This window comes from Pseudomonas sp. UF-293 (genome assembly GCF_058245595.1).
Genome location: NZ_JBSICA010000009.1, coordinates 57,040 through 172,382, shown reverse-complemented (window position 1 = coordinate 172,382; position 115,343 = coordinate 57,040). Strand labels below are relative to the sequence as shown.

Annotated in this window: 96 protein-coding genes, 1 tRNA gene and 1 pseudogene (2 of these 98 only partly in view); 39 read left to right on the top strand and 59 right to left on the bottom strand. The window is 60.7% G+C overall.

What is annotated here, in order from left to right; translation table 11 throughout:
* Positions 1 to 123, bottom strand: the beginning of a protein-coding gene (locus tag AC4IHP_RS12985) for a GNAT family N-acetyltransferase (protein WP_460121997.1). It extends 330 nt beyond the left edge of the window; 123 of the gene's 453 nt are visible here — the first part of the coding sequence; it begins with the start codon at positions 121 to 123; its stop codon lies off the left edge, out of view.
* Positions 124 to 378: 255 nt separating this feature from the next.
* On the opposite strand from AC4IHP_RS12985, the gene AC4IHP_RS12980 reads away from it, so the two are divergent.
* On the top strand, positions 379 to 1,116 hold the full coding sequence (locus AC4IHP_RS12980) for a substrate-binding periplasmic protein (RefSeq protein ID WP_460121995.1): 738 nt from the start codon (positions 379 to 381) through the stop codon (positions 1,114 to 1,116).
* Between the two features lie 111 nt (positions 1,117 to 1,227).
* On the opposite strand, the gene yccS is transcribed toward AC4IHP_RS12980, so the two are convergent.
* The 9 genes from yccS to betI all read right to left on the bottom strand — a co-directional run bounded on the left by yccS (position 1,228) and on the right by betI (position 15,225).
* Complete coding sequence (gene yccS / locus AC4IHP_RS12975) at positions 1,228 to 3,420, bottom strand: YccS family putative transporter (protein WP_490831851.1); 2,193 nt, start codon at positions 3,418 to 3,420, stop codon at positions 1,228 to 1,230.
* Between the two features lie 229 nt (positions 3,421 to 3,649).
* Positions 3,650 to 4,828 carry a BaiN/RdsA family NAD(P)/FAD-dependent oxidoreductase gene (locus AC4IHP_RS12970; protein WP_490831850.1) on the bottom strand — a complete coding sequence of 393 codons (1,179 nt, stop codon included), beginning with the start codon at positions 4,826 to 4,828 and terminating at the stop codon, positions 3,650 to 3,652.
* Between the two features lie 153 nt (positions 4,829 to 4,981).
* Positions 4,982 to 6,367: an ATP-dependent RNA helicase DbpA gene (dbpA, locus tag AC4IHP_RS12965; protein ID WP_024014613.1), complete on the bottom strand. Its 1,386-nt coding sequence runs from the start codon at positions 6,365 to 6,367 to the stop codon at positions 4,982 to 4,984.
* Between the two features lie 231 nt (positions 6,368 to 6,598).
* Positions 6,599 to 8,026 (bottom strand): multidrug transporter subunit MdtD, encoded by a 1,428-nt coding sequence (gene mdtD, locus AC4IHP_RS12960; RefSeq protein WP_042606617.1) that lies wholly within the window; start codon positions 8,024 to 8,026, stop codon positions 6,599 to 6,601.
* Between the two features lie 144 nt (positions 8,027 to 8,170).
* Positions 8,171 to 9,508 (bottom strand): TldD/PmbA family protein, encoded by a 1,338-nt coding sequence (locus AC4IHP_RS12955; RefSeq protein WP_490831849.1) that lies wholly within the window; start codon positions 9,506 to 9,508, stop codon positions 8,171 to 8,173.
* Entirely contained in the window at positions 9,508 to 10,950 is a 1,443-nt protein-coding gene (locus AC4IHP_RS12950; protein WP_490831848.1) for a TldD/PmbA family protein, read from the bottom strand. The genes AC4IHP_RS12955 and AC4IHP_RS12950 overlap by 1 nt, the downstream gene beginning before the upstream one ends.
* 262 nt (positions 10,951 to 11,212) lie before the next feature.
* Positions 11,213 to 12,916, bottom strand: a complete 1,704-nt coding sequence (gene betA / locus AC4IHP_RS12945; protein ID WP_490831847.1) for a choline dehydrogenase — start codon at positions 12,914 to 12,916, stop codon at positions 11,213 to 11,215.
* A 154-nt stretch (positions 12,917 to 13,070) separates the two neighbouring features.
* Positions 13,071 to 14,543 carry a betaine-aldehyde dehydrogenase gene (gene betB, locus AC4IHP_RS12940; protein ID WP_122706818.1) on the bottom strand — a complete coding sequence of 491 codons (1,473 nt, stop codon included), beginning with the start codon at positions 14,541 to 14,543 and terminating at the stop codon, positions 13,071 to 13,073.
* 88 nt (positions 14,544 to 14,631) lie between these two features.
* Complete coding sequence (gene betI / locus AC4IHP_RS12935; protein WP_008085771.1) at positions 14,632 to 15,225, bottom strand: transcriptional regulator BetI; 594 nt, start codon at positions 15,223 to 15,225, stop codon at positions 14,632 to 14,634.
* 486 nt (positions 15,226 to 15,711) lie between these two features.
* Here betI and AC4IHP_RS12930 point away from each other — a divergent pair, with 486 nt between their 5' ends.
* Positions 15,712 to 17,652: a BCCT family transporter gene (locus tag AC4IHP_RS12930; protein WP_490831867.1), complete on the top strand. Its 1,941-nt coding sequence runs from the start codon at positions 15,712 to 15,714 to the stop codon at positions 17,650 to 17,652.
* Positions 17,653 to 17,830: 178 nt separating this feature from the next.
* Here AC4IHP_RS12930 and choV read toward each other — a convergent pair whose 3' ends face one another.
* The 3 genes from choV to AC4IHP_RS12915 form a co-directional block, all read right to left on the bottom strand.
* The gene (gene choV, locus AC4IHP_RS12925; RefSeq protein ID WP_016772804.1) at positions 17,831 to 19,009 is read right to left on the bottom strand and encodes a choline ABC transporter ATP-binding protein; all 1,179 of its coding nucleotides are present in this window, start codon (positions 19,007 to 19,009) and stop codon (positions 17,831 to 17,833) included.
* Positions 19,006 to 19,851 carry a choline ABC transporter permease subunit gene (gene choW / locus AC4IHP_RS12920; RefSeq protein ID WP_016772805.1) on the bottom strand — a complete coding sequence of 282 codons (846 nt, stop codon included), beginning with the start codon at positions 19,849 to 19,851 and terminating at the stop codon, positions 19,006 to 19,008. Before choW ends, choV begins: the two co-directional genes overlap by 4 nt.
* Before the next feature lie 77 nt (positions 19,852 to 19,928).
* Complete coding sequence (locus tag AC4IHP_RS12915; protein WP_016772806.1) at positions 19,929 to 20,876, bottom strand: choline ABC transporter substrate-binding protein; 948 nt, start codon at positions 20,874 to 20,876, stop codon at positions 19,929 to 19,931.
* Between the two features lie 435 nt (positions 20,877 to 21,311).
* On the opposite strand from AC4IHP_RS12915, the gene AC4IHP_RS12910 reads away from it, so the two are divergent.
* Positions 21,312 to 22,688, top strand: a complete 1,377-nt coding sequence (locus tag AC4IHP_RS12910; protein WP_490831846.1) for an L-serine ammonia-lyase — start codon at positions 21,312 to 21,314, stop codon at positions 22,686 to 22,688.
* A gap of 547 nt (positions 22,689 to 23,235) precedes the next feature.
* Positions 23,236 to 24,339 (top strand): choline metabolism transcriptional regulator GbdR, encoded by a 1,104-nt coding sequence (gbdR, locus tag AC4IHP_RS12905; protein ID WP_129997777.1) that lies wholly within the window; start codon positions 23,236 to 23,238, stop codon positions 24,337 to 24,339.
* Positions 24,340 to 24,428: 89 nt separating this feature from the next.
* Here the strand turns inward: gbdR and AC4IHP_RS12900 are convergent, their stop codons facing one another.
* The 6 genes from AC4IHP_RS12900 to AC4IHP_RS12875 form a co-directional block, all read right to left on the bottom strand.
* Positions 24,429 to 24,692: a hypothetical protein gene (locus AC4IHP_RS12900; protein ID WP_016772808.1), complete on the bottom strand. Its 264-nt coding sequence runs from the start codon at positions 24,690 to 24,692 to the stop codon at positions 24,429 to 24,431.
* Positions 24,693 to 25,063: 371 nt separating this feature from the next.
* Positions 25,064 to 26,227: a gamma-butyrobetaine dioxygenase gene (locus AC4IHP_RS12895; protein ID WP_490831845.1), complete on the bottom strand. Its 1,164-nt coding sequence runs from the start codon at positions 26,225 to 26,227 to the stop codon at positions 25,064 to 25,066.
* A gap of 24 nt (positions 26,228 to 26,251) precedes the next feature.
* Positions 26,252 to 26,728, bottom strand: a complete 477-nt coding sequence (locus AC4IHP_RS12890) for a thioesterase family protein (protein ID WP_490831844.1) — start codon at positions 26,726 to 26,728, stop codon at positions 26,252 to 26,254.
* 124 nt (positions 26,729 to 26,852) lie between these two features.
* Positions 26,853 to 27,818 (bottom strand): L-carnitine dehydrogenase, encoded by a 966-nt coding sequence (locus AC4IHP_RS12885; RefSeq protein ID WP_490831843.1) that lies wholly within the window; start codon positions 27,816 to 27,818, stop codon positions 26,853 to 26,855.
* Positions 27,819 to 27,950: 132 nt separating this feature from the next.
* On the bottom strand, positions 27,951 to 28,838 hold the full coding sequence (cdhC, locus tag AC4IHP_RS12880; protein ID WP_460121971.1) for a 3-dehydrocarnitine:acetyl-CoA trimethylamine transferase CdhC: 888 nt from the start codon (positions 28,836 to 28,838) through the stop codon (positions 27,951 to 27,953).
* Between the two features lie 106 nt (positions 28,839 to 28,944).
* Positions 28,945 to 29,889, bottom strand: a complete 945-nt coding sequence (locus AC4IHP_RS12875) for a choline ABC transporter substrate-binding protein (RefSeq protein ID WP_490831842.1) — start codon at positions 29,887 to 29,889, stop codon at positions 28,945 to 28,947.
* A 191-nt stretch (positions 29,890 to 30,080) separates the two neighbouring features.
* On the opposite strand from AC4IHP_RS12875, the gene AC4IHP_RS12870 reads away from it, so the two are divergent.
* On the top strand, positions 30,081 to 31,025 hold the full coding sequence (locus AC4IHP_RS12870; RefSeq protein WP_460121969.1) for a GlxA family transcriptional regulator: 945 nt from the start codon (positions 30,081 to 30,083) through the stop codon (positions 31,023 to 31,025).
* Positions 31,026 to 31,161: 136 nt separating this feature from the next.
* Here AC4IHP_RS12870 and AC4IHP_RS12865 read toward each other — a convergent pair whose 3' ends face one another.
* The 3 genes and pseudogenes from AC4IHP_RS12865 to AC4IHP_RS12855 form a co-directional block, all read right to left on the bottom strand.
* Positions 31,162 to 31,578 carry a DUF3010 family protein gene (locus AC4IHP_RS12865; RefSeq protein WP_016772815.1) on the bottom strand — a complete coding sequence of 139 codons (417 nt, stop codon included), beginning with the start codon at positions 31,576 to 31,578 and terminating at the stop codon, positions 31,162 to 31,164.
* A gap of 28 nt (positions 31,579 to 31,606) precedes the next feature.
* Positions 31,607 to 31,834 (bottom strand): annotated as a pseudogene (locus AC4IHP_RS12860) (helix-turn-helix domain-containing protein); the annotation flags it as partial.
* 10 nt (positions 31,835 to 31,844) lie between these two features.
* Entirely contained in the window at positions 31,845 to 32,246 is a 402-nt protein-coding gene (locus AC4IHP_RS12855; protein WP_490831841.1) for a lysozyme inhibitor LprI family protein, read from the bottom strand.
* A gap of 231 nt (positions 32,247 to 32,477) precedes the next feature.
* On the opposite strand from AC4IHP_RS12855, the gene AC4IHP_RS12850 reads away from it, so the two are divergent.
* The 6 genes from AC4IHP_RS12850 (at position 32,478) to etfB (ending at position 40,244) form a co-directional block, all read left to right on the top strand.
* Entirely contained in the window at positions 32,478 to 33,455 is a 978-nt protein-coding gene (locus AC4IHP_RS12850; protein WP_007962626.1) for a dipeptidase, read from the top strand.
* Between the two features lie 78 nt (positions 33,456 to 33,533).
* A complete protein-coding gene (locus AC4IHP_RS12845) occupies positions 33,534 to 34,064 on the top strand; it encodes a 4-vinyl reductase (RefSeq protein WP_039757633.1) in 531 nt (176 codons plus the stop codon).
* Between the two features lie 15 nt (positions 34,065 to 34,079).
* Positions 34,080 to 36,140, top strand: a complete 2,061-nt coding sequence (gene dgcA, locus AC4IHP_RS12840; protein ID WP_064365321.1) for a dimethylglycine demethylation protein DgcA — start codon at positions 34,080 to 34,082, stop codon at positions 36,138 to 36,140.
* A 154-nt stretch (positions 36,141 to 36,294) separates the two neighbouring features.
* A complete protein-coding gene (dgcB, locus tag AC4IHP_RS12835) occupies positions 36,295 to 38,244 on the top strand; it encodes a dimethylglycine demethylation protein DgcB (protein ID WP_490831840.1) in 1,950 nt (649 codons plus the stop codon).
* Positions 38,244 to 39,464 (top strand): electron transfer flavoprotein subunit alpha, encoded by a 1,221-nt coding sequence (gene etfA, locus AC4IHP_RS12830; protein ID WP_490831839.1) that lies wholly within the window; start codon positions 38,244 to 38,246, stop codon positions 39,462 to 39,464. The genes dgcB and etfA overlap by 1 nt, the downstream gene beginning before the upstream one ends.
* A 9-nt stretch (positions 39,465 to 39,473) precedes the next feature.
* Positions 39,474 to 40,244, top strand: a complete 771-nt coding sequence (gene etfB, locus AC4IHP_RS12825; protein ID WP_490831838.1) for an electron transfer flavoprotein subunit beta — start codon at positions 39,474 to 39,476, stop codon at positions 40,242 to 40,244.
* A gap of 881 nt (positions 40,245 to 41,125) precedes the next feature.
* On the opposite strand, the gene gbca is transcribed toward etfB, so the two are convergent.
* On the bottom strand, positions 41,126 to 42,421 hold the full coding sequence (gbca, locus tag AC4IHP_RS12820) for a glycine betaine monooxygenase oxygenase subunit (RefSeq protein WP_490831837.1): 1,296 nt from the start codon (positions 42,419 to 42,421) through the stop codon (positions 41,126 to 41,128).
* A 296-nt stretch (positions 42,422 to 42,717) separates the two neighbouring features.
* Here gbca and gbcB point away from each other — a divergent pair, with 296 nt between their 5' ends.
* Positions 42,718 to 43,818, top strand: a complete 1,101-nt coding sequence (gene gbcB, locus AC4IHP_RS12815) for a glycine betaine monooxygenase reductase subunit (protein ID WP_016772824.1) — start codon at positions 42,718 to 42,720, stop codon at positions 43,816 to 43,818.
* Positions 43,819 to 43,876: 58 nt separating this feature from the next.
* On the opposite strand, the gene AC4IHP_RS12810 is transcribed toward gbcB, so the two are convergent.
* From AC4IHP_RS12810 to AC4IHP_RS12795, 4 genes are all read right to left on the bottom strand, one after another.
* A complete protein-coding gene (locus tag AC4IHP_RS12810; protein ID WP_490831836.1) occupies positions 43,877 to 44,641 on the bottom strand; it encodes a hypothetical protein in 765 nt (254 codons plus the stop codon).
* Complete coding sequence (locus tag AC4IHP_RS12805) at positions 44,638 to 46,101, bottom strand: hypothetical protein (RefSeq protein ID WP_490831835.1); 1,464 nt, start codon at positions 46,099 to 46,101, stop codon at positions 44,638 to 44,640. Before AC4IHP_RS12805 ends, AC4IHP_RS12810 begins: the two co-directional genes overlap by 4 nt.
* The gene (locus tag AC4IHP_RS12800) at positions 46,098 to 46,583 is read right to left on the bottom strand and encodes an Hcp family type VI secretion system effector (protein ID WP_490831834.1); all 486 of its coding nucleotides are present in this window, start codon (positions 46,581 to 46,583) and stop codon (positions 46,098 to 46,100) included. Before AC4IHP_RS12800 ends, AC4IHP_RS12805 begins: the two co-directional genes overlap by 4 nt.
* A gap of 160 nt (positions 46,584 to 46,743) precedes the next feature.
* Entirely contained in the window at positions 46,744 to 47,784 is a 1,041-nt protein-coding gene (locus AC4IHP_RS12795; RefSeq protein WP_490831833.1) for a threonine aldolase family protein, read from the bottom strand.
* A gap of 126 nt (positions 47,785 to 47,910) precedes the next feature.
* Here AC4IHP_RS12795 and AC4IHP_RS12790 point away from each other — a divergent pair, with 126 nt between their 5' ends.
* From AC4IHP_RS12790 to fdhA, 8 genes are all read left to right on the top strand, one after another.
* On the top strand, positions 47,911 to 48,621 hold the full coding sequence (locus AC4IHP_RS12790; protein ID WP_490831832.1) for a TraX family protein: 711 nt from the start codon (positions 47,911 to 47,913) through the stop codon (positions 48,619 to 48,621).
* Between the two features lie 283 nt (positions 48,622 to 48,904).
* A complete protein-coding gene (glyA, locus tag AC4IHP_RS12785) occupies positions 48,905 to 50,158 on the top strand; it encodes a serine hydroxymethyltransferase (protein WP_460121951.1) in 1,254 nt (417 codons plus the stop codon).
* Positions 50,159 to 50,179: 21 nt separating this feature from the next.
* Complete coding sequence (locus AC4IHP_RS12780; RefSeq protein WP_016772829.1) at positions 50,180 to 51,430, top strand: sarcosine oxidase subunit beta; 1,251 nt, start codon at positions 50,180 to 50,182, stop codon at positions 51,428 to 51,430.
* A gap of 14 nt (positions 51,431 to 51,444) precedes the next feature.
* Complete coding sequence (locus tag AC4IHP_RS12775) at positions 51,445 to 51,774, top strand: sarcosine oxidase subunit delta (RefSeq protein WP_016772830.1); 330 nt, start codon at positions 51,445 to 51,447, stop codon at positions 51,772 to 51,774.
* Positions 51,771 to 54,788 carry a sarcosine oxidase subunit alpha gene (locus AC4IHP_RS12770; RefSeq protein ID WP_490831831.1) on the top strand — a complete coding sequence of 1,006 codons (3,018 nt, stop codon included), beginning with the start codon at positions 51,771 to 51,773 and terminating at the stop codon, positions 54,786 to 54,788. Before AC4IHP_RS12775 ends, AC4IHP_RS12770 begins: the two co-directional genes overlap by 4 nt.
* A gap of 143 nt (positions 54,789 to 54,931) precedes the next feature.
* Positions 54,932 to 55,564, top strand: a complete 633-nt coding sequence (locus AC4IHP_RS12765) for a sarcosine oxidase subunit gamma (RefSeq protein WP_310403546.1) — start codon at positions 54,932 to 54,934, stop codon at positions 55,562 to 55,564.
* Positions 55,565 to 55,688: 124 nt separating this feature from the next.
* Positions 55,689 to 56,546, top strand: coding sequence for a formyltetrahydrofolate deformylase (purU, locus tag AC4IHP_RS12760; RefSeq protein ID WP_039757644.1), 858 nt, complete (start codon positions 55,689 to 55,691; stop codon positions 56,544 to 56,546).
* 175 nt (positions 56,547 to 56,721) lie between these two features.
* Positions 56,722 to 57,921, top strand: coding sequence for a formaldehyde dehydrogenase, glutathione-independent (fdhA, locus tag AC4IHP_RS12755; protein ID WP_016772834.1), 1,200 nt, complete (start codon positions 56,722 to 56,724; stop codon positions 57,919 to 57,921).
* A 66-nt stretch (positions 57,922 to 57,987) separates the two neighbouring features.
* Here the strand turns inward: fdhA and AC4IHP_RS12750 are convergent, their stop codons facing one another.
* On the bottom strand, positions 57,988 to 58,197 hold the full coding sequence (locus AC4IHP_RS12750; protein WP_460121944.1) for a cold-shock protein: 210 nt from the start codon (positions 58,195 to 58,197) through the stop codon (positions 57,988 to 57,990).
* 213 nt (positions 58,198 to 58,410) lie between these two features.
* Positions 58,411 to 58,752 (bottom strand): hypothetical protein, encoded by a 342-nt coding sequence (locus AC4IHP_RS12745; protein ID WP_490831830.1) that lies wholly within the window; start codon positions 58,750 to 58,752, stop codon positions 58,411 to 58,413.
* Between the two features lie 382 nt (positions 58,753 to 59,134).
* Here AC4IHP_RS12745 and AC4IHP_RS12740 point away from each other — a divergent pair, with 382 nt between their 5' ends.
* Positions 59,135 to 59,698 carry a DUF2780 domain-containing protein gene (locus AC4IHP_RS12740; protein ID WP_490831829.1) on the top strand — a complete coding sequence of 188 codons (564 nt, stop codon included), beginning with the start codon at positions 59,135 to 59,137 and terminating at the stop codon, positions 59,696 to 59,698.
* 1 nt (position 59,699) lies between these two features.
* On the opposite strand, the gene yihG is transcribed toward AC4IHP_RS12740, so the two are convergent.
* Positions 59,700 to 60,587: a 1-acylglycerol-3-phosphate O-acyltransferase, YihG family gene (yihG, locus tag AC4IHP_RS12735; protein ID WP_490831828.1), complete on the bottom strand. Its 888-nt coding sequence runs from the start codon at positions 60,585 to 60,587 to the stop codon at positions 59,700 to 59,702.
* A gap of 280 nt (positions 60,588 to 60,867) precedes the next feature.
* Here yihG and rloA2 point away from each other — a divergent pair, with 280 nt between their 5' ends.
* From rloA2 to creD, 4 genes are all read left to right on the top strand, one after another.
* The gene (rloA2, locus tag AC4IHP_RS12730) at positions 60,868 to 61,374 is read left to right on the top strand and encodes a retropepsin-like aspartic peptidase RloA2 (protein ID WP_016772839.1); all 507 of its coding nucleotides are present in this window, start codon (positions 60,868 to 60,870) and stop codon (positions 61,372 to 61,374) included.
* Positions 61,375 to 61,443: 69 nt separating this feature from the next.
* Positions 61,444 to 62,124 (top strand): two-component system response regulator CreB, encoded by a 681-nt coding sequence (gene creB / locus AC4IHP_RS12725; RefSeq protein WP_490831827.1) that lies wholly within the window; start codon positions 61,444 to 61,446, stop codon positions 62,122 to 62,124.
* On the top strand, positions 62,124 to 63,542 hold the full coding sequence (gene creC / locus AC4IHP_RS12720; RefSeq protein WP_490831826.1) for a two-component system sensor histidine kinase CreC: 1,419 nt from the start codon (positions 62,124 to 62,126) through the stop codon (positions 63,540 to 63,542). Before creB ends, creC begins: the two co-directional genes overlap by 1 nt.
* Positions 63,543 to 63,674: 132 nt before the next feature.
* Positions 63,675 to 65,042 (top strand): cell envelope integrity protein CreD, encoded by a 1,368-nt coding sequence (gene creD / locus AC4IHP_RS12715; protein ID WP_490831825.1) that lies wholly within the window; start codon positions 63,675 to 63,677, stop codon positions 65,040 to 65,042.
* 181 nt (positions 65,043 to 65,223) lie between these two features.
* Here creD and AC4IHP_RS12710 read toward each other — a convergent pair whose 3' ends face one another.
* The 8 genes from AC4IHP_RS12710 to AC4IHP_RS12675 form a co-directional block, all read right to left on the bottom strand.
* Positions 65,224 to 65,853 (bottom strand): glutathione S-transferase, encoded by a 630-nt coding sequence (locus AC4IHP_RS12710; protein WP_076564381.1) that lies wholly within the window; start codon positions 65,851 to 65,853, stop codon positions 65,224 to 65,226.
* Between the two features lie 162 nt (positions 65,854 to 66,015).
* Positions 66,016 to 66,195 (bottom strand): hypothetical protein, encoded by a 180-nt coding sequence (locus tag AC4IHP_RS12705; RefSeq protein ID WP_460121929.1) that lies wholly within the window; start codon positions 66,193 to 66,195, stop codon positions 66,016 to 66,018.
* The gene (locus AC4IHP_RS12700) at positions 66,192 to 67,322 is read right to left on the bottom strand and encodes a PepSY-associated TM helix domain-containing protein (protein WP_490831824.1); all 1,131 of its coding nucleotides are present in this window, start codon (positions 67,320 to 67,322) and stop codon (positions 66,192 to 66,194) included. Before AC4IHP_RS12700 ends, AC4IHP_RS12705 begins: the two co-directional genes overlap by 4 nt.
* Positions 67,323 to 67,396: 74 nt before the next feature.
* Positions 67,397 to 69,823: a TonB-dependent siderophore receptor gene (locus AC4IHP_RS12695; RefSeq protein WP_490831823.1), complete on the bottom strand. Its 2,427-nt coding sequence runs from the start codon at positions 69,821 to 69,823 to the stop codon at positions 67,397 to 67,399.
* A 206-nt stretch (positions 69,824 to 70,029) separates the two neighbouring features.
* Positions 70,030 to 71,004 carry a FecR domain-containing protein gene (locus AC4IHP_RS12690; RefSeq protein ID WP_490831822.1) on the bottom strand — a complete coding sequence of 325 codons (975 nt, stop codon included), beginning with the start codon at positions 71,002 to 71,004 and terminating at the stop codon, positions 70,030 to 70,032.
* Positions 71,001 to 71,477 carry an RNA polymerase sigma factor gene (locus tag AC4IHP_RS12685; RefSeq protein WP_253505040.1) on the bottom strand — a complete coding sequence of 159 codons (477 nt, stop codon included), beginning with the start codon at positions 71,475 to 71,477 and terminating at the stop codon, positions 71,001 to 71,003. The genes AC4IHP_RS12690 and AC4IHP_RS12685 overlap by 4 nt, the downstream gene beginning before the upstream one ends.
* Before the next feature lie 239 nt (positions 71,478 to 71,716).
* A complete protein-coding gene (locus tag AC4IHP_RS12680) occupies positions 71,717 to 72,424 on the bottom strand; it encodes a 3'-5' exonuclease (RefSeq protein ID WP_490831821.1) in 708 nt (235 codons plus the stop codon).
* The gene (locus AC4IHP_RS12675; protein WP_490831820.1) at positions 72,421 to 74,361 is read right to left on the bottom strand and encodes a putative nucleotidyltransferase substrate binding domain-containing protein; all 1,941 of its coding nucleotides are present in this window, start codon (positions 74,359 to 74,361) and stop codon (positions 72,421 to 72,423) included. Before AC4IHP_RS12675 ends, AC4IHP_RS12680 begins: the two co-directional genes overlap by 4 nt.
* A 249-nt stretch (positions 74,362 to 74,610) precedes the next feature.
* Between AC4IHP_RS12675 and AC4IHP_RS12670 the strand changes: the two genes are divergently transcribed.
* Positions 74,611 to 75,057 carry a response regulator gene (locus AC4IHP_RS12670; RefSeq protein ID WP_490831819.1) on the top strand — a complete coding sequence of 149 codons (447 nt, stop codon included), beginning with the start codon at positions 74,611 to 74,613 and terminating at the stop codon, positions 75,055 to 75,057.
* Between the two features lie 154 nt (positions 75,058 to 75,211).
* Here AC4IHP_RS12670 and AC4IHP_RS12665 read toward each other — a convergent pair whose 3' ends face one another.
* Positions 75,212 to 77,389: a malate synthase G gene (locus tag AC4IHP_RS12665; protein ID WP_490831818.1), complete on the bottom strand. Its 2,178-nt coding sequence runs from the start codon at positions 77,387 to 77,389 to the stop codon at positions 75,212 to 75,214.
* 544 nt (positions 77,390 to 77,933) lie between these two features.
* On the opposite strand from AC4IHP_RS12665, the gene AC4IHP_RS12660 reads away from it, so the two are divergent.
* On the top strand, positions 77,934 to 78,452 hold the full coding sequence (locus tag AC4IHP_RS12660) for a glycine cleavage system transcriptional repressor (protein ID WP_490831817.1): 519 nt from the start codon (positions 77,934 to 77,936) through the stop codon (positions 78,450 to 78,452).
* A gap of 223 nt (positions 78,453 to 78,675) precedes the next feature.
* Here the strand turns inward: AC4IHP_RS12660 and rarD are convergent, their stop codons facing one another.
* From rarD to AC4IHP_RS12635, 5 genes are all read right to left on the bottom strand, one after another.
* Complete coding sequence (rarD, locus tag AC4IHP_RS12655; protein WP_041476730.1) at positions 78,676 to 79,563, bottom strand: EamA family transporter RarD; 888 nt, start codon at positions 79,561 to 79,563, stop codon at positions 78,676 to 78,678.
* A gap of 160 nt (positions 79,564 to 79,723) precedes the next feature.
* A complete protein-coding gene (locus AC4IHP_RS12650) occupies positions 79,724 to 80,698 on the bottom strand; it encodes a serine/threonine protein kinase (RefSeq protein ID WP_039757662.1) in 975 nt (324 codons plus the stop codon).
* Between the two features lie 164 nt (positions 80,699 to 80,862).
* Complete coding sequence (locus AC4IHP_RS12645) at positions 80,863 to 82,764, bottom strand: PhoX family protein (RefSeq protein ID WP_490831816.1); 1,902 nt, start codon at positions 82,762 to 82,764, stop codon at positions 80,863 to 80,865.
* Positions 82,765 to 82,834: 70 nt separating this feature from the next.
* Complete coding sequence (locus AC4IHP_RS12640) at positions 82,835 to 83,599, bottom strand: TOBE domain-containing protein (RefSeq protein WP_460121909.1); 765 nt, start codon at positions 83,597 to 83,599, stop codon at positions 82,835 to 82,837.
* Positions 83,600 to 83,772: 173 nt separating this feature from the next.
* Positions 83,773 to 84,507, bottom strand: a complete 735-nt coding sequence (locus AC4IHP_RS12635) for a ComFC family protein (RefSeq protein WP_490831815.1) — start codon at positions 84,505 to 84,507, stop codon at positions 83,773 to 83,775.
* Between the two features lie 90 nt (positions 84,508 to 84,597).
* Here AC4IHP_RS12635 and bioB point away from each other — a divergent pair, with 90 nt between their 5' ends.
* The 10 genes from bioB (at position 84,598) to AC4IHP_RS12585 (ending at position 97,027) form a co-directional block, all read left to right on the top strand.
* A complete protein-coding gene (gene bioB / locus AC4IHP_RS12630; protein WP_016772860.1) occupies positions 84,598 to 85,653 on the top strand; it encodes a biotin synthase BioB in 1,056 nt (351 codons plus the stop codon).
* Positions 85,654 to 85,813: 160 nt separating this feature from the next.
* On the top strand, positions 85,814 to 86,992 hold the full coding sequence (gene bioF / locus AC4IHP_RS12625) for an 8-amino-7-oxononanoate synthase (protein WP_490831814.1): 1,179 nt from the start codon (positions 85,814 to 85,816) through the stop codon (positions 86,990 to 86,992).
* Complete coding sequence (locus tag AC4IHP_RS12620) at positions 86,985 to 87,716, top strand: alpha/beta fold hydrolase (RefSeq protein ID WP_490831813.1); 732 nt, start codon at positions 86,985 to 86,987, stop codon at positions 87,714 to 87,716. The genes bioF and AC4IHP_RS12620 overlap by 8 nt, the downstream gene beginning before the upstream one ends.
* A complete protein-coding gene (gene bioC, locus AC4IHP_RS12615; RefSeq protein WP_460125180.1) occupies positions 87,709 to 88,518 on the top strand; it encodes a malonyl-ACP O-methyltransferase BioC in 810 nt (269 codons plus the stop codon). The genes AC4IHP_RS12620 and bioC overlap by 8 nt, the downstream gene beginning before the upstream one ends.
* Entirely contained in the window at positions 88,515 to 89,195 is a 681-nt protein-coding gene (gene bioD / locus AC4IHP_RS12610) for a dethiobiotin synthase (protein WP_490831812.1), read from the top strand. Before bioC ends, bioD begins: the two co-directional genes overlap by 4 nt.
* A gap of 108 nt (positions 89,196 to 89,303) precedes the next feature.
* On the top strand, positions 89,304 to 89,600 hold the full coding sequence (locus AC4IHP_RS12605) for a pyrroloquinoline quinone biosynthesis protein PqqE (protein ID WP_490831811.1): 297 nt from the start codon (positions 89,304 to 89,306) through the stop codon (positions 89,598 to 89,600).
* Positions 89,601 to 89,875: 275 nt separating this feature from the next.
* Complete coding sequence (locus tag AC4IHP_RS12600) at positions 89,876 to 91,681, top strand: phenylacyl-CoA dehydrogenase (protein WP_039757671.1); 1,806 nt, start codon at positions 89,876 to 89,878, stop codon at positions 91,679 to 91,681.
* Positions 91,682 to 91,872: 191 nt separating this feature from the next.
* Positions 91,873 to 93,162, top strand: a complete 1,290-nt coding sequence (locus tag AC4IHP_RS12595) for a GGDEF domain-containing protein (RefSeq protein ID WP_041476719.1) — start codon at positions 91,873 to 91,875, stop codon at positions 93,160 to 93,162.
* Between the two features lie 90 nt (positions 93,163 to 93,252).
* A complete protein-coding gene (locus AC4IHP_RS12590) occupies positions 93,253 to 95,049 on the top strand; it encodes an acyl-CoA dehydrogenase C-terminal domain-containing protein (RefSeq protein ID WP_490831810.1) in 1,797 nt (598 codons plus the stop codon).
* 199 nt (positions 95,050 to 95,248) lie between these two features.
* Positions 95,249 to 97,027, top strand: coding sequence for an acyl-CoA dehydrogenase C-terminal domain-containing protein (locus tag AC4IHP_RS12585; RefSeq protein WP_490831809.1), 1,779 nt, complete (start codon positions 95,249 to 95,251; stop codon positions 97,025 to 97,027).
* A gap of 228 nt (positions 97,028 to 97,255) precedes the next feature.
* Here the strand turns inward: AC4IHP_RS12585 and AC4IHP_RS12580 are convergent, their stop codons facing one another.
* A complete protein-coding gene (locus AC4IHP_RS12580; RefSeq protein ID WP_460121896.1) occupies positions 97,256 to 98,170 on the bottom strand; it encodes a LysR family transcriptional regulator in 915 nt (304 codons plus the stop codon).
* Positions 98,171 to 98,339: 169 nt separating this feature from the next.
* Here AC4IHP_RS12580 and AC4IHP_RS12575 point away from each other — a divergent pair, with 169 nt between their 5' ends.
* Together AC4IHP_RS12575 and AC4IHP_RS12570 are read left to right on the top strand one after the other, a co-directional pair.
* Positions 98,340 to 99,566, top strand: coding sequence for an aspartate aminotransferase family protein (locus AC4IHP_RS12575; protein WP_490831808.1), 1,227 nt, complete (start codon positions 98,340 to 98,342; stop codon positions 99,564 to 99,566).
* 192 nt (positions 99,567 to 99,758) lie between these two features.
* The gene (locus AC4IHP_RS12570; protein WP_003228885.1) at positions 99,759 to 99,917 is read left to right on the top strand and encodes a YqaE/Pmp3 family membrane protein; all 159 of its coding nucleotides are present in this window, start codon (positions 99,759 to 99,761) and stop codon (positions 99,915 to 99,917) included.
* 116 nt (positions 99,918 to 100,033) lie between these two features.
* Here the strand turns inward: AC4IHP_RS12570 and AC4IHP_RS12565 are convergent, their stop codons facing one another.
* The 14 genes from AC4IHP_RS12565 to AC4IHP_RS12500 form a co-directional block, all read right to left on the bottom strand.
* Positions 100,034 to 101,833 (bottom strand): alpha/beta hydrolase family protein, encoded by a 1,800-nt coding sequence (locus AC4IHP_RS12565; protein ID WP_490831807.1) that lies wholly within the window; start codon positions 101,831 to 101,833, stop codon positions 100,034 to 100,036.
* Positions 101,799 to 102,959 (bottom strand): pyrroloquinoline quinone biosynthesis protein PqqE, encoded by a 1,161-nt coding sequence (gene pqqE / locus AC4IHP_RS12560; RefSeq protein ID WP_490831806.1) that lies wholly within the window; start codon positions 102,957 to 102,959, stop codon positions 101,799 to 101,801. Before pqqE ends, AC4IHP_RS12565 begins: the two co-directional genes overlap by 35 nt.
* On the bottom strand, positions 102,931 to 103,206 hold the full coding sequence (pqqD, locus tag AC4IHP_RS12555) for a pyrroloquinoline quinone biosynthesis peptide chaperone PqqD (protein ID WP_460121888.1): 276 nt from the start codon (positions 103,204 to 103,206) through the stop codon (positions 102,931 to 102,933). Before pqqD ends, pqqE begins: the two co-directional genes overlap by 29 nt.
* Positions 103,203 to 103,955: a pyrroloquinoline-quinone synthase PqqC gene (gene pqqC, locus AC4IHP_RS12550; protein WP_490831805.1), complete on the bottom strand. Its 753-nt coding sequence runs from the start codon at positions 103,953 to 103,955 to the stop codon at positions 103,203 to 103,205. The genes pqqD and pqqC overlap by 4 nt, the downstream gene beginning before the upstream one ends.
* A gap of 139 nt (positions 103,956 to 104,094) precedes the next feature.
* Positions 104,095 to 105,006, bottom strand: coding sequence for a pyrroloquinoline quinone biosynthesis protein PqqB (gene pqqB, locus AC4IHP_RS12545; RefSeq protein ID WP_460121885.1), 912 nt, complete (start codon positions 105,004 to 105,006; stop codon positions 104,095 to 104,097).
* An 81-nt stretch (positions 105,007 to 105,087) separates the two neighbouring features.
* A complete protein-coding gene (gene pqqA, locus AC4IHP_RS12540; protein WP_003444522.1) occupies positions 105,088 to 105,162 on the bottom strand; it encodes a pyrroloquinoline quinone precursor peptide PqqA in 75 nt (24 codons plus the stop codon).
* A gap of 156 nt (positions 105,163 to 105,318) precedes the next feature.
* A complete protein-coding gene (gene pqqF / locus AC4IHP_RS12535) occupies positions 105,319 to 107,730 on the bottom strand; it encodes a pyrroloquinoline quinone biosynthesis protein PqqF (RefSeq protein WP_490831804.1) in 2,412 nt (803 codons plus the stop codon).
* 38 nt (positions 107,731 to 107,768) lie between these two features.
* Entirely contained in the window at positions 107,769 to 108,563 is a 795-nt protein-coding gene (locus tag AC4IHP_RS12530; protein ID WP_490831803.1) for a carbon-nitrogen hydrolase family protein, read from the bottom strand.
* Between the two features lie 12 nt (positions 108,564 to 108,575).
* Positions 108,576 to 110,258 carry a flavin monoamine oxidase family protein gene (locus tag AC4IHP_RS12525; protein ID WP_460121879.1) on the bottom strand — a complete coding sequence of 561 codons (1,683 nt, stop codon included), beginning with the start codon at positions 110,256 to 110,258 and terminating at the stop codon, positions 108,576 to 108,578.
* A 216-nt stretch (positions 110,259 to 110,474) separates the two neighbouring features.
* The gene (locus AC4IHP_RS12520) at positions 110,475 to 110,936 is read right to left on the bottom strand and encodes an Lrp/AsnC family transcriptional regulator (protein ID WP_016772879.1); all 462 of its coding nucleotides are present in this window, start codon (positions 110,934 to 110,936) and stop codon (positions 110,475 to 110,477) included.
* Between the two features lie 306 nt (positions 110,937 to 111,242).
* A complete protein-coding gene (locus tag AC4IHP_RS12515; RefSeq protein WP_490831869.1) occupies positions 111,243 to 111,467 on the bottom strand; it encodes a hypothetical protein in 225 nt (74 codons plus the stop codon).
* Positions 111,424 to 111,684: a hypothetical protein gene (locus tag AC4IHP_RS12510; RefSeq protein ID WP_490831866.1), complete on the bottom strand. Its 261-nt coding sequence runs from the start codon at positions 111,682 to 111,684 to the stop codon at positions 111,424 to 111,426. Before AC4IHP_RS12510 ends, AC4IHP_RS12515 begins: the two co-directional genes overlap by 44 nt.
* Before the next feature lie 279 nt (positions 111,685 to 111,963).
* Positions 111,964 to 112,040: transfer RNA gene (locus AC4IHP_RS12505), tRNA-Ile, on the bottom strand.
* A 15-nt stretch (positions 112,041 to 112,055) separates the two neighbouring features.
* Positions 112,056 to 115,343, bottom strand: partial view of a bifunctional diguanylate cyclase/phosphodiesterase gene (locus tag AC4IHP_RS12500; protein ID WP_460121876.1) — the 3' portion only. The gene runs 459 nt beyond the window's last position; the window shows 3,288 of its 3,747 coding nt (coding positions 460-3,747); the start codon falls outside the window, past its right edge; the stop codon is at positions 112,056 to 112,058.

Below are 115,343 nucleotides of genomic sequence, written 5' to 3'. Positions count from 1 at the left end.
ATCGAGATCCGGATAGGCACATTTCTGTTCGACTACGAATACATCAGAGCGCAGCTTCAACAGGGCGTACAACTGCTCTTTGCCCAGATCACGATGATGTTTGCAGATCCACTCGATTGTCATTTTTCGATTCCTTGAACACGTCGCCCGATACTAAGCGCACCCGCTGCGGATGTCTGCATGGCGTATCAGTCTGTGACAAAGGTCAAAATGCCATCATTCCTTTCTCGCGGCGGCCGAGAGTTTGTGTAATCTGCTGAAGAGCACTGCGCACTGGTTCTCATGAGCTAATGTTCAATGCTTGGGTTTTGCCGGTAAGGGGCCTTGGAATTTGACGTGAAACCACGTCGGGCGGTTGCCCGCTGAGGATGTTCAAGCATGCTGCGATTGCTTCAAGCCGTTGCTTTGATCGGACTGCTGGTGCTGGGCCAGGATGCTGCGGCGCAGAAGCTGCGGCTGGCATTCGATAATTGGCCGCCATTTACCGACGATGCGCTGGTCAACGGTGGCCTGGCCACCGACATTGTCAGCACTGCACTGGCTCGCGCCGGTTATGCCAGCGGTTACGAGCAAGTGCCGTGGGCGCGAGCATTGCTGGGGATTGGCGAGGGGCGTTACGACGTTCTGGTCAACGCCTGGTACAACGACGAGCGCACGCAGATCGGCCAGTTTTCCGGCGAGTACCTGATCAACCGCATCCGCTTCCTCAAGCGTAAAGACGCGCCCATTGAATACAACAGCCTCGAGCAACTGCACACCTATCCGATTGCGGTGGTGCGCGGGTACGCCTATTCCGCACCTTTTGATGCCGACACGGCGATGCAGAAAGTCCCTGTGCACAACTTCGCCATGGGCGTGCGCATGCTCTCGGCGGATCGGGTCAAGTTGACGCTTGAGGATGAGTACGTAGCGAAGTATTACCTCGCCCGGGAATCGGCCAAGGTGCGCAATTCGGTGGAGTTCCTACCCAAGCCGTTGAGTGAGAACAGCCTGCATATTCTGGTCAGCCTGAAGAATCCGCAGCATGAGCAGATTGTCGCCGGGTTCGATCGAGCGATCGAGGCGATGAAGGCTGACGGGACTTATGAGAAGTTATTGCGGCGACACGGAATGTGAAGGGTGATCCGGCATTTTCGTTGTGGCTGATCACCTCTTCGCGAGCAGGCTCGCTCCCACAATTTGAAATGCATACCCTGTGGGAGCGAGCCTGCTCGCGAATGCGTCGTCTCAGGCGCCGCTGATTTCGGCAGTGTCCTTGATCAAATGCGCCGCCAATGTCCGAAGCGGCCCCAATTGCCGGCATATCAGCGCCAATTGCGTCTGCACCAGTCGCTGCCCTTCATCAATCTCCTCCGGCATCTGTTCCAGCTCATTGGCCAGCGCTTCTTCTTCATCACTCTGAATCGCAATCGGCTGCTTGCTCGCCAGGCCTTGAGCGATTTCGTCGATGCTGGTCGCCAGTCTCACCCCGGCGCCTTCGATCAGATGCTCACGCACTTCGGCTGGCAGCTGTGTTTCGCGGTGCGCGCCGAGCCCGGAAAGGTAACTGAGCAAAGTGTGCGACAGCACCAGGAAACGGAAACCGACATCCGCCTCCTTGCGGAAATGCCCCGGCTCCATGAGCATGTTCGCCAGCGTCGTCGACAGCGCCGCGTCGGCGTTGTGCGCGTTGCGTCGGGCCAGGCGATAGGCGAGGTCGTCGCTTTTGCCGGCGGCGTATTGCTGCATGATCTGGCGCAGGTAGATGCTGTTGCAGGTCAGGGTATTGGCCAGCACCTTGTTCAGGCGCCGACCCTGCCAGTCCGGCAGGAACAGGAACACCGCCAGACCTGCGATCAGGCTGCCCAGCAAGGTATCGAACAGCCGTGGCAGGAACAGCCCATAGCCGTCGCCGACCTGATTGAAGCAGAACAGCACCATGATCGTGATAGCCGCCGTCGCCAGGGTGTAGCGGGTGGTGCGGTTGGTGAAGAACACCACGCCGGCAGCGATGGCGAAGCACGATTGCACCACCGGGTTGGGGAACAGATCGAACAGCGCCCAGGCCACAGTCAGGCCAATGGCGGTGCCGATGATCCGCTGGCCAAGCTTGCGCCGGGTGGCGCCGTAGTTCGGCTGGCAGACGAACAGCGTGGTGAGGATGATCCAGTAGCCTTGCGACGGGTGAATCAGGTGCACCATTCCATAGCCGATACTCAGTGCCAGCGGGAGGCGCAGGGCATGGCGGAACAGCAGCGAAGTCGGCGTCAGTTGTGTACGCAGGCGAATCCACACGTCCTTGAGATTGCGCGGTGAGCGGTCGAGCAGGCTGCTGTCGGTAGCATCAGCCAAGGCGTCAGGATTGCTGGCATCGCTGAGCAAGCGATCGAGGGTGCCGAGGTTGGCCGCCAGTGCGCGCAGCGAGCGCAGCAGGCCGCGCCATGCCGGGTTGCTCTGGATGCGTAAATGTTCGAGGGAGGCATGCAGGTCGTTCAGGGCTTCGGCGAAACTGGCGTCGTAGATGAACGGCTGGCGCATCTGGATTGACTCGGCCAACGCGCGGCAGGCCTTGCCTTGCTGGCGCAGCAGGCGCTGGCAGCGGAACAGCACGTCGCTGTGGAAGAACGCCTCGGCCAGCGCGTTGTAAGGGTAGTGCGAAGAGCTGGCGCGTTCGTGAATGTCTTGCGCGAGGAAATACAGCTTCAAATAGCGGCTGACCTTCGAGCCGGGCCGACCGTTGCCAACCCGGTGCAGGATGATTTCCTTGGCCGAGTTCAGGGCGGCGACCACGCGGCCATTCTGCTGCGCCAGTTCGAGGCGGCGGGCTTCGACGTCCATCTGCCGGATCGGCTCGAACAGCGAGGATTTCAGCTTCAGGTAAAGACCCAGTTCACGGAACAGCCGCGCCAGACTCTGCTGCACCGGTTGATTGGAAAACAGCGCCTGCCACAGCACAGAGAGCAGGCCATACCACGCCGCGCCGGCGACCAGCAGCATCGGTTCATGCCAGAAATCGGTAACCGCGCCGCCGCGCTGATCGACGCCGATCATCGTGTATACGGAGAGAATCAACGTCGCCGAGGCGATCGCACCGTAACGCTCGCCCAGTGCGCCGAGCATGGTCAGGCCGAAACTGGCCAGCGCCAGGGCCACGGCGAAAATGATCGGGTAGGGGAAGAGCAATTCCACCGACAGCGCGGCGATGCTGAAACACACCAGCGTTACCGCCAGTGCGTTGAGGCGGCCCTGCCAACTGTCGTCGGTCTCGGCCAGAGCGCTGGCGATGATGCCGAGGAACAACGGGATCAGCAGGCCCATTTCATCCTGATACCAGCACAGCGCCATGCTGCCGGTCAGGGCGATGAATACCCGCACGCTGTAGCTGAATTTATCCAGCGCCCACAGGCGCCGCAAAGACTGACGAAACGAGGTCGAGGACATGAAGTGCGAAGGCCTTCCGAGGCGATGCCGCTAAATTGAGCCAGTAATGACGCCGACGCAATGGCGCCGAGCACATCTGACAGCAAAAAGTGTTCCTTTTACTTACACCACAAACCACTGTGGGAGCGAGCCTGCTCGCGAAAGCGGAGTGTCATTCAACATTGATGTCGACTGGTAACCGCATTCGCGAGCAGGCTAGCTCCCACAGGGTTTTGTATTTGGCCTTGAGTTAAGCGTACTGCGCCGCAGCGTAACCAGAGGCCCAGGCCCACTGGAAGTTGAAGCCGCCCAGATGCCCGGTGACGTCGAGCACTTCCCCAATGAAGTACAACCCGGGGCTTTTCAGCGATTCCATGGTCTTGGACGACACCTCGCGGGTATCGACGCCACCGAGGGTCACCTCAGCCGTGCGATAGCCCTCAGTGCCCGCCGGTACAACCTTCCAGCTGCCGAGCTTCTCGGCAATCTCCGCCAGTTCCGCGTGGGTGTACTGCTTCATCGGTTTGGAGACGAACCAGTTGTCCGCCAGCAGATTGGCCATCTTCTTGGTGAAGATCTCGCCAAGCAAAGTCTTCAGCTCGCTGTTCGGGCGTTCGGCGACTTGCTGTTGCAGCCAGCTCGCCGCGTCGTGATCCGGCAGCAGGTTGATCTCCACCGTGTCGCCGGGCTCCCAGAACGAAGAGATCTGCAAGATTGCCGGGCCGCTGAGGCCGCGATGGGTGAACAGGATGTTTTCGCGAAAGCTCTGCTCGTTGCAGCTGACCAGACAATCCACCGAGGTCCCGGACAGCTCTGTGCACAACTCTTTGAGTTGGTCGGTGATGGTGAACGGCACCAGACCGGCGCGGGTCGGCAGCAGTTCATGGCCGAACTGTTTGGCGACTTGATAACCGAAACCGGTAGCGCCCAGGGTCGGAATCGACAGCCCGCCGGTGGCAATCACCAGCGACTGGCACTGGACCTGGCCGAGGGTGGTGTCGAGCAGATAACCGCTGTCGGTTTTTTCGATGGTCTGGATCGAGGTGTCCAGATGCAGCTCGACGCCGGCCTGATCGCACTCATCAAGCAGCAGGCCGAGGATGTCGCTGGATTTGTTATCGCAGAACAGCTGGCCGAGTTTCTTCTCGTGGTAGGGCACGGCGTGTTTGCCGACCAGAGCGATGAAATCCCACTGGGTGTAACGCGCCAGCGCCGATTTGCAGAAATGCGGATTCTGCGAGAGGAAATTGCTCGGTTCGGTGTACATGTTGGTGAAATTGCAGCGACCACCACCGGACATGAGGATTTTCTTGCCGGCCTTGTTCGCGTGGTCGAGCAGCAATACCTGACGCCCGCGCCCGGCGGCGGTCAGGGCACACATCAAGCCGGCGGCGCCAGCGCCAATGATCACGACTTCGGTAGAGCGCAAAACGGTGTCCTCTTGGTGGGTCGCTACAAAACAAACTGTGGGAGCGAGCCTGCTCGCGAAAGCGTTGTGTCATTCAACAATGATGTCGACTGACAGTTTGCATTCGCGAGCAGGCTCGCTCCCACAGGGGATCTCCTATGGATGGAAGATCGCTTACAGAATACGTACGCGCAACGAGCGGCCCTTGATCTTGCCGTCGTTCAAACGCTGTAACGCCTGCATGGCCACGGTGCGCTCGACAGCGACGTAGGCCTGGAAATCGAAGATGGCGATTTTGCCAACCTGCGCGCCGGGAATGCCCGCTTCGCCGGTCAGTGCGCCAAGGATGTCGCCCGGGCGCACCTTGTCTTTACGGCCAGCACCGATGCACAGGGTGGTCATCGGTGGTTGCAGCGGCGCCAGGCCCTGGGACTTGAGGTTGTCGATCTGATCCCAGTTCAGCGGCGCTTTCTGCAGTTGTTCGATGGCTTGCGCACGATGAGCTTCGGACGGAGCGACGAGGCTGATGGCGATGCCTTTCTCGCCCGCGCGACCAGTGCGGCCAACGCGGTGAATGTGGATTTCCGAATCGCGCGCCAACTCGACGTTGATCACCATGTCCAGCGCATCGATGTCCAGACCACGGGCGGCGACGTCGGTGGCGACCAGCACCGAGGTGCTGCGGTTGGCGAACATCGCCAGCACTTGATCGCGGTCACGCTGTTCCAGATCGCCGTGCAGGCCTACAGCGGAAATGCCTTTGGCGGTCAGGTGATCGACGGTTTCCTGCACTTGCTGCTTGGTGAAGCAGAACGCCACGCAGGACGCCGGACGGAAGTGGTGCAGGACCTTGGTCACCGCACTCATGCGCTCTTCCGGGGAAATCTCGTAGAAGCGTTGCTCGATCTGCGTGTCGTCGTGGAAGGCTTCAGCCTTGACGGTCTGCGGGTCGCGCATGAATTTCGAGGCCAGTTGCTTGATGCCCACCGGGTAGGTCGCGGAGAACAACAGAGTCTGGCGACGCTCCGGGGTCTTGATGATGATGTCTTCGATGGCGTCGTAGAAACCCATGTCGAGCATGCGGTCGGCTTCGTCGAGGATCAGCGTGTTCAGGCCATCGAGCACCAGCGAACCCTTGCGCAGGTGCTGCTGAATGCGCCCCGGAGTGCCGACGATGATGTGCGCGCCGTGCTCCAGCGAAGCGATCTGCGGGCCGAACGACACGCCACCGCACAGGGTCAGGACCTTGATGTTGTCTTCGGCGCGGGCCAGACGGCGGACTTCCTTCGCCACCTGATCGGCCAGTTCGCGGGTCGGGCAGATCACCAGCGCCTGGCACCCGAAGTAGCGCGGATTGATCGGGTTGAGCAGGCCGATGCCGAAGGCGGCGGTCTTGCCGCTGCCGGTCTTGGCCTGGGCGATCAGGTCCATCCCCTTGAGGATCACCGGCAAGCTCTGCGCCTGGATCGGCGTCATCTGGGCATAACCGAGTGATTCGAGGTTAGCCAGCATGGCGGCGGACAGCGGCAGAGTATTAAAAGCGGTGGCGATGGTGGTCACGGGACTGGCCTGCAAAACAAAATGTCGCGCAGTGTAGCAGCCCCGTGCCGGTTTCCTCGACAGTTCTGGACGAACAGCCCCAGAGTTTCTCTGACTGGAGATCAGTCTGTGTGAGGGACCACACTCCCCTGTAGGGGCTGCCGAAGGCTGCGATCTTTTGATTTTGCTTTAAAAAACAAGATCAAAAGATCGCAGCCTTCGGCAGCTCCTACAGGGAGTCCTTCAGCATAATCAGTGTTCGATGTGTTCTTGTGGACGTTTAGCGCGCCGGCCGTCTTCCTTCGACAACTGCGAGAAGATCGTTGCCGCCAGCATCGCCATCACGCCGACCGTGACGAAGGTCAGTTGGAACGCACCGAGTACGGTTTCCACGCCATCGTTGCCGACTTTCGCAGTGAAGCCGCCGAGCAGCGCACCGGCGCAAGCGACGCCGAGGCTCAGCGACAACTGCGCGACCACCGACAGCAAACTGTTGCCGCTGCTGGCGCTGGCATCGTCGAGGTCGATAAGCGTCACCGTATTCATTGCGGTGAATTGCAGCGAGTTGATCGCACCCAGCACGGCTAGCAGGCACAGCAGCAGCCAGTACGGCGTCTGCTCGCTGACCAGGCCCATGCTCGCCAGCATGATCCCCAGCGCCAGCGTGTTGCCGGTGAGGACGATGCGATAGCCGAGGCGTTCGATCAGCGGCCGCGCGACCCACTTGGCGATCATCGCTGCGGCGGCCAGTGGCAACATGCTCATCCCGGCTTGCGACGGCGAGTAACCCAACGCCACTTGCAGCAGTAGCGGTACCAGAAACGGCAGGGCGCCGCTGCCCAGTCGCGCGAAGAGGTTACCGAGGATGCCCACGGCGAAGGTGCGGGTCTTGAACAATGACGGCGCGAACAACGGGTTCTCGATATGCCCGGCGCGCAGCCAGTACGCCGCCAGACAGGCCATGCCGGCGAACAGCAGCAACATCACCCGCAGGTGTGGCAGGTGCAGTTCGCCAAGGCCTTCCATGGCAATGGTGATGAGGATCATCGCCGCGCCGAACAGCAGAAAACCGAGGCTATCGAAACGCGTGCGCTCAGTGCCGCGCAGGTCGGGAATGAATTTCCACACCGCATAACAACCGATCACCCCGACCGGCAGATTGATCAGGAAGATCCAGTGCCACGTCACGTATTCCACCATCCAGCCGCCCATGGTCGGGCCGATCAGCGGGCCGAGCAGGCCGGGAATGGTGATGAAACCCATGATCCGCACCAGTTCCGAGCGCGGGTAGGCGCGCAGCACCACCAGCCGCCCGACCGGCAACATCAGCGCGCCGCCGAGGCCCTGAATCACCCGCGCACCGATAAGCATGCTCAGGCTGCTGGACAAGGCGCAGAGCAGCGAGCCGAAGCTGAACAGCAGAATCGCGCCGAAGAAGATTTTCTTGGTGCCGAAGCGGTCGGCGATCCAGCCGGAGGCCGGGATCAGCAGGGCCACGGTAAGCATGTAGGCGATGATCACGCCCTGCATGCGCAACGGGTCTTCAGCGAGATCGCTGGCCATGGCCGGTAGCGCGGTGTTGAGGATGGTCCCGTCGAGGGACTGCATGAAGAACGCAATGGCGACGACCCACGGCAACCAGCGTGCGGTGATGGCGTCGAGAGGCGGGCGGTTGGGCATGGAACCTCTTGTGTCAGTGCATATTCAGAGTCGAGCGCGGTCAGTGTGGGAGCGAGCCTGCTCGCGAAGAGGCCATTTCATTCAACATTGATGTCGATTGATCTACCGCTTTCGCGAGCAGGCTCGCTCCCACAGGTTTTGCATTTACAGCGTCAGCGTGAGTCGGCTGACCAGTGCCCCCGGCAACAGTGCTGACGAGGTATTGCGCTGGCTGTAGGTACTGGCCGACAGCAGCAATTCGCGTTCGGTGGTCAACGCTTCCAGCTGCGAACCGAGCAGGTTATAGGCGCTGTCGTCGAAACGCATGGTGCTGACCGGCGCCTGAATCTCGCCGTTCTCGACCCAGAAGGTCGCGAAGCGGGTCATGCCGGTCATGCGTGCCGCCGGTTGATCCGAGTAGTTCAGGTACCACAGGTTGCTGATGTACAGGCCGGTGCCCAACTGCTTGAGGATCTCTGCTTGCGACAGATCACCGGCGGCCATGTTCAATGCGCTGGGCATCTCGCCGCCACCCGCACCGTTCGCCGCCAGACCATATTCGGCGGCGCTGCGCGAGCCGACCAGTTGATCGCCGGCCCGGCCTTCGATGATCAGACGCAGATCGCTGCGCGGATAACCCTCGGCGGAAAACGCCGGACTCAGGGATTCGCTGACTTTTTCATCCAGCGACAGCAGCGGGCTGAACGCCTGATCGCCGACATAGAGCTTCTGCAGCGGGCTGCTCTTGCTGGCAATCGACTGCGCGGAAAACCCGCCCCAACTGAGCATGCCCATGATTTCTTCCAGCGCCGCCGGTGCCAGATAGGCGCGGTACTGTCCCGGTGCCAAAGTGCGTAACGGTCGGCCGAGAAACTCCAGCTGTTCGCGGGCCTGGGCGAAACGCCGGGCGAAACCATCGTCGCTCCAGTCGTGCCCGGCATAGCTGGCCTTCACCGCTTCGCCGTTTGCGTGGAACAGGCTGAAGTCGAAATTGAAGCTGTTGGCTTCATGCCAGCCGAACGCGCCGGCAGAACTGGCGAAACCGCGGCTGATCGGGCCGGCAGCATAAAAACCGACCAGATCGAGACCTTCAGCGGCGGCGCAGATTTGCCCGACGACATCTTCCGTGTCCGGCAGCGGATGTGCTTGTACGTGCGTGCTCTGCCAGCTGTTGTGATTGAGCAACAGGTACGGATCCTGCGGCAGCAGCGGCAGGGTTTCGCGCAGTTGTTGCAGGCCCTCGGCGAGCCGTTGCAGATCGGCTTCCTGATCCCCGGACAAGGTGATCTGGAGGTCGGCGTGGCGACCGTCGTCGATCAGTTTCAGGCCGACGTTGGCCTGTTGCACTTGCCCGGCCTGACGCACCTTGGCGTGATTGAAGCGCACGAACGCCGAGGCTTCGGCGGCGTAGCTGAGCGTGAACTGTTCCGGCTCGCGCACGCTGTCGCGCAGCCAGTTGACCATGACCTTGAAGGCGTCGGACTGACGCTTCGAAATGCTCATCAGGCGTCTCCCCCAAACACATCAATGTTGCTGAATACGCAGGCCGGCGAAGCGTGGCCGACGCGAATCACCTGGTTCGGTTCGCCCTTGCCGCAGTTCGGCGTGCCCAGCACCTTGACGGTGTTGGCATCGCCGACGGCGCGCAGGCTCTTCCAGAAGTGCGCGGAAATGGCCCGGTAGTTGGGATTTTTCACCACGCCTTTGAGTTCACCATGCTCGATCAACTGGCCCCATTCGCAGCCGAACTGGAATTTGTTGCGCGCATCGTCGATCGACCACGAACGGTTGGTGCTCATCAGAATGCCGTGCTCGATACCGCCGATCATCTGCTCCAGCGTCTGATCGCCCGGCTCGATGTTGAGGTTGGCCATGCGGTCGATCGGCGGTCGGTTCCAGCCGCAGGCGCGGCTGTTGGCAACACCGTCGAGGCCGGCGCGATATTGCGACAATGCTCCGCCCAGCGGCCGCAGCAAGAGGCCGTCACGAATCAGGAATTGTTTGCTCGCCGCAGTGCCGTCGTCGTCATGGCCGTAGCTGGCGAGTTCTTCCGGGATGCCCGGATCGAAAGTTACGTTGAGCAGGTTCGAGCCGTATTGCAGGCTGCCGAAATCGCCGGTCTTGACGAAACTGGTGCCGGCGTAATTGCGCTCGTCGCCGAGAATGCGGTCGAGCTCCAGCGGGTGACCGATGGATTCGTGGATCTGCAGCATCATCTGATCGGGCATCAGCAGCAGGTCGCGCGGGCCTTGCGGCGTGTTCGGCGCGAGCAGCAGTTGCAGGGCCTGATCGGCGACTTGCGGACCGGCACCGACCAGGCCGCAGCGGCTGATGACATCGGCGCCACCCTGTTGGCCGAAGTTCTCGCGGCCGAGGCTGCGGGTCTGGCTGTCGTTGCCGTCGTAAGCGGTGACGTCGAGGCTTGGATAAACGAAGCGCTGGGCCTGACGCAATTCAGCGCCGGCGCTGCTCAGGTAGATCTGCTCGACATGGGTGATGCCGATGCTCACCTGCCAATTGACCAGACGCTCATCCTTGGGCACCGCGGCGGATTCCGCACCGAGCAGATCGAAGCATTCGCTCAGGGACGGGAAGGGCTGTTCGAGGTTAGGCGAAAAATAATCCGCGCGGTCGCTGGAAAGCGGCTGCTCGCGCAGATCGAGCAAGGCGTGCGGCTTGAGGCGGCGGGCCTGTTGCTCGGCGCGGTCGAGGGCGGCTTGCAGGCCTTGTTGCGAGAGGTCATTGGTCGCCGCGTAGGCTTCGACGCCATTGACGCGTACGGTGAGCATCGCCCCTTCATCGCGGCTCAGGCTCGGCGGTTCGGCGACGTTCTTGCGCACCGACAGGAACTGCCCGGACTCGCGCACATACCGCAGAGAAAAAAATTCAGCGCCCGTGCGCAAGGCAGCAAAGCGCTGCTTGAGCTGGGGGTGGAAATCGAACATTCGGGAACCTCCTTGTAATGGAGTTGCGGCATGGCGACAGCGGGGAGGGATGAAACGGTTGCGCGAGGTCTAGAGTAGGCCTGCGTGGGGGTAGGATCAAGTGAAGAGGGGGTGTAGGGGGTTTTACTGTGGAGCAGGGAATTGTCTATTGACTGTGAGGGCCTCTTCGCGAGCAGGCTCGCTCCCACAGGGGATTTGTGAATGCCACAGATCCCGTGTGGGAGCGAGCCTGCTCGCGAAGGCCGCGCCTCGGTCTTACGACTTACTGAGCAACCGGGGTGATATCCCGCATCGGCTTGCCCTTCACCGGCGCGCCGTTCGCTACGTAGTACGCAGCGTTGCTGCGCGGCAGCGGCTTGCGGCCACGGATCCTGTCGGCGATTTTCTCGGCCATCATGATCGTCGGCGCGTTGAGGTTGCCGGTGGTGATGATCGGCATGATCGAAGCATCGACCACGCGCAGGCTCTGCATGCCGTGCACACGACCTTCGCCATCGACCACGGCCATCTCGTCGGTGCCCATCTTGCACGAGCAGGACGGGTGGAACGCGGTTTCGGCGTGCTCGCGGATGAACTTGTCGAGCTGTTCATCGCTTTGCACGTCGATGCCCGGGCTGATTTCGCGGCCGCGGAACGCGTCGAGGGCCGGCTGCTGCATGATTTCGCGGGTCAGGCGGATGCCGTCGCGGAATTCCTGCCAGTCCTGCTCGGTGGCCATGTAGTTGAACAGGATGCTCGGGTGCTGACGCGGATCCTTGGATTTGACCTGGACGCGGCCACGGCTCGGCGAGCGCATGGAGCCCATGTGCGCCTGGAAACCGTGCTCTTTCACACCGTTGCTGCCGTTGTAGTTAATCGCCACCGGCAGGAAGTGGTACTGGATGTTCGGCCATTCGAATTCCGGACGCGAACGAATGAAACCGCCGGCCTCGAACTGGTTGCTGGCGCCGATGCCGGTGCCGTTGAACAGCCACTCGGCACCGATCGCCGGCTGGTTGTACCAGAGCAGCGACGGATACAGCGAAACCGGTTGGGTGCAGGCGTATTGCAGGTACAGCTCAAGGTGATCCTGCAGGTTTTCACCGACGCCCGGCAGATCGTGGACCACCGGGATGTCGAGGCTTTCCAGCAGTTTCGCCGGGCCGACACCGGAGCGCTGCAGAATCTGCGGCGAAGCGATGGCGCCGGAGCACAGCAGGACTTCCTTGCGCGCCTTGGCTTCAACACGTTCCTCAGCGTCACCGATCAGGTAACGCACGCCGACCGCACGCTTGCCTTCAAAGAGAATCTTGTCGGTCAGGGCGTGTGTGACGATGGTCAGGGTCGAACGCTTCTTGGCGATGTCGAGGTAGCCACGGGCGGTGGAAGCACGGCGGCCATTCGGTGTCACGGTGCGGTCCATAGGACCGAAGCCTTCCTGCTGGTAACCGTTGAGGTCTTCGGTGCGCGGATAACCGGCCTGCACGCCGGCTTCAACCATGGCGTGGAACAGCGGGTTGTTGCCGGCTTTCGGCGTGGTCACGCTGACCGGGCCGTCGCCACCGTGGTAATCGTTCGGGCCGATGTCACGGGTTTCGGCTTTGCGGAAATACGGCAGGCAATCGAGGTACGACCAATCTTCCAGGCCCGGCAGTTTCGCCCAGCCGTCGTAGTCCATGGCGTTGCCACGGATGTAGCACATGCCGTTGATCAGCGACGAACCGCCAAGGCCCTTGCCGCGACCGCACTCCATCCGGCGACCGTCCATGTGTGGCTCTGGATCGGTTTCGTAGGCCCAGTTGTAGCGACGCCCCTGCAGCGGGAACGCCAGCGCAGCGGGCATCTGCGTGCGGAAGTCGAGGCGGTAGTCCGGCCCCCCGGCTTCGAGCAGCAGAACGGTGACGCCTTCGTCTTCAGTCAGACGGGTCGCCAGGGTGTTACCGGCCGAGCCGGCACCGATGATGATGTAATCGAATTCTTGGGACATTGAATGCACCCTCTTTGATAGTGGTCAGGTCGGCTCTAGACGAGTGCTGCGCACTCGATTCGCGAGCAGGCTCGCTCCCACAGGAGAAATATTTTCAAGGTGGGAGCGAGCCTGCTCGCGAAGAGGCCTTCGCGGGCAACGCAAATCTCGGGTCTTAGAACACCGAAACGTAATCGCCCAGCTCGACCTGTACCGATTTGATGCGGGTGAAGTTGTTCAGCGAGCTGATGCCGTTCTCACGGCCCACGCCCGACTGCTTGTAGCCGCCGACCGGCATTTTCGCGTCGGACTCGCCCCAGGCGTTGATCCAGCAGATACCGGCTTCCAGTTGATGAATCACGCGGTGAGCGCGGTTCAGGTCTTTGGTGACGATACCGGCGGCCAGGCCGAAGTCGGTATCGTTGGCGCGGCGGATCACTTCTTCTTCGGTTTCGTAGGAGAGGATCGCCATCACCGGGCCGAAGATTTCTTCGCGCACGATGGTCATGTCGTCGGTGCAGTCGGTGAATACGGTTGGCGCAACGAACGCGCCTTTGGCGAATTCGCCGTCGGTCAGACGACCGCCGCCGCACAGCACGCGTGCGCCTTCTTCTTTACCCTTGGCGATGTAACCCAACACGCTTTCCATGTGCGGGAAGCTGACCAGCGGGCCGAAATTGGTGTTCTCGTCTTCCGGGTTGCCGACGCGGATGCGGGCAACGCGCTCAACGATCTTGGCTTCAAAAGCGGCTTTCAGGTGCGCCGGTACGAACACGCGAGTGCCGTTGGTGCAGACCTGACCGGAGCTGTAGAAGTTGGCCATCATCGCGGTGTCGGCAGCGCGATCGAGATCGGCGTCGTCGCAGATGATCAGCGGCGACTTGCCGCCCAGTTCCATGGTCACGTCTTTGAGCGACGATGCCGAAGCGCTGGCCATCACCTTCTTGCCGGTGTCGGTGCCGCCGGTGAAGGAGATTTTTTCGATGCGCGGGTGCTCGGTCAGCCAGGTGCCGACTTCACGGCCGCTGCCGGTCAGGACGTTGAACACGCCGTTCGGCACACCGGCTTCGGTGTAGATCTCGGCCAGTTTCAGAGTGGTCAGCGAGGTGACTTCGCTTGGCTTGAAGATCATCGCGTTACCGGCCGCCAGGGCTGGAGCGGATTTCCACAGGGCGATCTGGATCGGGTAGTTCCAGGCACCGATACCGGCGACTACGCCCAGCGGTTCGCGACGGGTGTAAACGAAAGAAGTGTCACGCAGCGGGATCTGCTCGCCTTCGATGGCGGGCACCAGGCCTGCGTAGTATTCCAGCACGTCAGCGCCGGTGACGATGTCGACGTACTTGGTTTCGGAGAAGGATTTGCCGGTGTCCAGGGTTTCCAGCGCGGCCAGCTCATCGTTGCGCTCGCGCAGGATGTCAACGGCGCGACGCAGGATGCGCGAACGCTCCATGGCGGTCATCGCGGCCCAGATTTTCTGGCCCTTTTCGGCGCTGACCACGGCGCGCTCGACGTCGTCTTTGGTCGCACGTTGCACCAGTGCGAGGACTTCACCGTTCGCCGGGTTGATGGCTTCGAAGGTGGCGTCGCTGCCGGCGTCGGTGTACGCGCCATCGATGTAGAGTTTTTGCAGTTCGAAACGGGCCATAGTGTCCTCGCAAGTGCATTGGTGGTTGGCGTTGACCACCGCGATCACGCTGCGGTGGAATTCAGGGGCCGAGCATTTTCTCTGTGCTCTAGCTCACCTTCTTGGCCAATTGGAAATCCATGTATTCGTAAGCGATCTGTTGCGCCTGCGCCGTGTCGAAAGCGTCTCCCGACAGCGCGCCGCGCAACCACAAGCCGTCAATCAACGCTGCCAGACCCCGGGCGGCGCTGCGCGCATCTTCGAGCGGCAGCACACGGCGGAACTGGCAGCACAGGTTGGAATACAGACGGTGATCGTTGATCCGCTGCAACCTGTGCAAAGACGGCTGGTGCATGCTGGTGGCCCAGAAGGCCAGCCAGGTTTTCATTGCCGGGCCATTGACCTGGCTGGCGTCGAAGTTGCCTTCGATGATCACCTGCAGATGCGCCCGTGGGCTGTCATCTGCCAGCGCCTGACGGCGCGCGGTGACGCTCTCGCTGAGGGCGGTCATCAGGTACCGCATCGTGGCGGCGATCAGGCCGTTCTTGTCCTGAAAGTAATGACTGATGATGCCATTCGAGACACCGGCCAAACGGGCGATCAGCGCAATGCTGGCGTCCCCCATTCCGACCTGATCGACCGCCTGCAAAGTGGCTTCGATCAGTTGTTGGCGGCGGATGGGTTGCATACCGACCTTGGGCATCTTGCACATCTCCTTAGGCCTTCCGAGGGGCGAATGACGCCGATCGGATTGAGGGCCAGTCTATTTTGTTTTGATTGAACGTTCAATCAACAAAGAATAAGATCTGCGACAATTCGTCGCTGCCTACAGAAAATTCCTACGTGTGATGACGATAAAAACCGACACCTGAAACGGCTCGAAACCTGCGTGGGGCATGGCGCGGTTCGCGATTCGATGGACGTGTTGAAAGGGCAAGACGCTCGGGGCCAGGTTTCGGATGAACGTCCGTCGCCTCTGGCCACGAAAGCGAATACGCAACGCCATTTCGGCAGGTTCGGGCTTTTTTCGGAGTGTCTTTATATCACCCGCCGGTCGGCTGCCAACTAACCGATTGGTCGGGTTCCGTGATGCCTTGTGTTCTTCTCTCGCACTGCCTGGAGCATTTGTGCCATGAGTTCTGCCTCGCTAATAAAGACCCCGCCCGAGAAGGTGACGGTCAACGGTTGGGTGTTCTACACCTCGACCGCGCTGATTCTGTTGTTGACCGCCATTCTGATCATCGCCCCGCAAGAGGCCGGCAGAATGTTGGGGATGGCCCAGGCCTGGTTGTCGCGCAGCTTCGGCTGGTACTACATGGTGGTGATCGCCGCCTATCTGGTGTTTGTGGTCGGTCTGGCGTTTTCCTCGTACGGCAAACTCAAACTGGGCAGCAAGGACGACACCCCGGATTTCAGCTACGGCGCCTGGGCGGGGATGCTGTTCTCATCGGGCATCGGCATTTCGCTGTTGTACTTCGGCGCGTCCGAGCCGCTGGATCACTACTTCAATCCGCCGGAAGGCACCTCGGCCAGCAATCTGGCCGCGCGTCAGGCAGTGCAACTTACCTTCCTGCACTGGGGCCTGCACGGCTGGGCGATCTACGCGTTGGTCGGTCTGGCCGTGGCGTATTTCGCCTATCGGCATAACCAGCCACTGGCGCTGCGTTCGGCGCTGTATCCGCTGGTCGGCGAGCGTTGGGTCAAAGGCGCGGCCGGTCACGCAGTGGACGGCTTCGGCATGTTCGTGACCCTGCTGGGTCTGGTGACCAACCTGGGGATTGGCTCGCTGCAAGTGTCGTCCGGGCTGGAAAACCTGTTCGGCATGGAGCACAGCAACACCAACCTGCTGATCGTCATCATCGTCATGAGCACCGTGGCGACCATCGCCGCTGTGTCCGGTGTGGAAAACGGCATCCGTCGTCTGTCCAACCTGAACATCGTGCTGTTCAGCGGCCTGCTGATTTTCGTCCTGCTGTTCGGCCCGACTTTGCACCTGCTCAACGGCTTCGTGCAGAACATCGGCGACTACCTCAACGGCGTGGTGCTGAAGACCTTCGACCTGTACGTCTATGAAGGCGACAGCGCCAAGTCCGACCGCTGGCTTGGCCTGTGGACGCTGTTCTACTGGGCGTGGTGGATTTCCTGGGCGCCATTCGTGGGCATGTTCATCGCACGGATTTCCCGTGGCCGCAGCGTGCGTGAACTGGTCGCTGGCGTGCTGCTGATTCCGCTGGGCTTCACCTTGGCGTGGCTGTCGATCTTCGGCAACTCGGCGCTGGATCTGGTGATGAATCAGGGCGCGGTGGAGCTGGGCAAGACGGCGCTGGAACAGCCGTCGATGGCGATCTATCAGTTGCTTGAGCATTACCCTGCGTCGAAAGTCGTCATCGGGGTGTCGATCTTTGTCGGCTTTGTGCTGTTCCTGACCCCGGCCGACTCCGGCGCGGTGATGATGGCGAATCTTTCCTGCAAGGGCGGCAACGTCGACGAAGACGCGCCGCACTGGCTGCGGATCTTCTGGTCGGTGGTGATCACGCTGGTGACCATCGGCCTGTTGTTTGCCGGCAACTTCGAAGCCATGCAGACCATGGTGGTGCTGGCCGGCCTGCCGTTCTCGGTGGTGCTGATCTGCTTCATGTTCGGCCTGCACAAGGCGATGCGCCAGGACGTGCAGATCGAGCAGGAGCAAGCGCAGCTGGCCGAGCGTGGGCGCCGTGGTTTCAGTGAGCGCCTGACGCAACTGGATCTGCAGCCGAGCCAATCGGTGGTGCAGCGCTTCATGGACAAACACGTCACCCCGGCGCTGGAAGATGCAGCGGCGCAATTGCGCAATCAGGGCATCGAAGTGCAGACGCTGTTGGGCAAGGCCAAGCGCTGCATGGGCGTGCGGGTCGAGATGGAAGAGGGCAACCCTTTCGTTTACGAGGTGAGCCTGGAGGGTTATCTGGCGACCCCGACTGAATCGGCGCAAGCGGATGAAGCGCGTCAGCGTTACTACCGGGCCGAGGTGTATCTGCACAACGGCAGCCAGGATTACGACTTGATGGGCTTCACCCCGGAGCAGATCACCCGGGATGTGCTGGATCAGTTTGAAAGCCATCGGCAGCTCCTTGGCCGGGTGTATAGCTAAACTGCATGGGCGCGGTGTTTCAGTCTGAAGCACCGCGTTGTTCCTCTAAAAGATCGCAGCCTTCGGCAGCTCCTACATAAATCGCATTCCCCCTGTAGGAGCTGCCGAAGGCTGCGATCTTTTGATCTTCAAAAAAAAACGCCGCGATCCTCTCGCGGCGTTTTTGTGTCTGGGGTTCTTAGCCCAGATTCTTGCCCAGCAACGCGTGATACAACTCGCTGTCGCCCAGAATCCCCACCACATGATTGTTATCGTGCAGCACCAGCTTGTTGCCGGTCTGATAACGGATCTGCAGCGCGTCACGCATGCCGATGTTCGAGTCGACCAGCGTCGGCTTGCGTTCCAGGCCTTCCACCGCTTGCCCCGGTGCCCAGTTCTGCAGGTTGAGTACTGAACCGTTCTGCCGTGCGCCTTTGATGGTGTTGCCTTCGGCCAGGTCCAGCCACGAGTCGCCGCCCGGATCGAGGCACACCGAGCCGTTGATGCGTTTGCACTTGTCCAGCGTGCGCATCAGGCTGCGACCGCAGAGCACGTTGAGCGGGTTGGTGTGGGCGACGAAGGTGCGCACATAGTCGTCCGCCGGGTTGAGGACGATTTCTTCCGGCACGCTGTACTGGATGATCCGACCGTCCTTCATGATCGCGATGCGGCTACCCAATTTGAGCGCTTCATCGAGGTCGTGGCTCACGAACACGATGGTCTTGCTCAGCTTGCGCTGCAGCTCCAGCAGTTCGTCCTGCAGACCCTGGCGGATCAGCGGGTCGAGGGCCGAGAACGGTTCGTCCATCAGCAGGATATCGGCGTCCATGGCCAGCGCACGGGCGAGGCCGACGCGCTGCTGCATGCCGCCAGAGAGTTCGTCCGGCTTCTTGTTGCGCCATTGGGTCAGGCCAACCAGTTCGAGTTTCTCGTCGACCAGTTTCTTGCGTTCCTTCTCCGGTCGACCCTGCATTTCCAGACCGAAACTGATGTTTTCGCGCACCGTCAGCCACGGCATCAGGGCGAATTTCTGAAAGACCATGGCAATGCGCTTGGTGCGCATCATCTTCAGCTCGGCGGGCGTGCAGGACGCGATGTCGATCTGACGGTTTTCATGCTCGACGAACAGCTTGCCACGGCTCACGGTGTTGAGGCCGTTGATGCAGCGCAGCAGGCTCGACTTGCCCGAGCCGGAGAGGCCCATCAGCACGCAGATCTCGCCTTTGTTGATGTCCAGCGTGGCTTTTTCCACGCCGACGATCTGACCGGTCTTCTTCAGGATCTCGTTGCGGGTCATGCCCTGATCAAGCAGCTTGAGTGCCTCGCGCGGGTCTTTGGAGAAGATTACGTCGACGTCTTCGAAGCGAATTATGCTCATGCGTCACCCCCTACTTTAGCGTCGGGTTGTTTGCAGATACGGTCGAGCATGATCGCCAGCAGTACGATTGCCAGGCCTGCTTCGAAGCCCAGCGCAATATCAGCAGTGTTCAGTGCGTTGACCACCGGTTTGCCGAGTCCGTCGGCGCCGACCAGTGCCGCGATCACCACCATCGACAGCGACAGCATGATGCACTGGGTGATGCCGGCCGCGATGCTCGGCATGGCGTGCGGCAGTTCGATCCGTGAGAGTAGCTGGCGACGCGAGCAGCCGAAGGCCTTGCCGGCGTCCATCAGTTCTTGCGGGACATCGCGGATGCCCAGGTAGGTCAGGCGGATCGGCGCCGCGATGGCGAAGACCACCGTGGAGATCAGGCCCGGAACCACACCCAGCCCGAAGAGGGTCAGGGTAGGAATGAGGTAAACGAAGGTCGGTACGGTCTGCATCAGATCGAGCACCGGCCGCATCATGGTGTAGAACATCGGTTTGTGCGCGGCGACGATGCCCAGCGGCACGCCGATCAACACGCAGACCAGGGTGGCGAACAGCACCTGGGCGAGGGTTTCCATGGTTTCCTGCCAGTAACCCAGGTTGAGGATCAGCAGGAACGAGGCGACCACGAACGCGGTCAGGCCCCACTTGCGTTGAATCAGATGGGCAATGATGGCAATCAGGCCAATCAGCACCAGTGGGTTGAACCAGGTCAGCGCAAACGTCACGCCGTGGATCATCGTTTCCAGTGTCACGGCGATTGCGTCGAAGGTGTTGGCGCCGTGTTGCGTCAACCATTCGACGAAGCCCGCGATGTACTGGCCTAAAGGTATTTTCTGATCAATCAGCATGGTAGTGAACGTCCGCATGCAAGGAAATTAACAGCCCGGGCAGGCACGCCTGCCCGGCATAAGCGATGCTCCTCAAATCAAGGCGCGAGCTTGGCTTTCACGGCCTCCAGGCCTGGTTTACCGTCAATGGTGGTCACGCCAGCGAGCCAGGTATCGAGCACCTGTGGATTCTTTTTCAGCCAGGCCTTGGCGGCCGCGTCAGGCTTCATCTTGTCGTCGAGGATGTTGCCCATCAGTTCACTTTCCATGTCGACGGTGAACTCCAGGTTTTTCAACAACTGACCGACATTGCTGCATTCTTCGGCATAACCCTTGCGGGTGTTGGTCGCCACAGTGGCTGCGCCGAAATCGGGGCCGAAGAAATCGTCGCCGCCGGTCAGGTATTGAATCTTGAAGCGCTTGTTCATCGGGTGCGGTGCCCAGCCGAGAAAGACCACGGCAGTGTCGCGCTTCTGCGCCCGGTCGACTTGCGAGAGCATGCCGGCCTCGGAAGATTCGACGATCTTGAAGCCAGCGGTTTTCAGGCCGAAGGCGTCCTTGTCGATCATGCTCTGGATCAGCCGGTTGCCGTCGTTGCCCGGCTCGATGCCGTAGATCTTGCCGTCGAGCTCTTTCTTGAATTTGGCGATGTCGGCGAAGTCGTGCAGGCCTTTGTCGTAGAGGGCTTGCGGCACGGCGAGGGTGTATTTGGCGCCCTTGAGGTTGGTGCGCACGGTGTCGACGGTGCCGGCATCGCGATACGGCTTGATGTCGTTCTCCATGGTCGGCATCCAGTTACCGAGAAACACGTCCATGTTCTTGCCGTCGGCCAGCGACTTGTAGGTCACGGGCACGGAGATCATGGTGGTCTTGGTCTTGTAGCCGAGGGCGTTGAGAACAACGGAAGTGGTAGCGGTGGTGGCGGTGATGTCGGTCCAGCCGACATCGGAGAAGTTAACGAGGCTGCACTGTGCCGGTTCTGCGGCTTGCGCCAGTAACGGCAGACTCAACAGGGCGGCCAACAACAACGACGGGGAACCTTTCATGGATGGACTCCTTGGTGTTTTTTTTGGCAGTGTTCCGACTGTGGACCACCGCACTTATGGGTTGCGGTTGGTGGCGTTCTGAAGACAGCTCTACCGCAGCGCCTTGCAATCGAGTCATCCCGATCATGTACCAGTGAAAATCTGACGCCTACAGGGAGGGTCGTATCCAGTACAGGGATGGTCGCTTCCAGTGTCGGTGACGTCGCTTACAGCTTTTTTCCGCCCTCGATGACCTGCTCAACGGCATAAAAACGGCGTATTTGCGGGGCGAAAACGTAACGACGCTGCTGGACATGACTGCGTCGGTGTCAGACGCCGAGCGCGCCGACAAAAGCCCGATGATGCCGGCATTCGGCGGATCGCAGCTTGAGCGTAGCAGCTCCGCCAGCGGGCGCTTTTGCCGCCCGGACCGGTATTCTCAGGAGCTTCGCAGCAATGGCTATCAGCGTTTTCGACCTGTTCAAAATCGGCATCGGCCCTTCCAGTTCCCACACCGTCGGGCCGATGCGCGCCGCCGCACTGTTCGTCGAGTCGCTGCGCGGTAAGCATCAACTGGAGAAGGTGCAGCGCATCGAGGTGCAGTTGTTCGGATCGCTTTCCGCCACCGGCATCGGTCACGGCAGCGACAACGCGGTGATCATGGGCCTGATGGGCGAGTGGCCGGACGCAATCGACCCGACGCAGATCGGCCCGCGCATTCAGGCGCTGCGCGAAACCCATACGCTTTTATTGGATGGCCGCCTGGCGGTGCCGTTTATCTGGGCGCGGGACATGCGCCTGATCGATGAAAACCTGCTGTTCCATCCCAACGCCATGACGCTGGTAGCCGAAGGCGAGTTCGGTGAGCTGCACCGTGACACCTACTATTCGGTCGGAGGCGGCTTTGTCGTTGATCAGGCGCAAGCGGCCAGCGGTGTGGTCGATCTGGATCGCACTGAATTGCCCTACGATTTCTCCAGCGCGGTCGAGCTGCTGCAGTTATGCAAAACGCACAACCTGCGCGTCGCCGAACTGATGATGGCCAACGAAAAGGTCTGGCGCAGCGAAGAAGAAATCCGCGCCGGCCTGATGAAACTGTGGCGGGCGATGCAGGATTGCGTCGAGCAAGGCCTCAAGCACGAAGGCATTCTCCCCGGCGGCTTGAACGTGCGGCGTCGTGCGGCGAAGTTGCACCGCAGCCTGCAAGAGCTGAACAAACCGAATGTCATCGGCTCGACCCTGAGCGCGATGGAGTGGGTCAATTTGTTCGCTCTGGCCGTCAATGAAGAGAACGCCGCCGGCGGGCGCATGGTTACCGCGCCGACCAATGGCGCGGCGGGGATCATCCCGGCCGTGCTGCACTACTTCATGAAATTCAGCGAGGCAGTCACTGACGCCAACGTCGTCGACTATTTCCTCGGCGCGGCGGCAGTCGGTATTTTGTGCAAGAAGAATGCTTCTATATCGGGTGCGGAGGTCGGTTGCCAGGGCGAGGTCGGTTCGGCCTGCGCGATGGCAGCGGCGGGGCTGGCGGAGATTCTCGGCGCTACCCCTGAGCAGTTGTGCAACGCGGCGGAAATCGGCCTGGAACACAATCTGGGCCTGACCTGCGACCCGGTCGGCGGGCTGGTGCAAGTGCCGTGCATCGAGCGCAATGCGATCGCCGCAGTGAAAGCTATCAACGCGGCGCAAATGGCCCTGCGTGGCGACGGTCAGCACTTTATCTCGCTGGACCGGGTGATCCGCACCATGCGCGATACCGGCGCCGATATGCATGACAAATATAAGGAAACTTCGCGCGGTGGGTTGGCGGTCAGCGCGGTTGAGTGCTGAGCCAGCTACACCGAGGTGGATTCTTCGCGAGCAGGCTCGCTCCCACAATAGATCTCCAGTGAACACACTATTTGTGGACCCCAGATTCCAATGTGGGAGCGAGCCTGCTCGCGAAGGCGCCAGACCAGTCAAAACTGCTCAACAAAAGAACACCCCAATCCAGCCGCGCCACCTTTTGGCGCGTCGCAATCAGACAAGCGCCATTGTCCGTCGTGACTTGTTGGTCGTTACTCGACCGTCCGTCGTCCGTGCTTGCGGTGACACTCTGCGCAAATCCTCTGCAGGCCAGTTCCCACAAGTGCTACCGATCTGCTCACAGGCTGCGCAGCAGGGCTGTCGTGGCGCTTGATGGCACTTCGAAATGGCATGTTCCGAGGTCTCATATAGACGCGTCGCGAGGTCGTTTTCAGGAGTTATTGAATGGCCGTCCAATTTCAGGCACGGCAATTGCTCTGTCATAACAAAGCCTGCTTTCTCTGTGAGACGCGGGCAATAACAAGAGCCTCCGCCTGAGGCCACCACCCGCTTTGTGTGAGGAGATACCGCGATGACGTCGTTCAACTCCGGGGCCCAACCCCAGAACCGTGCGCCTCAATCCATCGGCTTTCTGCTGCTGGACAATTTCACGCTGATTTCCCTGGCGTCCGCCGTTGAGCCGCTGCGCATGGCCAACCAATTGTCCGGTCGCGAGCTGTATCGCTGGAGCACCCTCACCGTCGATGGCGGCCAGGTCTGGGCCAGTGACGGTCTGCAGATCACTCCCGACGCCTCCATGCACAAAGCACCGCAACTGGACACCGTTATTGTCTGCGGCGGGATCGGCATTCAACGCACCGTGACCCGTGAACACGTCTCGTGGCTGCAGAGCCAGGCGCGACAGTCCAAGCGCCTGGGCGCGGTGTGCACCGGCAGTTGGGCGCTGGCCTGCGCCGGTCTGCTCGACGGCTTCGATTGCAGCGTGCACTGGGAATGCCTGGCGGCAATGCAGGAAGCCTTCCCGCGCGTGGCCATGAGCACACGCCTGTTCACCCTCGACCGCAACCGCTTCACCAGCTCCGGCGGCACCGCGCCGCTGGACATGATGCTGCACCTGATCAGCCGCGATCACGGTCGTGAACTGTCGGCAGCGATCTCGGAAATGTTCGTCTACGAGCGCATCCGCAATGAACAGGATCACCAGCGCGTGCCGCTCAAGCACATGCTCGGCACCAATCAGCCGAAGCTGCAGGAAATCGTCGCGCTGATGGAAGCCAATCTGGAAGAGCCGATCGATCTGGATGAACTGGCGGTGTATGTCGCGGTGTCGCGTCGACAGCTGGAGCGGTTGTTCCAGAAATACCTGCACTGCTCGCCGTCGCGCTATTACCTGAAGCTGCGCCTGATCCGCGCCCGGCAACTGCTCAAGCAGACGCCGATGTCGATCATCGAAGTGGCGTCGGTGTGTGGTTTCGTCTCCACGCCGCACTTCTCCAAGTGCTACCGCGAGTACTTCGGCATCCCGCCGCGTGACGAGCGCGTCGGTTCCAACACCACCCAGCAGGTAGCCATGCTGCCGCTGCCGCAGGCCATCGTGATGTCGCCGCTGTCGGGGCCGATGTCGGCGCTGAGCCAGGCGCGCAATGAGTCGACGTTTGCCAGCGTAAGGCTGTAAAGCAAAAGATCGCAGCCTTCGGCAGCTCCTACATTTGGAATACGTTCCCCTGTAGGAGCTGCCGAAGGCTGCGATTTTTTGATCTTTTCTCAGGCGCTGTGGGACTGCTGATAATCCGAGAGGGCGGGCAACAATTGCTTGTCGATCGCCTGACGCACCGCAGGCTGAATGCTGGCGCCGCTGGTGTACATGTCCTTGACCATCTTGCGCAGTTCGAATGCGCGAACATTATCCAGGCCACGTACCGCGCACTCGCAGGCCTGCTCGGCGGTGGTGCCGCTCGGTACCTGAATACCCAAGGCCTTGAGCTGGCCCAACAGATCTTCCTGGTCAATCAAATCGGCGTACATCATTACGCAAATCCTTCTGTGGCAACGGAGGTCTTGGCTCGATTCTGGTGGCCCCGACCGGACGCGGCAAGGGCGTTTTGTCGCAGTGGCCGGGACGACTATGAACAGGTCGTTTTCGGCTAACCGACTGGATTGGCGACTAGGCACACTGGCCCCAGCTCGCTTCACGAAGGTTTGGTCACCCTCGCCTGGCAGCTCCTCAACAGTACCCTCCTCAGCTCCGATCCTGTCACGGCTTGATCGGAGTTTTTTTTGCCTGTGAATCAGTCAGAGATTTGTTGTTCCCGCTGACGCTTTCGCGAGCAGGCTCGCTCCCACTTTGGAATGCGTACCCCTGTGGGAGCGAGCCTGCTCGCGAAGAACGATGACGCGGTTCAACGTTGCAACACCAGAATCCGCGACAACAACTCATCCCGGTCGACATAGCAGCCCTGAAAATGCCGCGCCCCGGTGGCTGGGTCAAAGGCGTTGCGCGCATGCAGCGTGCGGCGGTTGTCAAAGCACCACAACTCGCCCGGCTTGAGCCGCTGCATCAGCCGAAACCGCGGTTCGCGGGTCATCGCAATAAAGCGTCGATAGGCTCGATACAGCAACGGCATCTGCGCCTGCGACGTATCGAACGCCCCGCGCAGGAAGTTGGCCATGCGAATCTCCGCCACCCGGCCCAGCGCATCCACAGCGATGATCGGCGCCAGGCAGCGATAGTCGCTGTGCCGGTCCTTGTTGCGAAATTCCACGGGGATTTCACACAGGGCCTCAAACAGCTGCGGCTCCTCCTGACGCAAGGCGTCGGCGATCGCAAAACCATCGACGAAAATGCTCTCGCCACCCTCGGCATCATTCACCAGGCAATGCAGAAATTGCAGCCCCGGTTGCAGCTCGCGAGTCGGCAAATCCGTGTGCAATGGCAGGTTGAAGGCGGTGTATGCGTTGCTGTCGGCGTCGGCTTTGGATTGCACATTGAACAGCACGCCGAAATTGCTTTCGCGGATGAAGGAAATCCGCTGCGCGATGAGCTTCAGCGAACCCGGCTCGGTGGGCACGCCACGCACTTGGGTCAGGCCGACGTCACGCACGGCGAGCAACCATTGCAGCAGCGCAGCGTTGTCGTTCATCAGCGCTGTGTACTCGAACACCGGCAATTGCAGATCGCTGTGCCACAAACGGGGCTGCGGTTTGCCGGCCAGGCGTTCGGCGCGGGATTGATCGTCATAGGCGTGAGCGCGCAACCAGCCCGGGTCGAAGCGGCTGAGGTGACCGTCCTGCCAGTCGATGCGCAGGCAGCCATCGGTGTCGACGCGCGTGGCCAGCGGTTGCAAATCCTCGGCGGCATCGACGCTCTCGAAAACCTGCTCGCGAGTGACGCTGTAGACACATTGATCACATGGGCAATTGTCGCGCAGCCATACGTGGTGAAACGGGCTGACACGACCGTCAGCCCATTCGATGACAACGCGATCCGCCAGACCCTGCACGCCACGCAGCGCGCTGATCAACGGATAAGTACGAAAATCGGCGACAGCGACGGCGGTGTTCATGGCGGCTCCTTGGCGGTGGCGGATTTACCGGGCGGGTGGCAGCGCAATCACGCGGCCAATGTAAGCGGGGGCGGGCAGGTCGGTTTGATCCGCGACGATGGCTTGCAGGCGATGCAACGTATCGGGGCTGAACGGCGCCGCGCGCGGGCCAACGAGGTCAACGTGCAGAAGCATCTGTTCGTTGCCGGCCAGCGCTTGCTCGTCGCCGACCTTGTGCAGGCTGTGGTAGAGGTGCAGGCGCTTGCTGTCGTGGCCGATGATTTGCGTGCGTACTTCGACCTCGGTGTCGAGCTTCACTTCGTGCAGATAATTGAGGTGAAGCTCGAGGGTGAACAGCGAATGGCCGCTGGCTTCGCGGTTGCTGCTGTCCATGCCGAGGCGGTCCATCAGCGCGTCGGTGGCGTAGCTGAAGATCAGCAGGTAGAAGGCATCGCGCAGGTGGCCGTTGTAGTCGACCCAGTCGGGGATGATGGTGGTCTGGTAGGTGGTGAGGTGGGGCATGGTCTCGGTTCCAACATTGATGACTGGACTGCCGTCTTCGCGAGCAGGCTCGCTCCCACATTAAAATGCGTTTACCTGTGGGAGCGAGCCTGCTCGCGAAGGGGCCGGAAGAGCTCTGCAAGGTCTATTCGCTGAAACTCATTCCATGCTTTTCCTTGGTGGTTTTCACAGCCTCGAGCACCGCCAGCAAGCAATCATCACGATAGCGCTCCAGCGCCGAAATGCTGTGCCGACCGAGCTGATCAGTGGTGCCATCGACCACATCATCAATCAACTTGTCGGTCAGCTCCGGCGCTGGCAGATACGTCCACGGCAACTGCAACGCCGGGCCAAATTGCGACATGAAGTGGCGCATGCCGGCATCGCCGCCGGCGAGGGTGTAGGTCAGGAACGTGCCCATGAACGACCAGCGCAAACCGGCGCCAAAGCGAATCGCATCGTCGATTTCGCCGGTTGTCGCGACACCGTCATTGACCAGGTGCAGCGCCTCGCGCCACAGCGCTTCGAGCAGGCGATCAGCAATGAAACCCGGCACTTCCTTGCGCACATGCAACGGGCGCATGCCGAGCGATTGGTAGACTTGCATCGCCGCTTGCACCGCCTCCGGCGCGGTGTTTTTGCCGCCGACCACTTCCACCAGCGGCAGCAGGTAAACCGGGTTGAACGGGTGTCCGACCACGCAGCGTTCAGGGTGCGTCGAGCTCTCGTAGAATTCGCTCGGCAACAGTCCCGACGTGCTCGAACCGATCAGCGCATTGGGCTTGGCCGCTGCGCTGATTTTGCTGTGCAGATCGAGTTTCAGCTCCAGACGTTCCGGGGCGCTTTCCTGAATGAAGTCGGCATCGCGCACGCACTCCTCGATGGTGGCGACAAAGCGCAGGCGATCCTGCGCAGCGCCCGGCGCCAGACCGTTTTTCTCCAGCGCGCCCCACGCATTGGCCACACGTTGGCGCAACGCCGCTTCAGCGCCGGGCGCCGGGTCCCAGGCCACTACATCGAGGCCATGGGCGAGGGCGCGGGCGACCCAGCCACTGCCGATGACACCGCTGCCCAGAGCGGCGAAGGTTTTGATTTCGGTGATAAAGCGCATGGTGATGTCCTGAAGAGTTCGAAGAGCCCTGTAGGAGCTGCCGAAGGCTGCGATCTTTTGATCTTGCTTTAAAAAATCAAAGTCAAAAGATCGCAGCCTTCGGCAGCTCCTACAGGTGAAATGGGTGATGGATCAGTCGCGCTGGGTCAGGCCCATTTTCTTGCGGCCTTCTGCCGGTGTGAGCACGCGCGCACCGAGGCGGCTGAGGATTTCCGTGGCGCGTTCAACCAATTGGCCGTTGGTCGCCAGCACACCTTTGTCCAGCCACAGGTTGTCCTCCAGCCCGACCCGCACGTTGCCGCCGAGCAGCACCGCTTGCGCCGCCATCGGCATCTGCATGCGGCCAATGCCGAATCCGGCCCACACCGCGTCTCCGGGCAGGTTGTCGACCATGGCTTTCATGGTGGTGGTGTCGGCCGGTGCGCCCCACGGGATGCCCAGGCACAGCTGGAACAGCGGGTTGTCGAGCAAGCCTTCCTTGATCATCTGCTTGGCGAACCACAGATGCCCGGTGTCGAAAATTTCCAGCTCGGCCTTCACCCCCAGCTCGGTGATGCGCTTGGCGCCGGCGCGCAGTTGCGCCGGGGTGGAGACGTAAATGGTGTCGCCGTCGCCGAAGTTCAGCGTGCCGCAATCGAGGGTGCAGATTTCCGGCAGCAGTTCTTCAACATGGGCGAGACGGGTCAGCGGGCCGACCAGATCGGTGTTCGGGCCGAACTCCATCGGCTTCTCGCCAGCGCCGATTTCCAGATCGCCGCCCATCCCGGCGGTGAGGTTGACGATGATGTCGACGTCCGCCTCGCGGATGCGCTCCATCACTTCGCGGTACAGCGCCACGTCACGGCTGAACTTGCCGGTCTGCGGATCACGGACATGGCAGTGCACGACGGTGGCGCCGGCCTTGGCGGCTTCCACCGCTGCAGCGGCAATCTGTTTCGGAGTGACCGGCACGTGTGGGCTCTTGGCGGTCGTGTCGCCAGCACCGGTGAGTGCGCAGGTGATGATGACGTCGTGGTTCATGATCCGTTTCCTTCAGGCGTGATGGGTCTGTCCGCAGCCCGTGGCGGGGCTGCGAAGCGTGGTTCAGTTGCCTCTCCCATCTGGGAGAGGGGGGTTCAATAAAAGGTTATTTGCTGGTCAGCTGGAGGTTTTCAGCAGCCGGTTTGCCATCGAAAGTCGTCACACCTTCAAGCCAGCGCTGTTTGTCTTCAGGGTGGTCCTTGAGCCATTGCTTGGCCGATTCGAAGGCATCTTTATGATCGAGCAGCGGCTGCATCATCCGGCTCTCGGCTTCGGCGGTGAACGTCAGGTTGGCCAGCAGGCGGCCGATGTTCGGGCATTGCTCGGCGTACTTCGGTGACGTGACCGTCCACACCGTGGCCATGCCTTCGTTCGGGCCGAGGGCGTCTTCGCTGCCGGTCAGATAGGTCATCTGAATGTTGACGTTCATCGGGTGCGGCGCCCAACCGAAGAACACTACGGCTTCCTTGCGGCGCACGGCGCGATCGACGGCGGCGAGCATGCCGGCCTCGCTCGATTCGACCAGCTGGAATTTGCCCAGACCAAACTGGTTCTTGGCGATCATCGCCTTGATCTGCGTGTTGGCGCCGGAGCCTGGCTCGATGCCGTAGATCTTGCCGCCCAGTTCCTTCTCGAACTTGGCGATGTCGGCGAAGGTTTTCAGCCCCTTGTCAGCCAGATAGGTCGGCACGGCGAGGGTGGCACGGGCGTCTTTCAGGCTAGGTGCTTCGAGCACTTTCACCTGATTGGCCTCGACGAACGGCGTGATGGTCTGGGTCATCAGCGGGTTCCAGTAGCCGAGGAACAGGTCCAGGCGCTGATCGCGAATCCCGGCGAAGATGATCTGCTGCGAGGCGCTGGTCTGTTTGGTGCTGTAGCCGAGGCCGTCAAGCAGGACCTGGGTCATGGCACTGGTGGCGATCACGTCAGTCCAGTTGACCACGCCCATGCGTACGTTCTTGCAGGAGGCGGGTTCGGCCGCCATTACGCCGGTGCTGAAAAAAGCGGTACCGCTGAGTGCAAGAACGCAGCTGCTGATCAGTCGTTTCATGTCGGGTTCCTCGGCAGTTCGATTATTGTGGTTCCCGGCATCTGCGCGCCGGTGAGGCCAAGTTACGCAGCTATGCGCCCGTGAAAGCGCACTGCGGCGACTGGCATTTGCACTGTAGCGACCTGCATGCTTGAACGCCGCCGATAATCGGCGTATGAACGAGCCACGCGACCCGCCAACCGAGTGCGCCCATGTCCCAGGATTTCTACTTTTTGCTGATGCCGGGGTTCTCCGCCATCGGCTTTATTTCCGCGATCGAACCGTTGCGCGTGGCCAACCGCTTTCGCGGCGAGTTGTACCGCTGGCATGTGCTCAGCGCCGATGGCGGCGCGGTACTGGCGAGCAACGGCATGTCGGTCAACGCCGATGCGGCGCTGGAGCCGCTGAAGAAAGGCGCGACCTTGCTGGTGGTGGCCGGCTTCGAACCGCTGAAGTTCGTCACGCCGACGCTGGAGCACTGGTTGCGCAGGCTGGACAAGGACGGCGTGACCCTCGGCGCCATCGACACCGGCAGCTTCGTCCTCGCTGAAGCGGGCCTGCTCGATGGCCATCGCCTGACCCTGCACTGGGAGGCGATCGATGCGTTCAAGGAGTCTTATCCACAGCTCAGCGTGACCCAGGAGCTGTTCGAGATTGATCGGCGGCGGATCACCTCGGCGGGAGGAACGGCCTCGATTGATCTGATGCTCGACCTGATCGCCCAGGCCCACGGCCCGCAACTGGCGATTCAGGTCAGCGAGCAGTTTGTGCTGGGGCGCATTCGCCCGCGCAAGGATCACCAGCGCATGGAAGTCGCCACGCGTTACGGCATCAGCAATAAGAAACTGGTACAGGTGATCGGCGAGATGGAGCAGCACAGCGAGCCGCCGCTGACCACGCTGCAACTGGCGGAATCGATCAAGGTGACCCGGCGGCAGCTGGAGCGTTTGTTCCGGCTGCACCTGAACGATACGCCGAGCAACTTCTATCTGCGCCTGAGACTGGAAAAGGCCCGGCAGCTGCTGCGCCAGACCGATATGAGCGTGCTTGAAGTGAGCATCGCCTGCGGCTTTGAATCGCCGTCGTACTTCACCCGCAGCTATCGCGCGCGTTTCGCCCGCTGCCCGCGCGAAGACCGCCGTACCGCCAACGCCTGAATGGATGTACCCAAAACCAATGTGGGAGCGAGCCTGCTCGCGAAGACGGCGTGTCAGTCAATACAGGATTGACTGATCCACCGCTTTCGCGAGCAGGCTCGCTCCCACATTGGATCTTCATTGTCTGGAAAAACGCTTACTTCTTCACCAACGCCGAACACGCCGCTTTGTACGCCTCATGCTGATATTTGTTCAACGTCCCCGGCAGTTCAAAGTTGTGCTTCTTGGCCTGCGCGTTGATCGTCTGCGGCGACAGCAGCGTCACCTCACAACCATCAAGCAGTTGAAACACGCCCTCGATCTTGAACGTCGTCGGCCCACCGGCAAACTCGCCCTTTTTGCTGCGCTTCTTGATCGCGATCCGGTCCACCGAGTTTTCCCGCACAAACGACGCCACCTGCGCCGCGAACCGCCGCACGTTCGCCGCCTCGTCATCGTCATCCAGAGCAATCTTCTTCGTAGCGAGAGGGACGTGGCTCAACGTCGAACCGTCGAGCGCCGCCACGGCGATGATCGCTTCGCTGCCTTTGATTTCAATGCCGCAGATGTTCATGGGAATTCCTTGGAATAAAGAGGGCAGCTTACAGCTCAAGCTGACTGGCTGTGATGCCGAACGCGGCGGCGATTTTCTCGCGGGTGGCCTTGCGAGGTTTGGCGACTGTTTCCTGCTGGGCAAACGCCGGTTGCGAGATGCCCATGCGCTTCGCCACTTCTTCCTGAGTCAGGTTGAGATGTTCGCGCCAGGCGCGGATCGGTGTTGCGCCGTCAACCATTTGGCTGACCACTTCATGAGGAATCATTGATTTATCCTTTGTATGTTTATTCTTGCCCGATCGACTCCAAAAACTCCGACCGTTCATCACTCATCCGCGCCACGCAATCGTTCTGCGCAATGGTGAAGGCCTTGCTCCCCGCCGTGGCCGGGAACGCTTCCACCGCGCAATCCGCATCCCGCGTCTTCAGCCACTGCTGCTGGGCGGTTTTCAGTTTGGCGATGATGTCGGCCAGTTGCGTCGGGTTCTTGCCGTAAGCGGTCTGCATGCGTTCGTTGAGGCTGGCGTAGTTGTCTTTGAGCAGGTCTTCGGCGGTGCTACGGCTGTAGGCGGAGCATTCCAGGGTCTGGATGTCGTTTTCCACCGCATCGCACGGGTTGTTCTCGGATTCTTCGGCGGCGTGGGCGCCGGTCGCAATCAGTGCCAGGGCGAGGAAGATCGATTTCATTGGGGTCGCTCTAATCCGTGGGTAGGTGCAGGCTGCGGCAGATTCTGGCGCAAGCACGCGGGCTTGAACAGCCAGCCGAGGAGGGCGGCCGACGACCCTTTGTCGCGGATTGACGCTTTCGGCAATTCCCCTGTCGTTTTTGCACCCGGTCGCCCCGGCACCGAGGCATATGCTGGCCCCAAAGCGCCGGCAGACGATTCGGCGCATGAATCGCCAATAAGGGGACGCCTGATGAGCCCAGCCGAATTACACGCCGACAGCATCGTTATCGACGGTCTGATCATTGCCAAATGGAACCGCGAGCTGTTCGAAGACATGCGCAAGGGCGGTCTGACGGCAGCCAACTGCACTGTGTCGGTGTGGGAAGGCTTTCAGGCGACCGTGAACAACATTGCTGCCAGCCAGAAACTGATCCGCGAAAACAGCGACCTGGTGATGCCGGTGCGCACTACCGCCGACATCCGTCGCGCCAAGGAGCAGGGCAAGACCGGTATTCTCTTCGGCTTCCAGAATGCCCACGCTTTCGAAGACCAGATCGGCTACGTCGAGGTGTTCAAGCAGCTCGGCGTCGGTATCGTGCAGATGTGCTACAACACCCAGAACCTGGTCGGCACCGGTTGCTACGAGCGTGATGGCGGCCTGTCGGGTTTTGGTCGCGAAATCGTCGCCGAGATGAACCGCGTGGGCGTCATGTGCGACCTGTCCCACGTCGGTTCCAAGACCTCCGAAGAAGTCATCCTCGAATCGAAAAAACCGGTCTGCTACTCGCACTGCTTGCCGTCGGGCCTCAAAGAGCACCCGCGCAACAAGTCCGACGCAGAACTGAAGTTCATTGCCGACCACGGCGGTTTTGTCGGCGTGACCATGTTCGCGCCGTTCCTCGCCAAGGGCATCGATTCGACCATCGACGATTACGCCGAAGCCATCGAATACACCATGAACATCGTCGGCGAAGACGCCATCGGTATCGGCACCGATTTCACTCAGGGCCACGGCCAGGACTTCTTCGAATACCTGACCCACGATAAGGGCTACGCCCGCCGCCTGACCAGCTTCGGCAAGATCATCAACCCGCTGGGCATCCGCACCGTCGGCGAATTCCCCAACCTCACCGAAACCCTGCTCAAGCGCGGCCATTCCGAGCGTGTGGTGCGCAAGATCATGGGCGAGAACTGGGTCAACGTCTTGAAAGATGTCTGGGGCGAATAAGCCGCCGCACTTCTGAATCCTTTCCCCCGGCCATCCGCGTCGGGGGCAACACACAAAATTTTCTGGAGTTAAGTTTCCATGGCCAAGATCGCCCCGCAATTGCCAATCGAAGTCGACAGCGAGACCGGTGTCTGGACCTCCGACGCCCTGCCAATGCTCTATGTGCCGCGCCACTTTTTCGTCAACAACCACATGGGCATCGAGGAAGTGCTCGGCGCTGAAGCCTATGCCGAGATCCTCTACAAGGCCGGCTACAAATCCGCCTGGCACTGGTGTGAAAAAGAAGCCGAATGCCACGGCCTGGAAGGCGTCGCGGTGTTCGAACACTACATGAAGCGCCTGTCGCAGCGTGGCTGGGGCCTGTTCAAGATCCAGGACATCGACCTCGACAAGGGCACCGCCAGCGTCAAGCTCGAGCACTCGGCGTTTGTCTACGTCTACGGCAAGGTCGGACGCAAGGTCGATTACATGTTCACCGGCTGGTTCGCCGGGGCCATGGACCAGATTCTCGAAGCCCGTGGCAGCAAGATCCGTACTGTGGCCGAACAAGTCTACGGAGGCTCCGAAGAGGGCCACGATGACGGCTTGTTTATCGTCAAGCCGTTGTAAGCCGAGGACCGTGCCATGGCTTTCGAAGCAATGTTCCAGCCGATCCAGATCGGCAAACTGACCATCCGCAACCGCGTGCTCAGCACCGCGCACGCCGAGGTCTACGCGACTGACGGTGGCATGACCACCGACCGCTACGTCAAATACTACGAGGAGAAAGCCAAGGGCGGTATCGGCCTGGCGATCTGTGGCGGTTCGTCCGTCGTGGCGATCGACAGCCCGCAGGAATGGTGGAGTTCGGTCAATCTGTCCACCGACCGGATCATTCCGCACTTCCAGAATCTGGCTGACGCGATGCACAAGCATGGCGCCAAGATCATGATCCAGATTACCCACATGGGCCGTCGTTCGCGCTGGGACGGTTTCAACTGGCCGACGCTGATGTCGCCGTCGGGCATCCGTGAACCGGTGCACCGCGCCACCTGCAAGACCATCGAGCCGGAAGAGATCTGGCGGGTGATCGGAAACTACGCCCAGGCTGCGCGCCGGGCCAAGGCCGGTGGCCTCGACGGCGTCGAACTGTCGGCCGTGCACCAGCACATGATCGACCAGTTCTGGAGTCCGCGCGTAAACAAGCGCACCGATGAATGGGGCGGCAGCTTCGAAGGGCGGATGAAGTTCGGTCTTGAAGTCCTGAAAGCCGTGCGTGCCGAGGTCGGTGACGATTTCTGCGTGGGCATGCGCCTGTGCGGTGACGAGTTCCACCCGGACGGCTTGTCCCACGAGGACATGAAGCAGATCGCCAAGTATTACGACGACACCGGCATGCTCGATTTCATCGGCGTGGTCGGCTCGGGTTGCGACACCCACAACACCCTGGCCAACGTGATTCCGAACATGAGTTATCCACCGGAGCCGTTCCTGCATCTGGCTGCCGGGATCAAGGAAGTGGTCAAGGTGCCGGTGCTGCACGCGCAGAACATCAAGGACCCGAACCAGGCCACGCGCATCCTTGAAGGCGGTTACGTCGACATGGTCGGCATGACCCGCGCGCACATCGCTGACCCGCACCTGATCGCCAAGATCAAGATGGGCCAGATCGACCAGATCAAGCAGTGCGTAGGTGCCAACTATTGCATCGACCGCCAGTATCAGGGCCTGGACGTGCTGTGCATCCAGAACGCCGCGACCTCCCGTGAATACATGGGCGTGCCGCACATCATCGAGAAATCCACCGGGCCGAAACGCAAAGTGGTGATCGTCGGTGCCGGCCCGGCCGGGATGGAAGCGGCACGCGTGGCTGCCGAGCGTGGCCACGACGTCACGCTTTTCGAGAAGAAGGAATTCATCGGTGGGCAAATCACCACCGCATCGAAAGCACCGCAACGTGACCAGATCGCCGGCATCACCCGCTGGTTCCAGCTGGAACTGGCGCGGTTGAAAGTCGATCTGCGCCTGGGTACGGCGGCGGATGCCGACACCATCATGGACCTGCGTCCGGATGTCGTGGTGCTGGCGGTCGGCGGTCATCCGTACCTTGAGCAGAACGAACACTGGGGCGCGGCCGAAGGGCTGGTGGTCAGCAGTTGGGACGTGCTCGACGGCAAGGTTGCGCCGGGCAAGAACGTGCTGGTCTACGACACCATTTGCGAGTTCACCGGGATGTCGGTCGCCGACTTCCTCGCCGACAAGGGCAGCCAGGTCGAGATCGTCACCGACGACATCAAACCGGGCGTGGCCATCGGCGGTACGTCGTTCCCGACCTACTACCGCAGCATGTACCCGAAAGAAGTGATCATGACCGGCGACATGATGCTGGAGAAGGTCTACCGCGAGGGCGACAAGCTGATTGCGGTGCTGGAGAACGAATACACCGGTGCGAAAGAGGAGCGGGTGGTCGATCAGGTGGTCGTCGAAAACGGCGTGCGCCCGGACGAGGAAATCTACTACGCCCTCAAGGATGGCTCGCGCAACAAGGGCCAGATCGACGTCGAAGCACTGTTCGCGATTCAGCCGCAACCTTCGCTGAGCGAGGCGGGCGACGGCTACTTGCTGTTCCGCATCGGCGACTGCGTGGCGCAGCGTAATACACACGCCGCGATCTACGACGCACTGCGGTTGTGCAAGGATTTCTGACGGCTTGCACCAAACCCTGTGGGAGCGAGCCTGCTCGCGAATGCAATCTGTCAGTTGACGATGATGTCGACTGACTCACCGCTTTCGCGAGCAGGCTCGCTCCCACAGTAAAGCGGATCGTGTTTCTCCAGGTTGTACTGGTGGGAGCTTCACCATGTTGAACACCCTTCTTCCAATCCTGTTGTTCGCAGCCCTGGGCCTTGCTGTCCTCGGCGCGTTGCGGCGGATGAACATGTGGCGCCGGGGGCGGGCGGCGAAGGTCGATCTGCTCGGCGGTCTACTGGCCATGCCCAAGCGCTACATGGTCGACCTGCACCACGTCGTCGCGCGGGACAAATACATTGCCAACACCCACGTCGCCACGGCGGGCGGTGCGGTGGCGTCGATTGTGCTGGCCATTCTGGTGCACGGTTTCGGCCTGCATAACCGCATCCTTGGCTACGCCTTGCTGCTGATGTCGGCGGTGATGTTTGTCGGCGCGATCTTCATGTACCTGCGCCGGGTCAATCCGCCTGCGCGTCTGTCAAAAGGCCCGTGGATGCGCCTGCCGAAAAGCCTGCTGGCGTTCTCGGCGTCGTTTTTCCTGGTGACCCTGCCGGTGGCCGGGATCCTGCCGGAGAACTTCGGCGGCTGGGTGCTCGCCGCCATTCTCGGCGTGGGCGTGGCGTGGGGCGTGTCGGAACTGTTCTTCGGCATGACCTGGGGCGGGCCGATGAAACACGCCTTTGCCGGTGCTTTGCACCTGGCCTGGCACCGTCGCCCGGAACGCTTTGGCGGCGGGCGCTCGACCGGTTTGAAGCCGCTGGACCTGAACAATCCCGATGCGCCGCTGGGCGTGGAAAAACCCAAGGATTTCACCTGGAACCAGTTGCTCGGTTTCGACGCCTGCGTGCAGTGCGGCAAGTGCGAAGCAGCGTGCCCGGCCTTCGCCGCCGGCCAGCCGCTGAACCCGAAAAAACTGATTCAGGACATGGTCGTCGGCCTCGCCGGCGGCACTGACGCGAAGTTCGCCGGCAGCCCGTATCCAGGCAAACCGATCGGCGAGCATGGCGGCAACCCGCACCAACCGATCGTCAACGGTCTGGTCGATGCCGAAACCCTGTGGTCATGCACCACCTGCCGCGCCTGCGTCGAGGAATGCCCGATGATGATCGAGCACGTCGATGCGATCGTCGACATGCGCCGTCACCTGACCCTGGAAAAAGGCGCGACCCCGAACAAAGGCGCCGAAGTCCTCGAAAACCTGATCGCCACCGACAACCCCGGCGGTTTCGCCCCGGGCGGGCGGATGAACTGGGCGGCGGATCTGAACCTCAATTTGCTCAGCGAAAAGAAATCCACCGACGTGCTGTTCTGGGTCGGCGATGGCGCCTTCGACATGCGCAACCAGCGCACCCTGCGTGCGTTCGTCAAAGTGCTGAAAGCGGCGAACATCGACTTCGCCGTGCTCGGCCTCGAAGAGCGCGACAGCGGCGATGTAGCGCGGCGTCTCGGCGACGAAGCGACGTTCCAGTTGCTGGCCAGGCGCAACATTCAGACGTTGGCCAAATACAGCTTCAACCGCATCGTCACCTGCGATCCGCACAGTTTCCATGTGCTGAAAAACGAATACGGCGCCTTCGATGGCAATTATCTGGTGCAGCACCACAGCACCTACATGGCCGAGATCATTCAGGCCGGCGCGCTCAATCTCGGTCAGCACAAAGGCAGCAGCGTCACCTATCACGATCCGTGCTACCTGGGCCGCTACAACGGCGAGTACGAAGCGCCGCGCGAAGTGCTGCGTGCCCTCGGCATCGAAGTCAAGGAAATGCAACGTTCCGGCTTCCGTTCGCGCTGCTGCGGCGGTGGTGGTGGCGCGCCGATCACTGACATTCCGGGCAAGCAGCGCATCCCCGACATGCGCATGGACGACATCCGCGAAACCGGCGCCGAACTGGTGGCGGTGGGTTGTCCACAGTGCACGGCGATGCTCGAAGGCGTGGTCGAACCGCGTCCGCTGATCAAGGACATCGCCGAACTGGTCGCCGACGCGTTGCTCGAAGACGCCGCGCCAAGCAAGCCTGCTACGCCGGCCAAACGTGAACCTGCGGAGGTGCACTGATGAGCGACATTATCCGCCGCGACCCGCGCGCCGAATGGATTGCGCGCAACCGCCTGCATCCGCTGCACGCGGCGATGCAACCGGCGCAACACAGCTGGATGGGGCCCAATGGCGTCATCCGCAAGAATCTGCACGGCATGGGTTTTATCGGCCCCAACGGCATCAAACGGATCGATCGCAGTGGTGCGCAACAGGGCGGGGCGGTCAAACGTTCCGCTGCTGTTGAAGTGCAGTTGCCGCTGCATCAGGTACCGGCTCCGGCGTTCTACATCAGCGTGGTGCCGGATATGGTCGGTGGTCGCCTGAGCAGCCACGACCGCGATCTGCTCGGCCTCGCTCACCAACTGGCCGGCAGCGATGGTGCAGTGCTTGCTGTGGTGTTCGGCGAGCACAAGGAAAGCGCTTTCGAAACAGCAGGCGTCGATCGCTTGCTGGTGCTTGAAGGCGAGGAATTCAGCGGTTATGCACCGGAACAACGGGTGCAGGGTTTGCGCGCTGTGGATAACCAGTTCAATCCGCGTCACTGGTTGCTGCCGGACAGCCGCAGCGGGGGCGGGGAACTCGGCCGACGCTTTGCTGCAGCCTTGGGCGAACGTCCGGCCACGCGGGTCTGGCAGGTCAAGGATCAGGAATGCATCGGTCGCGCCGGCGCCGGATTGCAAGACCTGGCGCGTCCGCTGGCGCGGTTGATTCTCGCCGCTGCCGAATGCGCCGAACCGGTCAGCGAAACCCGTCACGAAGCGTTGCCGGTGGAGTTATCCACAAGCGTGGCACGCAGCTTGTCGCGCATTGAAGATCTCGGCGCAGTGGCGGTAGATCCGGCGGCGATTCCGATGGCCGAAGCCGAGTTCATCTTCTCCGGCGGTAATGGTGTGAAGGACTGGCAGTTGTTCCACGAAACCGCCGCAGCACTTGGCGCCACCGAGGGCGCTTCGCGCGTGGCGGTGGACGATGGCTTCATGGCCCGTGATCGCCAGGTCGGTGCGTCCGGCACCTGGGTCACTGCGCGGGTCTATGTGGCTGTGGGTATCTCTGGCGCGATTCAGCACCTGCAAGGCATTGGCGCTTGCGACAAGGTGGTGGCGATCAACCTCGATCCGGGTTGCGACATGATCAAGCGTGCCGACCTTTCGGTAATCGGCGAAAGCGCAGAGATTCTGCAAGCGTTGATCGAAGCGGTCGCGGCTTACCGCAACGAAGCCAAGCGCGATGCGGCTTAAGGAAACCTTATGAACACGAACGTTATCAGTCTGGTTTCAATCGGCGCTCACCCGACTTCGGGTCGGCCACGGCGCGCCGATCAGGATGCGCGCGCGGTGGAACTGGGCCTGCAACTGGCTGGGGATAATCTGCAAGTGCTGCACGCCGGTGATGTTGCCGAACCGGCCCTGCGCGCCTATATGGGCATGGGCCTGGAACAGCTGCATGTGCTGGAACAACCCGCTGGCGCCGATGCCTTGCCGGCGCTGACCGCGTACCTGCGCGATGCCGGAGCGCAAGTGGTGCTGACCGGCAGCCAGGCGGAAACCGGTGAAGGTTCGGGGATGTTGCCGTTCCTGCTGGCTGAAGGTCTGGGCTGGCCGCTGGTGGTGGGCCTGGCGCAGGTCGAATCGATCAACGACGGTTCGGCGCTGGTTCTGCAAGCGTTACCGCGCGGGCAGCGACGCCGCTTGAAGGTCAAACTGCCTTTTCTGGCGACTGTGGATAACGCCGCGCCGAAGCCTCGGCAGAGCGCGTATGGCCCGGCAAGACGAGGCGAATTGGCCGCCGATGACGTTGACGTGATGGAGGACGAATTGTTGGCCGTCGCCACGCTGCAACCGGCCAAGCCACGGCCCAAGCGCTTGAAGGTGATCAAGGCCAAGAGCGGCGCCGACCGGATGAAGGCCGCGACAGCCAAGGCCAGTGGCGGCGGGGGGCAGGTGCTCAAAGGCGTTACTGCCCAGGCCGGCGCTGAAGCGATTCTGAAGCTGCTGATTGAAGAGGGCGTAGTCCGCTAGTCACCCTCTTCCAGGCACGGAACAACCCCAGTGGGAGCGAGCCTGCTCGCGAAGGAGGACTGTCAGCCGACACCTGCATCGACTGACGCGACACATTCGCGAGCAGGCTCGCTCCCACATTTGGTATTCATTCACAGTCAATCTTTACTGTTTACCCACAATCCCTGTTGGCGAAGCTGTGGATAACGTGTTCGCCCTTGCGCGCACCCCATGCCGTTCAAGCCTTTCAGCCACAAGATCAAAAAACGATCAACGTAACTTACGGATTTATCGGGCTTTTCCCTTGGTAGAAATCCATAAGTTGCCCCCAATCTCTGTTGGCGCTTCTGTGGATAAGATGTTCGCTATCTTCTGTAGGCCATATGCAGCGGGGTTTGCAGGGGTTTGATCAATTATTGATCAAATGCGTCCTCCAGATGCCGAGAGCTGTAAGCGCGAGGGGTTTTCCCCAGTCATAGGTGTTTTTCCACAGGCGATTGAAAGTTGTCCCCGATCTCTGTTGGCGCTTCTGTGGATAACGTGTTCGCTCCCCGCTGGAAGCCTTTAAATCCGTGGCCTGCGCGAGGCTGATCAAAAAACGATCGATCGTTTTCAGAAACCGTGATTCAGAATAAGTCACGATTTTTCTTTGCAAATCAGCAGGATATTTTTCGACTCATCCCCAGTTACCCCCATTTGCTGTGGGCGGGTATGTGGATAACTTGTTTGCGGAAGGCTGGAAGGCTTGGTGGGTATGGGCGGCGGAGGTATTGATCAGAAATTGATCTAAATGGCTTCAGGTCAGTGGTGTTTGTCAGACTTCTTCGCGAGCAAGCCCGCTCCCACAGGGGAATGCATTCCACCTGTAGGAGCTGCCGCAGGCTGCGATTTTTTGCTCTTGATCAGCCCTGAACCGGAACGCCTTTGAGGTAAGGCGCTGGCTCGGCCCCGAGGTTGTTCAACATCCGCTCGCTGTACCAGTCGACGAAGTTGACCACGCCGAATTCATACGTCTTGGAATAAGGCCCCGGCTGGTAAGCGGTGGAGTTGATCCCGCGCTGGTTTTCCTCAGCCAGACGGCGGTCCTGATCGTTCGTCGCGTCCCACACCTGGCGCATGCGCTCGACGTCGTAATCAACACCTTCCACCGCATCTTTGTGCACCAGCCACTTGGTGGTGACCATGGTTTCCTGGGCGCTGATCGGCCACACGGTGAAGACGATGATGTGATCGCCCATGCAGTGGTTCCACGAGTGCGGCAGATGCAGGATGCGCATCGAGCCCAGGTCCGGGTTCTTGATGCGGCCCATCAGTTTCGCGCAGCCCTGTTTGCCGTCGAGGGTCATCGACACGGTGCCCTTGAGCAGCGGCATGCGCACGATGCGGTTGCGCAGGCCGAAACTGGCGTGAGCGTAGGGGATCTTTTCCGCTTCCCAGGCAGCGGCGGAGGCGGCGACGTGATCCTTGAACGCCTGATCGGCGCGCGGGTCGGTGACGTCGTCCCACTCCAGCAGAGTTTTCAACAGTTCCGGGTGCGACGCGTTGCAGTGGTAGCACTCGCGGTTGTTCTCCAGCACCAGTTTCCAGTTGGCCTTCTCCATCAAGGTGGTGGTGATCGCCACCTTGGTGTTCTCCATGTCGTACGGTTCCATGTAATGGTTGAGCGTCGACAGGAAGTCATTGATGGCCGGCGGGTTCTCCGCCAGGCTGATGAAGATGTAGCCGCCAGCGGTTTTCACATTCACCGGTTTCAGGCCGTACTGCTTCATGTCGAAGTCGGCGCCCATCTCGGTGCCGGCGAACAGCAGGCGACCGTCCAGTTCGTAGGTCCACTGGTGGTAATGGCAGACCAGTTTGGCGACTTTGCCTTTTTCACTGGTGCACAGGCGCGAGCCACGGTGGCGGCAGACGTTGTGAAACGCATGCACCACGCCTTCGGCGCCGCGAATGACGATGATCGGGTTCTTGCCGACCTGCAGGGTCAGGTAGTTGCCCTTGGCCGGGATCTCGCAGGTCATGCCGGCGATCAACCACTCTTTCTGGAAGATCTCCTGCATGTCGATATCGAACAACCGCTCATCGCTGTAGAACGGTTGCGGCAGCGAAAACGTCCGCTCGCGCTCCTGCAGCATCTGTGCGGTGGCCTTGCGTGCGGGTTCCAGCGGATCGCCCAGGCTGATTTTTGCGGTGACGTCCATCGATGTAATCCTCATGGCCCTCTGCGTGGCCGGCGAAAGTGGCTGATCAGGTGTGCTGCAAAACGGTTGCTACGCAAGGTGTAAAGAAGTCGTCTTGTGTTGGGGCGAGTGTGGGGCCGGCGCTGCCCCGAACCTTATCCATGGGCGACATGGCGCAATCTGTTCCCGACGCGCAAGGCCCGGTGTTCAAGGGCTGGTCGCGATAAGTATGTCAATGTCGCGGATAGGTAAACGCACGGTCTGCGCTATACGCAGAATCGCCGACAAGAGGCCGACAGTCGGCCGTGGAGAACAGCATGTCCAACAGCTTCCTGAATCCGGTCACCACCCAGACCTGGGCCAATGGCCGACACATTGTCCGTTGCGTCAAAGTCATCCAGGAAACCTGGGATGTGCGCACCTTCTGCTTTATGGCCGACCAGCCGATCCTGTTCTTCTTCAAGCCGGGGCAGTTCGTCACCCTGGAGCTGGAAATCGAAGGCCAGCCGATCATGCGCTCGTACACGATTTCCAGCTCGCCGTCGGTGCCGTACAGCTTTTCGGTGACGATCAAACGCGTGCCGGGCGGCAAGGTCTCGAACTGGTTGCACGACACTTTGCATGAGGGGCAGGAGTTGGCGGTGCACGGCCCGGTCGGGCTGTTCAACGCGATCGACTTTCCTAGCCCGAAGGTCCTGTATTTGAGCGGCGGTGTCGGCATCACCCCGTGCATGTCGATGGCGCGCTGGTTCTACGACACCAACGCCAACGTCGACATGACCTTCGTGCACAGCGCGCGCTCGCCGAAAGACATCATCTATCACCGCGAGCTCGAGCACATGGCGTCGCGGATCGACAACTTCAGCCTGCACCTGATCTGTGAAAAGCACGGCCTCGGTGAGCCATGGGCCGGTTATCGCGGTTATCTGAATCACAAGATGCTCGAACTGATGGTTCCGGACTTCCTCGAACGCGAAGTGTTCTGCTGCGGCCCGACGCCATACATGACTGCGGTCAAGCGCCTGCTGGAAGCGGCCGGCTACGACATGTCGCGCTACCACGAAGAATCCTTCGGCGCCACGCCACCCGAGGCCCGCGCCGACGCGGTGGAACAGGCCGAACAAGCCGCCGATGCGCCGGAAATCGACGCAGCGGATCTGCACCAGGTCGAATTCACCGCCTCCGGCAAAAGCATCCGCGTGGGCCCGGGCGAAACCGTCCACGCAGCCGCCGCCAAGCTTGGCCTGATGATCCCGAAAGCCTGCGGCATGGGTATCTGCGGAACGTGCAAGGTGATGAAACTGGGCGGCGAAGTGGAGATGGAACACAACGGCGGGATTACCGAGGATGACGAGGCGGAAGGATTTATCCTGTCGTGCTGCAGCGTGCCGAAGGGGGATGTGCGGATTGAGTTTTAAATAGGCATGAACTTGGGTCGATCTCCTAAATGAGGAGATCGACCGGGAAAGTGCAATTTCAAATCAGCCCGAACAAAGCGAGCAGGCCGAAGCCCACAAAGGCAAAGCCAAATATTTGCTGGTATTTATTCAGTTTGAGCAGGTCGCGTTTGAGTTTTGGCGGGAAATTCTTAACGTCTCTTGCGCTGACTTTGCCTTGGGAAATGTACCGTGCGGGTTTTTTGAGGATGCCGAAAATCTCACCCAACATATAAATACGTCCCCCCAGGCCCGCTTGCCATAACATGAGCAAAGACGATGTGATTGAACTGCGTTTCAGGCTATTTAGGATCGTATCCAGTCTTCTCTTGGCGGTATAAAGTAAAATTCCATTTACCACTAAAAGACCTGTGAAACTCACCAGTGTCATGATCACAATTGGATCTTTTACGATATTGTTAATTTGATCTACGGATGAGCTTATTCCCAAGCACATCATAATTGCAAAAAAAATGAAAACCAGTTTGTATAAAATAATCAGGTTCTTTTTCAGTTTTTTGGGAAAGTTTTCGAAGTCTTTCGCGCAAAGTTTTCCGGTGTGAATGTAAAATTCAGGGTTTCGCATGATGTCGAACACTTCTCCCATCATGTAGATTTTGCCCCAAGGACCTCCGTGCCAAAGCATTATCAGTCTGCTCGAAATAGAACTGTTTGTTAGATGGTTCAATATGGTTTCGGTCTTTGTTTTCGCGACATACAACATCGCTCCTATCAAAGTAAATATGCCGACGAAGTCTACAATACCAATCAACAAGAATATTTTCTCTGAAGTACGAAGAGTCATTTAACAGCCTCGTATACTTTCTGTGCGATCCGTTCGCCGCCTTTCTCGCCCAAAGTCCCGCCGGCGTAATTTCCGAGTCCTGCCAGTAGCGCACTGCAAAGTACAGTGCCAAGCCCGCCTGTCGGGAGGCCAGCGCCTACGCAAATCGTTGAGGCAGTCAAGCTTACGAGCGCGCCGGCAACCATTCCGCCACCCACACCACCCAAAAAGCTTCCGCTCTCCGTGAACTTCACTTTTTCACATGCCTCCGCGCTTCCGTGCATGCAGACATCCTGCACCTTTAAGGCGGAGGCGCCACCACCCACCGCTGTACCGATCCAGCCGCCATATTTAACGTACTGTGATGCTTGGCTGACTGCCCGAATATGCGTGGCATAACCTGGGTTCTGGCCGATGCCGCCGGCTTTTCGCCAGTGGTGCACAAGATAGGGATGATCAATGCCTAGAGTGGTCTTCAGGCTCGGGTAATCGGGGATGCCAATACTCTGTCGGGTGAACCGATTGAGTTGGACGTCCAGCTTTTTGATTAATTGGTCACGCTTGTTTATGAATTCTTCAGAGACCCGGTGGCCTTTTGCGTCCAGCGTATGAACATGCAACTTCTCAAGATCTGCGAGAACATTTTTTATGCCATCCAGATGATTGGCTGCCATGGCCGTGACGACCCCGATCACTTTTGATTCATAGGCAAGTGCGGTCTGGATCACGCCATAGTGCTGCGCCATGAAATCCGCTTCTTCCACGGTCAGCGGTTCCAGCGTCGCACTGACAAAACGCGCGGTCTGCATCAGCAATGCTTCCTCGTATGTGCATTGCTGATTGTCAGGGTCGCTCAGCACGATCATCGAACCGGCTTTAATCATGTCCGGGGTCGGATTCAAACTTCTGAATCTGGCGATGACATTCGGGTTGGCGGAGGGGAGCAGTTGTGCCTCAAGCTTCTCGGCGACAATGCTTTTCGGCACGATGTAAAAACCCGGCTCCGATGGGGCCGGACGATCTTGCGGCCAGTGCTCGCTGGGGAAGAACTTCAAGTCGTTGACGGGGTGAGGGCTGCGCGCGGTGCTGCTGTTATTGACGCGTGCCACCCTGAGGTTCTGCTGATGAATCGCGCGCAGCAACCTGTCTGGATCGGAGCGCGAGGCAGGCTGCCTGAGCATCGATAACGGGCGTTTTTTTACCCCTTCAGGAACGGCACCTTTGATGCCGCGTACCAGAACTCTGGATTGGTTCAGAAGATGACGCTGTTCCTGTGCAAGGGCGTCAAGGCCCATGTCCGCTGAAAGGCGGCCGCTGGCGACATCATCGACAATGCCCTTGACGAAGCGCGCGATGGCCTGATTGAACTGCACGCGCGCACTGCCGAATGCCAGATGACGTGAGCCGACTGTCTGTGCCTGTGCGAGCAGCTTGCCGGCAGCGTGTCGAACGTCGCTGAGGTCGTGGCGCTGATCGCTCAACCTTCTTCGCCCCATGAGGCATGGCCGCTGGTCCCGGCGAGGTGATGCACCCAGCTGATGCCACGATAACGAATGGCGACCTGCTCCTGAGGTTCCGCGTCGTTGTGCAGAATGACGTGGGGCATATCCAGGTTCAGTTCGGTGAGCACCGCACCGTCGATCGAGACAGAAAAGTATTTTTCCTGCTGACCCTGAGGGGAGGTTCGGTAGAAGTTGATCTTGCAGTCGATCTCTTCACGGTTGGCCAGTGCCTGGGCCAGCAGCGGTGAAGATTTGTCGACGACTTTGGTGACAATGACCGGCGCGTGGGTGGCTCGGTGAGAGTTGTCGAGGTTGGCGAGGTTGTGGCTGTACGACAGCACCATGATTTCATCGGTGTGTGCCGCCTGATATCTGTTGCCGACCGAATCAGACGTTGAGCAGCCTGCCGAAATCAGCCCTTGGGTCTTGCCCGTGATTGTCATGTAGCCGGGAATTGCCATCGCGTGCGCTCCTTGAATCGGGAGCGAGCAGTCTATGGCGGGTTTTTTGTGCTTTCTGTAGGCCTTGGTGTAGTCCGATTCTGAAAATGCAGGTCTGCGACGCGCAGCCTCCCGGGCTGCATTCCCGTGCTGAGCATGGGAATGCAACTAGGGAGGGGAATCAGGCCGACATGACCTCGCGAATATCGCGCGCCAGTTCGCGGACGCGTTCTTCTTCGGTGTCCCAAGAACACATGAAACGCGCGCCGCCCTTGCCGATGAAGGTGTAGAAACGCCAGTTCTTTGCAGTCAACGCAGCGATGGCCGGCTCGGACAGTTGCAGGAACACGCCGTTGGCCTGCACCGGGAACATCAGTTCGACGCCGGGAATGTCGCTGACCAGTTCTGCCAGCAGTTGCGCGCAGTGGTTGGCGTGGCGGGCGTATTTGAGCCAGGCGTCGTTTTCCAGAATGCCGACCCACGGTGCCGACAAAAAGCGCATCTTCGACGCCAGTTGCCCGGCCTGCTTGCAGCGGTAGTCGAAGTCTTCGGCCAGTTTGTGGTTGAAGAACAGGATCGCTTCACCCACCGCCATGCCGTTTTTCGTGCCGCCGAAACACAGCACGTCGACGCCGGCTTTCCAGGTCAGGTCGGCGGGCGAGCAGCCGAGGAATGCGCAGGCGTTGGAGAACCGCGCGCCGTCCATGTGCAGGTGCAGGCCCAGTTCCTTGCAGGTTGCGCTGATGGCGCGGACTTCTTCCGGGGTGTAGACGCTGCCGACTTCAGTGGCTTGAGTCAGGGTCACCACACGCGGTTTCGGGTAGTGGATGTCCTGGCGCTTGAGCGCGACTTCGCGGATCGATTGCGGGGTGATCTTGCCGTTTTCAGTGCCGGCGATCAGCAGCTTCGAGCCGTTGGAGAAAAATTCCGGAGCGCCGCATTCGTCGGTTTCGACGTGGGCGGTTTCCGAGCAGATCACGCTGTGGTAACTCTGGCACAGCGACGACAGGGCCAGCGAGTTGGCGGCGGTGCCGTTGAAGGCGAAGAACACTTCGCAGTCGGTTTCGAACAGTTTGCGGAAATGATCCGCCGCGCGGGCGGTCCATTCATCCTCGCCATAAGCGCGCTGGTGGCCGTGGTTGGCCTGTTCCATGGCAGCCCAGGCTTCCGGGCAAATCCCGGAATAATTGTCGCTGGCGAATTGTTGGCTCTTGTCGGTCATGGCCGGCTTCCGTAATCGAGACTCTTGTGAAGGCTCGTGGTCAATGAGGATGCGCACTTTACCGAAGATCTTCCGGGGAGCACATGCGATGTCGGGTGGGGAAAATTACCAGTTTATGGGCCGATTATGCACCTGAGCCAACGCGACGGTGCCCTGGATCTGCTCAAATGGCTGGCGTTGCTGAGCATGTTGCTCGATCACCTGCGATATGTCGGCTTCTCCGCCGACTGGCTGTATGTGCCGGGTCGTCTTGCGTTTCCGTGGTTTTGCCTGGCAATGGCGGCGAATCTGGCCCGTAACGGTTCACGCGAGATGGAATGGCGCTATCTGGGCTGGCTGTTACTGTTCAGCGCCATCAGCGAAATCCCTTATCGCTTTTATATCCCCGACCCTGACACGTTCAACGTGATGCCGACGCTCGCGCTGGGCCTGCTGGTGGCGCGCGGCTGGCAGGATCGAGCATCGGTGGCGCGGTTGCTCGCATTGGCCGCACTGGTGGTTGCGGCGGTTTTTTCAGAACGACTGATGTTCGGTTTCTTCGGCGTATTGTTGCCGTTGGCGATGCTGCTGGTATTTCACCGGCCTTGGTATTTGAGCCTGTTGCCGGGGCTGGTGTGTCTGGCAGCGAACCAATGGCAGGTGTTGCTCGAATCGGCGCGGTTCGGTAACAGCGTGGCGACTCTGGGCCTGGCGACGTGTCTGTTTGCGCCGATTCTCGGAATGTTCTTGTTGCGACATGGGCGACATCTGCAGCCACCACCGATGCGGCGCTGGGCATATGCGCTGTATCCCGCGCATTTCCTCCTGCTGCTTGCCGTCCGCGCGGCATACACCTAACCCCTGTGGGAGCGGGCTTGCTCGCGAAAGCGTTGTGTCAGGCAGCATTGATATGACTGACACGGCCTCTTCGCGAGCAAGCCCGCTCCCACGGGGATCTCCACAGTTTCGGATGATGTGTCCGACCACCCTTTTCCAGCCATGTCGTAAACGCACCTTTGCGTGGCGCGCGCAGGCATTTGAGCTGTCTGTGCCAGCCATACCATCGCATCAAAGGGCACTGCCATCATTGCCAGTGCCTTACCGAGACGAATGGCGCACAGATGCCGCTGGGAGAGACGCGATGTTCAGCAAGCAAGACCAGATCCAGGGTTACGACGATGCACTGCTGGCGGCGATGAATGCCGAGGAGCAACGTCAGGAAGATCACATCGAGCTGATCGCGTCGGAGAACTACACCAGCAAGCGCGTCATGCAGGCGCAAGGCAGCGGCCTGACCAACAAATACGCCGAAGGCTATCCGGGCAAGCGCTACTACGGTGGCTGCGAGCATGTGGACAAGGTCGAAGCGCTGGCCATCGAACGCGCCAAGCAACTGTTCGGCGCCGATTACGCCAACGTCCAGCCGCACTCCGGTTCTTCGGCCAACAGCGCGGTGTACCTGGCGCTGATCCAGCCGGGTGACACCATCCTCGGCATGAGCCTGGCCCACGGCGGTCACCTGACCCACGGCGCGAAAGTGTCGTCCTCGGGCAAGCTCTACAACGCTGTGCAGTACGGCATCAACACCGGCACCGGGCTGATCGACTACGACGAAGTCGAGCGCTTGGCCGTCGAGTGCAAACCGAAAATGATCGTTGCCGGTTTCTCTGCTTACTCGAAGACACTGGATTTCCCGCGCTTCCGCCAAATCGCCGACAAGGTCGGTGCGCTGCTGTTCGTCGACATGGCTCACGTCGCCGGTCTGGTCGCTGCTGGCCTGTACCCGAATCCGCTGCCGTACGCCGACGTGGTCACCACCACCACGCACAAGACCCTGCGCGGTCCGCGTGGCGGGCTGATCCTGGCCAAGTCCAACGAAGAGATCGAGAAAAAGCTCAACGCCGCCGTTTTCCCCGGCGCACAGGGCGGCCCGCTGATGCACGTCATCGCCGGTAAAGCGGTGTGCTTCAAGGAAGCGCTGGAGCCTGGCTTCAAGGCTTATCAGCAACAAGTGATCGACAACGCCCAGGCGATGGCCAGCGTGTTCATCAAGCGTGGCTACGATGTGGTCTCCGGCGGCACCGACAACCATCTGTTCCTGGTCAGCCTGATCCGTCAGGGCCTGACCGGCAAGGACGCCGACGCCGCGCTGGGCCGTGCGCACATTACGGTGAACAAGAATGCCGTGCCGAACGACCCGCAGTCGCCGTTCGTGACCTCGGGCCTGCGCATCGGCACCCCGGCGGTGACCACGCGCGGCTTCAAGGTCAGCCAGTGCGAAACCCTCGCCGGCTGGATCTGCGACATCCTCGACAACCTCGGCGACGCCGATGTCGAGGCCAATGTCGCCCAGCAGGTTTCGGCCCTGTGCGCAGACTTCCCGGTTTATCGCTGAGTCGGTTTTGGAGTAATGACTATGCAACGCTATTCCGGCTTCGGCCTGTTCAAACACTCGCTCAGCCACCACGAAAACTGGCAGCGCATGTGGCGCACGCCCACCCCGAAAAAAGTCTACGACGTGGTCATCGTCGGCGGCGGCGGGCACGGCCTGGCGACTGCCTACTATCTGGCCAAGGAGCACGGCATCACCAATGTCGCCGTGGTCGAGAAAGGCTGGCTGGGCGGCGGTAATACCGCGCGCAACACCACCATCGTGCGTTCCAACTACCTGTGGGACGAGTCGGCGCACCTCTACGAACACGCGATGAAATTGTGGGAAGGCCTGTCGCAGGATCTCAACTACAACGTGATGTTCTCCCAGCGCGGCGTCTACAACCTGTGCCACACCCTGCAGGACATCCGTGATTCCGAGCGTCGGGTCAGCGCCAACCGCCTCAACGGCGTCGACGGCGAACTGCTCGACGCCAAGCAGGTTGCGGACGAAATTCCGTACCTGGACTGCTCGAAAAACACCCGCTACCCGATCATGGGCGCCACCGTGCAGCGTCGCGGCGGCGTCGCCCGACACGATGCCGTGGCCTGGGGCTTTGCCCGTGCCGCCGATGCCTTGGGCGTGGACCTGATCCAGCAGACCGAAGTGATCGGCTTCCGCAAGGAAAACGGCGTGTGCATCGGCGTCGAAACCAACAAGGGTTTTATTGGTGCCAAGCGCGTCGGCGTGGTCACGGCCGGTAACTCCGGGCACATGGCCAAGCTTGCCGGTTTCCGCCTGCCGATCGAATCCCACCCGCTGCAAGCGCTGGTGTCCGAGCCGATCAAACCGATTATCGACAGCGTGATCATGTCCAACGCCGTGCACGGTTACATCAGCCAGTCCGACAAGGGCGACCTGGTGATCGGCGCCGGTATCGACGGCTACAACGGCTACGGCCAGCGTGGTTCGTACCCGGTGATCGAACACACGATTCAGGCCATCGTCGAAATGTTCCCGGTGCTCTCGCGGGTACGCATGAACCGCCAGTGGGGCGGCATCGTCGACACCACCCCGGACGCCTGCCCGATCATTTCCAAGACTCCGGTACCGAACATGTTCTTCAACTGCGGTTGGGGTACCGGCGGCTTCAAGGCCACACCGGGTTCGGGCAACGTGTTTGCCGCGAGTCTGGCCAAGGGTGAAATGCACCCGCTGGCTGCACCGTTTTCCATCGACCGTTTCCACAACGGCGCGCTCATCGACGAACACGGCGCTGCTGCCGTCGCCCACTAACAGGAGAAATCCCTATGTTGCACATCTTCTGTCCTCACTGCGGCGAACTGCGCTCCGAAGAGGAATTCCATGCATCCGGCCAGGCGCACATCCCGCGGCCGCTGGATCCGAACGCCTGCACCGATGAGGAATGGGGCGACTACATGTTCTTCCGCGATAACCCGCGCGGTCTGCACCACGAACTGTGGGACCACGTTGCCGGTTGCCGCCAGTACTTCAACGTCACTCGCGATACCGTGACCTACGAGATTCTCGAGAGCTACAAGATCGGCGAGAAGCCGCAATTCACCGACAAGGCTGGCACTGCAAAAACAGCCACGACGGCGCTGGGAGAGAAGGTATGAGCCAGACCAATCGCCTGTCCAACGGTGGACGGATCGACCGCAACAAAGTGCTGAGCTTCACCTTCAACGGCCAGACTTACAAAGGCTACGAAGGCGACTCGCTGGCCGCTGCACTGATTGCCAACGGCGTCGATATCATCGGCCGCAGCTTCAAGTATTCGCGCCCTCGCGGCATCTTCGCTGCCGGTTCCGAAGAGCCGAACGCAGTGCTGCAGATCGGTGCCACCGAAGCCACGCAGATTCCCAACGTGCGTGCCACGCAGCAGGCGTTGTATCAGGGCCTGGTCGCCACCAGTACCAACGGCTGGCCGAGCGTCAACAACGACATGATGGGCATTCTCGGCAAGGTCGGCGGCAAGCTGATGCCGCCGGGTTTCTACTACAAAACCTTCATGTACCCGCAATCGTTCTGGATGACCTACGAGAAGTACATCCGCAAGGCTGCCGGCCTTGGCCGTTCGCCGACCGAGAACGATCCGGACACCTACGACTACATGAACCAGCACTGCGACGTGCTGATCGTCGGTGCCGGCCCGGCCGGTCTCGCCGCTGCCCTGGCCGCTGCGCGCAGCGGTGCGCGAGTGATTCTGGCCGATGAGCAGGAAGAGTTCGGTGGCAGCCTGCTCGATTCCCGCGAAAGCCTCGACGGCAAACCGGCAATGGAATGGGTTGCCAGCGTCCTCGCCGAACTGAAGAACACCCCGGACGTGCTGCTGTTGCCGCGCGCCACGGTCAACGGTTACCACGACCACAACTTCCTGACCATTCACGAACGCCTCACCGATCACCTCGGCGATCGCGCGCCGATCGGTCAGGTGCGTCAGCGCATCCACCGTGTCCGCGCCAAGCGCGTGGTGCTGGCGACCGGCGCCCACGAGCGTCCGCTGGTCTACGGCAACAACGACGTGCCGGGCAACATGCTTGCCGGCGCGGTGTCGACTTACGTGCGTCGTTATGGCGTAGCGCCGGGCAAAAAACTGGTGCTGTCGACCAACAATGATCACGCCTATCGCGTCGCTCTGGATTGGCTCGATGCCAGCCTGCAAGTGGTGGCCATCGCCGACGCGCGCAGCAATCCGCGCGGTGCATTGGTTGAAGAAGCGCGTGCCAAAGGCATTCGCATCCTCACCGGCAGTGCGGTGATCGAAGTGCGTGGCAGCAAGCGTGTGACCGCTGCCCGCGTCGCCGCGATCGACGTAAAAGCCCACGCCGTGACCAGTCCGGGCGAGTGGCTCGAGTGCGATCTGGTCGCCAGCTCCGGCGGTTACAGCCCGGTGGTTCACCTGGCTTCGCACCTCGGCGGCAAACCGGTCTGGCGGGAAGACATTCTCGGTTTCGTACCGGGCGAAGCACCGCAGAAACGCGTGTGCGTCGGTGGCATCAATGGCGTCTACGCGCTTGGCGATTCGCTGGCCGACGGTTTTGAAGGTGGCGTGCGCGCTGCCGCCGAGGCCGGTTTCCAGACTGTCGAAGGCGTGTTGCCGAAAGCTCTGAGCCGTCTTGAAGAGCCGACCCTGGCGCTGTTCCAGGTGCCGCACGAGAAAAACTCGGCGCGTGCACCGAAGCAATTCGTCGACTTCCAGAACGACGTCACCGCCGGTGGCATCGAACTGGCGACCCGCGAAGGTTTCGAGTCGGTCGAGCACGTCAAACGCTATACCGCGCTGGGCTTCGGCACCGATCAGGGCAAGCTCGGCAACGTCAACGGTCTGGCCATTGCCGCCCGTTCGCTGAACGTGACCATCCCGCAGATGGGCACCACCATGTTCCGTCCGAACTACACGCCGGTGACCTTCGGCGCCGTGGCCGGGCGGCACTGCGGGCACATCTTCGAACCGGTGCGCTACACCGCGCTGCATGCCTGGCACGTGAAGAACGGCGCCGAGTTTGAAGACGTCGGTCAGTGGAAGCGTCCCTGGTACTTCCCGAAAAACGGTGAAGACCTGCACGCGGCGGTCAAGCGCGAATGCCAAGCCGTGCGCGATAGCGTCGGCCTGCTCGACGCCTCGACCCTCGGCAAGATCGACATTCAAGGCCCGGATGCCCGCGAATTCCTCAACCGCGTGTACACCAACGCCTGGACCAAGCTCGACGTGGGCAAGGCGCGCTACGGTCTGATGTGCAAGGAAGACGGCATGGTCTTCGACGACGGTGTGACCGCGTGTCTGGCCGACAACCATTTCGTCATGACCACCACCACCGGCGGTGCCGCGCGCGTACTGCAGTGGCTGGAGCTGTACCACCAGACCGAATGGCCGGACCTGAAGGTGTACTTCACTTCGGTCACCGACCACTGGGCGACCATGACCCTGTCCGGGCCGAACAGCCGCAAGCTGCTCAGTGCCGTGACTGACATCGATCTGAGCAACGAAGCGTTCCCGTTCATGACCTGGAAAGAAGGTCTGGTCGGCGATGTGCCGGCGCGGGTGTTCCGTATCTCGTTCACCGGTGAGCTGTCTTACGAAGTCAACGTGCAGGCCGATTATGCGATGGGCGTGCTGGAGAAAATCGTCGAGGCCGGCAAGCAGTACAACCTGACCCCTTACGGCACTGAAACCATGCACGTGCTGCGGGCCGAGAAGGGTTTCATCATTGTCGGCCAGGACACCGACGGCTCGATGACCCCGGACGACCTGAACATGGGCTGGTGTGTCGGTCGCACCAAACCGTTCTCGTGGATCGGCCAGCGCGGCATGAACCGCGAAGATTGCGTGAAGGAACAGCGCAAGCAACTGGTGGGCCTCAAACCGATAGATCCGACCAAATGGCTGCCGGAAGGTGCGCAGTTGGTGTTCAACACCAAGCAGGCGATCCCGATGACCATGGTCGGCCACGTGACCTCCAGCTACGCGCACAACTCCCTCGGTTATTCGTTTGCCATGGGTGTGGTCAAGGGCGGCCTCAAGCGCATGGGCGAGCGGGTGTTCGCACCGCTGGCCGATGGCAGCGTGATCGAAGCGGAGATCGTTTCTTCGGTGTTCTTCGATCCGAAGGGTGAGCGGCAGAACATCTGACAACCTCGGGAGCGGTGGGCGGGCGGCTATTCGCGAGCAGGCTCGCTCCCACATTCGACCGCGTTCCCCTGTGGGAGCGAGCCTGCTCGCGAAAGCGGCAGATCAGCCACCGCAGGAACCAACAGAATTCAGTAAGGTGCTTTATGACCACAGCCAATGTTTACCAGCAACGCCCGACCACCGGTGCCCGTGCCGAGTCGTCGCTGCACCATGCCGACCTCGCCAGCCTGGTCGGCAAGGGCCGCAAGAACGCCGGCGTGATCGTGCGGGAAAAGAAACTACTCGGCCACCTGACCCTTCGTGGCGATGGCCACGATGCCGCGTTTGCGGCCGGTGTGCACAAAGCCCTGGGCATTGAATTGCCCGGTGCGCTGAGCGTAATCGTCAAAGGCGAAACCAGCCTGCAATGGATGGGCCCGGACGAGTGGCTGCTGATCGTGCCAAGCGGCGAAGAATTCGCTGCCGAGCAGAAACTGCGTGAAGCGTTGGGCGATCTGCACATTGCCATCGTCAACGTCAGCGGCGGCCAGCAGATTCTCGAATTGAGCGGCCCGAACGTGCGTCAGGTGCTGATGAAGTCGACCAGCTACGACGTGCACCCGAACAACTTCCCGGTCGGCAAAGCGGTGGGCACGGTGTTCGCCAAGTCGCAGCTGATGATTCGTCATACCGCCGAAGACACCTGGGAACTGCTGATCCGTCGCAGCTTCTCGGATTACTGGTGGTTGTGGTTGCAGGATGCTTCGGCCGAGTACGGCCTCAGCGTTCAGGCTTGATGGATGATCGTTCCCACGCTCTGCGTGGGAGTGCATCCCGGGACGCTCCGCGTCCCAAGAGCGGACGCCGAGCGTCCATGGCGGCATTCCCATGCAGAGCGTGGGAACGATCAGAGGAAAAAATATGAGCCGCGCCCCAGACACATGGATTCTGACCGCCGACTGCCCCAGCGTCCTCGGCACGGTGGACGCGGTCACGCGTTTTCTGTTCGAGCAGGGCTGTTATGTGACCGAGCACCACTCGTTCGATGATCGCCTCTCCGGACGCTTCTTCATTCGCGTGGAATTCCGCCAGCCTGATGGTTTTGACGAGCAATCTTTTCGCGCAGGCCTTGCCGAGCGAGGGCAGGCGTTCGGCATGCTTTTCGAACTGACCGCGCCGAACTACCGGCCGAAAGTGGTGATCATGGTGTCGAAGGCCGATCACTGCCTCAATGACTTGCTCTACCGCCAGCGCATCGGCCAGTTGTCGATGGACGTGGCGGCAGTGGTGTCCAACCATCCGGATCTCAAGCCGTTGGCCGACTGGCACCAGATTCCCTACTACCATTTCCCTCTCGACCCCAACGACAAACCGGCGCAGGAGCGTCAGGTCTGGCAGGTGATCGAAGAGGCCGGTGCCGAACTGGTGATCCTCGCCCGCTACATGCAGGTGCTGTCACCGGAGCTGTGCCGCAAGCTCGACGGCAAGGCGATCAACATTCACCACTCGCTGCTGCCGGGCTTCAAGGGCGCCAAACCGTATCACCAGGCCTACAACAAGGGCGTGAAACTGGTGGGCGCGACGGCGCATTACATCAACAACGACCTCGACGAGGGACCGATCATTGCCCAGGGCGTCGAGGCGGTGGATCACAGTCATTACCCCGAGGACCTGATCGCCAAGGGGCGCGACATCGAAGGCCTGACGCTGGCGCGGGCGGTTGGGTATCACATCGAAAGACGGGTGTTCCTGAACGCCAACAGAACCGTCGTTCTCTAGATCGCTTTCGCGAGCAGGCTCGCTCCCACAGGGGTATGCATTCCAACGTGGGAGCGAGCCTGCTCGCGAAGGGGCCAGAACAAACAACGCAAGACCAACAAGCAATACCCGAGCACTCAACGCGCTGCCCCACCGGGGCAACGCAGTTCCATAAAAACAACAGCGAGGTGAAAGCATGTCTGGCAATCGTGGTGTGGTGTATCTCGGCGCTGGCAAGGTCGAAGTACAGAAAATCGACTATCCGAAAATGCAGGACCCGCGCGGTCGCAAGATCGAGCATGGGGTCATTCTCAAGGTGGTCTCCACCAACATCTGTGGCTCCGACCAGCACATGGTGCGCGGCCGGACCACGGCGCAGACCGGTCTGGTGCTGGGTCACGAGATCACCGGCGAGGTAATCGAAAAAGGCTCCGACGTCGAAAACCTGAAGATTGGCGATCTGGTTTCCGTTCCCTTCAACGTAGCTTGCGGGCGCTGCCGTTCCTGCAAAGAGCAACACACCGGCGTCTGCCTGACCGTCAACCCGGCCCGTGCCGGCGGCGCATACGGTTACGTCGACATGGGCGACTGGACCGGTGGCCAGGCTGAATACGTGCTGGTGCCGTACGCCGACTTCAACCTGCTGAAACTGCCGGACCGCGACAAGGCCATGGAGAAAATCCGCGACCTGACCTGCCTCTCCGACATCCTCCCGACCGGTTACCACGGCGCCGTTACTGCCGGCGTTGGCCCGGGCAGTTCCGTATACATCGCCGGCGCCGGCCCGGTCGGCCTCGCCGCTGCCGCTTCCGCACGCTTGCTCGGTGCGGCGGTGGTGATCGTCGGCGACGTCAACACCATCCGCCTGGCCCATGCCAAGGCCCAGGGCTTTGAGGTCGTCGACCTGTCCAAAGACACCCCGCTGCACGAACAGATCGCTGCACTGCTGGGCGAGCCGGAAGTCGATTGCGCGGTGGATTGCGTCGGTTTCGAAGCGCGCGGCCACGGCCACGACGGCGTCAAGGCCGAAGCCCCGGCCACGGTGCTCAACTCACTGATGGGCGTGGTGCGCGTTGCCGGCAAGATCGGTATCCCGGGCCTGTACGTCACCGAAGATCCGGGCGCCGTCGACGCCGCGGCAAAAATGGGCAGCCTGAGCATTCGCTTCGGTCTGGGCTGGGCCAAATCCCACAGTTTCCACACCGGCCAGACTCCAGTGATGAAGTACAACCGCCAGCTGATGCAGGCGATCATGTGGGACCGCATCAACATCGCTGAAGTGGTCGGCGTGCAAGTGATCAGCCTCGATCAGGCGCCGGAAGGTTACGGCGAGTTCGATGCCGGCGTGCCGAAGAAGTTTGTGATTGATCCGCACAAGTTGTTCAGTGCGGCGTAAGGTTTTATTGCAACGCAAAACGGCGCCGTCTGGCGCCGTTTTTTATGTTATGGCGGTTCGTTGTCACTAGAGGACCCTAACTTTGTCAGCCTGCATGCCTTTCTTTCCTCTTGTGGCGATAAACGACACCCTTTGCCATTCTTTTAGCGTTTTGCATTCATTCGATTCAATGGCGCTGTAATGGACGTAGAGATCATCACCACTCTCGGGGGTGATAAAGCCAAAGCCTTTCTCATCGTCAAACCACTTTACGATACCGATCTGTCTGTTTGACATGTCGATGCTTCCCTGTTTGCTTAGTGTATCGATTTCAGGCTCCAGGAATCGCGACCAAGACTTACCTGTTCTTTATAGCGAACCAGTCCAACGGTTCTCGAGTTGAAGGACCTCCGCCAACTGATGTGCATGACCATGTTGGATGAGTTGTATGGTGCGACTTGGGATTTCCAAACAAAGAAGGGCAACCTTCGAGTTGCCCTTTGTTACATGTCAATTTTTTTTCGTTTCTTCAAACGAGCATTTTTTGGTGTCTCCATCGGTGACTGCGCAATCATCCGAAGGCTTACCTTCCTTGTCTTTCCAACCGGTCCCAGTGGCTGTAATCGGAGTACCGTTTCTGTAGCCGGATGAGGCGCCGAGGTCGCCCTTGCCTTCGTAGCGGCAAATGACAACTGAATCAGCGCTGCCTTTGTCTTTAAGGCGCGCAGAGGTGAAAGTGAGATCTTCGTTGTCTTGAGAATGGGTAATCGAAAGTGATGGACAAGTGGCTGCATAGGCGGTGCTCATCATGGCAAGACCTACCAAAACACCCGCTGCGATTTTCAACTTCATCATTCGTACTCCGTTACATGAAAGGAGCAGTAATGTTCTATGTGTTGATGGTTGCTGCCAACTGTCAGAACTGACAGTATTTTAGTCGTGTTAGAAATATGATTTCTAATAAGCGGCAGATAAACGGCATAAAGGATCGCAGCCTCCTGTCGCGCCGACAAAGTTATCGCAGGCGCTGCCGAAGGCCCCCGATTTATTGATTTTCTCCGTTTAACGGACTGCTAAGGTCCCGTTCATCGCGAGGGAACTCGAGTTTCCGGTTTATTTGCCGAGCATGATGACAATGGAGGTGCCGAGCGAGGAACATGCCAACCGATACCCGGTCAAACCGGCAGTTTTGTCGCCGTCGTCCGGCGGCAGCTTTTCCCAAGAGGATGTCTGAATGAAGATTTCACGCGGTTTTGCCCTGGCATCGCTCCTGACCCTGGCCGCCGGGCCGGTGTTTGCCGGTTTCAGTTTGAACGACGTGGCCGGTGCGGTCTCGGGGATGCAGGGTGGCGACAAGGCGGCCGCTGCGGCGCCGACCTCGGAGACCGCTGGTTTGTTGAGTGCTCTGAGTGCGCTGGACGTCACCCCGGAGCAGGCCGTTGGCGGTACCAGCGCGATGCTTGGGCTGGCAAAGAATCAGTTGAGCAGCACCGACTATTCGCAACTGGCCAAGGAAGTGCCGGGTATCGACAAGTTGTCCGGTGGCAGCGGCAATCTGGCGGCGCTCGGGGCTTTGCTCGGTTCGTCCGGCAAGTCCGCAGGTCTTGAAAACGCGCTGGGCAATGTCAAAGACAGCAACGACCTGAACAACGCGTTCAGCGCCTTGGGCATGGACAGCGGCATGATCGGCCAGTTTGCCCCGGTGCTGCTGCAATATCTTGGTCAGCAGGGCGTCGGCGGTTCGCTGTTGAGCAGCCTCGGCAGCATCTGGGGTGTCGGCACCGGCACCGGCAGTTGAGTCAGCGGCGCTCGCCGCGCAGCTCGGCGATGCGCTGATCCTTCTCGGTCCAGAGCTGGTTGACCCAGTTCTGGACACGCTGGCGAAACGCCGGATCTTTCTCGTAATCGCCCTGCCACAGCGCCGGGTCGAGTTCGCGGGTCCTGATGTCGATGATCACTCGCGGCACGTTGCCGCTGATCAGATCCCAGAAGCCCGGGATTTTTTCCTGCGGATACACCACCGTCACATCAAGCATCGCATCGAGCTGTTCGCCCATCGCCGCCAGCACGAACGCCACGCCGCCGGCCTTGGGTTTGAGCAAGTGGCTGAACGGTGATTCCTGCTGGGTGCTTTTCGCCAAGGTGTAGCGCGTGCCTTCCAGATAATTCACCACCGTCACCGGTTGGCGCTTGAACAGCTCGCAGGCGGCTTTGGTGATTTCCAGATCCTTGCCCGCCAGCTCGGGGTTCTTCGCCAGAAATGCTTTGGTGTAGCGCTTCATGAACGGGTAATCCAGCGCCCACCACGCCAGGCCAAGGAACGGCACCCAGATCAGCTCTTTTTTCAGAAAGAATTTGAAGAACGGCGTGCGCCGGTTGAGGGTCTGGATCAGTGCCGGAATGTCGACCCACGATTGATGGTTGCTGACCACCAGATAGGACGTGTCGCGGCGCAGATCGTCGCCGCCGCGAATGTCCCACTGCGTGGGGATGCACAGCTGGAAGATTAGCTTGTCGATCTCGGCCCAGGTCTCGGCAATCCACATCACCGCCCCCGATGCGTAATCCCGCCAGCGCCCGGGTGCAACCAGCTTGAGCAGGGCGAACACCATCAACGGCCCGATCAGGATCAGGGTGTTGAGCAACAACAGCAGGGTGACGAAACAGCCGGTGAGCAGGCGGCGCATAAGCAACTCTATGAAGTGGCAGGGGCGAGCCATGATAAGCAGCTTCGCGCGACAGGCCAAATCAGCGCTGACGAATGTTTCACTTTTTGCCGGGTATGCTTCGCTCAAGATTCGATCTGAATGCACTGGCCTCTTCGCGAGCAGGCTCGCTCCCACAGGGAAATGCATTCCAAATGGGGGAGCGAGCCTGCTCGCGATGAGGACCGAGAAGCGAACGAATAACTCGGGGCGTGTCTAAAACTCCAGTCCGCCGCCCTCAATTTCCAAGGAAGCCCCTTACGTGAAATCCCTCCTTGCTCTGTTTGCCCTCGTCGCGCTGCCGGTCATGGCCGCCGAGCCGACGCTGTACGGTCGCTACGAATACATCGCGCTGCCGGAAATTGGCGGCGAAGTGCTCAAGGCCAAGATGGACACCGGTGCGCTGACCGCCTCGCTGTCGGCCAAGGACATCGAGACCTTCACCCGCGATGGCGAAGACTGGGTGCGTTTCCGCCTCGCCACCAAGGACGCCAGCAACAAGGTCTTCGAGCATAAGGTCGCGCGCATCAGCAAGATCAAAAGCCGTTCCGACGAGGACGATGAAGAGCGCGACAGCAGCGATGTCGCCAAGCGCCCGGTGGTCGATCTGGAACTGTGCCTGGGCAACGTCAAACGCACCGTCGAGGTCAACCTGACCGACCGCAGCCACTTCAACTATCCGCTGCTGATCGGCGCCAAGGCCTTGCGCGAGTTCGGCGCGGCGGTCAATCCGGCGCGGCGTTACACCGCCGACAAGCCTGACTGCTAAGTGGTCTGATTGACGTAACCCCGGGCTTGGGGCACCGTTCGCGCACTAACTGCCACGGGCTCGGACGCCATGCCGCACATCCTGATTGTCGAAGACGAAGCGGCGATTGCCGACACACTGATTTTTGCCTTGCAGGGCGAGGGGTTCAGCACTACGTGGCTGAACCTCGGCGCGGCGGCGCTGGAGCATCAGCGACAAACCCCGGCCGACCTGATCATTCTCGATATCGGCTTGCCGGACATCAGTGGCTTCGAAACCTGCAAGCAGTTGCGGCGCTTCACTGAAGTGCCGGTGCTGTTTCTCAGCGCCCGCGACGCTGAAATCGACCGCGTGGTGGGCCTGGAGATCGGCGCCGACGATTATGTGGTCAAGCCGTTCAGCCCGCGTGAAGTGGCGGCGCGTGTCAAAGCCATCCTCAAACGCATGGCGCCGCGCGCAACCGTGGAAGCAGGCTCAATGCTGTTTCGCATCGATGCCGAACGCGTACAGATCAGCTACCGCGGCCAGCCGCTTAGCCTGACCCGCCATGAATTTCGTCTGCTGCAATGCCTGCTCGATCAACCTGAGCGGGTGTTCAGCCGCGAGCAACTGCTCGATGCGCTGGGCGTAGCGGCCGATGCCGGTTACGAGCGCAGCATCGACAGTCACATCAAAAGCCTGCGCGCCAAGTTGCGCCTGGTGCGCGCCGAGGCCGAGCCGATCCAGACCCATCGCGGCCTCGGTTACAGCTACAGCCCGGGGCACAGCTGATGTCGCTGGGGCTGCGGATCTTTCTGGTGTACGTGCTGTTTGTCGGCCTGACCGGTTATTTCGTCCTCAACACGGTGATGGAGGAAATCCGCCCCGGCGTGCGTCAGTCCACCGAAGAGACGTTGGTCGACACCGCCAACCTGATGGCAGAAATCCTGCGCGACGATTTCAAGGCCGGCACCCTCAGCGAGAACCGCTGGCCGCAACTGCTCCGTGCCTATGGCGAGCGTCAACCGCAAGCGACGATCTGGGGCTTGCCGAAGAACCAGGTCAACCATCGCATCTACGTCACCGACGCCAAGGGCATCGTCGTGCTCGACTCCAGCGGCGTCGCGGTCGGCCAGGATTATTCACGCTGGAACGATGTTTACCTGACCTTGCGCGGCGAGTACGGCGCGCGCTCCAGCCGCAGCGATCCTGACGATCCGAGTTCTTCAGTGATGCACGTCGGCGCGCCGATCCGCGACAACGGCAAGATCATCGGCGTGGTCACCGTGGCCAAGCCCAACAGTTCGTTGCAACCCTACGTCGATCGCACCGAGCGGCGCTTGCTGTTTTACGGTGCCGGACTGATCGGCCTCGGTCTGTTGTTCGGCGCGTTGTTGTCGTGGTGGCTGAGTCGTGCGCTGCACCGCTTGACCGGTTACGCCCAAGCGGTGAGCGAAGGCCGACGCGTGGAAGTGCCGCATTATCGCGGCGGCGAACTGGAGCAACTGGCGACGGCGGTCGAGCAGATGCGCACGCAGCTCGAAGGCAAGGCCTACGTCGAGCGCTATGTGCATACCCTGACCCATGAATTGAAAAGTCCGCTGGCGGCGATCCGGGGCGCAGCGGAGTTGCTGCAAAGTGATATGCCACCGATCCAGCGTTTGCGCTTCGTCAGCAACATCGACAGCGAAAGCGCGCGGATGCAGCAGTTGATCGAGCGCCTGCTCAACCTGGCGCAAGTCGAACAACGCCAAGGGCTGGAAGAACGGGTGGCCGTGCCGCTGGCAGTGTTGATGACGGAACTGCTCAAGGCGCAGGCCGCGCGGATCGAGGGCAGACAACTGCGCGTCGAGCAAGCGATCGGCGAAGATCTGCTGTTGATTGGCGAGCCGTTTCTGCTGCGCCAGGCGTTGGGCAATCTGCTCGAGAACGCGCTTGATTTCACTCCGGCGCAGGGCTTGTTGCGCTTGAGCGCCGAGCGGGTTGGCGAGCAGGTCGAGTTCCGCCTGTTTAACCAGACCACGCCGATCCCCGATTACGCCTTGCCGCGTTTGACCGAACGCTTCTACTCACTGCCGCGCCCGGACAGCGGACGCAAGAGCACCGGGTTGGGGCTGAACTTCGTTGAAGAAGTGGTCAAGTTGCATGGCGGGGTGATGCGCATTGGCAATGTCGAGGGCGGGGTTGAGGTGGTATTGCGCTTGCCTTGAAACCGAGTCGCGGCCTTCGCGAGCAGGCTCGCTCCCACAGGGGAATGCATTCTCCACACAATCTCCATATTCCCCCCACACTGCCACCACAGCGCATCAGCAGACTCCCCCCATCCAAACAGGGAGAGTCCCATGAACAAAAATCTGACCATCAAGCTCGGCGCGATCGCCTTGCTGATCCTGCTGTTGCTGATCCCCTTGCTGATGATCGACGGCATCATCGATGAGCGTCAGCAACTGCGCGACGGTGTGCTCGAAGACATCGCGCGCAGTTCCAGTTACAGCCAGCAACTGACCGGGCCGGTGATGGTAGTGCCGTATCGCAAGGTGGTGCGCACCTGGAAGACCAACGAAAAAACCAACAAGCGCTACGAGGACATCAGCGAAGCGCGTGGGCGGTTGTACTTTCTGCCGGAGCGTTTTGAACTCGACGGCCAAGTCCAGACCGAGCTGCGCAAACGCGGTATTTACGAGGCGCGGCTGTTCCATGCCGATAACCGTATAGACGGGCATTTTTCCCTGCCAGCGCAGTTGGGCATCAAGGAAAACTTTGCCGATTACCAGTTCGACGCGCCGTTCCTCGCCGTCGGTATCAGCGATATTCGTGGCATTGAAAACGCGCTGAAACTCGAGCTCGCCGGCCAGCAACTGGACTTCGTGCCCGGCAGCGAAGTGGCCTGGATCGGCGAGGGCGTTCACGTGACCCTGCCGGCGCTCGACGCCAGCAAAGCCACGCAACTGACCTTCGGTTTCGACCTGCGCCTGCAAGGCACCGGCTCGCTGCGTGTGGTGCCGGTGGGCAAGACCAGCAGCGTCAACCTCGCCGCCAATTGGCCGCACCCCAGCTTCGTCGGCAACTTCCTGCCGGCCAAGCGCGAGATCAACGATCAGGGTTTCAGCGCAGACTGGCAGACCTCTTTTTTCTCCACCAACCTGCAAGAGGCAATGGAGCGCTGCGTCGCTGGCGACTGTGACGCACTCAATGGGCGCAGCTTCGGCGTGAGCTTCATCGATCCGGTGGATCAGTACCTGAAGAGCGACCGGGCGATCAAATACGCGCTGCTGTTCATCGTCCTGACCTTCGCCGGTTTCTTCCTCTTCGAAGTGCTCAAGAGCCTGGCGGTGCATCCGGTGCAATATGCCTTGGTCGGTGTCGCGCTGGCGTTCTTTTACCTGCTGCTGTTGTCGTTGTCGGAACACATCGGTTTTGCGCTGGCGTACCTGCTGTCGGCGAGTGGCTGTGTGTTGTTGATCGGCTTCTATGTAAGCCACGTCCTGCGCAGCGCGCGGCATGGCTTGAGTTTCTCGGCCGGGCTGGCGGCGCTGTATGGCCTGCTCTACGGATTGCTCAGCGCCGAGGATTACGCGCTGCTGATGGGCTCGTTGATGCTGTTCGGTCTGCTCGGGGTGTTCATGGTGCTCACGCGCAAACTGGACTGGTACGGGATTGGTTTGAAGCCGGCCAGGCCGTTGGAGTTTGATGTGGAGGCGATGCAATGAGCGGGTTGCGAGCTGAGCGCAGGGAAGTGGCGGTTTTGCTGACGCTGATTGTTGCAGCGCTGCCGCCAGAACCGAGGTGGTGCATTCCCGAGCAGGCTCGCTGCCACAAGGGATTCGGGTATGGCATCCATCCTGTGGGAGCGAGCCTGCTCGCGAAGAGGCCGGAACAGGCAGCGCAGCTTTAGGGCTTGGGCATCGTCGCCACCATGGACGGTCGCTGACTCACCTCGAAATACCAGTTGGCCAGTTGCGGATTGGCCGCGCGCCAGTCCATGTCCGGGAAACGCAGGTCCAGATAGCCCAGCGCGCAGGCCACGCTGATCGCCGCAACATCGAAATGGCTGGTCAGCTCGGCAATCGCTTCGCTCTCGAGCACGGCGAGGGCGCGGCGGATCTTGTCGCGCTGAGCGTTCAGCCATTCGTCCCAGTGTTTTTCCACCGGGCGCAGCACGGTTTCATAACGCACCATCACCGAGGCATCCATGATCCCGTCAGCCATCGACGCCAGCGTCAGGCGCCGCCAGCGCGCCGCACCTTCACGGGGGATCAGCGGATTGCCGACGTGCTGCTGATCGAGATATTCAAGGATGACGCGGCTGTCATGGATGACATTGCCATCGGCCAGACGCAGGGCAGGGATTTTGCTCAACGGGTTGTCGGCGATCAGCGCCGGGTCCGGGCTGACCGGGCTGAGCACACAGTCCTGCAGCGCGACACGATCCTGCTGACCGGTTTCGTGCAGCAGCACCATGACTTTGCGGACAAAGGGCGACAGGGTGTTGTGGTACAGGGTCATGCTGGGGGCGGACATGGCAAGGTCTCGATCAGGACAATGATCGGGCAGCATAGCCTGCTCGCGGCCGGCGCAGAACCCATGTGGGAGCGAGCCTGCTCGCGAAGGCGTCGTGACAGTCGACTTTGATGTTGAGTGTCCGGGCGCTTTCGCGAGCAGGCTCGCTCCCACAAGGGTTTTTCAGCTTCGCGGCAGAAAACCTCTTATCGCCAGAAATGCCGGCACGCCAAGCCCGACCCAGCTCAAAGCATCCCAGACTCCATCCCCCAGCAACGCCGCAAACAGCCCTGCGGCACTGAGCAGGGCGATCACGATCGGTGTGCTGAAGACTTTCCAGAAACTCGACTGACGCGGCTTCATGCCGAGGCCTCCGCCGTTTCCAGTACAGGCTTGGCCGCCTTGCGCCGCACCACCCACAAATACACACCACTGGCCAGCACGATGATCGTCAGCACATCCATAGTCGCCCAGAGAATCTTCATCGGCATGCCGCCGTAGTCACCAAAATGCAGCGGCTGCGACATGCCCATGGCGTCCATGTACCACGGCCGCTCGGCCACAGCTGTCACTTGCAAGGTCGTGGCATCGATCAGCACCGGCGTCAGCAGGTGCGAGGTCAAATGCGTGCCGCCCTTCATGAACACCGAGTAATGGTGCTCACTGGAAAAGCGTGTGCCGGGGAAGGCGATGAAATCCGGTTTCATCCCCGGCGCCACTTCTTCGGCGATGTCGAGCAAACGCGTAGCCGGGGCCAGTTGGGTCAACGGCGGCGCATCGCGATACGGCGCGATCAGGGTGGTCAGTGCATCGTTGCGCCACGCAGCAATGAGTAGGTCGGCGCAGGCGCTGATCACCCCGGTCACGCCTACCACCAGGCACCAGGTCAAAGTGACGACGCCGATCAGGTTGTGCAGGTCGAGCCAGCGCAGTCTTGTCGACTTGTCCTGACGCACGGTGCCGAATTTCAAGCGGCGCATGAACGGCAGGTACAGCACCGTGCCGGAGACGATCGCCACGACAAACAGCAGCCCCATGAACGCCAGCAGCAGCTTGCCCGGCAGCCCGGCGAACATGTCGACGTGCAGGCGCAGGATGAACAGCATCAAGCCGCCGTTGGCCGAAGGGGTTTCCAGCGCTTCGCCAGTGCGCGCATCGAGCATGAAGGTGTGCGAGGAGTTCGGCTCGGTGTCGGCCGTCCTGGCCATGATCGCGAATGCCGCGTTCGGCTCTTCGTCGTCATAGCCGAAGTACTGCATAACTTCGCCCGGGCGATGCTTCTGCGCGGCATCGACCAGTTGCTGCAGGTTGAGTTGCGGCGTGTCGGCCGGCATCTCGCGCAGTTCCGGGGCGTTACCCAGCAAATGATCGATCTCGTGGCTGAAAATCAGCGGCAGACCGGTCAGTGCCAGCATCAGCAGAAAGACTGTGCAAATCAGGCTGGTCCAGGTGTGGATGAATGACCAGCGGCGGATGGTTTTACTTTTCATTGCATGACCTTCAAAAACACCAAAGCCGTCCGGTACGGACGGCCTGGGAACGGGGCCTGTTTCAGCTCACTGGCTTACCACTTGTAAGTGGCGCTGGCGACGACACTGCGCTGGTCGCCGTAGTAGCAGTAGAAGCTGTCGCAGGTGGAAATGTAGTCCTTGTCGAACAGGTTGGTCGCATTCACCGCCAGCGACGCACCTTTGAGGCTATTGTCCAGACGGCCGAGATCATAATGCACGCTGGCGTCGAACACGGTGTAGGCGTCAGCCTTGCCCAGCCAGGTGTTGGCCTTGTCGCCGTAGGTATTGCCGGTGTAACGCACGCCAGCGCCAACGCCGAAACCGTCGAGCACGCCGCTGTGCCAGGTGTAGTCGGTCCACAGCGAGGCTTGCTGGTTGGGCATCAGTTGCAGGCGGTTGCCCTTGTCGACGCCTTTCTGCACTTCGGACTTGGCCAGGGTGTAGGCGGCGATGACTTTGAGGTTATCGGTCACGTCGGACACGGCTTCCAGTTCCAGGCCTTTGACCTTCACTTCGCCGGTCTGGCTGGTCACTGAAACGTTGTTGACGAAGGTGTTCACCGCGACGTTCTTCTGGGTCAGGTCATACACGGCGGCGGTCAGCAAAGTCTTGCTGCCCGGTGGCTGGTATTTGATGCCCAGTTCCCACTGCTTGCCTTCGGTCGGCTTGAGCGAACCGGTCGAGGTGGCATCGGCGCCGGTGGTCGGCTGGAAGGATTCGGCGTAGGACAGGTACGGCACGAAGCCGTTGTCGAAGACGTAGCTGAGCGCCGCGTTGCCGCTGAACTTCTTGTCACGCTGAGTGTTGGTGGCGTCGCTCTGGTTGATGAATTGGGTGCTGGTGTGCACCCAGTCCTCTCGGCCGCCGAGGGTCAGGCGCCACTGGTCGAGAGCCATCTGATCCTGCACGTAGAGGCCGGTCTGGTAGGTCTTCTGGTTGTAGTCGTAAAACGCGGTGGAGCGCGCCGGACGTACGATCGGCTGGCCGTAGATCGGGTTGATGACATTGGTTTGCAGACCATCGCCAAAGATCGAGGTGTAGTTGGTGTTGCTGCGCTGGTGATCCAGACCCAGCAGCAAGGTGTGGCGAACCTCACCCGTGGCGAAGTCGGCCTGGAAGTTGTTGTCCACGGCAAACTGGCTGATGTCTTCGTCGACGCTGGTGCTGGTTCGGCCGACGTTGCCCTCTGCATCCACGGTGGTGAACGGGTAGGAACCGGGTGTCAGCGACTGGAACGACAGGTCCGACTTGGTGTAGCGCAGGTTCTGTTTGAACTGCCAGACATCGTTCAACCGATGTTCGAAGGCGTAACCCAGCGCGTAGTAGGTGCGGTCGTAGTATTCCCAATCCGGATCGCCAAGATTCTTGTGATGGGAAATATCACCGAGCGGCGATTTGATCTTCGTGCCCTGGATCGGCAGAAACTGGCTGGTGATGCCGGTGTCATCGCAGGTGAACTGGCTCAGCAGAGTGAGTTTGGTGTCGTCGTCGATGTTCCAGGTCAGGCTTGGCGCGATGTTGTAGCGCTTGTTGTCGACGTGGTCGACCTGCGTGCCGCTGTCGCGCACCACGCCGCTGAGGCCATAGAGAAACTGCCCGGCGTCGTCGATCTTGCCGGTGCTGGCGAAGTTGATCTGGCGGTGATTGTCGCTGCCGTATTGCAACTGGATTTCGCTGCTGGCCTCGGCACTCGGGCGGCGGCTGACCATGTCGAGCAAACCGCCCGGCGGGGTCTGGCCATACACCGACGAGGCCGGGCCACGGAGCAGGGCGAGGCGGTCGAGGTTCCAGGTTTCCTGTTTCGGGTTGGCGTACACGCCTTTGGGGAGCGGCAGGCCATCGAGGAACTGGGTCGGTTCGAAACCGCGCACACGCAGCCAGTCGGCACGCGTGTCGCTGCCGTAGCTGCTGGCGGTGATGCCCGGCATGTAGCGCACGGCGTCATCGAGGCTGTGCACGCTGCGGTCGTCCATCTGCTGACGGGTCGCCACCGAAATCGAACGCGGTGCTTCGACCAGTGCGGTGTCGGTCTTGGTGCCGGCGGCGGTGCGGGTCGCGGTGTAGCCTGCGACCGGGCCCCAGGCACTTTCGAAGTTTTCGACGCCGATGACCGAAGTTTCCGGCAGGGCCAGCGTGCCTTCTGGCACGGCCACAAGGGTGTAAGTGCCGGCGCTGCTCTGTTCCAGTTGCAGACCGGTGCCGCGCAACGCCGCGCGCAGGGCGCCGGCGGCATCGTATTGGCCGTTGACCGGTGCCGAGGTCTTGCCGGCGGCCAGCGCCGGATTGAGCGACAGGGCGAGGCCGCCCTGGCTGGCGATCTGGTTCAGGGTGGTCGACAGCGGCGCCGCCGGCAGGTTGTAGGCGCGTACGCTGGACGCTTGCTCAGCGGCGAGCAACGGGCTGCTGATCAGCGGCGTGCTGAAAGCGATGGCAAAAGCCAGCAGACTGGGGCGCAACAAGGTGTCTGGCGAACGGGACATACGGCGGCTCCTGAATGGAAATATTTCTCAATTGCCTGTGTGCCGGATGAGATTGGAAAAGTGATAGGGCGGGGTGGAAATTCTTTTTTTGTTGGAAATGGTTGTGCGGCTGATGGCGCCTTCGCGAGCAGGCTCGCTCCCACAGGTGATCGCATTCCAATGTGGGAGCGAGCCTGCTCGCGAAGGCAGGTTTTCCTGCGGGCGCATTACTCAGGCTTGATATCAGCCTTCGCCACGGTGACCCAATACGGCGTATGCCGCTCGATCTGCACCGGCAGGGTCGGCAGCAATGCACTCAGTGCCTTGTCGGTGTCATGCAACGGAAAGCTGCCGGTAATGCGCAGATCGGCCACTTCCGGCGCCACGCCCAGATGCCCGCGACGATAGCGCCCCAGCTCGTGCACCAGATCGCCCAGCCGTGCGTTGTCCACCACCAGCATGCCCCGGGTCCAGGCATCGGCGCCGGGGGCGAGGGCGGCAATCGAGCCCAGCCCGTCACTGCGCAGCAGCACCTGCTGGCCTTCGCGCAGAATTTGTTCTTGCGGGTTGGCTTGGGCATGCGCCGCCACCGCTGACTGCAACACGCTCAGGCGTGTGCCGTCGTCCTCGCGCTTGACCAGAAACCGCGTGCCCAGCGCGCGCATGCTGCCTTCGCGGGTTTCGACGATAAACGGCCGCGCATCGCCATGCCCGGTCTCAACGAGAATTTCGCCTTCCTGCAGCACGATCAAGCGGCGCTTGTCATCGAAGCGCACGTCGACCGCGCTGTGGGTATTGAGATTGAGCAGGGTGCCGTCGGACAGACGCACGGTGCGCTGTTCGCCAGTGGCGGTGCGTTGATCGGCGAGCCAGTAATCCAGCGGCAGATAGCGCTCGCTGACAAACAGCCCCAGACCGATGATCACCACGACACTGGCCAGCCCGCTGCCGAGTTTGCGCACGCGCCGGCGAATGCCTTCGCGCGATTGCAGCAACGCACTTCGGGCCGGGCCCTTGGCGACGCTGAAGCGCTGATCGAGCATGCCCAACTGACGCCAGGCGCGGGCATGTTCTTCATGGGCGGCATGCCATTTGGCGAATTCTTCGCGCTCCAGCGCGGTGCTCGAATCGAGGGTCAATTGCCAGGCAATCGCCGCGTCCAGCACGTGCGCCGGCACCGGCCGCGAACTGGCCGCGGTCATGTCGGTTCACCGTACAGGGCGATGTAGCACTGACGCAGCCCTTGCGCCAGATACTGCCGCACGCGCGGCACCGAGACGCCGAGTTTGCCGGCAATCTCGGCGTGGCTGAGGCCGTCGAGGCGGTTATACAGGAAAGCCGCTCGGGCCTTGGTCGACAGTTTGCCGAGCAGGCGATCGATGGCTTTGAGGTCGTCGAGGATCATTTGCTGTTCTTCCACCGACGGTTGTTCGCCTTCGGGGATCAGCATCAGTTCGGTGAGGTAGGCCTGTTCCAGCGCAGCGCGGCGGAAGTAGTCGAACAACAGGCCTTTGGCGATCGCCACCAGAAACGCTCGAGGTTCGCGCGGTGTCAACAACTCGTCGCGGTTGAGCAGGCGCACGAAGGTGTCCTGGCTCAGGTCCTCGGCACGCTGCGGACACGCCACATTGCGCCGCAACCACGCCAGCAGCCAACCGCGATGGTCGCGATACATCGCACCGACGAGCTCACTGTGGGGGTTGGGCACTGACGACACCGGACATCACCGATTGGGAAATGTTAACTAACGAGAATAGTTCGCGATTCTGGCAGAGGTGGGAATGGTTAGCAATTGGCCACTGGTCAGGTGATATGGATGCATGCCTCTGTAGGAGCTGCCGCAGGCTGCGATCTTTTGATCTTGCTGTTTACAAAATCAAAAGATCGCAGCCTGCGGCAGCTCCTACAGGAGGACTAGAAAGAATGACTTTGTTGCCTGCGCTTCCACTGACTCAACCGCTGTTGCAGATTCAAAGGACTGAGAATCTGCTGCCCCCGCGCGCGGCTGAACAGAATCAGTGCCAGTTCCGCCGTGGCCAGCGCATCGGCACTCGCGTTATGCCGTTCGAACACTTCGAGCCGGAACCACTCGATCCACTCATCCAGCCCCGCCTCGCGGATCTGCGCCTGCGGACATAACAGCGGCGCAATGTCCGCGACATCGAGAAATACATGCTGCAGCTTATACCCCAAGTGTTCTTTCACTGCGCGCCCGAGCATGTGCTGATCGAACGGCGCATGAAACGCCAGCACCGGACTGTCACCGATAAACTCCAGCAACTCCAGCAACGCCTCGGCCGGTTCGCTGCCAGCGGCAATCGCATTCGGCCCCAAGCCATGAATCAGCACACTGGGGCTGAGCTTCAATTCGCGACATTGCAAGGTGCGTTCGAATTGTTGGCGGAAATCGATTGCGCCGTCCTCGATCACCACCGCGCCGATCGACAGAACCCGATCCTTGTTCATATTCAGGCCGGTGGTTTCCAGGTCCAGCACCACCCAGCGCTGCTCGCGCAGGTCGCATTCGCTCAGCTCGGCAAGCGCCGGCAGCTTCGCCAGCCGCTGCTGCAAATCCGCCGACACCACGGGGCTGGCCGGGCGCAACCAGGAAAACAGGCTCATAGCTGATACCGCAAGGTCAGGCTGCTTTGCAGGCGCTGCGCCTGGCGCAGGGATTCACGCAGGATGCGTCGGTCGAGGTGATTGAGGCTGTCGGGATCGACGCGGTTGGAATACGGCTGATTCTCTCGGGTCTGCAGCTGATGCTGCTGCATGCGGGTCTGCTGAATGAAGTGATAGGCCTCTTCATAGGCCGCGCCGTCGAGTGGCTCGATGACCTCTTTATCGACCAGTTGGCGAAAGCGTTCCAGGGTGTTATTGGCGTCGATGCCGTTGGCCAGCGCCAGCAAACGGGCGCCGTCCACGAACGGCGTCAGGCCCTGAATTTTCAGATCCAGCGTGGCCTTCTCACCGTTCTTGCGTGCCAGCACGAACTCACGGAAGCGCCCGACGGGAGGGCGATTACGCAACGCGTTCTCGGCCAGCATGCGCTGGAACAAACGGTTGTCGGCGACCTGATCAAGAATGCCCTGGCGCAATTGCTCGCAGCCTTGCTCATCGCCCCAGACCACGCGCAGGTCGAAATAAATGCTCGAGCCCAGCAGGTTCTCCGGCGTGGCTTCGCGGATAAACGCCGCGAAGCGCCGCGCCCATTCGGCCCGCGACAGACACAGCTCGGGATTGCCGGCCATGATGTTGCCCTTGCACAGGGTGAAGCCGCACTGCGCCAGGCTGTGGTTGATCTGCTGGGCGATCGGCAGCAGCTTGCCGCGAATCTCCGCCGCGTGTGCTGCATCGCGCGCGTCGAAGAGAATGCCGTTGTCCTGGTCGGTGTGCAGCGTCTGCTCGCGCCGGCCCTCGCTGCCGAAACACAGCCAACTGAACGGCACACCCGGATCGCCTTTTTCCGCCAGGGTGAGTTCGATCACCCGGCACACCGTGTGATCGTTGAGCAGGGTGATGATGTGGGTGATCTGCGTCGATGACGCGCCGTGGGCGAGCATGCGCTCGACCAGTTGGCCGATCTCGCCGCGCAGGGTCACCAGTTGTTCGACCCGCTGCGCGCTGCGGATGGTCCGGGCGAGGTGCACCAGATCGACCCGTTGCAGGGAGAACAGATCACGCTCGGACACCACGCCGCACAGGCGCTGATCCTTGACCAGGCAGACGTGAGCAATGTGCCGCTCAGTCATGGCGATTGCCGCATCGAAGGCGCTGTGATCCGGCGACAGATAAAACGGTGATCGGGTCATGTGCTGTTCGATGGCGTCGCTGAAATCACCGACACCTTCGGCGACCACATGGCGCAAATCGCGCAAGGTGAAGATCCCCAGCGGCGCCTTGTGCTCATCCACCGCGACGATGCTGCCGACCTGTTGCTCGTGCATCAGCTTCACCGCTTCACGCAGCGGCGTATCGGCACTGCAGGTCACCGGATGACGCATCGCAAGTTCACCAAGGCGGGTGTTGAGCGAGTACTGAGTGCCGAGGGTTTCCACGGCTTTTTGCTGGACTTGCTGGTTGACCTGATCGAGCAGGCTGCTCACCCCGCGCAGGGCGAAGTCGCGGAAGGCGCTGGAAAGGGCGAACAGTTTGATGAACGCCAGTTTGTTCAGTTGCAGGCAAAAGGTGTCTTCGCCCGCCAGGTGTTCGGTGCGCGTGGCGCGCTCACCGAGCAGCGCGGCCAGCGGAAAGCATTCGCCAGTGGTGATTTCGAAGGTGGTCTCGGTGCCGGGTTTGGTGATGTGCTGGCGTTCGCCGACCACCCGACCCTGTTTGACGATATGAAAATGTTCCACCGGGCCGTCCGCCGGTTTGATGATGCTCTTGCCCTGGGCAAAAAAACGCAGCTGACATTGCTCCACCAGATAGGCGAGGTGGGCGTGTTCCATCTGATTGAAGGGCGGGAAGCGCTGAAGGAATTGCAGGGTGCCCTGAATGTTCTGCAATACCGCGGTTTTCCCTGCCTGGGTGAAGGCGTCCGCTTTGCTCATAACCATTACCGCAGTCTTTTTCGAATTGTTGTTGTCGGATCGTTGCGGCCATGGTCGACCCCGGCGGGCAGGGTGCCCATTGGACGTAAGTCTAGGTTTTGCCACCATTGGCCGATTTTCGGAAATAACCTACGCAAAAGCTCGGAAAAGCTTGCCCTAAGCACTTGGAAAAAAATCCGACGAAGTGCACATTGAAGCGCTGTCCGGCGATGTCTGACGACTTGCCAGGGATTGTTTGAACACTTAGAGAACGCCATGTCCGACCACGATATTTTGAGCGACGCCGAGCGTGAAGCGCTCAGCGCAGTAATGCTCGAACCTGATCTGCCGCCGCAGCGTGTCCTGATTGTCGACGACGACAAGGATGCCCGCGAGCTGTTGTCGGAGATTCTCGCGCTGGACGGCATTCGCTGCATGACCGCAGCCAGCGGTGAAACCGCGCTGAAAATGCTAGAGGAAAAACCTTTGATCGGTCTGGTCATTACCGATCTGCGCATGGGCAATGTCGATGGCCTCGACCTGATCCGCCAGGTGCGCGAATCGGTGCGGGCAGCGATGCCGATCATCATCGTCTCCGGCGATGCCGACGTGAAAGATGCGATCGAAGCGATGCACTTGAGCGTGGTGGATTTTCTGCTCAAGCCGATTGATACGAGGAAGTTGCTTGATTTGGTGAAACACGAATTGGGGATTGAGCCCTGAATATTTGAGGATCAAAAGATCGCAGCCTTCGGCAGCTCCTACAGGTGATCTCATGTAGGAGCTGCCAAAGGCTGCGATCTTTTGACTTTGCGTTTAGAAAAAAAGGCCCTGATCTCTCGATCAGGGCCTTTTTCATTTCCAGCGTCAGCGCACATTACAGACCATTCGCGGCCTTGAACTCACGACGACGACGGTGCAGCACCGGCTCGGTATAGCCATTGGGCTGCCTGGTGCCTTCGATCACCAGTTCGACCGCCGCCTGGAAGGCGATGTTGCTGTCGAAGTCCGGTGCCAGCGGGCGATACAGCGGGTCGTTGGCGTTCTGACGGTCGACCACTGCCGCCATGCGCTTGAGGCTTTCCATCACTTGCTCTTGGCTGACGATGCCGTGGCGCAGCCAGTTGGCGATGTGCTGGCTGGAGATGCGCAGCGTCGCACGGTCTTCCATCAGGCCGACGTCGTTGATGTCCGGCACTTTCGAGCAGCCGACACCCTGATCGATCCAGCGCACCACATAACCGAGAATGCCCTGGGCGTTGTTGTCCAGTTCGTTCTTGATCTGCTCTGGTGTCCAGCTTGGGTTCACTGCCAATGGAATGGTCAGGATGTCATCCACCGAGGCACGGGCACGTTTGGCCAGTTCGGCCTGACGCGCAAACACGTCAACCTTGTGGTAGTGCAGTGCGTGCAACGCAGCGGCGGTTGGCGACGGTACCCACGCTGTGTTGGCACCAGCAAGCGGGTGAGCGATTTTCTGCTCGAGCATCGCGGCCATCAGATCCGGCATCGCCCACATGCCTTTACCGATTTGCGCGCGACCTTGCAGGCCGGTGCTCAGACCGATATCGACGTTCCAGTTCTCGTAGGCGCCGATCCACTTCTCGGCCTTCATGTCAGCCTTGCGCACGACAGGGCCGGCTTCCATGGAAGTGTGGATTTCGTCGCCGGTGCGGTCGAGGAAACCGGTGTTGATGAACACCACGCGCTCGCTGGCCGCCTTGATGCAGGCCTTGAGGTTGACCGTGGTGCGGCGCTCCTCGTCCATGATCCCGACTTTCAGGGTGTTGCGCGGCAGGCGCAGGACGTCTTCGATGCGCCCGAACAGCTCGTTGGTAAACGCCGCTTCTTCCGGGCCGTGCATTTTCGGTTTGACGATGTACACCGAACCGGTGCGGGTGTTGCGCCGCGAAGTGTTGCCGTTGAGGTTGTGCATTGCTGCCAGGCAAGTCACCAGACCGTCGAGGATGCCTTCCGGCACTTCGTTACCTTGGCTGTCGAGGATCGCATCAATGGTCATCAGATGGCCGACGTTGCGCACGAACAACAGCGAACGACCGTGCAGTGTCACTTCACCGCCATTGGGCGCGGTGTAGGTGCGATCCGGGTTCATGGTGCGGGTGAACGTCTGGCCGCCCTTGGACACGGATTCCGCGAGGTCGCCCTTCATCAGGCCGAGCCAGTTGCGGTAGATCACCACTTTGTCGTCGGCATCGACGGCGGCCACGGAGTCTTCGCAGTCCATGATCGTGGTCAGCGCCGCTTCCATGAGAATGTCTTTGACCCCGGCGGCATCGGTCTGGCCGACCGGAGTGCTGGCATCGATCTGGATTTCGAAGTGCAGGCCGTTGTGCTTGAGCAGCACCGCGATCGGTGCGTTGGCGTCGCCCTGGAAGCCGATCAACTGGGCGTCATCGCGAAGGCCGCTGTTGCTGCCGCCCTTGAGCGTCACGACCAGTTTGCCGTCAGCGATCTTGTAGCCGGTCGAGTCGACGTGGGAGCCCGCGGCCAGTGGCGCGGCTTCGTCGAGGAAAGCACGGGCGAAGGCGATGACTTTGTCGCCACGCACCTTGTTGTAGCCTTTGCCTTTTTCCGCGCCGCCGTCTTCGCTGATCGCGTCGGTGCCGTAGAGGGCGTCGTACAGCGAACCCCAGCGAGCGTTCGAGGCGTTGAGCGCGAAGCGCGCATTCATCACCGGCACGACCAGTTGCGGGCCAGCGGTGCGGGCGATTTCATCGTCGACGTTTTGCGTCGTCGCCTGGAAATCAGCCGCTTCTGGCAGCAGATAACCGATCTCTTGCAGGAAAGCTTTGTAGGCCACGGCATCGTGCGCCTGGCCGGCATGCTGCTGATGCCAGGCATCGATGCGCGCCTGGAAGTCATCGCGTTTGGCGAGTAGGGCTTTGTTCTTCGGCGCCAGGTCGTGAATGACCTTGTCGGCACCTTCCCAGAATTGTTCGGCGGTGAGGCCGGTACCGGGAATGGCTTCGTTGTTCACGAAGTCGAACAGGACTTTGGCGACCTGCAGGCCACCGACTTGAACGTGTTCAGTCATTGCTTGCCTCACTCTGCTCAGCTATTTCGCTTTTCAGCTCGTCAATTTAACAATGAAGCTTCCGGCCATTTAAACCACAAACCTGCCGACCAGTACATGCCATTGCTGGCGGCTGGGCTAGGACCAATCAACGGCTTGGAGGCCTTGCTGACGGGGCTTTCAGGGTTGCGAAGGGCCTTGGGCAGACATCGATCCAGCGTTATGTAGTGCGCGCTGCGGCATACTACATGATGAGTTGCGCTTGTGAAAATCAGACTAATTACGTCGTTCTGCGACCTCATGACGCATTGCGGTCACGTCGCGGAACGGGATGTTCTCAAAAAAGCATTGGATTGTTCCAGTTAAATATCGAAAGTTGTACACGATTTGTCTTTCGTGCAGATCCCCAGTGCTGTCATTTGCGAGCAGGCTCGCTCCCGCAGAGGATTGCGTTCCAAATGTGGAAGCGAGCCTGCTCGCGAAGGGGCCAGTCGATTCAACACGAAACCAGCCCTTGCCTATACTTGCCCTTCGATAACAAAAGTCATGACAAGAGGGCTGCGCCATGGACCATCTCGTACTCACCGTTTTCGCCCCGGACAAGCCCGGGCAGGTCGAGCGCATCGCCCAATGCATCGCCGAGCACGGCGGCAACTGGCTGGAAAGCCGCATGTCACGCATGGCCGGGCAGTTCGCCGGGATTCTGCGCGTGGGGGTGCCGGCGGAGGCTTACGACGAACTGGTCGATGCCCTGCAAGCGCTGTCGACCCATGGCATCCGCGTATTGATTGCCGAAAGCGGGGTGGAGCAGTCCTGCACGTGGAAACCGATCGCCATGGAACTGGTCGGCAATGATCGGCCCGGCATCGTCCGTGACATCACCCGGTTGTTGAGCGAGCAGGGTGTGAACCTTGAACGGCTGGTGACCGAAGTGCGCCCGGCGCCGATGAGCAGCGAGCCGCTGTTTCACGCTGAGGCGATTCTGGCGGTGCCACTGACGTTGTCGCTGGATGTGTTGCAGGCACGCCTGGAAACCCTGGCCGATGATCTGATGGTCGAGCTGGTGTTGCGCACAGAGGTTTAAGTGCAAACAGGGTTATTCAGGTTTAACGTGCACCTGCCTGTGGATAACCTGTAGAGACAGACCGCCACGCCACGTCCGCCGTGGCTTTGCGCAGGTTGATCAAAAAACCGCCAACATTCAGTAACTTGCGCACAAACGGCGGGGATCACGCTGTGGATAAGCTTGGGAAGGAACGATGCAGGCCACGAGAACCGTGGCCTGCGGAGGTTTGTGCGTTTTTTGATCAGGCGCGCCGACGCAAACTTATCCACGCATCAACGCTATAGACCGCCAACCCGGCCCAGATAAACATGAAGGCAACCAGCGTGCTCGAAGACAAATGCTCGCCAAACAGCAGCACCGCTTGCAGCAGTACCAGAGTCGGCGCGATGTATTGCAGGAAGCCGATGGTGGTGTAGGGCAAGTGGCGGGTGGCGGCGTTGAAACACACCAATGGCACCAGCGTCACCGGGCCGGCGGCTACCAGCCACCAGGCTTCGGAAGTGGTCCAGAAGGCCGGCTGCACACTCGTGGCAGTCTGATTGAACAGCAACCACGCGATCGCAATCGGCACCAGCATCCAGGTTTCCACCACCAGCCCCGGCAGCGCCTTGACCGGCGCCTGCTTGCGGATCAGACCGTAGAAACCGAAGGTCAGCGCCAGCGCCAGCGACACCCACGGCAGACTGCCGACCTGCCACACCTGCTGTGCCACGCCGATGGCAGCCAGCCCGACCGCCACCCACTGCATGCGTCGCAGCCGCTCACCGAGAATCACCATGCCCAACAACACGTTGACCAGCGGATTGATGTAATAACCCAGACTCGCCTCAAGCATGCGACCGTTGTTCACTGACCATACGTAAGTCAGCCAGTTGGCCGCGATCAGCGTGCCGCTCAAGGCCAGAATCGCCAGACGCTTGGGGTTGTCGAGCAGCTCGCGCAGCCAGCCCGGGTGTTTCCACACCATCAGCAGCAACGCACCGAACAACGCCGACCACAGCACCCGGTGAATGATGATTTCGACGGCCGGGACTTCGGCGATGGCTTTGAAATAGATCGGGAACAGGCCCCAGATAATGTAGGCGCTCAGGCCCAGAATGTACCCGCGACGCGGGTTGGCGGCTTGCATGCAGAATCCTTGTTCAGGCAGCTGACAAAGAAAGGATTGTAAGGAGGTTGTATAGATGTGTCGTGTCAGAAAGCAAAAAGATCGCAGCCTTCGGCAGCTCCTACAGGGATATGCATTCCAAGGTAGGAGCTGCCGAAGGCTGCGATCTTTTGATCTTTGATCAGAAGAGTTTCAGCGGTTCTTCATTCAGTGCCGCCAACTGCTCACGCAATGCCAGCACCTGATCGCCCCAATACCGTTCCGTGCCAAACCACGGAAAGCTGTGCGGAAATGCCGGGTCGTCCCAGCGCCGCGCCAGCCAGGCGCTGTAGTGCATCAGGCGCAGGGCGCGCAACGGTTCGATCAGCGCCAGTTCGCGCGGGTCGAAATCATGGAATTCGTTGTAGCCGTCCATCAATTCCGACAACTGCCCGAGACATTCCTGGCGATCGCCGGCGAGCATCATCCAGATGTCCTGCACCGCCGGGCCCATGCGGCAATCGTCGAGGTCGACGATGTGGAACATCTCGTCGCGACACATCATGTTGCCGGGGTGGCAGTCACCGTGCATGCGGATGTTCTGGTGCGGCGTGGCGGCGTAGACATCTTCGACGCGTTTGAGCAGGTCGCGGGCAACTGACTCGTAGGCCGGCAGCAGGCTTTTCGGAATGAAATTACCTTCAAGCAGGGTGTTCAGCGAGGCATGGCCGAAGTTCTGCACGGCCAGGGCTTCGCGGTGTTCGAACGGCTTGGTGCCGCCCACCGCATGCATGCGTCCGAGCAACTGGCCGAGGCGATATAGCTGATCAAGATTGCCCGGCTCCGGCGCGCGGCCCCCACGGCGCGGGAACAGGGTGAAGCGGAAACCGGCGTGCTCGTGCAGGGTTTCGCCGTTGTGGATCAGCGGCGCTACCACCGGGATGTCGATGTCGGCCAGTTCGAAGGTGAACTGGTGCTCCTCAAGGATGGCCTCGTTGGTCCAGCGCTGCGGACGATAGAACTTGGCAATCAGCGGCTCGGAGTCTTCGATGCCGACCTGATACACACGGTTTTCGTAGCTGTTGAGCGCCAGAATGCGCGCGTCGCTGAGGAAACCGATGCTTTCAACGGCATCCAGGACGAGATCGGGGGTGAGGGTTTCAAACGGGTGGGCCATGCTGACTCCTGCGCGCAGCAGGCTGCTGCGTCCGGCCCGGCATGGTAGCGCAGATGGCGGCGCGAAGGGTGTTGGTGTCTGCCCGGGCCTCTTCGCGAGCAGGCTCGCTCCCACCTTGGAATGCGATTCCCTGTGGGAGCGAGCCTGCTCGCGAAAGCGGATTATCAGGCGCCGACGATGCCGCCATCATCGCGGGTAATCGCCATCACCGAGGACCTTGGCTTGCCGTTGGGCAGATGCTCGGGGAAGGTCGAACCGCCGTTCTCGCCCGGATGCTGAATCCCGACAAACAGGGTTTTCTGATCCGGCGAGAAGCTGATCCCGGTCACTTCGCAACCCACCGGCCCGACCATGAACCGGCGAATTTCACCGGTCGCAGGATCGGCGCAGAGCATCTGATTGTTGCCCATGCCGGCGAAGTCGCCAGCGTTGCTCGAGTCGCCGTCGGTGAGAATCCACAGACGTCCGGCCTTGTCGAAACCCAGACCGTCGGGGCTGTTGAACATGTTCTGCGGGGTGATGTTGGATGAGCCGCCCTTCGGCGTCCCGCCATGCACGCCCGGGTTGCCCGCGACCACAAACAGATCCCAGGCAAACGTCTTCGAAGCGTGATCGTTGCGGTCGGTGCGCCAGCGCAGAATCTGCCCGTAGACGTTTTTCTCGCGCGGGTTCGGCCCGCCCACCGGTTGCCCGTCTTCGCCACGTTTGGCGTTGTTGGTCAGGGTGCAATAAACCTGGCCGTCCTTGGGGCTGACGACGATCCACTCCGGGCGGTCCATGCGTGTTGCGCCTACGACGCTGGCGGCGAGACGCGCGTGGATCAGCACTTCGGCCTGATCGGCAAACCCGCTGCTGGCGTCGATGCCGTTCTTGCCGTGGGTCAGTTCGATCCACTGGCCTTGGCCTTTCGGGTGATCGGGGTTGCCGTCGCCGGCATCGAACCTGGCTACGTACAGGGTGCCGTGATCGAGGATGTCGCGGTTGGCCTTCTGATTGCGATGGTTGATGCGATCGCGGCTGATGAATTTGTAAATGAACTCACCACGCTCGTCGTCGCCCATGTACACCACAGCGCGACCATCGTCGGTCTCGGCCAGCGCGGCGTTTTCATGCTTGAAGCGGCCCAGCGCGGTGCGTTTGACAGGAGTCGATTGCGGATCGAACGGATCGATCTCGACCACCCAGCCGTGACGGTTGAGCTCGTTGGGGTTCTTGGCCATGTCGAAGCGCGGGTCGTGCGGGTGCCAGTTGATGTCTTTGCTGCTGGCGACAACGCCATAGCGCTTTTGCGCGGCATCAAACTGCTGCTGGGCGTTGCTGCTGCCGAAGCAATCGGTGAAGTTTTCTTCGCACGTCAGGTAGGTGCCCCACGGCGTCTTGCCGTTGGCGCAGTTCTGGAAGGTGCCGAGAACTTTCTTGCCGTGCTTGTCGGCAGCGGTTTTCATCAAGTCGTGGCCGCGGGCCGGACCGCTGATGCGCAGCGGCGAGTTACCGTGAATCCGACGGTTGTAGCGCGAGCCCTGGACGAATTGCCACTGACCGTTCTTGCGCTGCACTTCGATCACCGACACGCCTTCGCAGGCCAATGCCTTGCGCACATCTTCAGCCGACTGCGGCATGCCGCCATGCGGATACAGGTAGCGATAGTTGGTGTATTCGTTGTTGATCGCCATCAGGGCGCGGTTTTTGTCGTCCGGGAAGGCAAACAGGCTCATGCCGTCGTTGTTGTCGCCGAACTGCACTTCCTGTGCGGCAGCGGTGCCGTTACCGCTCGGATCGAAGGCCGGGCCGTTCTTGTGCAACGGCTGGCCCCAACTGATCAGCACCGAAGACTTGTAGCCCTTGGGCAGGCTGATGGCGTCGGTGGTCGCGGCCGGAATGCTTTCGAAACCGAGCAGGCGGCTGTTGCCGGCGCTGACGCTGGCGGCCATGACGCTGCGGCTCAACAGGTTGCCGCCGAGGAACATCGCCGCGCCGCACAAGGCACCGGCGCTGATGAAACCGCGACGGCTGAGGCCGACCATTTTTTCCAGATCAGTGGATTGGTTTTCTTCTAATAGGCTCACATCAGGCTCCCTGCTTGGTTATGGGCAACACCTTAATGCGGGTCGATGACGCTTTTGTTGCAGGGTCGAATCAGAGCGGCGTGCCGATCAGCACGTTGGAGGGCGCACATTGCACCTGCACCGCAGACCCCACGGCGAGTTGCTGGCTGCGCAAGTGCAGCGGTTCGGCCAAGGCGCAAAGTGTATGGCCGTTGGGCAGGGAAATGCGCACTTCGCTGGGGCCGTCCTCGGCATCGAGAATCGCTTCGATGGTGCCGTGCAGGACATTGTGCCCAGGCGTCGTCGCCTGATCGGCACCGCGCAAATCAAGCCAGCCAGCCTTGATCAGCGCCATGACTTCGGTACCGACCTGCAATTCCAGATGCACGGTGCTGTCGTGGGTGATCTGTGCCTCCAGAGCAATGCCTTCGGCCAGTTCGAGGCGGATCAGATCGTTGCGCCCCTGCGCCTGAATGGCCGCGACCGTGCCATGCAGTTGATTGCGCGCGCTGGTCCTGAGCATCAGCCGCCCGAGCAGGTCGAGATCGCTGGCGTCTTCCGCCGCTTCCAGGACCTGCGCCTGCAAAGCCTGCAATTTCTGATACAGGCGCAGCACCCGCTCGCCCTCGCTGGACAGTCTGGCGCCGCCACCACCCTTGCCGCCCACCACGCGCTCGACCAAAGGTTTCTGCGCGAGATTGTTCAACTCATCGATCGCATCCCACGCAGCCTTGTAACTGAGCCCCGCACTCTTCGCCGCACGGGTGATCGAACCCTGCTCGGCGATATGTTGCAGCAGGGCAATGCGCTGCGGACGGCGGACGATGTGTTGGGAGAGCAGGGTGGGCAGGGACATATCAGAATGCTTCTGGCTCGGGCGATGAGAGGGACGTTGGCCACTTGCAACGTACGAGTCAAGCCGAACACGGTCTTCTGTAGGAGCTGCGGCACGCTGCGATCTTTTGATCTTGTTTTTTACAATCAAAAGATCGCAGCGTGCCGCAGCTCCAACAGGGCTATGTCTCGTCTTCAAGAGCCTGGTTTCGGCGTACGAGCCAGGCAATACACATCAACCCGCGCCGCACCAGCATCCATCAACAATCGCGCCAATGCCTGAGCGGTTGCTCCAGTGGTCAGTACGTCGTCCACCAGCGCGAAATGGCGGTCGCTTACCTCTGCACCAAGCGCCAATGCAAAGGCATTGCGCAAATTGCGTTTGCGCGCCTTGGCATCCAGATCCTGTTGGGCGTCGGTGTCCATGACTCGCCGCAGCACCTGTTCTTCACAGGGCAAATCCAGCGAAACACTCAACCAGCGCGCGAGCATCGCCGCTTGATTGAATCCCCGCCGACGCAGGCGTTTATTCGCCAACGGCACCGGTAGCAACACATCGGGGCGCGGCAATTCCTCGGCGAAGCGATGCTGCAGGTATTGGCCGAGAACGTCGGCGAGCAGGTGACCAAACGGCCATTTCGCGTTGTGTTTAAAGCGTGTAATCAGTCTGTCCACCGGGAAGCCATAGACCCATGGCACGGCGACCTGTTCGAAGGCCGGAGGCTCTAGCATGCACTCGCCGCAAGTCAGGCCATCCGCCGCCAATGGCAAAGCGCAGCTTTGACAATGGCTGCCGAGCCAGGGCAGCTCGGTTTCGCAGGCCTCGCACATTGGCATTTGTGCTTCTGTAGGCTCATCGCACAGCAAGCAGGTCTGTACGTTTTTTAAACACATGTAAACCTGTCCTTGGTATTGCGGTTGACAGCGCATCGCTCTTCCTTAAATATGCCGAACATCCGTGTAGCGCCTGTGGGTATTCCGTTTCCCCGGCGCCAGCCAAGCATAACCAAGGAATTGCCCATGAGCGCGAGCACCACCGCCACCCTGCGTCACGATTGGTCTCTGGCCGAAGTCAAAGCACTCTTCGTACAGCCATTCAACGACTTGCTGTTCCAGGCGCAAACGGTGCATCGCGCACATTTCAACGCCAACCGTGTGCAAGTTTCGACGCTGCTGTCGATCAAGACCGGTGCCTGTCCCGAAGACTGCAAGTACTGCCCACAGTCCGGGCACTACAACACCGGCCTGGAAAAAGAAAAGCTGATGGAAGTGCAGAAGGTCCTCGAAGAAGCGGCCCGCGCCAAAGCCATTGGTTCGACGAGATTCTGCATGGGCGCGGCGTGGAAACATCCGTCGGCCAAAGACATGCCGTATGTGTTGAAGATGGTTGAAGGGGTGAAAGCGTTGGGTCTGGAAACCTGCATGACCCTCGGCCGTCTCGATCAGGAGCAGACCGAGGCGCTGGCCAAGGCCGGTCTCGATTACTACAACCACAACCTCGACACCTCGCCGGAGTTCTACGGCAGCATCATCACCACCCGCACTTACAGCGAGCGTCTGCAGACGCTGGCCTACGTGCGTGAATCGGGGATGAAAATCTGCTCCGGCGGCATTCTTGGTATGGGCGAATCGCTGGACGATCGCGCCAATCTGCTGATCCAGTTGGCCAACCTGCCCGAGCACCCGGAATCGGTGCCGATCAACATGCTGGTGAAAGTCGCCGGCACGCCGCTGGAAAACGCCGAGGACATCGACCCGTTCGACTTCATCCGCATGCTCGCCGTGGCACGCATCCTTATGCCGCAATCCCACGTGCGCCTGTCCGCCGGCCGCGAAGCGATGAACGAGCAGATGCAGGCCCTGGCATTTTTCGCCGGCGCCAACTCGATTTTCTACGGCGACAAATTGCTTACGACCGCCAACCCGCAGGCGGACAAGGACATGCAACTGTTCGCGCGCCTCGGTATCCAGCCGGAGGCCCGTGAAGAGCATTCCGATGAGGTTCACCAGGCTGCGATTGAGCAGGCACTGGTGGAGCAGAAGAGTAGCGAGCAGTTCTACAACGCTGCGGTGTAATAAACCGCGCGGATTGCTCTGAAGGAATGCAAAACCCCTGTGGGAGCGAGCCTGCTCGCGAAAGCGGTTGGGCCGCCAACATCCATGCTGGATGTGACGCCCAATCGCGAGCAGGCTCGCTCCCACAGGGGATCTGTGTCATTTGAAAATCGAGGCCTGCATGTCTTTCGATCTCGCCGCACGCCTTGCTGCTCGCCGTGCCGACAACCTCTATCGGCAGCGCCCGCTGCTCGAATCGCCGCAAGGCCCGCAGGTGGTAGTCGACGGCCAACCGCTGCTGGCGTTCTGCAATAACGACTATCTGGGCCTGGCCAATCATCCGCAGGTGATCGAAGCCTGGCGCGCGGGGGCCGAGCGCTGGGGTGTCGGCGGTGGGGCGTCGCATCTGGTGATCGGCCACAGCAGCCCGCATCACGCGCTGGAAGAAGCACTCGCCGATCTGACCGGACGCCCACGTGCGCTGCTGTTCACCACCGGCTACATGGCCAACCTCGGCGCGGTCACGGCGCTGGTCGGGCAGGGCGACACGGTGCTGGAAGACCGGCTCAATCACGCTTCTTTGCTGGACGCGGGCCTGTTGTCCGGCGCGCGTTTCAATCGCTATCTGCACAACGATGCCGAGAGTCTGGCCAAGCGCCTGGAGAAAGCCACTGGCAACACACTGGTGGTGACCGATGGCGTATTCAGCATGGACGGTGACATCGCCGACCTGCCAGCGCTGGCCCGCGCGGCCAAGGCCAAAGGCGCGTGGCTGATGGTTGACGATGCCCACGGCTTCGGCCCGCTGGGCGCCAACGGTGGCGGCATCGTCGAGCATTTCGGCCTGAGCCAGGACGATGTGCCGGTGCTGGTCGGCACCCTCGGCAAAGCCTTCGGCACCGCCGGGGCCTTTGTCGCCGGCAGCGAAGAGTTGATCGAAAGCCTGATCCAGTTCGCCCGCCCGTATATCTACACCACCAGCCAACCACCGGCGCTGGCCTGCGCGACGTTGAAAAGCCTCGAATTGCTGCGCAGCGAACACTGGCGCCGTGAACACTTGCAGACGCTGATTCGCCAGTTCCGCCACGGCGCAGAGCAAATCGGGCTGGAGCTGATGGACAGCTTCACGCCGATTCAGCCGATCATGATCGGCGATGCCGGCCGCGCGGTGCGGCTGTCGCAGATGCTGCGCGAGCGCGGGCTGATGGTCACTGCGATTCGCCCACCGACCGTGCCGGCCGGCAGCGCGCGACTGCGCGTCACGCTGACCGCCGCCCACAGCGAAGCGCAAGTGCAACAGTTGCTGGAAGGATTGGCAGATTGTTTCGCCCTATTGTCGTTGGAGCCAAGCCATGCGTAATCGTCTGATTCTGCTGCCCGGCTGGGGCCTCGGCGTGTCGCCGCTGGAACCGCTGGCGGCAGCCTTGCGTGGTCTCGACGAACATCTGCAGGTCGAAATCGAACCGCTGCCGGAGCTGGCCTCCGCTGACCTTGAAGACTGGCTCGACGAACTCGATGCGCGCATTCCACAGGAAGTCTGGCTCGGTGGCTGGTCGCTGGGTGGCATGCTCGCCTCTGAGTTGGCGGCACGACGCGGCGAGGCGTGCTGCGGGGTGCTGACGCTGGCGAGCAACCCTGCGTTTGTCGCTCATGAGCAATGGCCGACCGCGATGCCCGGCGAGACTTTCGATGCATTTCTTGCCGGTTGCCAGGCCGATCCGCGTACCACGCTCAAGCGCTTCGCCTTGTTATGTGCGCAAGGTTCGTCAGACCCGCGCGGCTTGTCGCGGTTGCTGCTCGGTGGTGCACCGGCAGCCGCACCGACTGCGCTGATGGCGGGACTGGAGCTGCTCGCGCAACTGGATACGCGCCAGGCGTTGCAGGGGTTTCGCGGCCCGCAGTTTCATCTGTTCGGCGGACAGGACGCGCTGGTCCCGGCGGAGGCGGCGGGCGCGTTGTTTGCGCTGCTGCCGGATATCGAAATTGGTCTGATCGAACAGGCCAGCCATGCTTTTCTGCTGGAGGACCCGCACGGAATCGCGGGCGCGATCCAGGCGTTTCTACATGAGTGCGCTGATGAATGATCTGTCCCTTGTGCTGCCTGGGGGCTTGCCCGACAAGCGCCAGGTGGCGGCGTCTTTTTCTCGTGCTGCGGCCAGTTACGACAGCGTCGCCGAGTTTCAGCGTGACGTCGGCACGCAGTTGCTTGAGCGCTTGCCTGCGAGTTTCACGCCGTCGCGTTGGCTTGATCTCGGTTGCGGCACTGGCTATTTCACCCGGGCGCTGGCCTCGCGTTTCACCCAGGGCAGCGGTGTCGCGCTGGACATCGCCGAGGGTATGCTTGATCACGCACGGCCGCTGGGTGGCGCTGAGCATTTCATTGCTGGCGATGCCGAAAGGCTGCCGTTGCAGGATGCTAGCTTCGATCTGATTTTCTCCAGTCTCGCGGTGCAGTGGTGCGGCGACTTCGAGGCGGTGCTCAGCGAAGCCTTGCGCGTGCTGAAACCGGGCGGAATTTTTGCCTTTGCTAGTCTGTGTACAGGAACGTTGTTCGAGTTGCGTGAAAGTTGGCAGCAGGTCGACGGGCTGGTGCACGTCAATCGCTTCCGTGACTTCGCCCGTTATGAGCAGTTATGCGTTGGCAGTGGCATGCGCACAGTGTGTCTGGAAAATCTACCGCACGTGTTGCATTACCGGGATGTGCGCAGCCTGACCCATGAGTTGAAAGCGCTGGGCGCGCACAATCTGAATCCTGGCCGGCCGGGTGGTTTGACCGGACGGGCGCGGATTCTTGGGCTGATCGACGCGTACGAGCGCTTCCGTCAGGCGTCGGGGCTGCCCGCAACGTATCAGGTGGTGTACGCCGTGTTGGAGAAACCTCTATGAGCGCAGCCTATTTCATCACCGGTACCGACACCGATGTCGGCAAGACCGCCGTCGCTGCCGGATTGCTCCATGCGGCGCGGTCGGCAGGCTTGAGCACAGCGGCGGGCAAACCGGTGGCTTCCGGGTGCGACGTCACACCCAAAGGCTTGCGTAACTCCGATGCCTTGGCGCTGTTGGCCGAGTGTTCATTGCCGCTGACTTATCAACAGGTCAATCCGGTGGCGTTCGAGCCAGCGATCGCTCCGCACCTGGCGGCGCGCGAAGCGGGTGTGGCGCTGACGGTGCAATCGCTGCTGGCGCCGATGCGCGGAATTCTGGCGATGAACGCCGATTTCACCCTGATCGAAGGTGCCGGTGGCTGGCGGGTGCCGCTGGCAGATCAGGACAACCTCTCGGACCTGGCGATTGCACTGAAGCTGCCGGTGATTCTGGTGGTGGGCGTACGGTTGGGCTGTATCAGCCACGCGTTGCTGACCGCCGAGGCGATCGCCCGGGATGGTCTGCAGTTGGCGGGTTGGGTGGCAAACATTATCGATCCGAAGACTTCGCGCCTGGAGGAAAATCTTGCGACCCTGGCCGAGCGCATACCCGCGCCGTGCCTGGGCCGGGTGCCGAAACTCAAAGCGTTGAGCGCCGAAGCGGTGGCCGAGCATTTGCAACTGGATTTGCTCGATTAAGTTTCTCACTATGAACAGGCACTGTGCCATTAGTGTTTTTGACGGGTGTTTTGCTGGCGCGTCTGCTTCAATGACGACCATTGATCCTTTGCAGGGACGAGAGTGACTATGGAAATCTCCGGCAACACAGCTTTTTATGCGGGCCTGAGTTCGATTCAGTCCGGGCAGAACCGCGTCGATCAGGCGGCCAGTCAGATCGCCAACAACACCATCGAGCGTTCGGTGACCAGCCAGTCGTCTGAAGTGCAGGTCAATCGCTTGCGCGGCGTGGATCGCGCGCAAGAATCGGATCTGACGAGCAATATCGTCGAGTTGTCGCAGGGCAAGATCCAGGCAGAGCTGGGTGTGAAGGCGGCCAAGGCGTCCGACGAGGTGCTGGGGACAATCATTGACACCTTTGCCTGATTGAATTTGTTGGAAACACTGAAACGCCGCGCATTGTCGCGGCGTTTTGCGTTTAAGTCCTTCTTGCTCAACTAATCTTTTCTCAAACGCCCGTGGCTTGTATGAAGTCGCGGCGATTTGTTGTCTCTGGCATTTGAGAAAGGTGATGACGAACGGCAAAAGAACGACGCTTGACAAGATTTCGGCGTAAACGTATGTTTCAAACAACTGTTTGACCGTCACAACAACTCAACACGGTCGTTCATTCCCGGTTACATCAGCAGAGGTTTATCGCTATGCCTGACTACAAGGCCCCCTTGCGTGATATTCGCTTCGTTCGTGACGAGCTGCTCGGCTACGAAGCGCACTATCAGAGCCTGCCAGCGTGCGCAGATGCCACGCCGGACATGGTTGACGCCATCCTCGAGGAAGGCGCCAAGTTTTGTGAGCAGGTACTGGCGCCGCTGAACCGCGTGGGCGATCTGGAAGGTTGCACCTGGAGCGAATCCGGCGTGAAAACCCCGACTGGCTTCAAAGAGGCGTACAAGCAATTCGTCGAAGGCGGCTGGCCAAGCCTGGCGCACGACGTTGAGCATGGTGGTCAGGGTCTGCCTGAGTCGCTGGGCCTGGCAGTGAGCGAAATGGTCGGCGAAGCCAACTGGTCGTGGGGCATGTACCCAGGCCTGTCGCACGGCGCGATGAACACCATCTCCGAGCACGGCACCCCTGAGCAGCAGGAAGCCTATCTGACCAAACTGGTCTCCGGCGAATGGACCGGCACCATGTGCCTGACCGAACCGCACTGCGGCACCGATCTGGGCATGCTGCGTACCAAGGCCGAGCCTCAGGCCGACGGTTCCTACAAAGTTTCCGGCACCAAGATCTTCATCTCGGCCGGCGAGCACGACATGGCCGACAACATCGTCCACATCGTACTGGCCCGTCTGCCGGATGCACCGGCTGGCACCAAAGGCATCTCGCTGTTCATCGTTCCAAAGTTCCTGCCAAACGCCGATGGCACCATTGGCGCGCGCAATGCCGTGAGCTGCGGTTCGCTGGAACACAAGATGGGCATCCATGGCAACGCCACTTGCGTGATGAACTTCGACGGCGCCACCGGTTACCTGATCGGCCCGGCGAACAAAGGTCTGAACTGCATGTTCACCTTTATGAACACCGCTCGCCTGGGCACCGCGCTGCAAGGTCTGGCTCACGCCGAAATCGGCTTCCAGGGCGGTCTGAAATACGCTCGCGATCGCCTGCAAATGCGCTCGCTGACTGGCCCGAAAGCGCCGGACAAAGCCGCTGACCCGATCATCGTCCACCCTGACGTGCGCCGTATGCTGTTGACCATGAAAGCGTTCGCCGAAGGCAACCGCGCGATGGTCTACTTCACTGCGAAGCAGGTCGACATCGTCAAATACGGCGTCGATGAAGAAGAGAAGAAGAAGGCCGACGCACTGCTGGCGTTCATGACCCCGATCGCCAAAGCGTTCATGACCGAAGTCGGTTTTGAAGCGGCTAACCACGGCGTGCAGATCTACGGCGGCCACGGCTTCATCGCCGAGTGGGGCATGGAGCAGAACGTTCGCGACAGCCGCATTTCGATGCTGTACGAAGGCACCACCGGCATCCAGGCCCTCGACCTGCTCGGCCGCAAAGTGCTGATGACTCAAGGCGAGGCTCTGAAAGGCTTCACCAAGATCGTCCACAAGTTCTGCCAGACCAACGAAGGCAACGAAGCCGTTCAGGAATTCGTCGCGCCGCTGGCTGCACTGAACAAGGAATGGGGCGAGCTGACGATGAAGGTCGGTATGGCTGCCATGAAAGATCGCGAGGAAGTCGGCGCGGCCTCCGTGGACTACCTGATGTACTCCGGTTATGCCTGCCTGGCCTACTTCTGGGCAGACATGGCACGCCTGGCTGCGGAAAAACTGGCCGCCGGCACCAGCGACGAGGCGTTCTACACCGCCAAGCTGCAAACCGCGCGCTTCTACTTCCAGCGCATCCTGCCGCGTACCCGCACGCACGTGGCCACTATGCTGTCGGGCGCTGGCAACCTGATGGACATGAAAGAAGAGGACTTCGCGCTGGGCTACTAAGCCTTAACGCAGTCTGACGAAAACCGCTGCTCCCGTTAGGGGGCAGCGGTTTTTTTGTTAGCGGATGGCTCAGATAGTCGAGCTTGCGGCCGTTACAGAGACCATGTGTGATCTGGATCACATTGTGTGGGCTTGGCCGCACTTTGCAGGCACAATGCCATCTCTTTGCTATGACGGGTCGGAGCTTACCCTTGCCGCGTTCTTCCGCTGTACGTTTCAGCCATTTCCTGCCATCACTGCTGTTATTGCTTGCGGGGTTGGCGGCTGCGTACGTCAAAGACCTCAGCGTGTTTTTCACGTCGCTGTTCAACGTTCTGCCGACATTGGTTCTGCTCCTCGGCGGGGCGTATTGCGCGGTGTACCGACGGCAGCGCGAACTGTTTCTGATGCTCACGGTGTACATCGCCTACTTTCTGCTTGATACCCAGACCGATTTCTACCGCGACAACGGCAAGGTTCGCGAAGACGCTGCGGTGGTGTTTCATCTGGTCTGCCTGCTGCTGCCGCTGTTGTTCGGATTATTCGCCGCATGGCAGGAACGTACCCATCTGTTTCAGGACATGGTTGCCCGGTTCGCTGTGCTGCTAGCGTTTGGCAGCGTGGCGCTAGGGCTGGAACAAAGTTACCCACAGGCGCTGCTGCTGTGGTTGTCGGAGATCCGCTGGCCGGCGCTGCACGGCGCGTGGATGAGTCTCATCCAGTTGTCCTACCCGGTTTTCATCTCGGCCTTCCTGCTTCTGGCCTGGCAATACTGGCGCAACCCGCGCCCGCTGCACGCGGCGCAACTGGTCGGCTTGCTCGGGGTGTTCTGGATGTTGCCGAAGACCTTCATTCTGCCGTTCACCCTGAACATCATGTGCAGCCAGGTGATGCTGATGATCGCTGCGGCGGTTGCGCATGAGGCCTATCAAATGGCCTTCCGCGACGAGCTCACCGGTCTGCCGGGACGACGCGCGCTCAACGAACGCATGCAGCGCCTGGGGCGCAACTACGTGCTGGCGATGAGCGACGTCGATCACTTCAAGAAATTCAACGACACCCACGGCCACGATGTCGGTGATCAGGTTTTGCGTCTGGTCGCCAGCAAACTATCGAAAATCAGCGGTGGCGGTAGGGCGTATCGCTACGGTGGCGAGGAATTTGCCTTGGTCTTCGCAGGCAAAACCCTTGAGGAGTGCATGCCACACCTGGAAGTGATCCGCGAATCGATTGCGTCCTACAGCATTCAGCTACGCAACCAGGAAAACCGCCCGCAGGATGATCAGCAAGGTCGCCAGCGCCGTAGCGGTTCCGGGGCTTCGGCGGTGTCGGTGACGGTGAGTATCGGCGTCGCCGAACGCGTCGAGCAGCGCACCCCTGAAGAAGTGCTCAAGTCCGCCGACCAGGCGTTGTACAGCGCCAAGGGCGCCGGGCGTAACTGCGTCATGGCGTTCGGGCAGAACCGCCGTGGCGCGGTGCGCATGGACACTGCTGCGGGTTGAGTGATGACGGCGCATTCAGCGCCTGCACGATGATTGTCGCGCGTGGTGGCCGGCAGTAGGTTGGAGAAATCTGCTGACGGAGAAGCCACCATGCCTGAGTACAAAGCTCCCCTGCGCGACATGCGCTTTCTGATCGATCACGTCTTCGACTTCCATACCAGCTACGCCAATCTCGGCGCGCATGACGCCAGCCCGGACATGATCAGCGCGATCCTCGAAGAAGGCGCGAAGTTCTGCGAGAACGTTCTGGCACCGCTCAATCGCAGCGGCGACGAAGAGGGCTGCCATTTCGACAACGGCGTGGTGACAACGCCTACAGGCTTCAAGCAGGCCTTCGCACAATATGTCGAGGGCGGCTGGCACGGGTTGGCGGCCGATCCGGCTTACGGTGGCCAAGGTTTGCCGAGTTCGCTGGGGCTGGTGATCAGCGAAATGGTCGGCTCCAGCAACACGTCCTGGGGCATGTACCCGGGCCTCACTCACGGCGCGATGTCGGCGATCCACGCCCACGGTACCGCCGAGCAGAAAGACACCTACCTGAGCAAACTCACCGCTGGCCAGTGGACTGGCACTATGTGCCTGACCGAAGCCCACTGCGGTACCGATCTGGGCATCATCAAGACCCGCGCGGTGCCCCGGGCCGACGGCAGCTACGCGATCACCGGCAGCAAGATTTTCATTTCTGCCGGCGAGCATGACCTGAGCGACAACATCATCCATCTGGTGCTGGCCAAGCTGCCGGATGCACCGGCTGGAACCAAGGGCATTTCTCTGTTTATCGTGCCCAAGTTCCTGCCCGATGCAGCAGGCGAAGCGGGTGAGCGCAACGGCGTGTCCTGTGGTTCGATCGAGCACAAGATGGGTATCAAGGCTTCGGCCACCTGCGTGCTGAACTTCGATGCCGCCACCGGTTACCTGATCGGCGAGCCGAACAAGGGCCTCAACTGCATGTTCACCATGATGAACCACGCACGGCTCGGTACCGGTATGCAGGGGCTGTGTCTGGGCGAGGCGAGTTTTCAGGGTGCGATCAAGTACGCCAACGACCGCCTGCAAATGCGCGCGCTGACCGGTGCCAAGGCCCCGGAAAAACCTGCCGATCCGATCATCGTCCACCCCGATGTGCGGCGTATGTTGCTGACCATGAAAGCCTTCAATGAAGGCAACCGCGCGCTGACCTATTTCACTGCGCAGATGCTCGATGTCGCGCATCTGAGCAGCGATGCCGAGGCGCGTCAGGAAGCCGAGGACCTGTTGGCGTTCCTCACGCCGATCTGCAAGGCGTTCATGACCGACACCGGGCTGGAAGTGACCAACCACGGCATGCAGGTGTTCGGCGGCCACGGATTCATTCGTGAGTGGGGCATGGAGCAACTGGTGCGCGATTGCCGGATTGCGCCGATCTACGAGGGCACCAACGGCATTCAGGCGCTCGACCTGCTCGGGCGCAAGGTGCTGGGCAGTCAGGGCAAGCTGCTGCGCGGCTTTACCAAAATCGTCCACAAGTTCTGCGCAGCAAACGCCGAACATGCGCAATTGGGTAGCTTCGTGGCGCAACTCAATGGGCTCAATCAACAGTGGGGCGACGTGACCATGAAGGTCGGCATGGCCGCCATGAAGAACCCGGATGAAGTCGGCGCTGCGTCGGTGGATTATCTGATGTACAGCGGTTACATCATCCTGGGCTACCTGTGGCTGCGCATGGCATTGGTGGCCCAGGCACAGCTGGAGGCGGGCGAGGGTGAGGCGGATTACCTGCGGGGGAAATTGGCGACGTGCGAGTTTTACTTCAAGCGACTGTTGCCACGTACGGCGGCGCATCGGGCGGCTATAGAGGCGGGGAGTGAGTGTTTGATGAAGTTGCCGGCGGAGGTGTTTGCGCTTTAAGGAAGATCAAAAGATCGCAGCCTTCGGCAGCTCCTACATGGGATTTGGGGGTGGCGGGGCTGCGATCTTTTGTCGGTGACTAAAAATAACAAATCAGTCACCGGTTGACCCTATGTGTCGCAAAAGTTGTTGAGGTACACTCCGGATCAACGAAAACATCATTCCACGAACCACCTGTTTAGATCTTGCGAGGTTTGCCATGGCTGACTACAAAGCGCCGCTGCGCGATATGCGCTTCGTCCTCAATGAAGTGTTCGAGGTCGCCAAACTCTGGGCCGAGCTGCCGGCGCTGGCCGAGACCGTCGACGCCGAAACCGTTGAAGCGATTCTCGAAGAGGCCGGCAAGGTCACCAGCAAAAGCATCGCGCCGCTGAGCCGTGCCGCTGACGAGCAAGGTTGCCATTGGGCGGACGGTGCGGTCACCACGCCGGCCGGTTTCCCACGGGCCTATCAGACTTATGCCGAAGGCGGCTGGGTCGGCGTTGGCGGCGATCCGGCCTACGGCGGCATGGGCATGCCCAAAGCCGTGTCGGCGCAGGTCGAAGAAATGGTCAACTCCGCCAGCCTAGCGTTCGGTCTGTACCCGATGCTGACTGCTGGCGCCTGCCTGTCGATCAATGCCCACGCCAGCGAAGAACTGAAAGCTGCGTACCTGCCGAACATGTACGCCGGCATCTGGGCCGGCTCCATGTGCCTGACCGAGCCGCATGCCGGCACTGATCTGGGCATTATTCGCACCAAAGCCGAACCTCAGGCCGATGGTTCCTACAAGGTCAGCGGCACCAAGATCTTCATCACTGGCGGCGAGCACGACCTCACCGAGAACATCATTCATCTGGTACTGGCCAAGCTGCCGGACGCGCCGGCCGGTCCAAAAGGCATTTCGCTGTTCCTGGTGCCAAAGTTCATGGTCAATGCCGACGGCAGCCTCGGCGCACGCAACCCGGCCAACTGCGGTTCGATCGAACACAAGATGGGCATCCAGGCTTCGGCGACCTGCGTGATGAACTTCGACGAGGCTGTTGGCTATCTGGTCGGCGAGCCGAACAAAGGCCTGGCCGCGATGTTCACCATGATGAACTACGAGCGTCTGGGCGTTGGTATTCAAGGCCTGGCCACCGGCGAGCGCTCTTACCAGAACGCCGTCGAGTATGCGCGCGATCGTCTGCAGAGCCGTTCGCCGACCGGCGCGCAGAACAAGGACAAAGTCGCTGACCCGATCATCGTTCATCCGGACGTGCGGCGCATGCTGCTGACCATGAAAGCCTCGAACGAAGGCGGCCGTGCGTTCTCCACTTATGTGGCGATGCAACTCGACACCGCCAAGTTCAGCGAAGACGCGACCACCCGCAAGCGCGCAGAAGATCTGGTGGCGCTGCTGACGCCGGTAGCGAAAGCCTTTCTGACCGACCTGGGTCTGGAAACCACCGTCCATGGCCAGCAAATTTTCGGCGGCCACGGTTACATCCGCGAGTGGGGCCAGGAGCAACTGGTGCGTGACGTGCGCATCACTCAGATCTACGAAGGCACCAATGGCATTCAGGCGCTGGACCTGGTCGGGCGCAAGATCGTTGGCAGTGGCGGCGCGTTCTACCAGCTGTTCGCTGACGAGATCCGCCATTTCACCGCCACCGCCAGCGCCGATCTGGGCGAGTTCACCAAGCCGCTGAACGATGCCGTCGACACCCTCGACGAGCTGACCGCGTGGCTGCTGGACCGGGCGAAAAACAATCCGAACGAAATTGGCGCGGCCTCGGTCGAATATTTGCAAGCGTTCGGCTACACGGCCTACGCCTACATGTGGGCGTTGATGGCCAAAGCCTCGCTGGGCAAGGAGGCGCAAGATGATTTCTATGCGAGCAAGCTGGGCACCGCGCGCTTCTATTTCGCCCGTTTGCTGCCGCGTATCCACTCGTTGAGCGCGTCAGTCAGAGCCGGTAGCGAGTCGCTGTTCCTGCTGGATGCGGCACAGTTTTGATCATGTAGACATCATGTAAGCATTTGCTTACGTGACGTGCTGCTGTTCTCCCATATCCGTACATTGGATCCACGGCTAATCTACATTTCATGGACGTCGCGCAGGAAGCGCAAAGTAAACAACACGGACACGTAGGATTCTGCCAGGGTGGCGGAGTGAAATGGATGTCAGGGAAACAGTCTGCAAAGCCCCGCTTCGGCGGGGTTTTCTTTTGCCTGAAGAAAAGTTTCAGGCGAGCGGATCGAGGGGCGGCTTCACTTCGCGATTGATCACCTCTTCAAGCAATGTCCGCAGCAATGCCAACGAGGCCTGCTGGCGTTGTACATCGCGGCACACCAGGCCGACTTTCAACGGCACGCGCGGTTCGCTCAGCGGTTTCCACAGCAAATCTCCATCGTCGTATTCCTTTTGCGAACGTCCCGGTAACACTGTCGCCAGTTTGGTGTGCGGCAGGCTGTCGAGAATCCCCAGCATATTGTTCAACTCGGCCTGCACCTGCGGGCGTCGTCCGAGGCTGGTCAGTTGTGCCTGCCAGATCTGCCGGATCTGGAATTCTTCGCCGAGCAGCAACATTGGCAACTCAGCGGCCTGGCGCATCGAGACTTTCTTGAACTCGCGCAATGGATGGTCGGCCGGGATGACCAGCGTCAGTTCGTCTTCATACAGCAACACGCCGTGCAGACCGGGTTGGCGCGGTGGCAGATAGCTGATACCGATGTCCAGCGAACCATTGAGCAGACGCCGCTCGATTTCCAGCCCCGTAAGTTCATAGATCTGCACCACCAGATGCGGCTGCGCCTTGCGCACACGTTCGAGCATTTGCGGCACGAGGCTGGTGTGCACCGTTTGCAGCACACCGATCGCCAGGGTGCGCAACGCCTGCCCCTTGAAATTACCCAGCGCCTCGCGCGCCCGCTGCAAGCCGTCGAGCAATGGCAATGCGTGGTTGTACAGCGTATGCGCAGCGAGAGTCGGCAGCAGGCGTTTACTGCTGCGTTCGAACAGGGTGACGTCGAGATTCTGCTCCAACTGACGGATCTGTTGCGACAGCGCCGGTTGCGAGATCGACAAGCGCTCAGCCGCACGGCCGACATGGCCTTCTTCGTAGACCGCGACGAAATAACGCAGTTGTTTGAAATCCATAAGTAGCGCTTATCGAAATGGCTGGGAAATCGAAATGGCCTGAAGCCGTTTGCGCGCCTAGTCTAACCGCATTCACAAGGCTTACAGGGCCAGAAAGCGTGATGAATTCCATTTGCTTCGTTAGTGCTTACATAGGCAGTTCAAAAAACCTCAAGCGAGGTTTTTTCGCATGAATCTGTTCAGTTTGCGGCGCCAGACGCCGAGTCTGGACTACCTCACCTTCGAGGCGGGGCCATCCGCTATGACCGACCACCTCAATGCCCAACGCCTGATGCCCAGTGTTGAGCGACCGCATCAAGTGTTCGTTCGGGGCCAGGGCTCATGGCTGTGGGACAGCAATGATCGCGCCTACCTGGACTTTTCCCAGGCCGGCGGCGCCAACAGCCTTGGCCACAGCCCCACGGCGTTGGTCAAAGCCATCGCCAATCAGGCTCAGGCGCTGATCAACCCAGGCTTTAACCTGCATAATCGCGGCATGCTCAGCCTCGCCGAACGCTTGTGCGCCAGCACGTCCAGCGATCAGGCGTACCTGCTCAACAGTGGCAGCGAGGCCTGTGAGGCGGCGATCAAACTGGCGCGCAAATGGGGGCAACTGCATCGCAGCGGGGCTTCGCGGATCATCGTCGCCCAGCAGGGTTGCCATGGCCGCAGTCTGCCGACGATTGATCAGGTGCCATTCAACGACTTGCCGGCGCTGCATGCGGCGGTCGACGCGCAAACCGTAGCAATCATGCTGGAGCCGATCCAGAGCGATGCCGGGGTCATTCCCGCAACCGAGCACTATCTCAAAGGCGTCGAGCGACTGTGTCGTGAACTGGGCATTCTGCTGATTCTCGACGAAGTGCAGACCGGCATCGGCCGCTGCGGCACTTTGCTCGCCGAACAGTCCTACGGCATTCGCGCCGATATCGTCGTGCTCGGCAAAGGCCTTGGCGGCGGCTTGCCATTGGCGGCTTTGCTGGCGCGGGGCACGGCCTGCTGTTTCGGCGTTGGCGAATTGGGCGGCACTCATCACGGTAATGCACTAATGACGGCGGCCGGTCTGGTGGTGCTCGACAGCATCCATGACCGCAGCTTCCTCCAGCAGGTCAACGACAACGGCCAGCACTTGCGCGAAGGTCTGGCGCGACTGGCGTATCGCTACGGCCACGGCGAGTTGCGCGGCCAAGGCCTGTTCCATGGCCTGACGCTGTCCGACGAATGCGCCGACGCCGTCGTTCACGCCGCACTGCACGAAGGCCTGATACTGAACGCCGTGCAGCCTGACTGCCTGCGATTCACCCCGGCCCTCACTGTCAGCAAAGCCAATATTGACGAAATGCTTCTGCGCCTGGGCCGCGCCTTCTCCCGGATGCGCACCGCCCAAGTGCACTGCCGCAAAGGCATTGCCGTCTGAGCCGAGCTGCCCCAACCGATCACCTGAACCGTCTCGCGGTATAACGCACGCCCCACGCCTGAATCTTTTGGCGTGGGGCGTTTTTTTGCGATGCTGGCGATCAAATAGCAAGCGTAATGAACCCTGACGAACGGCGCGTGTCGATTAGCTTGTATGGCTCAAGTGAGCCAACCCCCATTCAGGAGCTGCCCCATGGATTTCATTCGCATCATCATCGCTATTCTGTTGCCGCCACTGGGCGTGTTTCTGCAGGTCGGGTTTGGCGGGGCGTTCTGGCTGAACATTCTGCTGACGTTGTGCGGCTACATTCCGGGGATCGTGCATGCGGTGTATATCATCGCCAAGCGTTGAGTCCGGTAGCGTCTATTAGATAGCTTTCGCGAGCAGGCTCGCTCCCACACTGGATCTGTGGTGTACACAAGTCCTCTGTGGGAGCGAGCCTGCTCGCGAACGGGGCGACACGGTTTTCAGTCAACCAGCCCCATCACCCGCCGATAAAACGTCCACTCCTGCTCCAATGCATGCGCCTGGTTGGCCGCCCGACGAAAGCCGTGGCGCTCGTCGGAGTAGTAATGCGCTTCGACCGGAATGCCGTTGTGCTCCAGCGCCGCGACCATGTCACGGGTCTGTTGCGGCACGACCACCGCGTCCAGTTCACCCTGAAAGAAGATCACTGGCACGCGGATATTGTCTGCGTGCAGCAACGGCGTGCGGGCGGCATAGCGTTCGGCATTCAGCTCCGGATCGCCGATCAGCCAGTCCAGGTAATCACCCTCGAACTTGTGCGTGGCCCGGGCCAGTGCGACCGGATCGCTGACACCGTAGAGGCTGGCACCAGCGCGGAAAACCTGCCTGAACGCCAATGCGCACAGTGTCGTGTACCCGCCCGCGCTGCCGCCGCGAATGAACGCTCGGTCGCCATCGATCAAACCTTGGCCAGCGAGATAACCCACCACTTCGCAGGCATCCTCGACATCCACCTCGCCCCAGCGCAGATGCAGCGCCTGCCGATATTCGCGGCCATAGCCACTGCTGCCGCGATAGTTGAGGTCGGCGACGGCAAAGCCGCGCTGCGTCCAGTACTGGATGCGTGGGTCGAGCATTGGATAGCACGCTGAAGTTGGGCCGCCGTGGATGAACACCACCAGCGGCGGTTTCGCTTCACCGTTCATGGCCGGATAAAAGAAACCGTGCGCCTCGCCTGAGCCGCTTGGATAGCGCAAGGTTTGCGGACGGCTGATGCGTTCGGCGGGCAATGGCGCCACGCCGCCAGCGAGGACTTTCACTGCGTGAGAGACACGATCGATGGCAATCACTGCCGACGGGCTGACCGGCGATGCGGCAATGCAATAGATGAATTGTTGATCTATCGCCAAGTGGCGGAAGCGGCTGTAGTCGCCGCTGAAATCCTCATCGCCGAGGCGCAGGCGACCGAAACCACCCTCGCTCCAACTGGCTAAAATCTGATCGCCGACAGGTAACCAGGTGCAGCCGCCAAGCTGCCACGGCGCCGGCGCGTGATCGGCCTCGGCGCTCGGTAGCGCGTGCAAGCCATCAGACGTTTCGCCCCACGGCTGCCAGTAGCCGCGACGATCCGTCAGGCAGTAGAGCCGGCCGTTCGCGTCGAAGCGCGGCTGCTGGATCGACTCCTCCATCTGCTCGCCGGCAACACATCGAGGCGCAGAAAAATCATCTTCCGCGACCATCAAACGCGTCGAGGTCCACGGCTGATGCGGTCGGCTCCATTCGATCCACGCCAGCCGCTGGCCGTCGGGGCTGAGCGTTGGTGACGCATAAAAATCCGCACCCTCGGCCAGCACCTGTCGCGTACCCGTCGCCAGATCAATCACCACCAGGCGATGCCGATCCTGCTGCTCTTCGACCGCCAACACCCGACCAGCGGCGAATTGCAGATCGCCGTAGCGGCAGTCAGTCGACGTCAGCGCGACCGGCTCGCCATCCAGCGCCTGTCGGTACAACTGCTGATCCGCTTCATTGACGAAAACCACCCCGTCGGGCGTCAGACAAAATGCACCACCGCCATATTCGTACACGCGGCTACGCACGCTGAAGCCGTCCGGCGTCAGACGTTTCGCCACGCCATCGCGCCAATGCCAGATTCGGCACGCGGCGTCCTCGGGGCGATATTCATTCCAGAACACGCCGTGGCCGCCGTGCTGCAGTTCGGCGAAATCGGTTCCGGCGGCGACGGCCTGGGCGGCGCTGAAAGGCTCAGCCCTTGGCGATGAGGCGTGAGTTTCGTTCATTGCGAAAGGCCAATTGTTCGATGGTTTGAGTGGCGGTCTCGGCTTCTTCGCGGGCCTGGAGAATCACACCATGATGTTCGGATTTGCTGCACACCGGGTCGGCGTTACTGGCGTCGCCGGTGAGCATGAACGCCTGGCAGCGGCAGCCGCCGAAGTCTTTTTCTTTCTCGTCGCAAGAGCGGCAGGGCTCGGGCATCCAGTCGTAACCGCGAAAGCGATTGAAGCCGAACGAGTCATACCAGATGTGCTGCATGCTGTGATCGCGCACGTTGGGAAACTGCACCGGCATCTGGCGGGCACCATGGCAGGGCAGGGCGGTGCCGTCCGGGGTGACGGTCAGGAAGATGCTGCCCCAGCCGTTCATGCAGGCTTTCGGGCGTTCTTCGTAGTAGTCGGGGGTGACGAAAATCAGCTTGCACGGATGCCCTTCGGCTTCCAGCCTGGCCCGGTACTCGTTGGTGATGCGTTCGGCGCGCACCAGTTGTTCCCTGGTCGGCAACAGACCGACACGGTTGAGCTGCGCCCAGCCGTAGAATTGGCATGTGGCGAGTTCGACGAAGTCGGCTTCAAGCGCAATGCACAGCTCGATGATGCGGTCGATCTTGTCGATGTTGTGCCGATGGGTGACGAAGTTCAGCACCATCGGGTAGCCGTGGGCCTTTACCGCACGCGCCATTTCCAGCTTTTGTGCGAAGGCCTTTTTCGAGCCGGCGAGCAGGTTGTTCACTTGCTCGTCGCTGGCCTGGAAACTGATCTGGATGTGATCGAGCCCGGCCTTTTTGAAGTCGCTGATTTTCTGCTCGGTCAGGCCAATGCCGGAGGTGATCAGGTTGGTGTAGAAACCTAGCTGCCGCGCTTCATGGATCAGTTCGGCCAGATCCTGACGCACCAACGGTTCTCCGCCGGAAAAGCCCAGTTGCGCCGCGCCCATCTCCCGTGCTTCGCGGAATACCTTGATCCACTGTTCGGTGGTCAGCTCTCTGCCCTGCTCGGCGAAATCCAGCGGATTGGAGCAATACGGGCATTGCAGCGGGCAGCGGTAGGTCAGCTCGGCGAGCAGCCACAGCGGCAGGCCGACTTCCGGTTTGGCCGGCAGATCAGCCAAGGGTGAGCCAGTGTTGCTCACGGGCAACCTCCATGAATTGCTCGACGTCGTCACCGAGCTCGGGCACGCCGGGGAACTGCTCGTCGAGTTTGGCAATGATCGCCGCGACATCGCGTTCGCCATCAATCAAGCCGCCGATCAGCGCAGCCGTTTCGTTGAGCTTGATCATGCCTTCCGGATACAGCAACACATGGCCCTTCTGCGCCGGTTCGTACTGGAAGCGATAGCCCGGGCGCCAGCTCGGCACTTTGCTGCGGTCGAAACTCATAAGGTGATTCCTTTATGCCAGACCCGTTGCTCGGTCACGCTGTGATACGGCGGACGGTTCAGTTCATAGGCCATGCTCATGGCATCGAGCATGCTCCAAAGAATGTCCAGTTTGAACTGGAGAATTTCCAGCATGCGCTCCTGGCCTTCGCGGGTCTTGTAGTGTTTAAGGGTGATCGCCAGCCCGTGCTCGACGTCACGCCGCGCCTGACCGAGACGGGTGCGGAAGTATTCGTAACCGGCCGGGTCGATCCACGGGTAATGCTGCGGCCAGCTGTCCAGGCGCGACTGGTGGATCTGCGGCGCGAACAGCTCGGTCAGCGAGCTGCTTGCGGCCTCCTGCCAACTGGCGCGACGGGCGAAGTTGACGTAGGCATCGACGGCGAAACGCACGCCGGGCAGCACCAGTTCCTGGGAGCGCAATTGGTCCGGGTCGAGGCCGACAGCCTGGCCCAGACGCAGCCAGGCTTCGATCCCGCCATCTTCACCGGGCGCGCCGTCGTGGTCGAGCAGGCGCTGAATCCACTCGCGGCGGATTTCCCGATCCGGGCAATTGGCGAGGATCGCCGCGTCTTTCAGGGGAATGTTCACCTGATAGTAGAAGCGGTTGGCGACCCAGCCCTGAATCTGCTCGCGGGTCGCGCGGCCTTCGTACATCGCCACGTGGTACGGGTGGTAGATGTGGTAGTAGGCACCTTTGGCGCGCAGGGCCGCTTCGAATTCGGCGGGGGACAGCGGGGTGTTGGTCATGTCTGTTCTCCGGGAACAACCCTGGAAATCTTTGGTGTCAGTGCTGGCCTCTTCGCGAGCAGGCTCGCTCCCACAGTTGATCGCATTCCATTGTAGGAGTGAGCCTGCTCGCGATAGACCGCGCAGCGGTCTCGATTGCTTAAAGCACGATGCTCATGCCATCAAACGCCACTTCAACATTACGCCGCGCCAGCTCGGCACGCTCCGGCGAATCCTCGTCAAGGATCGGGTTGGTGTTGTTGATGTGGATAAGCACCTTGCGCTGCTCGGGCAACTGCTCCAGCACTTCGAGCATGCCGCCGGGGCCGTTCTGCGCCAGATGACCCATCTCGCGACCGGTGCGGGTGCCGACGCCACGGCGCTGCATTTCATCGTCATCCCACATTGTGCCGTCGACCAGCAGGCAATCGCTGCCGGACATGATTTCCAGCAGCGGCGCATCGACCTTGCCCAGCCCCGGCGCGTAGAACAGCTTGCCGCCGGTGTTGAGGTCTTCAACGATCAAGCCGATGTTGTCGCCCGGATGCGGATCGAAACGGTGCGGCGAATACGGCGGCGCGGCGCTGCGCAACGGTAACGGGGTGAAACGCAGGTTCGGGCAGGCCGCTACGGTGAAGCTCTGGTCGAGTTCGATGCGGTTCCATTCCAGCCCGCCGTTCCAGTGGGTGAGCATCTTGAACAGGGGGAAACCGGTGCTGAGGTCTTCGTGAACCATGTCCGTGCACCAGACCTGATGCGGGCAGCCTTCGCGCAGGCTGAGCAGGCCGGTGGTGTGGTCGATCTGGCTGTCCATCAGGATGATCGCGCTGATGCCGGTGTCGCGCAGGGCCCGGCCCGGTTGCATCGGGGCAAAGCTTTGCAGTTGCGCGCGGATGTCCGGCGAGGCATTGCACAACACCCAGTTCACGCCGTCATCGGAAATGGCGATGGACGATTGGGTGCGGGCCTTGGCATTCAGGCTGCCGTCGCGAAAGCCTGCGCAGTTGACGCAGTTGCAGTTCCACTGCGGAAAACCGCCACCGGCGGCCGAACCCAGAATCTGGACGAACATGAACGCTCCATCATTTCAACGCGGAAAATAAAACGCCTCGGCGAGCCGAGGCGTTGCACTGCGAATCTGCGTAAGCAGAACTCAGCGGCTGGCGAAGTACATGGTGACTTCGAAGCCGATGCGCAGGTCGGTGTAAGCAGGTTTGGTCCAGGCCATGAGATGTCTCCTTCTGAGGGTTGGGATAGCGCTATCCATAGTTATAGTCCACGGCAGCGCGGTGTTGTTCCAATTAGTTAGGCGGCTATGTTACTCAAAATTTCAACGGCGTGACCCGTGAATCTTTGAGAAAGCTCCTTGCAGCCTCGGTAATGATCAGTTTGTCGCTTGCCACGGCGCGCCGGGCATCGGTTCATTGGCCAGACAGTGGTAGCCGCCATCGGCATTGATCAGACGCTGCGCAGCGGCCAGCAAAGCCTGGTGATCCAGCTGCTGGATCGCTGTAACCAATTGCTCACGGTAATCCGACGAATGGCCGGCGAGTTTGCCCTGCCAGAACAATTCGGCAGCGTCTTTGGTGGACAGTGTCGCTTGATCGAATTGATCGGCGAGGTTCTGGCGTTGTTGCTCGAGGCCTGCGTCATCGAGCGTTTCGATCAGCGTGGGAATGCCGTTGCAGAACGCTTGGATGTGTTCCAGCAGGGTCGCCGCGGAGGCTGTCGGCGATTGCACGCCGAAGACGAGGGCGGTCGTGCCGTGCACCTGACGCAGCGCGCTGAACACGGCGTACCCCAATTGCAATTCGACGCGCAGGCGCTGGTAGAAAGGCGTCTGGCACAGCTGTGCAAGCAGGCGCCATGCGGCTTCATCAGCGATGTGTTTGCTGGCGGTCGGGCAGATGAGCAGCAGGGCGTGTTCGCTAGACGCCGTGTCGATCTGACTCCAGCGGTAATCGCCGTTGGTGCGCGGAGTCATCGGCAGCTGATTGTCCGGCGTGCCGGGAATGCGGCTCAGCGCCAGGCCCAGGGCTGATTGAATTTGTTGGCCAAGCCCGAGAGCGAGGCCGTCCCAGCGCGAAGTTGTCCACAGCTGATTGGCGTCATCGCTGGTTTCGATCGTGGGCAGGCATTTCTCCGGCAACGCTTCGAGTAGTTGGCGGATCGGCATTGACGGTATCTGCATGTCTTCGCGCGGCGAATCGGCGTCGATTATCGTCAGACATTTCAGCGCATGCTCGAGGACGCTGGGCATGGGCTCCTGTAAACCATTCATTTTCAGCAGCCATTGGTTGCCTGCGGCGCTGAAAGACAAGTCCACTCCGGCTTCGCACGCATCCTGTCGGGTCTGGCGCAGACTGCGCTGCAATCTGGAGCGCAGATCTGCGCTGGCCGCCGCCTCGACCTGCCAGCGCAGATAGATTGCGCCTTCATCGCTGTTGTCCGGCAGCGCCTGACTGAAATGCATCGGCGAACGTTCTCGGCGGCTGCGCGAGCGATCCTGGGCGAACGTGCGCAGGCCGCGGTGAGCGCTGGTCTGTCCGCGAATCAGCCCGGCGTTAGCCAGCGGTTCACTGGTGCGCAGGAAAGGGTTGGCGGCAGGCAGGTGCCAACGATCGCTGAAGTTATCCACAACACCGATTTCGCGAAGGATGTGCTCAAGTGTGGCAGCGCCGGATTCGGACAGGCTGGATGCCCGCTGCTCGATGTCGATTCGCGCCAATTGCAACGCGCCGCTGACTTGTTGCTGGCGCTGAAGTAGCGCGGCGTATTCCTCGCGCAACGGGGTCCAGTCCTGGCGGGTGAAAAAGCTCGCCCAGTCCAGCATTTGTTGGTGAATGGCGTTCAACTGCTTACCGTCGGCATGAAATTGCAGATGCAGCAGCGCTTGCCCGGCGAACTGATAGATCGGCGCGGCTTTCAGGCTGTCAGCCAGATTCTGTTGCTGCAGGTATGCGAGCAATCCACCGGGTTTGGCGCTATTCAACCAATGACAGAGGAAGGCCATCGCCTCTGCGGATGATTCGGGTAAGCCGTCGAAGGCGAACAACAGGTTCGCGTGAGCGCCGACCTGTTGATAACTTTTCACTGTCAGCGGAGGCGGTGCGGCCTCGGCAACTTTATCCCCAACCGGCAACACCGCTGCAAATTGCCGCGCCAGCTCCCGCAGTTCATCAATACTCTGCGGACCGACCAGACTGAGGGTCATTTGCCCGGTTCGATAAAACCGCTGATGGACGTCTCGCAGCGCCGTTTGAAACACTGGCGACGCAACCTGCAAGCTGTCCCGATTGCCCGCATGAAACCCGCGCAACGGATGCTCCGCTGGTAAACCTTCATACAAGGCAAACTGCTGCTGCGCTGTCGGATCCTGCGACCAGGCGATAAATTCCGCCTGCAAAACTTCCCGTTCACGCAGTTGATCGTCCAGATTCATACGCGGCCGGGCGAGCATGTCTGACAGACGCTCTACCCCGTCGCTGAACAACGGCACGGGCAACTCAAAGAAAAAGTCCGTGGTGCGCTCGCGGGTGCTGGCATTCACCTGCCCGCCGTGACGTTGCACGTAGGCCATCAGCGCTTCGTCTGTGGGAAAACGCTCGGTGCCGAGAAACAGCAAGTGCTCAAGAAAATGCGCCAGCCCGGGCCATGCCAATGGCACGTCATGGCTGCCGGCCGCCACGCGCAACGCGGCAGCGCTGCGTTTGAGACCGGGCACGTGGCGCAGGGTCACGCGCAGGCCGTTGGCCAGGGTTTCAGAGTGGGGGCGGGGATGAGTCGGCGCAGGCATGGGCACTTCCAGAACAGTGAAGTGCCCATGCTAGCGGATTAGCGACGGTTGAGCGCGCCGTAAAGCTCTGGGCGGCGATCGCTGAGATAGCGGTTGGCCTGGCGTGAATCGTTCATCAGTTGTCGATCAAGCTCACCGACGATCAACGCCTCGTCCAGACCTGCCAGGGCGATACGGCTGCCGTCCGGTGCGGCAACGCTGCTTTGCCCGCAGTACTGGATATCGCCTTCATGTCCGCAGTAATTGGCATAAGCCACGTAACACTGGTTTTCGAAGGCGCGGGCCCGCACGGTGACGTCGGCGACGAAGTCGAACGGAATCATGTTGGCCGTTGGCACCACAATCAGCTCTGCGCCGGCCAAGGCCAGGCGGCGCGCGTTTTCCGGAAACTCCAGGTCATAGCAGATCAGGAAACCGAGCTTCCAGCCGTTCAGTTCAACCACCGGCAACTCTGCGTCGCCCGGGCTGAACATCGACCGGTCGAGGTCGCCGAACAGATGCGACTTGCGGTAATTGCCCAGGCGTTCGCCGTGGCTGTCGATCAGTTGCACAGCGTTGTAGATCTGCCCGTCGGCGGTGCGCTCCGGGTAACCGTAAACAATCGCCAGACCCGCAGCCTTGGCAATCCGGCCGATCTGCTGCGCCCATTCACCGTTGTAAACCTCGGCCAGTGTGCTCACCGCTTCGGCGCCGATGTTGTAGCCGGTCATGAACATCTCCGGCAGCACCAGCAGATCAGCGCCCTTGGCCTCCATCGCCACCTGATGCAGGCGCTGCAGGTTGGCGGCGGGGTCCAGTGGCAGCGGTGGACATTGGTAAACGGCTACGCGCATCGGGGAATCCTCTTACTCGGGCAGGGCGATAGGGCCGATGTCTTTGAACACATCACCCGGGCCGGGGTTCTCTTTATGTGTCGAACCGCCGAAATGTTTCATGATGCCCCACACCGCGTTGAGCGAAGTCTGCACTGCACCTTCGACCCACGCCGGTGTCCACGACACGTCGTCGCCGGCGATGAAAATCCCGCGCTGTTCGGCCGGCATGTCGTCCTGCATGAAGTGCGCGTACATGCGCTGGTTGTAGCGATAATGGCCGGGCAGGGCGCCTTTGAAGGCACCGAGAAAGTACGGGTCGGCTTCCCACGACACGGTGATCGGGTCGCCGATGATCCGCGCGGCGATGTCGACTTTCGGGTAGATCTTCTTCAGCGCGTTCAAGGCGAGTTCAACGCGTTTTTCCACCGGATGCGGGAGCATTTTCAACGCGTCGCTCATCCACGAGTACGACAGGCAGATCACCCCAGGTTTGTCGTCGCCGTTGTCGAACAGATAGGTGCCACGGGTCAGGCGATCGGTGAGGGTCATGCTCATCACGTCGCGGCCGGTCTCCGGGTCCTTGTCTTTCCAGAATGGCCGGTCGACCATCACGAAGGTTTTCGACGACTGCATGTAGCGCGTGCGGTCGAGGGCCATCCACATCTTCTGCGAGAACAGGGTTTCATCGCATTCGATCTGAGTGGTCAGCAGCCAGCTCTGGCAGGTGGTCAGCACAGCGGCATATTCGCGGGTGTCACCGTTGTTGTCGGTAACGGCGAAACGGCCTTGCGGTGCGTGAGCGATTTTCTTCACACCGGAACGCGGCGCGCCACGGTGCAGGGATTTCAGGCTGGTGCCCGCCGGCCAGTGCACGCAGCGTTCCGGCACATGGCGCCAGATGCCCTGCGGCACCTGCTCGACGCCACCGACCACCAGGTGCTGATGATCGTCGCAGTTGGTCATCACGACGCGAAAGATTTCCAGCATCGAATTGGGGAAGTCCGAATCCCAGCCGCCGGTGCCGAAACCGACCTGGCCGAACACTTCGCGGTGCTGGAACGATAATTTGGCGAAGGCCTTCGAGGTGGCGACGAAGTCGTAAAAGGTCCGGTCGTCCCACAGCGGCACCAACTTGTTCCACAGCTCTTTCAGGCGCGGCACATCGCGATCGCGAATGGCTTGTTGGATATCGGAAAACTGCGAGCCTGCTTCCAGCGCATCCGCCCAGGCGTCAGCCACTTCCTGAAACAATGCAGGAAGATCCTTCAGACTCTCCGCGTAATAGGTCTCGCCTTCCAGGTCGATCACGGTGCTGCCAGACGCGCCGGTCAGCGGGTTGGGGAAAGGCTTGGTTTGCAGGCCGAGCTTGTCGACGTAGTGATAGAACGCGGTGGAGGACACTGGAAAGCGCATGCCGCCAAGCTCGGCGACGATGGCGTCGGTGCCGTTGAAGGCCTGCGAGCGCAGACGACCACCGAGTTTCGACGCCTCGTACACCACCGGCTTCAGACCGAGTTTCATCAGTTCATATGCAGCCACCAGACCGGCAATGCCCGCGCCGACAATCGCCACTTCAGCACCATGATGCTGCTCGGGAATGCTGCCCAGACCGGCGGGATGCTCGATCCAGTCGTCAAACGCGAACGGAAAGTCCGGACCGAAAATGGTGATGGGTTTCTTGCCGTCTGCAGGGTGACGATTGTTGTTGTTCATGGCTGACCTTGTTGGCGACCCGACGCAGGATTCGCGTCTGAGTATAGGAAAAGATGCCAGCCATTCTAGGGAGCGTGGAGCGCGTTAATAAGACGCAATGTGTCGTCGTTTTGCCTGAAGTTTGTGCAGACTGACGATTGCAGGCTGCATACCGACCAAAATGTGGGAGCGAGCCTGCTCGCGAAGAGGCCCGAGCCTCGATGCCTTGGCCAACGCTCAGACCGGCTGCCCGCGATCAATCTTGCTACTCAAAATGATCGAAGTCGTGGTTTTCTCCACCCCATCGACGCTGCCAATCTGATCCAGCAACTGATCGAGCTGCTCCGGCGAGTCGGTGCGCAACCAGGCCACGTAGTCAAACTCGCCACTCACTGCACACAGCTGCTGCACCTGCGCCATCGCACTCAGGCGCCGCAGCACGTCCTTGCCGGAACGCGGCTGCACCTTGATCCCGACGTAGGCCTGCAAGCCACCATCGACCACACGCTGACCCAATCGCACGCCATAACCGGTGATCACCTTGGCTTTTTCCAGCCGGGCCAGGCGCGACGTCACCGTAGTGCGAGCGATGCCTAGCTGACGGGCGAGCATGGCCACGCTTTCGCGGGCGTTGATCTGCAGCGCGGCGATTAGCTGGCGGTCGATTTCGTCGAGGATGGGTTGGCGGGTGTCTGGCAAGGGAGGCTCCGATGGCGTGGGCGATGAGATTGCCGATGGTACAGGGTCAAGCGCATTGGGGCATATTTGGAACCCATCGCTCGATGGGAGGGATAACGGCTGTGACGGTTGCTCTTGTCAGGTTCAAGGGCTATGATCGGCACGTCAGCACAGACCGGAACTTTGTAAGCAAAGGGTGTTGATTTCGGTGGCGCAAGCCACTCCTAGCCAGTGAGCGGGATAAGCGGGAAACCGTAAAAGGATAGGCCGATATTTCAGATTTACAGAAAGCCCCGTTGCGCATGCATCGGGGCTTTTTGCTTTCTCTCACACGGATTTCCCCGCGCTGCGCATTTCCAGAATGTAGCGGACGTTATGTGGTTTTCCTTTCGGCAGCTTCGAGCGTCCCCATTCAGCGACCTCGTAGGCGGAAATGATCCGGAGTTTGAGAAAGTTTGTTGTATTTTGCGGCTTGCTGATCGAAAAAAAGACCGCATAGTCATGCAAATCAAGGCAGTAATAGCGCTGACTGTTTTCGACGTAGAAGGGCACAGCCAGGCCTTTGAAAAACCGTTTTTGCAGGTAGTCCGTGATCTGGCTGCTGTAGTAGTGGCGGTCCGCACAAAAAATACCGAGCTTCTCCTCTGTGTCTTAATGGCTGGCCGTGCCCTTTGTCATCGGTAAAACAGTGGAACCCGAATTCAAACCTGACGACAAGCTGCTGCTCCGCCACTTCAAATGTCTGTTCAAAAGGCTGTAGATGCGCCATGCAATATCTGCGTCCGCCAATAATCAGGTCTTTCCATTCCATTGTTACTGTCGCCGGACGTATTGATTTGTAGGGATTTCCAAGCCCGGTCGCTGATAAGCAGCGACGTCTCGAGAGTATCCCTGCGAAGACATCATCAACAGATGTCTAACCGCTCAAAACCGCAGCTTAGGATCTTTCCTACAGCTCTGGTTAGGTCTTCCGAACATTGCGCCCGCCGAGACGAAACCCAACCACTCGCCCACAAAAAAGCCGCGCATCAAGCGCGGCTTTTCAATTTGGTGGGCCCACACGGACTTGAACCGTGGACCAAAGGATTATGAGTCCTCTGCTCTAACCAACTGAGCTATAGGCCCTCAGTAGGCCGCGGATTATAGCGACGGTTTCGCGGCTGTGCTATCCGAAAAATCCGATACGGTTACATGCAGAAACGTCGCGGCGAATTCGTCCGGTGGCAGCGGCAGGCTGACGATGTAGCCCTGGATCTGTTCACAACCTTCTGCGGCGAGAAATTGTTGTTGTGCCTGGGTTTCCACGCCTTCGGCGATCACGGTGAATTGCATGCTGCGGCCGAGCGCGATGATGGCGCGCACAATGGCCGCGTCGTGGGGATCGTCAGGCAGTCCGCGGACAAAGGATTGGTCGATCTTGAGGATGTCCAGCGGCAGGCGTTTGAGGTAGCTGAGCGAGGAGTAGCCGGTGCCGAAGTCATCGATCGCCAGTTGCACGCCGAGGTGTTTGAGTTGATGCAGCACCGCCAGCGCCTCTTCGGCCTGACTCATGATGAAATTCTCGGTAATTTCCAGTTGCAGTAAATCCGGCCTGAGCCGATTGTCCTTGAGCAGTTGTTCGATGCGCACCAACAGGTTCGGCTGGCGCAGTTGCGCGCCGGCGAGGTTCACCGAAAGCGGCCCGAGCGGTTGGTAGATTCGGCTCCATTCGAACATCTGCCGGCAAGCGGTCTCCAGTACCCAATCACCGATCTGCAGGATCATGCCGTTTTCTTCTGCCAGCGGAATGAAATGCTCGGGCGGCACGTCACCGAAGGTCGGGTGGCGCCAGCGAATCAGCGCTTCTGCACCGACCAGGCTGTGGTCCACCAGGCTGATTTTCGGTTGGTAATAGAGAAACAGCTCATCGCGCTCGATGGCGCGGCGCAGTTCGTGTTCCAGCGCTATGCGTTCGCTGGCCTGGGCGGTGAGGTCGCGGGTATAACTTTCGACGCGGTTGCGCCCCTTGGCCTTGGAGCGGTACATCGCCGCGTCGGCGTTTTTCACCAGCGTGGCAACGTCGCAACCGTCGCGCGGATAGAGGCTGGTGCCGATGCTGGCGCTGATAAAGAACTCGTGTTCGCCGGCCTGGAACGGCGCTCCGAAGCAGTTGAGCAGTTTCGTCGCGATGTTGTCGGCGTCGCTGGCTTGCTGCAAGCCCGGCAGCAGGATGATGAACTCGTCGCCGCCCAACCGTGCGACCGTGTCGATATCGCGCAATTGTTCTTTCAAGCGTACGGCAATGCCCTTGAGCAACAGGTCGCCGACCGGATGACCGAGGCTGTCGTTGATGTGTTTGAAACGGTCAAGGTCGAGAAACAGCACGGCACCCTGGCCGCCATTTTCCTGCTGACTGGTCAAAGCCATTTGCAGGCGGCTTTCGAACAAGGTGCGGTTGGGCAGGCCGGTCAGCGGGTCGTGGTGAGCCTGGTAATCGAGTTTGGCCTGAGCGTGCTTGAGGCTGGAAATATCGGCAAACACCGCAACGAAGTGGGTGATGAATTTGTCGCGATTGCGCACGGCGCTGATGGTCAGCCAGCTCGGGTACAACTCGCCATTCTTGCGCCGGTTGGAAATCTCGCCTTGCCAGTGTCCCTCGTCGGTCAATTGGTGCCACATCGCCGCGTAGAAAGCGCTGTCATGCAGCCCTGACGCCAGCAAGCGTGGCGTGTGGCCCAGCGCTTCACTTTCGCTGTAACCGGTGATTTCGGTGAAAGCGCGATTGACGGCGCTGATGTGTTGTTGAGTATCGGTGATCAACACGCCTTCTGCGGTGCTCTCGAAAACCGTCGCCGCCTGCTGCAGTTTTTCCTGCATGAGATGGCGCTCGGTGATGTCGCGGGCGATGGTCAACATGCAGTCTTCGTCGCCGATCGGCAGTGGACGGCTGGAGACTTCACACAGGCGAATCTGCCCGTCGCTGCGACGGATGTGGCAGGTGAAGTCACGGACAAAACCGTCGCGTTGCAGCAGGTCGATCATCTGTTTGCGTTCGTTGAGATTGACCCAGATGCCCAGATCCAGCGTCGAACGATCCACTGACATGGCGCTGTTGAAACCGGTGATGCGGCTGAAACCTTCGTTGACCTCCAGCAGCAGGCCGTCGCTCTGGCGTGACAGCAGCAAGCCGTCCGGCGAGGCATGGAAGGCCTTGGCAAACTTTTCCTCCGATGTTTGCAGTTGCTGTTGGGTTTCCTTGAGCTGGCTGATATCGCGCACCACAACCACCAGCGCCGGGGTGGTATCGAGGTCGAAGGGCTCGGCGGAAATCAGCCCGGTGAACAATTGGCCGTTGTTGCGGCGAAAGGGCATTTCCAGGTTGCGGATGCTACCGGCCTGCAAGCGCTGCAACAGGCCTGGTCCGACTCCGGGAATGCCCCAGATATTGAGGTTGGTGGCGGTCTGGCCGATCACCTCCTCGGCCCTGAGCCCGATCTGCTCCTCGAAGGCCTCGTTGACCTCCAGCAGGCAGCCGTCGGACAGGCGCGCAATCACCAGAATGTCCGGGCATTGCTCGAACACCGAAGCGAACTTCTGTTCGGACAGGCGCAATGCCTCTTCAGTGCGCTTGATCTCGCTGATATCGATCATCAGCCCTCGCATCACTGGCTCGTGACCGTGCTCTATCAGGCTAACGATATCGCGCACCCACAGGCAGCGACCGTCGGCGGTAATCACGCGGTAGTCGACGATGTGATCGCGGCCCTGGCGCAGCGCTTCCTTACAGTAGCTCTGCGTGCGGGTCAGGTCGGCGGGGTGAATGATGTTGTGCCAGAAGCCCGGAATCAGCCAATGAGACTGTGGATAACCGAGCAAGTCTTCAGCGTGCGGCGAGACATAGCTGTAGGTGAAGTCGCTCATCCGCGCTTCCCAGGCAATCGCCGACAAACTTTCCACCAGGCCGCGGTAGTGATATTCGCTGCTGCGCAGTTCCTGCTCGAGGTCGATGCGCCGGGTGATTTCCGAACTCAGACGGCGGTTGATGCGAATCACCACGGCAAGGACTGTTATCAGCAGCAACAGGCCGGGCAGGCCGTACATCAGCAGATCCGACCAGAACGTGCGGTGGTCGAGCACGTTGCCGACCCAGTGTTCCTGAATGCTGCTGATTTCCGCCGGCGTCATGTCGGCAAGAACTTTGTCGAGTATCCCCACCAGCACCTTGTTGTCGCGGGGCACGGCCATCGCCAGCTGATACCGATACGGCGTCTCGCCGCTGACGTAGAGGCCGTCAAGCTTGAGCTGGCGCAGGCTCCAGACGCTGGAAGCCAGATCGCCGACTACCGCGTCCACTTCATCAGTCGCCAGGGCTTGCAGCGCTGAACTGACGTTGGGCATGGCCACCAGATTCAGATCGGGATGGTGAGTACGCAGTAATTCGTGGGGGGC

What these genes read in the sequence shown, in the direction of transcription:
- AC4IHP_RS12885 (WP_490831843.1), bottom strand. Translation starts at nt 27,818, where the DNA reads ATGCGCTTTATCACCGAAATCAAAACCTTCGCCGCTCTGGGCAGCGGT.
- creD (WP_490831825.1), top strand. Translation starts at nt 63,675, where the DNA reads ATGAACAAAAATCTGACCATCAAGCTCGGCGCGATCGCCTTGCTGATC.
- AC4IHP_RS12680 (WP_490831821.1), bottom strand. Translation starts at nt 72,424, where the DNA reads ATGAGCCTGTTTTCCTGGTTGCGCCCGGCCAGCCCCGTGGTGTCGGCG.
- yihG (WP_490831828.1), bottom strand. Translation starts at nt 60,587, where the DNA reads ATGCGCCGCCTGCTCACCGGCTGTTTCGTCACCCTGCTGTTGTTGCTC.
- AC4IHP_RS12575 (WP_490831808.1), top strand. Translation starts at nt 98,340, where the DNA reads ATGAATCTGTTCAGTTTGCGGCGCCAGACGCCGAGTCTGGACTACCTC.
- cdhC (WP_460121971.1), bottom strand. Translation starts at nt 28,838, where the DNA reads ATGAACCACGACGTCATCATCACCTGCGCACTCACCGGTGCTGGCGAC.
- AC4IHP_RS12745 (WP_490831830.1), bottom strand. Translation starts at nt 58,752, where the DNA reads ATGAAGTTGAAAATCGCAGCGGGTGTTTTGGTAGGTCTTGCCATGATG.
- choV (WP_016772804.1), bottom strand. Translation starts at nt 19,009, where the DNA reads ATGAGCATAATTCGCTTCGAAGACGTCGACGTAATCTTCTCCAAAGAC.
- AC4IHP_RS12890 (WP_490831844.1), bottom strand. Translation starts at nt 26,728, where the DNA reads ATGCCCCACCTCACCACCTACCAGACCACCATCATCCCCGACTGGGTC.
- AC4IHP_RS12640 (WP_460121909.1), bottom strand. Translation starts at nt 83,599, where the DNA reads ATGTCCCTGCCCACCCTGCTCTCCCAACACATCGTCCGCCGTCCGCAG.
- AC4IHP_RS12770 (WP_490831831.1), top strand. Translation starts at nt 51,771, where the DNA reads ATGAGCCAGACCAATCGCCTGTCCAACGGTGGACGGATCGACCGCAAC.
- AC4IHP_RS12705 (WP_460121929.1), bottom strand. Translation starts at nt 66,195, where the DNA reads ATGAAGCCGCGTCAGTCGAGTTTCTGGAAAGTCTTCAGCACACCGATC.
- AC4IHP_RS12870 (WP_460121969.1), top strand. Translation starts at nt 30,081, where the DNA reads ATGTCCCAGGATTTCTACTTTTTGCTGATGCCGGGGTTCTCCGCCATC.
- AC4IHP_RS12900 (WP_016772808.1), bottom strand. Translation starts at nt 24,692, where the DNA reads ATGATGTACGCCGATTTGATTGACCAGGAAGATCTGTTGGGCCAGCTC.
- dgcA (WP_064365321.1), top strand. Translation starts at nt 34,080, where the DNA reads ATGGCTTTCGAAGCAATGTTCCAGCCGATCCAGATCGGCAAACTGACC.
- fdhA (WP_016772834.1), top strand. Translation starts at nt 56,722, where the DNA reads ATGTCTGGCAATCGTGGTGTGGTGTATCTCGGCGCTGGCAAGGTCGAA.
- AC4IHP_RS12750 (WP_460121944.1), bottom strand. Translation starts at nt 58,197, where the DNA reads ATGTCAAACAGACAGATCGGTATCGTAAAGTGGTTTGACGATGAGAAA.
- AC4IHP_RS12665 (WP_490831818.1), bottom strand. Translation starts at nt 77,389, where the DNA reads ATGACTGAACACGTTCAAGTCGGTGGCCTGCAGGTCGCCAAAGTCCTG.
- bioC (WP_460125180.1), top strand. Translation starts at nt 87,709, where the DNA reads ATGAATGATCTGTCCCTTGTGCTGCCTGGGGGCTTGCCCGACAAGCGC.
- AC4IHP_RS12895 (WP_490831845.1), bottom strand. Translation starts at nt 26,227, where the DNA reads ATGAACACCGCCGTCGCTGTCGCCGATTTTCGTACTTATCCGTTGATC.
- AC4IHP_RS12765 (WP_310403546.1), top strand. Translation starts at nt 54,932, where the DNA reads ATGACCACAGCCAATGTTTACCAGCAACGCCCGACCACCGGTGCCCGT.
- dgcB (WP_490831840.1), top strand. Translation starts at nt 36,295, where the DNA reads ATGTTGAACACCCTTCTTCCAATCCTGTTGTTCGCAGCCCTGGGCCTT.
- pqqC (WP_490831805.1), bottom strand. Translation starts at nt 103,955, where the DNA reads ATGACCAACACCCCGCTGTCCCCCGCCGAATTCGAAGCGGCCCTGCGC.
- AC4IHP_RS12605 (WP_490831811.1), top strand. Translation starts at nt 89,304, where the DNA reads ATGGAAATCTCCGGCAACACAGCTTTTTATGCGGGCCTGAGTTCGATT.
- etfA (WP_490831839.1), top strand. Translation starts at nt 38,244, where the DNA reads ATGAGCGACATTATCCGCCGCGACCCGCGCGCCGAATGGATTGCGCGC.
- AC4IHP_RS12710 (WP_076564381.1), bottom strand. Translation starts at nt 65,853, where the DNA reads ATGTCCGCCCCCAGCATGACCCTGTACCACAACACCCTGTCGCCCTTT.
- bioB (WP_016772860.1), top strand. Translation starts at nt 84,598, where the DNA reads ATGAGCGCGAGCACCACCGCCACCCTGCGTCACGATTGGTCTCTGGCC.
- AC4IHP_RS12690 (WP_490831822.1), bottom strand. Translation starts at nt 71,004, where the DNA reads ATGACCGCGGCCAGTTCGCGGCCGGTGCCGGCGCACGTGCTGGACGCG.
- AC4IHP_RS12620 (WP_490831813.1), top strand. Translation starts at nt 86,985, where the DNA reads ATGCGTAATCGTCTGATTCTGCTGCCCGGCTGGGGCCTCGGCGTGTCG.
- AC4IHP_RS12570 (WP_003228885.1), top strand. Translation starts at nt 99,759, where the DNA reads ATGGATTTCATTCGCATCATCATCGCTATTCTGTTGCCGCCACTGGGC.
- mdtD (WP_042606617.1), bottom strand. Translation starts at nt 8,026, where the DNA reads ATGCCCAACCGCCCGCCTCTCGACGCCATCACCGCACGCTGGTTGCCG.
- AC4IHP_RS12775 (WP_016772830.1), top strand. Translation starts at nt 51,445, where the DNA reads ATGTTGCACATCTTCTGTCCTCACTGCGGCGAACTGCGCTCCGAAGAG.
- creC (WP_490831826.1), top strand. Translation starts at nt 62,124, where the DNA reads ATGTCGCTGGGGCTGCGGATCTTTCTGGTGTACGTGCTGTTTGTCGGC.
- betI (WP_008085771.1), bottom strand. Translation starts at nt 15,225, where the DNA reads ATGCCCAAGGTCGGTATGCAACCCATCCGCCGCCAACAACTGATCGAA.
- AC4IHP_RS12565 (WP_490831807.1), bottom strand. Translation starts at nt 101,833, where the DNA reads ATGAACGAAACTCACGCCTCATCGCCAAGGGCTGAGCCTTTCAGCGCC.
- purU (WP_039757644.1), top strand. Translation starts at nt 55,689, where the DNA reads ATGAGCCGCGCCCCAGACACATGGATTCTGACCGCCGACTGCCCCAGC.
- AC4IHP_RS12915 (WP_016772806.1), bottom strand. Translation starts at nt 20,876, where the DNA reads ATGAAAGGTTCCCCGTCGTTGTTGTTGGCCGCCCTGTTGAGTCTGCCG.
- gbcB (WP_016772824.1), top strand. Translation starts at nt 42,718, where the DNA reads ATGTCCAACAGCTTCCTGAATCCGGTCACCACCCAGACCTGGGCCAAT.
- AC4IHP_RS12585 (WP_490831809.1), top strand. Translation starts at nt 95,249, where the DNA reads ATGGCTGACTACAAAGCGCCGCTGCGCGATATGCGCTTCGTCCTCAAT.
- creB (WP_490831827.1), top strand. Translation starts at nt 61,444, where the DNA reads ATGCCGCACATCCTGATTGTCGAAGACGAAGCGGCGATTGCCGACACA.
- betA (WP_490831847.1), bottom strand. Translation starts at nt 12,916, where the DNA reads ATGTCCCAAGAATTCGATTACATCATCATCGGTGCCGGCTCGGCCGGT.
- AC4IHP_RS12590 (WP_490831810.1), top strand. Translation starts at nt 93,253, where the DNA reads ATGCCTGAGTACAAAGCTCCCCTGCGCGACATGCGCTTTCTGATCGAT.
- AC4IHP_RS12855 (WP_490831841.1), bottom strand. Translation starts at nt 32,246, where the DNA reads ATGAAATCGATCTTCCTCGCCCTGGCACTGATTGCGACCGGCGCCCAC.
- AC4IHP_RS12670 (WP_490831819.1), top strand. Translation starts at nt 74,611, where the DNA reads ATGTCCGACCACGATATTTTGAGCGACGCCGAGCGTGAAGCGCTCAGC.
- AC4IHP_RS12950 (WP_490831848.1), bottom strand. Translation starts at nt 10,950, where the DNA reads ATGTTCGATTTCCACCCCCAGCTCAAGCAGCGCTTTGCTGCCTTGCGC.
- AC4IHP_RS12530 (WP_490831803.1), bottom strand. Translation starts at nt 108,563, where the DNA reads ATGCGCGTAGCCGTTTACCAATGTCCACCGCTGCCACTGGACCCCGCC.
- AC4IHP_RS12525 (WP_460121879.1), bottom strand. Translation starts at nt 110,258, where the DNA reads ATGAACAACAACAATCGTCACCCTGCAGACGGCAAGAAACCCATCACC.
- pqqB (WP_460121885.1), bottom strand. Translation starts at nt 105,006, where the DNA reads ATGTTCGTCCAGATTCTGGGTTCGGCCGCCGGTGGCGGTTTTCCGCAG.
- AC4IHP_RS12650 (WP_039757662.1), bottom strand. Translation starts at nt 80,698, where the DNA reads ATGGCCCACCCGTTTGAAACCCTCACCCCCGATCTCGTCCTGGATGCC.
- AC4IHP_RS12795 (WP_490831833.1), bottom strand. Translation starts at nt 47,784, where the DNA reads ATGACCGACAAGAGCCAACAATTCGCCAGCGACAATTATTCCGGGATT.
- AC4IHP_RS12675 (WP_490831820.1), bottom strand. Translation starts at nt 74,361, where the DNA reads ATGGTTATGAGCAAAGCGGACGCCTTCACCCAGGCAGGGAAAACCGCG.
- AC4IHP_RS12800 (WP_490831834.1), bottom strand. Translation starts at nt 46,583, where the DNA reads ATGGCAATTCCCGGCTACATGACAATCACGGGCAAGACCCAAGGGCTG.
- AC4IHP_RS12600 (WP_039757671.1), top strand. Translation starts at nt 89,876, where the DNA reads ATGCCTGACTACAAGGCCCCCTTGCGTGATATTCGCTTCGTTCGTGAC.
- rarD (WP_041476730.1), bottom strand. Translation starts at nt 79,563, where the DNA reads ATGCAAGCCGCCAACCCGCGTCGCGGGTACATTCTGGGCCTGAGCGCC.
- AC4IHP_RS12910 (WP_490831846.1), top strand. Translation starts at nt 21,312, where the DNA reads ATGGCTATCAGCGTTTTCGACCTGTTCAAAATCGGCATCGGCCCTTCC.
- AC4IHP_RS12865 (WP_016772815.1), bottom strand. Translation starts at nt 31,578, where the DNA reads ATGAACATCTGCGGCATTGAAATCAAAGGCAGCGAAGCGATCATCGCC.
- AC4IHP_RS12780 (WP_016772829.1), top strand. Translation starts at nt 50,180, where the DNA reads ATGCAACGCTATTCCGGCTTCGGCCTGTTCAAACACTCGCTCAGCCAC.
- bioF (WP_490831814.1), top strand. Translation starts at nt 85,814, where the DNA reads ATGTCTTTCGATCTCGCCGCACGCCTTGCTGCTCGCCGTGCCGACAAC.
- bioD (WP_490831812.1), top strand. Translation starts at nt 88,515, where the DNA reads ATGAGCGCAGCCTATTTCATCACCGGTACCGACACCGATGTCGGCAAG.
- AC4IHP_RS12695 (WP_490831823.1), bottom strand. Translation starts at nt 69,823, where the DNA reads ATGTCCCGTTCGCCAGACACCTTGTTGCGCCCCAGTCTGCTGGCTTTT.
- AC4IHP_RS12580 (WP_460121896.1), bottom strand. Translation starts at nt 98,170, where the DNA reads ATGGATTTCAAACAACTGCGTTATTTCGTCGCGGTCTACGAAGAAGGC.
- pqqF (WP_490831804.1), bottom strand. Translation starts at nt 107,730, where the DNA reads ATGCCTGCGCCGACTCATCCCCGCCCCCACTCTGAAACCCTGGCCAAC.
- pqqD (WP_460121888.1), bottom strand. Translation starts at nt 103,206, where the DNA reads ATGAGTTTCGACCGCAGCAAAGTGCCGAGCTGGCGCCCGGGCTATCGC.
- AC4IHP_RS12740 (WP_490831829.1), top strand. Translation starts at nt 59,135, where the DNA reads ATGAAGATTTCACGCGGTTTTGCCCTGGCATCGCTCCTGACCCTGGCC.
- yccS (WP_490831851.1), bottom strand. Translation starts at nt 3,420, where the DNA reads ATGTCCTCGACCTCGTTTCGTCAGTCTTTGCGGCGCCTGTGGGCGCTG.
- betB (WP_122706818.1), bottom strand. Translation starts at nt 14,543, where the DNA reads ATGGCCCGTTTCGAACTGCAAAAACTCTACATCGATGGCGCGTACACC.
- AC4IHP_RS12980 (WP_460121995.1), top strand. Translation starts at nt 379, where the DNA reads ATGCTGCGATTGCTTCAAGCCGTTGCTTTGATCGGACTGCTGGTGCTG.
- AC4IHP_RS12685 (WP_253505040.1), bottom strand. Translation starts at nt 71,477, where the DNA reads ATGTATCGCGACCATCGCGGTTGGCTGCTGGCGTGGTTGCGGCGCAAT.
- AC4IHP_RS12850 (WP_007962626.1), top strand. Translation starts at nt 32,478, where the DNA reads ATGAGCCCAGCCGAATTACACGCCGACAGCATCGTTATCGACGGTCTG.
- gbca (WP_490831837.1), bottom strand. Translation starts at nt 42,421, where the DNA reads ATGGACGTCACCGCAAAAATCAGCCTGGGCGATCCGCTGGAACCCGCA.
- AC4IHP_RS12845 (WP_039757633.1), top strand. Translation starts at nt 33,534, where the DNA reads ATGGCCAAGATCGCCCCGCAATTGCCAATCGAAGTCGACAGCGAGACC.
- AC4IHP_RS12955 (WP_490831849.1), bottom strand. Translation starts at nt 9,508, where the DNA reads ATGAGCATTTCGAAGCGTCAGTCCGACGCCTTCAAGGTCATGGTCAAC.
- choW (WP_016772805.1), bottom strand. Translation starts at nt 19,851, where the DNA reads ATGCTGATTGATCAGAAAATACCTTTAGGCCAGTACATCGCGGGCTTC.
- etfB (WP_490831838.1), top strand. Translation starts at nt 39,474, where the DNA reads ATGAACACGAACGTTATCAGTCTGGTTTCAATCGGCGCTCACCCGACT.
- AC4IHP_RS12790 (WP_490831832.1), top strand. Translation starts at nt 47,911, where the DNA reads ATGCACCTGAGCCAACGCGACGGTGCCCTGGATCTGCTCAAATGGCTG.
- glyA (WP_460121951.1), top strand. Translation starts at nt 48,905, where the DNA reads ATGTTCAGCAAGCAAGACCAGATCCAGGGTTACGACGATGCACTGCTG.
- AC4IHP_RS12700 (WP_490831824.1), bottom strand. Translation starts at nt 67,322, where the DNA reads ATGAAAAGTAAAACCATCCGCCGCTGGTCATTCATCCACACCTGGACC.
- AC4IHP_RS12660 (WP_490831817.1), top strand. Translation starts at nt 77,934, where the DNA reads ATGGACCATCTCGTACTCACCGTTTTCGCCCCGGACAAGCCCGGGCAG.
- AC4IHP_RS12635 (WP_490831815.1), bottom strand. Translation starts at nt 84,507, where the DNA reads ATGCGCTGTCAACCGCAATACCAAGGACAGGTTTACATGTGTTTAAAA.
- gbdR (WP_129997777.1), top strand. Translation starts at nt 23,236, where the DNA reads ATGACGTCGTTCAACTCCGGGGCCCAACCCCAGAACCGTGCGCCTCAA.
- AC4IHP_RS12510 (WP_490831866.1), bottom strand. Translation starts at nt 111,684, where the DNA reads ATGGCGCATCTACAGCCTTTTGAACAGACATTTGAAGTGGCGGAGCAG.
- AC4IHP_RS12875 (WP_490831842.1), bottom strand. Translation starts at nt 29,889, where the DNA reads ATGAAACGACTGATCAGCAGCTGCGTTCTTGCACTCAGCGGTACCGCT.
- AC4IHP_RS12810 (WP_490831836.1), bottom strand. Translation starts at nt 44,641, where the DNA reads ATGACTCTTCGTACTTCAGAGAAAATATTCTTGTTGATTGGTATTGTA.